The organism is Methylobacterium sp. R2-1 (genome assembly GCF_014191355.1).
GTDB lineage: Bacteria > Pseudomonadota > Alphaproteobacteria > Rhizobiales > Beijerinckiaceae > Methylobacterium.
On the sequence record NZ_JACHWM010000009.1, the window covers coordinates 56585 to 168498 of the forward strand.

General features: G+C 66.9%; 109 protein-coding genes, 1 tRNA gene and 5 pseudogenes (1 of these 115 cut by a window edge). 62 read left to right on the forward strand and 53 right to left on the reverse strand.

Annotation, left to right across the window (positions count from 1 at the left end; all coding sequences use genetic code 11):
- Both FHU13_RS13870 and adh read left to right on the forward strand, forming a co-directional pair.
- Positions 1–1459, forward strand: the 3' portion of a protein-coding gene (locus FHU13_RS13870; protein WP_312889587.1) for a serine hydrolase. The gene continues 335 nt to the left of window position 1, outside the view; 1459 of the gene's 1794 nt are visible here — the last part of the coding sequence; its start codon lies off the left edge, out of view; it ends in the stop codon at positions 1457–1459.
- A 197-nt stretch (positions 1460–1656) separates the two neighbouring features.
- On the forward strand, positions 1657–3180 hold the full coding sequence (gene adh, locus FHU13_RS13875; protein ID WP_183436467.1) for an aldehyde dehydrogenase: 1524 nt from the start codon (positions 1657–1659) through the stop codon (positions 3178–3180).
- Positions 3181–3356: 176 nt separating this feature from the next.
- On the opposite strand, the gene FHU13_RS13880 is transcribed toward adh, so the two are convergent.
- On the reverse strand, positions 3357–4235 hold the full coding sequence (locus FHU13_RS13880) for an NmrA/HSCARG family protein (protein WP_183436468.1): 879 nt from the start codon (positions 4233–4235) through the stop codon (positions 3357–3359).
- Between the two features lie 126 nt (positions 4236–4361).
- Between FHU13_RS13880 and FHU13_RS13885 the strand changes: the two genes are divergently transcribed.
- Entirely contained in the window at positions 4362–5264 is a 903-nt protein-coding gene (locus FHU13_RS13885; protein ID WP_183436469.1) for a LysR family transcriptional regulator, read from the forward strand.
- A 147-nt stretch (positions 5265–5411) separates the two neighbouring features.
- Here FHU13_RS13885 and FHU13_RS13890 read toward each other — a convergent pair whose 3' ends face one another.
- A complete protein-coding gene (locus FHU13_RS13890) occupies positions 5412–6293 on the reverse strand; it encodes an aldo/keto reductase family oxidoreductase (RefSeq protein WP_183436470.1) in 882 nt (293 codons plus the stop codon).
- A gap of 95 nt (positions 6294–6388) precedes the next feature.
- On the opposite strand from FHU13_RS13890, the gene FHU13_RS13895 reads away from it, so the two are divergent.
- Complete coding sequence (locus FHU13_RS13895; RefSeq protein WP_246714659.1) at positions 6389–7363, forward strand: LysR family transcriptional regulator; 975 nt, start codon at positions 6389–6391, stop codon at positions 7361–7363.
- Here the strand turns inward: FHU13_RS13895 and FHU13_RS13900 are convergent.
- Genes FHU13_RS13900 through FHU13_RS13910 form a run of 3 tightly spaced genes read right to left on the reverse strand, consistent with a single transcriptional unit; the run spans position 7354 to position 10437 of the window.
- Positions 7354–8643: a type III PLP-dependent enzyme gene (locus FHU13_RS13900; protein ID WP_183436471.1), complete on the reverse strand. Its 1290-nt coding sequence runs from the start codon at positions 8641–8643 to the stop codon at positions 7354–7356. The two genes, FHU13_RS13895 and FHU13_RS13900, sit on opposite strands and share 10 nt — an antisense overlap.
- A gap of 5 nt (positions 8644–8648) precedes the next feature.
- On the reverse strand, positions 8649–10166 hold the full coding sequence (locus tag FHU13_RS13905; RefSeq protein ID WP_183436472.1) for an AMP-binding protein: 1518 nt from the start codon (positions 10164–10166) through the stop codon (positions 8649–8651).
- 19 nt (positions 10167–10185) lie between these two features.
- The gene (locus FHU13_RS13910) at positions 10186–10437 is read right to left on the reverse strand and encodes an acyl carrier protein (RefSeq protein ID WP_183436627.1); all 252 of its coding nucleotides are present in this window, start codon (positions 10435–10437) and stop codon (positions 10186–10188) included.
- Positions 10438–10646: 209 nt separating this feature from the next.
- Here FHU13_RS13910 and FHU13_RS13915 point away from each other — a divergent pair, with 209 nt between their 5' ends.
- Positions 10647–11174, forward strand: coding sequence for a DoxX family protein (locus tag FHU13_RS13915; RefSeq protein WP_183436473.1), 528 nt, complete (start codon positions 10647–10649; stop codon positions 11172–11174).
- Here the strand turns inward: FHU13_RS13915 and FHU13_RS13920 are convergent.
- Positions 11131–12612, reverse strand: coding sequence for an MFS transporter (locus FHU13_RS13920; RefSeq protein WP_183436474.1), 1482 nt, complete (start codon positions 12610–12612; stop codon positions 11131–11133). The genes FHU13_RS13915 and FHU13_RS13920 overlap by 44 nt on opposite strands.
- 301 nt (positions 12613–12913) lie before the next feature.
- Here FHU13_RS13920 and FHU13_RS13925 point away from each other — a divergent pair, with 301 nt between their 5' ends.
- Positions 12914–13801, forward strand: a complete 888-nt coding sequence (locus FHU13_RS13925) for a DUF3313 domain-containing protein (RefSeq protein WP_183436475.1) — start codon at positions 12914–12916, stop codon at positions 13799–13801.
- Positions 13802–13931: 130 nt separating this feature from the next.
- Here FHU13_RS13925 and FHU13_RS13930 read toward each other — a convergent pair whose 3' ends face one another.
- From FHU13_RS13930 to croR, 14 genes are all read right to left on the reverse strand, one after another.
- Positions 13932–15737 (reverse strand): adenine deaminase C-terminal domain-containing protein, encoded by a 1806-nt coding sequence (locus tag FHU13_RS13930; protein WP_183436476.1) that lies wholly within the window; start codon positions 15735–15737, stop codon positions 13932–13934.
- An 89-nt stretch (positions 15738–15826) separates the two neighbouring features.
- Positions 15827–16543, reverse strand: coding sequence for an RlmE family RNA methyltransferase (locus tag FHU13_RS13935; protein ID WP_183436477.1), 717 nt, complete (start codon positions 16541–16543; stop codon positions 15827–15829).
- 121 nt (positions 16544–16664) lie between these two features.
- Positions 16665–17792, reverse strand: a complete 1128-nt coding sequence (locus FHU13_RS13940) for a Ppx/GppA phosphatase family protein (protein ID WP_183436478.1) — start codon at positions 17790–17792, stop codon at positions 16665–16667.
- Between the two features lie 148 nt (positions 17793–17940).
- Positions 17941–19101, reverse strand: coding sequence for a glycosyltransferase family 2 protein (locus tag FHU13_RS13945; protein WP_183436479.1), 1161 nt, complete (start codon positions 19099–19101; stop codon positions 17941–17943).
- Positions 19098–19910 (reverse strand): lysophospholipid acyltransferase family protein, encoded by an 813-nt coding sequence (locus tag FHU13_RS13950; RefSeq protein ID WP_183436480.1) that lies wholly within the window; start codon positions 19908–19910, stop codon positions 19098–19100. The genes FHU13_RS13945 and FHU13_RS13950 overlap by 4 nt, the downstream gene beginning before the upstream one ends.
- 11 nt (positions 19911–19921) lie before the next feature.
- Positions 19922–21460 carry a phytoene desaturase family protein gene (locus FHU13_RS13955; RefSeq protein WP_183436481.1) on the reverse strand — a complete coding sequence of 513 codons (1539 nt, stop codon included), beginning with the start codon at positions 21458–21460 and terminating at the stop codon, positions 19922–19924.
- A gap of 69 nt (positions 21461–21529) precedes the next feature.
- The gene (locus FHU13_RS13960) at positions 21530–22411 is read right to left on the reverse strand and encodes a type 1 glutamine amidotransferase (RefSeq protein WP_183436482.1); all 882 of its coding nucleotides are present in this window, start codon (positions 22409–22411) and stop codon (positions 21530–21532) included.
- Between the two features lie 103 nt (positions 22412–22514).
- The gene (locus tag FHU13_RS13965) at positions 22515–23726 is read right to left on the reverse strand and encodes an ABC transporter permease (RefSeq protein WP_183436483.1); all 1212 of its coding nucleotides are present in this window, start codon (positions 23724–23726) and stop codon (positions 22515–22517) included.
- On the reverse strand, positions 23723–24688 hold the full coding sequence (locus FHU13_RS13970) for an ABC transporter ATP-binding protein (RefSeq protein ID WP_183436484.1): 966 nt from the start codon (positions 24686–24688) through the stop codon (positions 23723–23725). The genes FHU13_RS13965 and FHU13_RS13970 overlap by 4 nt, the downstream gene beginning before the upstream one ends.
- A 10-nt stretch (positions 24689–24698) precedes the next feature.
- Positions 24699–25127, reverse strand: a complete 429-nt coding sequence (locus FHU13_RS13975) for a DUF2141 domain-containing protein (RefSeq protein ID WP_183436485.1) — start codon at positions 25125–25127, stop codon at positions 24699–24701.
- Positions 25127–26719 (reverse strand): phytoene desaturase family protein, encoded by a 1593-nt coding sequence (crtI, locus tag FHU13_RS13980; protein ID WP_183436486.1) that lies wholly within the window; start codon positions 26717–26719, stop codon positions 25127–25129. The genes FHU13_RS13975 and crtI overlap by 1 nt, the downstream gene beginning before the upstream one ends.
- Before the next feature lie 256 nt (positions 26720–26975).
- A complete protein-coding gene (locus FHU13_RS13985) occupies positions 26976–28478 on the reverse strand; it encodes a helicase HerA domain-containing protein (protein ID WP_183436487.1) in 1503 nt (500 codons plus the stop codon).
- 106 nt (positions 28479–28584) lie between these two features.
- Complete coding sequence (locus tag FHU13_RS13990; RefSeq protein ID WP_183436488.1) at positions 28585–29400, reverse strand: RNA methyltransferase; 816 nt, start codon at positions 29398–29400, stop codon at positions 28585–28587.
- Between the two features lie 8 nt (positions 29401–29408).
- A complete protein-coding gene (croR, locus tag FHU13_RS13995; RefSeq protein WP_056203233.1) occupies positions 29409–29882 on the reverse strand; it encodes a 3-hydroxybutyryl-CoA dehydratase in 474 nt (157 codons plus the stop codon).
- Positions 29883–30082: 200 nt separating this feature from the next.
- Between croR and FHU13_RS14000 the strand changes: the two genes are divergently transcribed.
- The 6 genes from FHU13_RS14000 to FHU13_RS14025 all read left to right on the forward strand — a co-directional run bounded on the left by FHU13_RS14000 (position 30083) and on the right by FHU13_RS14025 (position 34102).
- The gene (locus FHU13_RS14000) at positions 30083–30703 is read left to right on the forward strand and encodes a cation transporter (RefSeq protein WP_183436489.1); all 621 of its coding nucleotides are present in this window, start codon (positions 30083–30085) and stop codon (positions 30701–30703) included.
- A gap of 33 nt (positions 30704–30736) precedes the next feature.
- Positions 30737–31585, forward strand: a complete 849-nt coding sequence (locus FHU13_RS14005) for a metallophosphoesterase (RefSeq protein ID WP_183436490.1) — start codon at positions 30737–30739, stop codon at positions 31583–31585.
- A 94-nt stretch (positions 31586–31679) separates the two neighbouring features.
- Positions 31680–31901 (forward strand): hypothetical protein, encoded by a 222-nt coding sequence (locus FHU13_RS14010; RefSeq protein ID WP_183436491.1) that lies wholly within the window; start codon positions 31680–31682, stop codon positions 31899–31901.
- Between the two features lie 124 nt (positions 31902–32025).
- The gene (locus FHU13_RS14015) at positions 32026–33168 is read left to right on the forward strand and encodes a chlorophyllase/cutinase-like alpha/beta fold protein (RefSeq protein WP_183436492.1); all 1143 of its coding nucleotides are present in this window, start codon (positions 32026–32028) and stop codon (positions 33166–33168) included.
- Between the two features lie 43 nt (positions 33169–33211).
- Positions 33212–33823, forward strand: a complete 612-nt coding sequence (locus tag FHU13_RS14020; protein ID WP_183436493.1) for a glutathione S-transferase — start codon at positions 33212–33214, stop codon at positions 33821–33823.
- A gap of 66 nt (positions 33824–33889) precedes the next feature.
- The gene (locus tag FHU13_RS14025; protein ID WP_183436494.1) at positions 33890–34102 is read left to right on the forward strand and encodes a hypothetical protein; all 213 of its coding nucleotides are present in this window, start codon (positions 33890–33892) and stop codon (positions 34100–34102) included.
- Positions 34103–34316: 214 nt separating this feature from the next.
- Here the strand turns inward: FHU13_RS14025 and FHU13_RS14030 are convergent, their stop codons facing one another.
- Entirely contained in the window at positions 34317–35498 is a 1182-nt protein-coding gene (locus FHU13_RS14030; RefSeq protein WP_183436495.1) for an amidinotransferase, read from the reverse strand.
- A 211-nt stretch (positions 35499–35709) separates the two neighbouring features.
- On the opposite strand from FHU13_RS14030, the gene FHU13_RS14035 reads away from it, so the two are divergent.
- The 6 genes from FHU13_RS14035 to FHU13_RS14060 all read left to right on the forward strand — a co-directional run bounded on the left by FHU13_RS14035 (position 35710) and on the right by FHU13_RS14060 (position 42227).
- On the forward strand, positions 35710–36843 hold the full coding sequence (locus tag FHU13_RS14035; RefSeq protein WP_183436496.1) for an HpnL family protein: 1134 nt from the start codon (positions 35710–35712) through the stop codon (positions 36841–36843).
- Positions 36834–37457 (forward strand): phospholipid-binding protein MlaC, encoded by a 624-nt coding sequence (locus FHU13_RS14040; RefSeq protein ID WP_183436497.1) that lies wholly within the window; start codon positions 36834–36836, stop codon positions 37455–37457. Before FHU13_RS14035 ends, FHU13_RS14040 begins: the two co-directional genes overlap by 10 nt.
- Before the next feature lie 173 nt (positions 37458–37630).
- On the forward strand, positions 37631–38827 hold the full coding sequence (gene hpnI, locus FHU13_RS14045) for a bacteriohopanetetrol glucosamine biosynthesis glycosyltransferase HpnI (RefSeq protein WP_183436498.1): 1197 nt from the start codon (positions 37631–37633) through the stop codon (positions 38825–38827).
- Between the two features lie 146 nt (positions 38828–38973).
- A complete protein-coding gene (hpnJ, locus tag FHU13_RS14050) occupies positions 38974–40398 on the forward strand; it encodes a hopanoid biosynthesis associated radical SAM protein HpnJ (protein WP_183436499.1) in 1425 nt (474 codons plus the stop codon).
- A gap of 125 nt (positions 40399–40523) precedes the next feature.
- Positions 40524–41366 carry a hopanoid biosynthesis-associated protein HpnK gene (gene hpnK / locus FHU13_RS14055; protein WP_183436500.1) on the forward strand — a complete coding sequence of 281 codons (843 nt, stop codon included), beginning with the start codon at positions 40524–40526 and terminating at the stop codon, positions 41364–41366.
- Positions 41367–41711: 345 nt separating this feature from the next.
- Positions 41712–42227: a hypothetical protein gene (locus FHU13_RS14060; protein WP_183436501.1), complete on the forward strand. Its 516-nt coding sequence runs from the start codon at positions 41712–41714 to the stop codon at positions 42225–42227.
- 28 nt (positions 42228–42255) lie between these two features.
- Here FHU13_RS14060 and FHU13_RS14065 read toward each other — a convergent pair whose 3' ends face one another.
- Positions 42256–44904: an MMPL family transporter gene (locus tag FHU13_RS14065; protein WP_183436502.1), complete on the reverse strand. Its 2649-nt coding sequence runs from the start codon at positions 44902–44904 to the stop codon at positions 42256–42258.
- Positions 44905–45643: 739 nt separating this feature from the next.
- On the opposite strand from FHU13_RS14065, the gene hpnH reads away from it, so the two are divergent.
- Positions 45644–46807, forward strand: coding sequence for an adenosyl-hopene transferase HpnH (hpnH, locus tag FHU13_RS14070; protein ID WP_183436503.1), 1164 nt, complete (start codon positions 45644–45646; stop codon positions 46805–46807).
- Between the two features lie 171 nt (positions 46808–46978).
- Here the strand turns inward: hpnH and FHU13_RS14075 are convergent, their stop codons facing one another.
- Both FHU13_RS14075 and FHU13_RS14080 read right to left on the reverse strand, forming a co-directional pair.
- Positions 46979–47656, reverse strand: a complete 678-nt coding sequence (locus FHU13_RS14075) for a phosphorylase (protein ID WP_183436504.1) — start codon at positions 47654–47656, stop codon at positions 46979–46981.
- Between the two features lie 30 nt (positions 47657–47686).
- Positions 47687–48853 (reverse strand): polysaccharide biosynthesis/export family protein, encoded by a 1167-nt coding sequence (locus FHU13_RS14080; protein WP_183436505.1) that lies wholly within the window; start codon positions 48851–48853, stop codon positions 47687–47689.
- Positions 48854–49255: 402 nt separating this feature from the next.
- On the opposite strand from FHU13_RS14080, the gene FHU13_RS14085 reads away from it, so the two are divergent.
- The 4 genes from FHU13_RS14085 (at position 49256) to rpmF (ending at position 52149) form a co-directional block, all read left to right on the forward strand.
- The gene (locus tag FHU13_RS14085; RefSeq protein WP_183436506.1) at positions 49256–49798 is read left to right on the forward strand and encodes a gluconokinase; all 543 of its coding nucleotides are present in this window, start codon (positions 49256–49258) and stop codon (positions 49796–49798) included.
- A gap of 20 nt (positions 49799–49818) precedes the next feature.
- Complete coding sequence (locus tag FHU13_RS14090) at positions 49819–50622, forward strand: Cof-type HAD-IIB family hydrolase (protein WP_183436507.1); 804 nt, start codon at positions 49819–49821, stop codon at positions 50620–50622.
- Between the two features lie 247 nt (positions 50623–50869).
- Positions 50870–51778, forward strand: a complete 909-nt coding sequence (locus FHU13_RS14095; protein WP_183436508.1) for a transglycosylase SLT domain-containing protein — start codon at positions 50870–50872, stop codon at positions 51776–51778.
- A gap of 182 nt (positions 51779–51960) precedes the next feature.
- Positions 51961–52149, forward strand: a complete 189-nt coding sequence (gene rpmF / locus FHU13_RS14100; protein WP_003601373.1) for a 50S ribosomal protein L32 — start codon at positions 51961–51963, stop codon at positions 52147–52149.
- Positions 52150–52207: 58 nt separating this feature from the next.
- Here the strand turns inward: rpmF and FHU13_RS28235 are convergent, their stop codons facing one another.
- Together FHU13_RS28235 and phaR are read right to left on the reverse strand one after the other, a co-directional pair.
- Positions 52208–52333: a hypothetical protein gene (locus tag FHU13_RS28235; protein ID WP_281411608.1), complete on the reverse strand. Its 126-nt coding sequence runs from the start codon at positions 52331–52333 to the stop codon at positions 52208–52210.
- 253 nt (positions 52334–52586) lie between these two features.
- Entirely contained in the window at positions 52587–53189 is a 603-nt protein-coding gene (gene phaR, locus FHU13_RS14110; RefSeq protein WP_183436510.1) for a polyhydroxyalkanoate synthesis repressor PhaR, read from the reverse strand.
- 323 nt (positions 53190–53512) lie between these two features.
- On the opposite strand from phaR, the gene FHU13_RS14115 reads away from it, so the two are divergent.
- The 3 genes from FHU13_RS14115 (at position 53513) to FHU13_RS14125 (ending at position 56828) form a co-directional block, all read left to right on the forward strand.
- Positions 53513–54697 (forward strand): acetyl-CoA C-acetyltransferase, encoded by a 1185-nt coding sequence (locus FHU13_RS14115; protein ID WP_183436511.1) that lies wholly within the window; start codon positions 53513–53515, stop codon positions 54695–54697.
- Between the two features lie 260 nt (positions 54698–54957).
- Entirely contained in the window at positions 54958–55686 is a 729-nt protein-coding gene (phbB, locus tag FHU13_RS14120) for an acetoacetyl-CoA reductase (protein ID WP_183436512.1), read from the forward strand.
- A 167-nt stretch (positions 55687–55853) separates the two neighbouring features.
- A complete protein-coding gene (locus tag FHU13_RS14125) occupies positions 55854–56828 on the forward strand; it encodes a lipid A biosynthesis lauroyl acyltransferase (RefSeq protein WP_183436513.1) in 975 nt (324 codons plus the stop codon).
- A gap of 28 nt (positions 56829–56856) precedes the next feature.
- Here FHU13_RS14125 and FHU13_RS14130 read toward each other — a convergent pair whose 3' ends face one another.
- The 3 genes from FHU13_RS14130 to FHU13_RS14140 all read right to left on the reverse strand — a co-directional run bounded on the left by FHU13_RS14130 (position 56857) and on the right by FHU13_RS14140 (position 60366).
- On the reverse strand, positions 56857–58116 hold the full coding sequence (locus FHU13_RS14130) for an aminopeptidase (RefSeq protein ID WP_183436514.1): 1260 nt from the start codon (positions 58114–58116) through the stop codon (positions 56857–56859).
- A gap of 90 nt (positions 58117–58206) precedes the next feature.
- The gene (locus tag FHU13_RS14135; RefSeq protein WP_183436515.1) at positions 58207–58500 is read right to left on the reverse strand and encodes a DUF2218 domain-containing protein; all 294 of its coding nucleotides are present in this window, start codon (positions 58498–58500) and stop codon (positions 58207–58209) included.
- Between the two features lie 411 nt (positions 58501–58911).
- On the reverse strand, positions 58912–60366 hold the full coding sequence (locus tag FHU13_RS14140; protein WP_183436516.1) for an FAD-binding oxidoreductase: 1455 nt from the start codon (positions 60364–60366) through the stop codon (positions 58912–58914).
- Positions 60367–60562: 196 nt separating this feature from the next.
- Between FHU13_RS14140 and FHU13_RS14145 the strand changes: the two genes are divergently transcribed.
- The 5 genes from FHU13_RS14145 to FHU13_RS28580 all read left to right on the forward strand — a co-directional run bounded on the left by FHU13_RS14145 (position 60563) and on the right by FHU13_RS28580 (position 63453).
- Positions 60563–61258 (forward strand): fumarylacetoacetate hydrolase family protein, encoded by a 696-nt coding sequence (locus FHU13_RS14145; protein ID WP_183436517.1) that lies wholly within the window; start codon positions 60563–60565, stop codon positions 61256–61258.
- A gap of 62 nt (positions 61259–61320) precedes the next feature.
- Positions 61321–61797, forward strand: coding sequence for an NUDIX domain-containing protein (locus FHU13_RS14150; RefSeq protein WP_183436518.1), 477 nt, complete (start codon positions 61321–61323; stop codon positions 61795–61797).
- A gap of 116 nt (positions 61798–61913) precedes the next feature.
- Positions 61914–61988 (forward strand) — tRNA-Gly (locus tag FHU13_RS14155).
- A gap of 211 nt (positions 61989–62199) precedes the next feature.
- Positions 62200–63126: a hypothetical protein gene (locus FHU13_RS14160; protein ID WP_183436519.1), complete on the forward strand. Its 927-nt coding sequence runs from the start codon at positions 62200–62202 to the stop codon at positions 63124–63126.
- 57 nt (positions 63127–63183) lie between these two features.
- Positions 63184–63453, forward strand: a complete 270-nt coding sequence (locus tag FHU13_RS28580) for an excisionase family DNA-binding protein (protein WP_183436520.1) — start codon at positions 63184–63186, stop codon at positions 63451–63453.
- Here FHU13_RS28580 and FHU13_RS14170 read toward each other — a convergent pair.
- A complete protein-coding gene (locus FHU13_RS14170; RefSeq protein WP_183436633.1) occupies positions 63384–63539 on the reverse strand; it encodes a hypothetical protein in 156 nt (51 codons plus the stop codon). The genes FHU13_RS28580 and FHU13_RS14170 overlap by 70 nt on opposite strands.
- Between FHU13_RS14170 and FHU13_RS14175 the strand changes: the two genes are divergently transcribed.
- Both FHU13_RS14175 and FHU13_RS14180 read left to right on the forward strand, forming a co-directional pair.
- Positions 63538–64485, forward strand: a complete 948-nt coding sequence (locus FHU13_RS14175) for a hypothetical protein (protein ID WP_183436521.1) — start codon at positions 63538–63540, stop codon at positions 64483–64485. The two genes, FHU13_RS14170 and FHU13_RS14175, sit on opposite strands and share 2 nt — an antisense overlap.
- 502 nt (positions 64486–64987) lie before the next feature.
- Positions 64988–65737 carry a hypothetical protein gene (locus FHU13_RS14180; protein ID WP_183436522.1) on the forward strand — a complete coding sequence of 250 codons (750 nt, stop codon included), beginning with the start codon at positions 64988–64990 and terminating at the stop codon, positions 65735–65737.
- A 365-nt stretch (positions 65738–66102) separates the two neighbouring features.
- Here the strand turns inward: FHU13_RS14180 and FHU13_RS14185 are convergent, their stop codons facing one another.
- The 4 genes from FHU13_RS14185 to FHU13_RS14200 all read right to left on the reverse strand — a co-directional run bounded on the left by FHU13_RS14185 (position 66103) and on the right by FHU13_RS14200 (position 67298).
- Positions 66103–66519 (reverse strand): hypothetical protein, encoded by a 417-nt coding sequence (locus tag FHU13_RS14185; RefSeq protein WP_183436523.1) that lies wholly within the window; start codon positions 66517–66519, stop codon positions 66103–66105.
- Positions 66516–66764 (reverse strand): hypothetical protein, encoded by a 249-nt coding sequence (locus FHU13_RS14190; protein ID WP_183436524.1) that lies wholly within the window; start codon positions 66762–66764, stop codon positions 66516–66518. The genes FHU13_RS14185 and FHU13_RS14190 overlap by 4 nt, the downstream gene beginning before the upstream one ends.
- A gap of 31 nt (positions 66765–66795) precedes the next feature.
- The gene (locus FHU13_RS28585; RefSeq protein WP_183436628.1) at positions 66796–67005 is read right to left on the reverse strand and encodes a DUF938 domain-containing protein; all 210 of its coding nucleotides are present in this window, start codon (positions 67003–67005) and stop codon (positions 66796–66798) included.
- A gap of 137 nt (positions 67006–67142) precedes the next feature.
- Complete coding sequence (locus tag FHU13_RS14200) at positions 67143–67298, reverse strand: hypothetical protein (RefSeq protein WP_183436525.1); 156 nt, start codon at positions 67296–67298, stop codon at positions 67143–67145.
- A 213-nt stretch (positions 67299–67511) separates the two neighbouring features.
- Between FHU13_RS14200 and FHU13_RS14205 the strand changes: the two genes are divergently transcribed.
- The 7 genes and pseudogenes from FHU13_RS14205 to FHU13_RS14235 all read left to right on the forward strand — a co-directional run.
- Positions 67512–68048, forward strand: a complete 537-nt coding sequence (locus tag FHU13_RS14205; RefSeq protein WP_183436526.1) for a hypothetical protein — start codon at positions 67512–67514, stop codon at positions 68046–68048.
- 690 nt (positions 68049–68738) lie between these two features.
- On the forward strand, positions 68739–70547 hold the full coding sequence (locus FHU13_RS14210) for a hypothetical protein (RefSeq protein WP_183436527.1): 1809 nt from the start codon (positions 68739–68741) through the stop codon (positions 70545–70547).
- Entirely contained in the window at positions 70531–71013 is a 483-nt protein-coding gene (locus FHU13_RS14215) for a hypothetical protein (protein WP_183436528.1), read from the forward strand. The genes FHU13_RS14210 and FHU13_RS14215 overlap by 17 nt, the downstream gene beginning before the upstream one ends.
- Positions 71014–71494: 481 nt before the next feature.
- Positions 71495–72157 carry a hypothetical protein gene (locus tag FHU13_RS14220; RefSeq protein WP_246714660.1) on the forward strand — a complete coding sequence of 221 codons (663 nt, stop codon included), beginning with the start codon at positions 71495–71497 and terminating at the stop codon, positions 72155–72157.
- A gap of 4 nt (positions 72158–72161) precedes the next feature.
- Positions 72162–72515 carry a DUF3768 domain-containing protein gene (locus FHU13_RS14225; protein ID WP_183436529.1) on the forward strand — a complete coding sequence of 118 codons (354 nt, stop codon included), beginning with the start codon at positions 72162–72164 and terminating at the stop codon, positions 72513–72515.
- A 242-nt stretch (positions 72516–72757) separates the two neighbouring features.
- Complete coding sequence (locus FHU13_RS14230) at positions 72758–72907, forward strand: hypothetical protein (RefSeq protein WP_210287644.1); 150 nt, start codon at positions 72758–72760, stop codon at positions 72905–72907.
- A gap of 332 nt (positions 72908–73239) precedes the next feature.
- A pseudogene (locus tag FHU13_RS14235) lies at positions 73240–73530 on the forward strand (transposase); the annotation flags it as partial.
- Here FHU13_RS14235 and FHU13_RS14240 read toward each other — a convergent pair.
- Positions 73518–73741: pseudogene (locus tag FHU13_RS14240) on the reverse strand (transposase); the annotation flags it as partial. The pseudogenes FHU13_RS14235 and FHU13_RS14240 overlap by 13 nt on opposite strands.
- A gap of 215 nt (positions 73742–73956) precedes the next feature.
- Here FHU13_RS14240 and FHU13_RS14245 point away from each other — a divergent pair.
- Positions 73957–75936 (forward strand): methyl-accepting chemotaxis protein, encoded by a 1980-nt coding sequence (locus tag FHU13_RS14245; protein WP_183436531.1) that lies wholly within the window; start codon positions 73957–73959, stop codon positions 75934–75936.
- Positions 75937–76119: 183 nt separating this feature from the next.
- On the opposite strand, the pseudogene FHU13_RS27755 reads toward FHU13_RS14245, so the two are convergent.
- Together FHU13_RS27755 and FHU13_RS14250 are read right to left on the reverse strand one after the other, a co-directional pair.
- Positions 76120–76265: pseudogene (locus FHU13_RS27755) on the reverse strand (transposase); the annotation flags it as partial.
- Between the two features lie 64 nt (positions 76266–76329).
- Positions 76330–76557: a hypothetical protein gene (locus FHU13_RS14250; RefSeq protein WP_183436532.1), complete on the reverse strand. Its 228-nt coding sequence runs from the start codon at positions 76555–76557 to the stop codon at positions 76330–76332.
- A 149-nt stretch (positions 76558–76706) separates the two neighbouring features.
- Between FHU13_RS14250 and FHU13_RS14255 the strand changes: the two are divergent.
- Together FHU13_RS14255 and FHU13_RS14260 are read left to right on the forward strand one after the other, a co-directional pair.
- Positions 76707–78033: pseudogene (locus FHU13_RS14255) on the forward strand (IS701 family transposase).
- 494 nt (positions 78034–78527) lie between these two features.
- On the forward strand, positions 78528–80828 hold the full coding sequence (locus tag FHU13_RS14260; RefSeq protein ID WP_183436533.1) for an MHYT domain-containing protein: 2301 nt from the start codon (positions 78528–78530) through the stop codon (positions 80826–80828).
- A gap of 154 nt (positions 80829–80982) precedes the next feature.
- Here the strand turns inward: FHU13_RS14260 and FHU13_RS27760 are convergent, their stop codons facing one another.
- The gene (locus tag FHU13_RS27760) at positions 80983–81609 is read right to left on the reverse strand and encodes a hypothetical protein (RefSeq protein WP_246714661.1); all 627 of its coding nucleotides are present in this window, start codon (positions 81607–81609) and stop codon (positions 80983–80985) included.
- Between FHU13_RS27760 and FHU13_RS14270 the strand changes: the two genes are divergently transcribed.
- Positions 81608–82063: a hypothetical protein gene (locus FHU13_RS14270; protein WP_183436534.1), complete on the forward strand. Its 456-nt coding sequence runs from the start codon at positions 81608–81610 to the stop codon at positions 82061–82063. The two genes, FHU13_RS27760 and FHU13_RS14270, sit on opposite strands and share 2 nt — an antisense overlap.
- Positions 82064–82235: 172 nt before the next feature.
- Positions 82236–82466 carry a hypothetical protein gene (locus tag FHU13_RS14275; RefSeq protein WP_183436535.1) on the forward strand — a complete coding sequence of 77 codons (231 nt, stop codon included), beginning with the start codon at positions 82236–82238 and terminating at the stop codon, positions 82464–82466.
- A gap of 93 nt (positions 82467–82559) precedes the next feature.
- Here FHU13_RS14275 and FHU13_RS14280 read toward each other — a convergent pair whose 3' ends face one another.
- The 5 genes from FHU13_RS14280 to FHU13_RS14300 form a co-directional block, all read right to left on the reverse strand.
- Complete coding sequence (locus FHU13_RS14280; RefSeq protein ID WP_183436536.1) at positions 82560–82769, reverse strand: hypothetical protein; 210 nt, start codon at positions 82767–82769, stop codon at positions 82560–82562.
- 479 nt (positions 82770–83248) lie between these two features.
- Positions 83249–83794 (reverse strand): recombinase family protein, encoded by a 546-nt coding sequence (locus FHU13_RS14285; RefSeq protein WP_183436537.1) that lies wholly within the window; start codon positions 83792–83794, stop codon positions 83249–83251.
- A 66-nt stretch (positions 83795–83860) separates the two neighbouring features.
- Complete coding sequence (locus FHU13_RS14290; RefSeq protein ID WP_183436538.1) at positions 83861–84814, reverse strand: hypothetical protein; 954 nt, start codon at positions 84812–84814, stop codon at positions 83861–83863.
- A gap of 243 nt (positions 84815–85057) precedes the next feature.
- Positions 85058–87847, reverse strand: a complete 2790-nt coding sequence (locus FHU13_RS14295) for an ATP-binding protein (protein WP_183436539.1) — start codon at positions 87845–87847, stop codon at positions 85058–85060.
- Between the two features lie 43 nt (positions 87848–87890).
- Entirely contained in the window at positions 87891–88265 is a 375-nt protein-coding gene (locus FHU13_RS14300) for a hypothetical protein (protein WP_183436540.1), read from the reverse strand.
- A 319-nt stretch (positions 88266–88584) separates the two neighbouring features.
- Here FHU13_RS14300 and FHU13_RS28590 point away from each other — a divergent pair.
- Positions 88585–88926 (forward strand): annotated as a pseudogene (locus FHU13_RS28590) (IS3 family transposase); the annotation flags it as partial.
- 176 nt (positions 88927–89102) lie between these two features.
- Here FHU13_RS28590 and FHU13_RS14310 read toward each other — a convergent pair.
- Complete coding sequence (locus FHU13_RS14310) at positions 89103–90410, reverse strand: tyrosine-type recombinase/integrase (protein WP_183436541.1); 1308 nt, start codon at positions 90408–90410, stop codon at positions 89103–89105.
- Between the two features lie 345 nt (positions 90411–90755).
- On the opposite strand from FHU13_RS14310, the gene FHU13_RS14315 reads away from it, so the two are divergent.
- The 8 genes from FHU13_RS14315 (at position 90756) to FHU13_RS14350 (ending at position 98777) form a co-directional block, all read left to right on the forward strand.
- On the forward strand, positions 90756–92909 hold the full coding sequence (locus FHU13_RS14315; RefSeq protein ID WP_183436542.1) for a tetratricopeptide repeat protein: 2154 nt from the start codon (positions 90756–90758) through the stop codon (positions 92907–92909).
- On the forward strand, positions 92890–94167 hold the full coding sequence (locus FHU13_RS14320) for a DegT/DnrJ/EryC1/StrS aminotransferase family protein (protein WP_183436543.1): 1278 nt from the start codon (positions 92890–92892) through the stop codon (positions 94165–94167). The genes FHU13_RS14315 and FHU13_RS14320 overlap by 20 nt, the downstream gene beginning before the upstream one ends.
- Positions 94164–94955 carry a WbqC family protein gene (locus FHU13_RS14325; protein ID WP_210287645.1) on the forward strand — a complete coding sequence of 264 codons (792 nt, stop codon included), beginning with the start codon at positions 94164–94166 and terminating at the stop codon, positions 94953–94955. Before FHU13_RS14320 ends, FHU13_RS14325 begins: the two co-directional genes overlap by 4 nt.
- A complete protein-coding gene (locus FHU13_RS14330; protein WP_183436544.1) occupies positions 94889–95851 on the forward strand; it encodes a glycosylase in 963 nt (320 codons plus the stop codon). Before FHU13_RS14325 ends, FHU13_RS14330 begins: the two co-directional genes overlap by 67 nt.
- A 10-nt stretch (positions 95852–95861) precedes the next feature.
- Positions 95862–96818, forward strand: coding sequence for a hypothetical protein (locus tag FHU13_RS14335; RefSeq protein ID WP_183436545.1), 957 nt, complete (start codon positions 95862–95864; stop codon positions 96816–96818).
- The gene (locus FHU13_RS27765; protein ID WP_183436546.1) at positions 96815–97321 is read left to right on the forward strand and encodes an N-acetyltransferase; all 507 of its coding nucleotides are present in this window, start codon (positions 96815–96817) and stop codon (positions 97319–97321) included. The genes FHU13_RS14335 and FHU13_RS27765 overlap by 4 nt, the downstream gene beginning before the upstream one ends.
- Entirely contained in the window at positions 97318–98070 is a 753-nt protein-coding gene (locus tag FHU13_RS14345; RefSeq protein WP_183436547.1) for a bifunctional 2-polyprenyl-6-hydroxyphenol methylase/3-demethylubiquinol 3-O-methyltransferase UbiG, read from the forward strand. Before FHU13_RS27765 ends, FHU13_RS14345 begins: the two co-directional genes overlap by 4 nt.
- Before the next feature lie 221 nt (positions 98071–98291).
- A complete protein-coding gene (locus FHU13_RS14350) occupies positions 98292–98777 on the forward strand; it encodes a four-helix bundle copper-binding protein (protein ID WP_183436548.1) in 486 nt (161 codons plus the stop codon).
- A gap of 195 nt (positions 98778–98972) precedes the next feature.
- Here the strand turns inward: FHU13_RS14350 and FHU13_RS14355 are convergent, their stop codons facing one another.
- Positions 98973–99200, reverse strand: coding sequence for a DUF6894 family protein (locus tag FHU13_RS14355; RefSeq protein WP_183436549.1), 228 nt, complete (start codon positions 99198–99200; stop codon positions 98973–98975).
- Positions 99201–99554: 354 nt separating this feature from the next.
- Between FHU13_RS14355 and FHU13_RS14360 the strand changes: the two genes are divergently transcribed.
- On the forward strand, positions 99555–99935 hold the full coding sequence (locus tag FHU13_RS14360; protein ID WP_183436550.1) for a hypothetical protein: 381 nt from the start codon (positions 99555–99557) through the stop codon (positions 99933–99935).
- Complete coding sequence (locus tag FHU13_RS14365) at positions 99932–100681, forward strand: Crp/Fnr family transcriptional regulator (RefSeq protein ID WP_183436551.1); 750 nt, start codon at positions 99932–99934, stop codon at positions 100679–100681. Before FHU13_RS14360 ends, FHU13_RS14365 begins: the two co-directional genes overlap by 4 nt.
- 79 nt (positions 100682–100760) lie before the next feature.
- Here the strand turns inward: FHU13_RS14365 and FHU13_RS14370 are convergent, their stop codons facing one another.
- Positions 100761–101042 carry a hypothetical protein gene (locus tag FHU13_RS14370; protein WP_183436552.1) on the reverse strand — a complete coding sequence of 94 codons (282 nt, stop codon included), beginning with the start codon at positions 101040–101042 and terminating at the stop codon, positions 100761–100763.
- A 274-nt stretch (positions 101043–101316) separates the two neighbouring features.
- Here FHU13_RS14370 and FHU13_RS14375 point away from each other — a divergent pair, with 274 nt between their 5' ends.
- The 5 genes from FHU13_RS14375 (at position 101317) to FHU13_RS14395 (ending at position 104558) form a co-directional block, all read left to right on the forward strand.
- Positions 101317–101580: a hypothetical protein gene (locus FHU13_RS14375; RefSeq protein WP_183436553.1), complete on the forward strand. Its 264-nt coding sequence runs from the start codon at positions 101317–101319 to the stop codon at positions 101578–101580.
- A gap of 128 nt (positions 101581–101708) precedes the next feature.
- A complete protein-coding gene (locus tag FHU13_RS14380; RefSeq protein ID WP_183436554.1) occupies positions 101709–102125 on the forward strand; it encodes a hypothetical protein in 417 nt (138 codons plus the stop codon).
- A 438-nt stretch (positions 102126–102563) separates the two neighbouring features.
- Complete coding sequence (locus FHU13_RS14385) at positions 102564–103040, forward strand: Hsp20/alpha crystallin family protein (RefSeq protein ID WP_183436555.1); 477 nt, start codon at positions 102564–102566, stop codon at positions 103038–103040.
- A 230-nt stretch (positions 103041–103270) separates the two neighbouring features.
- Positions 103271–104083 carry a universal stress protein gene (locus FHU13_RS14390; protein WP_183436556.1) on the forward strand — a complete coding sequence of 271 codons (813 nt, stop codon included), beginning with the start codon at positions 103271–103273 and terminating at the stop codon, positions 104081–104083.
- Positions 104084–104108: 25 nt separating this feature from the next.
- Positions 104109–104558, forward strand: a complete 450-nt coding sequence (locus FHU13_RS14395) for a host attachment protein (protein WP_183436557.1) — start codon at positions 104109–104111, stop codon at positions 104556–104558.
- Positions 104559–104616: 58 nt separating this feature from the next.
- On the opposite strand, the gene FHU13_RS14400 is transcribed toward FHU13_RS14395, so the two are convergent.
- From FHU13_RS14400 to FHU13_RS14410, 3 genes are all read right to left on the reverse strand, one after another.
- A complete protein-coding gene (locus tag FHU13_RS14400; RefSeq protein ID WP_183436558.1) occupies positions 104617–105432 on the reverse strand; it encodes a universal stress protein in 816 nt (271 codons plus the stop codon).
- Between the two features lie 153 nt (positions 105433–105585).
- Positions 105586–106230 carry a BON domain-containing protein gene (locus FHU13_RS14405; RefSeq protein WP_183436559.1) on the reverse strand — a complete coding sequence of 215 codons (645 nt, stop codon included), beginning with the start codon at positions 106228–106230 and terminating at the stop codon, positions 105586–105588.
- 32 nt (positions 106231–106262) lie between these two features.
- A complete protein-coding gene (locus FHU13_RS14410; protein WP_183436560.1) occupies positions 106263–106499 on the reverse strand; it encodes a hypothetical protein in 237 nt (78 codons plus the stop codon).
- Between the two features lie 237 nt (positions 106500–106736).
- On the opposite strand from FHU13_RS14410, the gene FHU13_RS14415 reads away from it, so the two are divergent.
- The gene (locus tag FHU13_RS14415) at positions 106737–107597 is read left to right on the forward strand and encodes a universal stress protein (protein ID WP_183436561.1); all 861 of its coding nucleotides are present in this window, start codon (positions 106737–106739) and stop codon (positions 107595–107597) included.
- A 116-nt stretch (positions 107598–107713) separates the two neighbouring features.
- On the opposite strand, the gene FHU13_RS14420 is transcribed toward FHU13_RS14415, so the two are convergent.
- The 4 genes from FHU13_RS14420 to FHU13_RS14435 form a co-directional block, all read right to left on the reverse strand.
- On the reverse strand, positions 107714–108415 hold the full coding sequence (locus FHU13_RS14420; RefSeq protein ID WP_183436562.1) for a helix-turn-helix domain-containing protein: 702 nt from the start codon (positions 108413–108415) through the stop codon (positions 107714–107716).
- A gap of 437 nt (positions 108416–108852) precedes the next feature.
- On the reverse strand, positions 108853–109245 hold the full coding sequence (locus FHU13_RS14425) for a response regulator transcription factor (protein WP_183436563.1): 393 nt from the start codon (positions 109243–109245) through the stop codon (positions 108853–108855).
- 100 nt (positions 109246–109345) lie between these two features.
- Positions 109346–109954 carry a response regulator FixJ gene (gene fixJ / locus FHU13_RS14430; RefSeq protein WP_183436564.1) on the reverse strand — a complete coding sequence of 203 codons (609 nt, stop codon included), beginning with the start codon at positions 109952–109954 and terminating at the stop codon, positions 109346–109348.
- Positions 109955–109957: 3 nt separating this feature from the next.
- Positions 109958–111496 (reverse strand): sensor histidine kinase, encoded by a 1539-nt coding sequence (locus tag FHU13_RS14435; RefSeq protein WP_183436565.1) that lies wholly within the window; start codon positions 111494–111496, stop codon positions 109958–109960.
- Positions 111497–111914 lie beyond the last annotated feature (418 nt).

The window sequence follows — 111914 nt, forward strand, 5'->3', positions numbered from 1 at the left end:
TCTCGACGATCCGATCCGCCGCTGGGTCCCCTCCGTGCCGGAAGCTTGGGCGGGGGTGAGCCTGCGGCACCTGCTCCAGCACCGCTCCGGCATCATCAACTTCACGGCGCTGCCCAACTACTACGACCAGATCGCCCGGGTCGATCACACGCCGGCGCAGATCGTGGCGCTGACCAGCGGTGACCCGCTGCTGTTCCCGCCGGGCGAGCGCTTCGAGTACAGCAACACCAACTACGTGCTGCTCGGCATGGTGATCGAGGCGGCCTCAGGTCTCTCCTACGAGGCCTATCTGCGCGAAACCATTCTGGCGCCGCTGGGCCTGAAGGAGACCGGCTACGACGACCTGACCGTCGTCCTGCCGCGGCGGGCGGCCGGTTACCGGCGGGGGCGGGCGCAATGGCGCAACGCCGTGCCGATGGCGGCGAGCTCGGCCTTTGCTGCGGGCGCGCTCTACTCGACGGTGGACGACCTGCTGGCCTGGGACGAGGCGCTTGCCGGTCCGCGCCTGCTCTCCGAGTCCTCGCGCGCGGCGATGTTCGACGATCGCGGCACCGGCTACGGCCTCGGCTGGTTCGTCTCGCGCGCCTTCGGCAAGCCCGGCGAACCGGCGAGCGGCCACCACGTCGTCGGCCATGCCGGCTCGATCCCCGGCTTCCTCTCGATCAACGATATCTATCCCGACGAACGGCTCACGGTGATCGTGCTCTCGAACACCGAGACCGCACCGGCCCAGAAGATCGCCCGCGACCTCGCCGCACTCCGTTTCGGCCATTACGAGGCGCCCGAGGAGATCGTGCTGGAGGACCTGATCCTCGACCGCTATCCCGGCACCTACCGCCTCGGACCCCGTGCCTTCCTCACGGTCGCTCGCGCGGGCAGGGGCCTGACGGCGCGGCTGGACGGGCCCGGCCTGCGCGAACCCGCCTTTCCCTTCGTGCCCGAAAGCGACCGCACCTTCGTCAGCCCCGTCGCCGACATGCGCCTCACCTTCGAGACGGAGCCCGACGGCACCCCAACCGGGGTGATCCTGCATCGCGACCGCCGCGACCGGACCGGACCGCGCGTGACCGAGGCGGAGGCGCGGACCAGCCTCGCCGAGCCGCCACGAGAGCACCGCGAGGTCGCCATCGATCGTTCCGGCCTGACGGCATTCGCCGGTCGCTACACCCTGGCGCCGGGCCACGAGATCGCGGTGACCGTCGAGGACGGGCGGATCTTCGCGCAAGCGCCCAGGCAGCCGCGCAACGAACTCTTTCCGGAGGCCGAGCGCGCCTTCTTCCTGCGCGCGCTCGATGCGCAGATCACCTTCACCGCGGACGAGGCGGGCCGCATCACCGGCCTGATCCTACACCAGAACGGCTTTGAGACCGACGCGCCCCGATTGCCCGAGGAGGGCGGCCCGGCCTCACGCCTTGGACCAAGGGCGGGGTCGCCACCGGACCCGAAAGGGTCTAACTGATGGGCCTGCCGCACGCATCGGCAGCGGCCTCGCCGCTCCGCGGCGACCGGCGAAAACAGTTGCGAAAACAATCAAGTCGGCGGCCGCCAGAAGCCGCGTTGGCCAAAAGTCCACCTTGATCAGACGGGGCGACTGCTCTTGTCTCCCGCGATAACGCGGCAAAGCGGTCGACGAACGAGCGCAATGGAGGAAACGCGATGAACAAGCCCGAATTCCTGGCTGACGCCAAGACCAAGTCCCCCTTCTCGGCGCGCTACGACAACTTCATCGGCGGCCAGTGGGTCGCCCCTGTCGGCGGCCGCTACTTCGAGAACACCTCCCCCATTACCGGCAAGGTGATCTGCGAGGTCGCCCGCTCCGATGCGCAGGACATCGAGAAGGCGCTCGATGCCGCTCATGCCGCCAAGGACGCCTGGGGCCGCAGCGCACCGGCCGAGCGCGCCCGCATCCTCAACAAGATCGCCGACCGGATGGAGGAGAACCTCGATCTGATCGCGCTCGCCGAGACCTGGGACAACGGCAAGCCGATCCGCGAGACCACCGCCGCCGACATCCCGCTCGCCATCGACCACTGGCGCTACTTCGCGAGCTGCGTCCGCGCCCAGGAAGGCGCGATCTCGGAGATCGACCACGACACGGTGGCCTACCACTTCCACGAGCCGCTCGGCGTCGTCGGCCAGATCATCCCCTGGAACTTCCCGATCCTGATGGCGGTGTGGAAGCTCGCTCCGGCGCTCGCCGCCGGCAACTGCGTGGTGCTGAAGCCCGCCGAGCAGACCCCGGCCTCGATCCTCGTCGTGCTGGAGCTGATCGGCGACCTGCTGCCGCCGGGCGTGATCAACGTCGTCAACGGCTTCGGCCTCGAGGCCGGCAAGCCCCTGGCCTCCTCGCCCCGCATCGCCAAGATCGCCTTCACGGGTGAGACGACCACCGGTCGCCTCATCATGCAGTACGCCTCGCAGAACCTGATTCCGGTGACGCTCGAACTCGGTGGCAAGTCGCCGAACATCTTCTTCGGGGATGTCGCCAACGAGGACGACGACTTCTTCGACAAGGCGCTCGAAGGCTTCACCATGTTCGCCCTCAACCAGGGCGAGGTCTGCACCTGCCCGAGCCGCGCGCTGGTGCACGAGTCGATCTACGACCGCTTCATCGAGCGCGCGATTAAGCGTGTCGAGGCGATCACGCAGGGGAGCCCTCTGGACCCGGCGACCATGATCGGCGCGCAGGCCTCCTCCGAGCAGCTCGAGAAGATCCTGAGCTACGTCGATATCGGTAAGCAGGAGGGCGCCGAGTGCCTCACCGGTGGCGCCCGCGGCACCCGCGAGGGCGATCTCGCCGACGGCTTCTACATGCAGCCGACGGTGTTCAAGGGCCACAACAAGATGCGGATCTTCCAGGAGGAGATCTTCGGGCCCGTCCTCTCGGTCACGACCTTCAAGGACGACGAGGAGGCGCTCTCCATCGCCAACGACACGCTCTACGGACTCGGTGCCGGCGTGTGGACCCGCGACGGAACCCGCGCCTACCGTTTCGGCCGCGCGATCCAGGCCGGCCGCGTCTGGACGAACTGCTACCACGCCTACCCGGCCCACGCGGCCTTCGGCGGCTACAAGCAGTCCGGCATCGGCCGCGAGACCCACAAGATGATGCTCGATCACTACCAGCAGACCAAGAACATGCTGGTCAGCTACTCCTCGAAGAAGCTCGGGTTCTTCTAAGCCTCTTCGGAAACGCTCGAGACCACCTTCAACCCCCGGCCGAAAGGCCGGGGTTTTTTGTTGTCGGAGCCGCAGCGGCGCCGGCAACAGGGGTTCGGCGCCCGATTTCGCGGTTCGGTCTCGATGCGGGAGCGGACGTGCCCGTTCATCCTGCACAGGCTCGGCCGGCGGCTCGATCAGGCACCCTGCCAGACATGCGCGGCCTCGGCAGCGAAATCGCGATAGCTGCGCGGGGCACGGCCCAGCAGGGCCGCGAAGCGCGCGACCTCGGCGGCGCTCGCTGAGGCGCCTTCCTCCTGGTAGCGGCGCATCATCACGCGCAGATCGTAGGCGAGCCAGGCGGGAGCAAACCCACGCAGGCGGCTTTCCAACCCGTCGAGGTCGTCGCCGCCGTAACGCACGTCGCGTCCCAGCACCTCCGCCCACACCGCGGCGATCGACTGCCCCGTGAGGGCATCCGGCCCGACGAGCTCGTAGGTCTCGGCCGGGAGCGGCGCCGCGGAGCGGTCGCGATGCAGGAGCTCGCGCGCCGCGACCTCGGCGATGTCGCGCGTGTCGACCATCGAGATTCCCCGGCCGCCGATCGGCGACCCGTACACGCCGGCGCCGAGGAGTGGGTCCTTCTGGGAGACGTCGTTCTGCATGAAGTAGGCGGGCCGCAACACCGTGGCCGGCAGATCAAGAGCTGCGATCATGCGCTCGACAGCGTGCTTGCCGGTAAAATGGGGCGCATCGACAAAGGCCTCGCCCCGGTAGACCGAAAGGTAGACGATGCCGCGCACGCCCGCATCCCGGGCCAGGTTGAGGGCCGTGATGGCCTGGGTCAGCTCGTCCGGGATGTTGGCGACGAGCAGGAACAGAGTGTCGATGCCGGTGAGCGCCGCGCGCAAGGCATCGATGTCGGTGAGGTCGCCGCGGGCGGTCTCGACACCGGCGGGGAAGCGCGCCGTCTCGGGCGAGCGGGTCAGAGCGCGGACCGACGCGCCGGATCCGGCGAGGTGACCGATGACGGAGGAGCCGATGCGGCCGGTGGCACCGGTGACGAGGATGGTCATTGCCGTTCTCCTGGTTGAGCTGGGCGGTCCGCTGCGGGCCGCCACCGATGACCGGAAGATGTGCCGTTCCCCTTGCGAGCCATAGACGGCAAGATCGGGACTGGGTGTCTCGGAACTGGAACGGCCATGGACCTCTCGGCGCTCTCGGACTTCCATCTCGTCGCCAGCCACGGCGGCTTCGGCCGTGCCGCGCGGGCGAGCGGCCGACCGAAGGCGACGCTGTCGCGTCGCGTGGCGGAACTCGAGGCGAGCTTGGGCGCTCGGTTGATCGAACGAGGAGAACGCAGCCTGCGTCTGACCGAGGCGGGGGCCCTCCTGCACAGCCGCACCGGACCGCTGCTCGGCGAGATCGCGGAGGCCGGCGCGGCCGTCAGTGGTGGCATGGATCGGCCGCGCGGGCGCCTGCGGGTGAGTGCGCCGCTGCTTCTCTCGGATACCGCGCTCGGACGCATCGCCGCCCGCTTCGTGCGCGCCTATCCCGAGGTCGATCTGGCGATCCGCTCGGAGGATCGCCTCGTCGATCCGGTGGAGGAGGACTTCGATGTCGTCATCCGGGTAAACCCGAGGCCGGACGAGCGCTTGGTCGGCCGCTGCGTGCTGCGCGACGCTCCCTGGCTCGTGGCTGCCGCCGACGCCGTCCGCCCGGATATGATGGCGGATGGCGGGCCGATCCCGCTCCCCAGCGTGGTACGCTCGGAACCGCGACCCGGCGAGGTCTGGACCGTGCGCGAGGGCTCCTCGCACATCGCCTACGCGCCCGTACCGGTTCTGCGGCTGTCCTCGCTGCCGATGCTGCGCGACGCCGTGGTCGAGGGTGCCGGTGCCGCGGTGCTTCCGCGCTCCCTCGTGGGAGGCGACGTCGCGGCGGGTCGGCTGACGCGCTGGGGCTTGCTCGAAGGTCCGTCGAACGAGGTCTGGGCGTTGCACACCTCGCGCCGGCTGGTCAGCCCGAAGGTGTCGGCCTTCGTGTCATACCTGGCGGAAGAGCTTCAGCCCTCCGACAGACATTCCACCGTGCCTCATCCCTAGAGCATCGTCCTGATTTCGGATCCGGGACGATGTTCTTGCCTCTTGTTTCGGCATCGAGTTTTTTTTCGAAGGCCGCTGGCTCTCTTGCGGGACGATGCTCGAGCACCCGACCGAGCACTTGAGTGCTGCGCCCGGTGTGCCAGAGGCTCAGCCTCCCTCGGACGAGGTCGCGATCCGGCCGAGCTCCGTCATCTCCGCGTCCGGCAGCGCCAGGTTGGCGGCGGCCAAGTTCTCCCGCAAATGCGCGACCGAGGACGTGCCGGGAATCAGCAGGATGTTGGGCGCGCGGCGCAGGAGCCAGGCGAGCGCGACCTCCATCGGGGTCGCGCCGAGCCGCGCGGCGACCTGAGACAGCGTCGTCGATTGCAGCGGGCTGAAGCCCCCGAGCGGGAAGAACGGGACGTAGGCGATCCCGGCAGCCGCGAGGTCGTCGACGAGCGCGTCGTCCGCCCGATGCGCGAGGTTGTACGCGTTCTGGACGCAGACGATGTCGGCGATCCTCCGCCCCTCGGCGACCTGCCGAGCCGTCACGTTGCTGAGCCCGATCCGGCGCACCAGACCCTGGCGCTGAAGATCCGCCAGAACCGTGAGCGGCGCTTCGATGGAGCCCTCTGCCGGCCCCGTCACGTCGAACATGATGCGCAGGTTGACGACATCGAGCGCGTCCAGGCCGAGATTGCGCAGGTTGTCGTGAACAGCGCGGGTGAGATCCTCGGCCGAGAAGGCCGGATTCCACGAAGCGTCCGCCCCCCGCTTCGCACCGATCTTGGTGACGATGACGAGATCGTCCGGATAGGGATAGAGCGCCTCCCGGATGAGCTGATTGGTCACGTGCGGGCCGTAGAAGTCGCTCGTGTCGATGTGGTTCACGCCGGAGGCCACGGCCTCGCGCAGGACGGCGATGGCGCCGTCCCGATCCTTCGGCGGGCCGAACACGTGCGGCCCGGCGAGTTGCATCGCACCGTAGCCCAGGCGGTTCACCGTACGATCACCCAGGGTGTAGGTGCCGGCTCGGCCGAGATCGTTCATCGGGGTCTCTCCTGTTTGACGCCCATGGATCTAGACGGTGCCGAACCGCGCGATAATACAGCTCAATCAGCACAGGTTGTGCGAGGAAACGAACAATGTCGGGGGATCTCGGAGACCTCGCCGCCTTCGTCGTCGTCGCGGAGGCGGGCGGCTTTCGCGACGGCGCGCGGGCCAGCGGCATGAGCGCGTCCGGGTTGAGCGAGGCCGTGCGCCGTCTGGAGCAGCGGCTGGGCGTCCGTCTTCTCAACCGCACGACGCGCAGCGTCGCCCCGACCGAGGCCGGGATGCGTCTCTTGGAGCGTCTGACGCCGGCCCTTGGCGCGGTCGAGGCGGCACTCGACGTCGTCAACGGTTTTCGCGAACGGCCGGCCGGCACGCTCCGGCTCAACGTGCCGGTCAGCGCGGCGCGGCTGGTCCTGCCCAAGATCGTGCCGCCTTTCCTCGCCGCCTATCCGGACATCCGCCTCGACGTGATCGCCGAGGACAGCTTCGTCGACGTTCTGGCCGCTGGCTGCGATGCCGGAATCCGCTACGACGAGCGGCTTGAGCAGGACATGATCGCCGTCTCGATCGGCCCGCGGGAGCAGCGATTCGCCACGGCCGCCGCGCCGGCCTATCTCGATCGGCAGGGTCGCCCGGAGCACCCGCGCGAGCTTCTGAACCATGCCTGCATCGGCGGCCGCTTCGCGAGCGGCAGGAAGACGGAATGGGAGTTCGAGCGGGACGGGGAGACCGTGCGCATCGATCCAAGCGGGCCGCTCACCGTGCGCGTCGGTACGGCCACCGACCTCGCGGTCGACGCGGCGATCGCCGGTGTCGGCGTCCTCACCCTGTTCGAGGACTGGCTGCAGCCGCATCTCGACAGCGGTGCCCTGGAACCCGTTCTGGAGCCGTGGTGGCCGCGCTTCTCCGGCCCGTTTTTGTACTATCCCGGCCGCCGCTACCTTCCCGCACCGCTCCGAGCTTTCATCGACTTCATCGGCCTGCAGCGGCGCGCATCCGAACGTCGCGGGCGGGGCTCCGCTCCGTTCGCCGACGCGGTGAGGACCGGACGGCGTGATCAGCCTTGAAGCCGGATCAGGATCGCACGGCCGCCCTCCACCAGCACCTCGGCCGGCATCGGATGACTCAGAAAGCCCGTCGGGCTCGCGGTCAGTCCGTAGGCGCCCGATTGCAGCACGGCGACGAGGTCGCCCTCGGCAAGCGGCGGCAGCGGCGCGGCCCGCGCCAGCATGTCGAGCGGCGTGCAGAGCGGGCCGACGACGGCCGTGGCGCTGGGCTCCACGCCCCCGCCGTCCACGACCGCCGCCAAGGGAAAGTCGCGTTTGACGATCTGGCCGAGATTACCGCTCGCGGCGAGATGGTGATGCATGCCGCCGTCGGTGATGACGAAGCGGGTACCGCGGGAATCCTTGACCGCCAGCACCCGCGCCACGTAGACGCCCGCCGGCCCGACCAGGTAGCGGCCGGGCTCCAGAACCACCCGGGCCGAGGCCAGCCCAGGGTCGGCGCGCAGCGTGGCGATCAGGTCGGGCAGCCCGGCGCGGAGCGTGCCGAGGTCGAGGGCGGCGTCACCGGAAAAGTACGGGATGCCGAGGCCACCGCCGAGGTCGATCGTCTCCAGCGGGCGGCCGGTCCTGCGTACGATCCGCGCGGCGAGGCCGAGGCCGTAGGTCCACTGACCGAGCAGGGTCTCCGCCTTCAGCCCCTGCGTGCCCGCGAAGAGGTGAAGCCCGATGAGGCGAAGCGAGGCTTGCGCCTCCACCGCGTCGATGGCGGCGTCCATCTCCTCCTCGTCGAAGCCGAAGGGCGAGGGCTTGCCGCCCATCCGCATCGCCCCGCCCTGGGCGGTGGCGCCGGGGTTGATCCGCAGGGCCACCCGCACCGTCACCCCGTGGCGCTCGGCGGAGGCGGCCACCCGAGCCAACTCCTCGCGGTTTTCGAGGTGGATCTCGCCGATGCCGCCGGCGATCACCCGGTCGAGGTCGGCCGCGCCCTTGCCCGGTCCCGCGAACAGGATCTTTTCGGGCGGGACACCGGCCTCAACTGCTGCCGCGAACTCGGCGCCGGAGGCGATCTCAGCCCCCGCACCCTCCTCATGGAAGACGCGGATCACGGCTGGGCTCGGATTCGCCTTCACGGAAAAATCGACCTCCGCGAAGCCGGCCACCGCCTCGTGCAGCGCCCGGTAGGTCCGTCGCATCGTCCCGGAATCGTAGACGAAGAGCGGCGTGCCGAACTTTTTTGCCAGCTCGGTCAGCGGCAGGCCGCCGACATGTAGGACGCCGCCCGAATCGCGCGAGAAATTCTCGGCGATCAGTGCTGCGGCGAGATCGGGAGCGTCAGCCATCGGCCCTAGATTTCCGCCGCCGCGCGCTCGGCGGTCAGCCGCTTGTAATCGACCTTGCCGTTGGGCGTGGTCGGAAGGGCGGCCACCGCCTCGATCGTGCGGGGCACGAGATGGGGCGCCAACGCCGTGCGCAAGGCCTGCAGCACGCTTGCCGTGCCCGGTGCGCCCTCGGCGGGGACGGTGACCGCGTGAATACGCTGACCGAGGCTCGGATCGGGCAGGCCGATCACGGCCGCCGCGCGGAACGCGCCGGTCTCCATCAGTGCCGCCTCGACCTCGGTCGGGCTCACGCGAAAACCTTGTGTCTTGATCATCGTGTCCTCTCGACCGATGAACCGGAAGAAGCCGTCCGCATCCTCCACCACGAGGTCGCCGGATCGGCAAACGAGACCCGGCTCAGTGCCCGGCCGTGGGAAAGGATCCGGCACCAGCACGCGGGCGGTGTCCTCCGGCCGTTTCCAGTACCCCATCGAGACGGTAGGGCCGCGGTGGTGCAGGATACCGGGCACGCCCGGTCGCGCCCGGCGCCCGTCGGGGGTGAGCGCGAAAATCTCGGTCTCGGGGATGGCGCGGCCGATCGAGTCGGGGCGCCGGTCGATCTCGTCGGGCGGCAGGTAGGTCGAGCGGAAGGCTTCCGTGAGGCCGTACATCAGCACGACGGCCGTGTGGGGTAGCCGGGCACGCAGGCGCGCGATGGTCGGCAGGGCGAGGCTGCCGCCGGAATTGGTGATCGCGCGCAGCGCCGAAAGGTCGGCCTTGGCCAGATGCGGTGCGGCGCGCGTCAGCAGCGTCCACAGCGTCGGCACGCCCGCGAGCAGGGTGATGCGATGGACTTCCAGCGCCCGCACCACGTCGTCGCCGAGCCGCGGCGTCAGGAGAACGATTTGCGCGCCCTGCTCCACGCTCGTGAGGAGCTGGTTGAGGCCGTAATCGAACGAGAACGGCAGCACCGAGAGGATCCGGTCGCCGGGTCCGATCCCGAGATAGGTCCGCACGATGCGGGTGCCGGCGATCAGGTTGGCGTGGGAGAGCATCACGCCCTTGGGCAGGCCGGTCGAGCCCGAGGTGTAGAGGATCGCCGCCAGTCCGGCGGGGGCCGGCTCGCCGGGCAGCAGGGCGGCGCCGTCCTCCGCTATCTCTTCGATCAGGACGCGCAATCCCGAAAGGTCGTCGAGCGCCCCCTCCAGCCCGGCGGCGTGGGCCGGGTCGGTCAGCAGCGCCCGCGCGCCGCTGTCGGCGACGATGTGGTGGACCTGGCGCGGGCGCAACGACGGATGGATCGGCACGAACACGCCGCCGGCGGCGCTGACCGCGAAGATCGCGACGCATTCGCGGAGCGACTTCGGCAGGAGGATCGCGACCCGGTCGCCCGGCGCGAGCCCGAGGCCGCGCAGACGCTCCGCCAGCGCGGCGACGCGGGTCCGGAAGGCGCCGTATGTGAGGGTCTCGGCCTCCTCGACGACGGCCGGGTGATCGTCCGCGCCGGCTCCTTCGAGCAGGTGGTGCAGCAGCGTCGGGGCCATGGGACGGATCAGGCGGGGGTCAGACGTCGGAACGCCGGTCGTCGATGAAATGGGCCAGCGTATCGACGCTGGCGAAGTTGGCGAGGTCGAAGCTGTCCTCGTCGATCTCGACGCCGAAGCGGTCGCCGAGATGCATCATCAGGTCGAGGATGCCGATCGAATCGAGCGCATCGCTGGTCACGAGGGAGGTCTCCCCGGTGACGGCGCCGGGGGGAAGGCCCGGGTTGCGGGCCGCGATGAAGGCGAAGATCGCCTCCCGCACGTCGGCCATCGACTGAACCACGGCTACTCGACCCCTCGAACCGTCCTGCGCTGGTCTCGGGTTGCGGACTTAAGCCCAACGCAAGGGCAAGTCCATGGTGGGTCCGTGGTTCATGGACGATCCCCAGGCATCCGTCATTTCACCCGGTCCGCTTAACCGGCGATTCACGCTGGCACCCGAGGCTTCCCGATATTCCTCTCTCCCGGAGTCCTCGGCCCGTGTTCGGTTCAGCCCAGAACGGCGTGCTTCTCGCCGCCCGTCTCCTCATGGCCTCGGCCCTGCTGCCGACCGGCATCGCGCGGGCGCTCAACGTTTCCGGTTTCGCCGTGACGCTGGCGGGCGCCGGCTGCCCCGCCTCGAACGCGGTCGCGACGGCGGCGGTGATCGTGCAGGTGTTCGGGCCGCTCGCGGTGATCCTCGGCGTGATGCCGCGGCTCACCGGACTCGCCATGGCCGGCTTCGTGGCCGGCATGGCGGCCCTGCTCCACCCGTTCTGGCTCCATGCCGGAGCCGCCGCGGTGACCGAGCGCAGCTTCCTCCTCGCCGATCTCGGCCTTGCCGGCGCCTTCCTGATGTATGCGATGACCGGCCCCGGCGCCTGGGGCTGGCAGGGCATTTTCCGCGCGGGCGACGCGCCGGCACCGGCCAAAGTCGCGGCCAAGGTCGCGTCCAAGGCTCCGGCGCGCGCCAAATCTACCGGCGTCAAACGGGCGGGCGGGCGGGCTCCGGCGCGGGCCGCGGCGTGATCGAGGCGAGGCTCTGAGGCGAGCCATCCGCAGGTTTCGGTACGGCCTCCGCGACCCGTCGTTGTCCCGAGACCTCCGCCCCCGCATCCGGCGCCAGCCGCCGGAACACGAAGAACGAGCCCGACGAGACGACGGCCACTCCGAGGAAGGCGAGGGGAAAATCTCCCGCCTCGATTCCCCCATGGCCGTGCCACGCGGCGGCACCCTCCAGAGCCAAGGCACCGATGGAGACGCCGAGGCTCAGCGAGAGCTGCTGCGCGACGCTGGCCAGGCTCGTTGCCGCGCTCATCTCGCGCGATTCGAGATCGGCATAGGCGATGGCGTTGACGCAGGTGAATTGCAGCGATCGGACGCAGCCGCCGAGCAGCAGCACGCTGACGATGATCCAGTGCGGCGTCTGCGCCGTGAACAGCCCGTTGGCGGCGAGAAAGGCGGAGGCGACCAGCGCGTTCGCCACCATCACCCGGCGGAAGCCGTGGGCGCGCAGGATGCGCGGTCCGATGATCTTGATGAGCAGTGCGCCCGCGGCCGCGGCGAAGGTGATGAGGCCGGAATGCAGCGGATCGAGCCCGAAGCCGATCTGCAGCATCAGCGGCAGCAGGAAGGGGATCGCGCCCGTCCCGATCCGGAACAGGCTTCCTCCCGTCACCGCCGCACGGAAGGTGTCGTGCTTGAGCAGATCGAGGCGGATGAGCGGGTGCTCGGTCCGCTTGGCGTGGCGCAGGTAGAACCCGACGAGGACGATCCCGCCCGCCATGCAGGCCCAGGACACGCCATCCGGCAGGAGGTGGCGCCCGGTCGAGGCGAAGCCGAGCATCAGCAGGGCGAGCCCGCCACCCGAGAGCAGGAAGCCGGCGACATCCAGCGGCGGACGCGTCTCTTCACGGATATCGCCGAAATACAGGGTCGCCAGCACGATGCCGGCCAGCCCGATCGGAATGTTGATGAAGAAGATCCAGCGCCAGTCGGCGTAGGTGGTGATGAAGCCGCCGAGCGGCGGCCCGAGGATCGGGCCGATCAGCGCGGGGATGGTGAGGTAGGCCAGCGCTCCGACGAGTTCGGATTTCGGCACCGATCGCAGGATCACGAGGCGGCCGACCGGCACCATCATCGCCCCACCGATCCCCTGCACGAAGCGGGCGGCGACGAAGCCGGTGAGCGAGTTCGCGGCGGCACAGGCGAGCGAGCCGGCCATGAACACGCAGAGCGCGACGCGGAAGACGTTGCGGGCGCCGTAGCGGTCGGCGGCCCAGCCCGAGACGGGGATGAAGATCGCGAGGCTGACGAGGTAGGCGGTCAGCGCGAGCTTGAGGGCGATCGGGTCCACGCCGAGGCTCGCCGCGATCGCCGGCAGCGCCGTGGCGATCACCGTCGAATCGGTGTTCTCCATGAACAGGGCGGTGGCGACGACGAGGGGGACGATCTGGGCAGGACGCATCGGCAGAGAGAAGCGCACGACGGGCCGATGGGTTGCGCAGGAGGGCGGCGAGGCTGAGGGGGAGTTGCGGAGGAGTCGCAGAGACGCAACGCTGAAATCTCGCGCCGGAGCGGGCGGATGAAACAACGTGGCGGAACGGTCACAGGCCCACGGGATACGCGCGCCGTCGCCCGTCGGATCCTTCCGGGGCCGCCGCCTTAAGGCTAGGCTTCCGCCCGAAAAGCGGTGCTGTCCGGCCTCGGCCGGGCGCGCATCCCCGAGCGTCCCAAGGCGCCGGACCCACATCCCGCGAAAGAGCCTGATGCCCCTGCGGTCGAATCATCGTTCCGGCTTGTCCCGCCTCGCGCTCGCCGCGTCCCTGCTCGCCGGCCTCGCCGGCTGCGGCGACGTCGTGCTCACCGACGGCGGCTCCCTCTCGCGCCGCGACCAGTTCGTCACCAGCGACGCGGTCGCCTCCGAATCCAAGCTGTTCATCGACCCGACCCTGCCGCAGACGGTGCGCACCGTGCGGATCGTGCCGACGGCCTTCACCGAGGCCGTGTCCGGTCCCGGCCTGACGCCGATCGAGCGGCGCGTGATCGCCAACGCCGCCGACCGAGCGCTCTGCTACGACCTCTCGCTGCGCTACAACATCGTGTCCTCTGGAAAAGCCGACCTGACGGTGCGCTCGGTGGTGACTCGGGTCGATCTCACCAACGTTCCGGCGTCCGGCGCCACCATTGCCGCCTCTGCGGCGATCACGGTGGCCGCTCAGGTCGGCATCGGCTTCGCCGACTTGGTCGGCAAGATCCCGGTGCCGCGGGTGCCGATCGGGCTCGGCAGCTTGACCATCGAAGCCGAGGCGCTCGACGCCCGCAACCGCCAGCGCGCGGCGATGATCTGGGCCGGCGCGGCCAATTCCTTCACCAACCAGGCCCGCTTCTCCGCGGCCGGCGATGCCTACGACCTCGCCGGCGAGTTCGGCCAGGATTTCGGCTCCTACCTCGCCACGGGCAAGGACCCGTTCAAGGGTGAGTTGCAACTCCCGACCTACGACCGCGTCCGCATCACCACGCTGGGCGAGGCGCCCCTCGATCCCGACTGCGAAGCCTTCGGCCGGGCCCCGGGCGTGGACGGCATCATCGGCGACATGATCGGCCTGCCGCCGGAATGGACCGACAAGGGACCGGGCGTGTCCGCGGCGCGCTGAGCCGCCGCTCGATCGCCTCCTCCACATCCCGTCATCGCGAGCGTGAGCGAAGCAATCCCGCGGCGCGGCCTCTTCGAAAGAGACAGCGCCCCGGATTGCTTCGGCTCCGCCTCGCAATGCCGAAAGGCGCTCAAGCCGCCTCGAACAACGGCACCTGGCGCATCTCCGGCACCAGCACCAACCCCTTGTCAGTGATGCGGATCTGGGGGATCACCGAGAGCGGGATCAGGTTGAAGCCCATATAGGGGATGCTGCAGCCGGCCCTCTCCCAGGCCCGCTTCATGGCCCTCACCTCGTCGGCCACCGCGCCGACGCGCTTGTCGGAGAGGAGCCCCGCCACCGGCAGCGGCACCATCGCGGTGACGGCCCCGTCCTCCACGACGCAGACCCCGCCCTGATGGACGGCGATGGCGTCGAGGGCCACCCGCATGTCGGCCTCGTTCAGTCCCGCGACGATGACGTTGTGCGAATCGTGGCCGACACTGCTCGCCACCGCGCCGCGCTTCAGGCCGAAGGCGGAGAGCAGCCCGTGGGCAATGCCGCCGGAGCGGCCGTGCCGCTCGATCACCGCGACATGGCAGAGATCGTGCGCCGCGAGCGTCGCCGGCCAATCGGCGCCGGGGATGAGCGCGACGCGCTCATGGCTCAGTTCGATGCCCGGCAGCGTCGTGCGGATCGCGTTGACCGTGCAGGGCCCAGCGGGCAGCGGCGGGATCAGCGCGGGCAGGGGATCGGGCAGGTGAACCGTCGCGTAGGCCGGCGCCGGGTAGCGGTAGGGCCGGGCGAGCGCTTCTTCGAGACGCGGCGTCGGTTTACGGTCCTCCACCACCCGTTCGCCGCCGTACCACGTCGCCTGCGGCACGAGATCGTCGTTCAGGAGCACGAGGTCGGCCCGGCGCCCGCCGCCGAGGCCGCCGATCTCGCCGTCGAGGCCGTAGCGGGTTGCCCCGTGCAGCGAGCCCATGGCCCAGGCCGCGGGTTTGGGGATGCCGAGGGCCACCGCCTCGCGCACCACCCAATCGAGGCCGAAGGCGAGGAGGTCGTCGGCGTCGCGGTCGTCGGTGCAGGCGCAGACCCGCTTCCAGGCAGCCCCGTAATCGGTCACGGCGCCGATCGCCTTCGGCAACGAGTGCCACGGGGTCGTTGGCGGTCCGCCGCGCAGAAAAATCCAGAGACCGGCCTCCAAGAGGTCGTCGGCGATGTCGGCGTCCACCGCCTCGTGGGTGTCGGTGACGCCGCTCGCGGCGTAGGGCGCCACGAAATCCCGGCCGTAGACGTGGCCCGAGACCGGACGGCCGCGCTCAAGGGCGGCGCGGATGATGGCATGCGCCCGCTCGTCCCCGGCGGCAACCGCAACGAAATCCATCTTCTCGCCGAGCCCGATCGCCTCGGGCCACGTATCGAACAGCCCGGCGATCTTTTCCGCCGTCAGGTCACCGCCCGCGGTCTCGAGCTCCGGCGTGGTGGCGGGCACCGTGCTCGGCACGGTGAGGAAGATGTTGAGCGGCGCCGCGCGCGCGTCCTCCAGCATCCATGCGACGCCGTCCACGTCGAGCACGTTGCCGATCTCGTGGCTGTCGCAGACAATCGTGGTGGTGCCGTTGATCAGCGCGGCCTCCGCGTAGGCGCAGGCCGTCACCATGCTGCTCTCGATATGCAGATGCGGATCGACCAGCCCCGGCGCGATCAGGCCGCCGCGCGCATCGAAGCGCGGGGCGTTGCCGCGATGGTGGCCCGCCGGCTTCACCGCGGCGATGCGCCCGCCCGCGATCCAGATCTCCCGGTCGGGCAGGATGCGCTCGGAATAGGTCGAGAGCACCCGCGCGCCGGTGATGACGAGATCGGGCTCGGCGCGACCCGCGGCAACCTCGGCGAGGCGCCGCGTCATCTGCGCCAGCGGGGCAACGGCGAAGCGGTTGAGGGGTTTGGCGGTCATCGGGGCCTTCCGGCTTGCGCGGGCTCTCGGACGGAACGCGCAGGCATCGTGCCACGAAATGGGGGCGGGGTGCAGCCGCCCGTGACGCGTCAGTCCTCGTCGTCCGCCTCGGCGCCGACAGGCTGCCCTCGAAATCCGGCGGCCAGCACGTAGAGCTCGCTCGAATCCGCCCGGCTCGCCGCTGGCTTGACGTGGCGTACGGTGGCGAAGTCGCGCTTCAGGTCGGCCAGCAGGCTGACCTCGGTGCCGCCCTGGAACACCTTGGCCAGGAAGGCGCCGCCCGGTGCGAGGATCTCGGCGGCGAAGGCGGCTGCGGATTCGGCGAGCCCGATGGTGCGCAGGTGGTCCGTCTTCTTGTGGCCGGTGGTGTTGGCGGCCATGTCGGATAGGACGAGGTCGGCCTTTCCGCCCAGCAGCTCGGTCAGGCGCTCGGGCGCACTCGCGTCGAGGAAGTCGAGGGTGATGAAGGTGGCGCCCGCCATCGGCTCGACGTCGAGCAGATCGATGCCGACGATGCGCCCGCTCTCGCCGATGATCTTCGCCGCCACCTGCGACCAGCCGCCGGGCGCCGCGCCGAGATCGACGATCCGCTGGCCGGACTTCAGGAGCTTGAAGCGCTCGTCGATCTCTATCAGCTTGAACGCTGCGCGGGAGCGATAGCCCTCGCGCTTGGCGCGGGCGACATAGGGGTCGTTGAGCTGGCGCTCCAGCCAGCGCTTCTGGGAGAGGGTGCGCCCGCGGCCGGTCTTCACCCGCTGCTTCAGGTCGCCGCGCAGACCGCTCGTTCCGCCTCGCCGGTCGCTCATGATCTCGATCCCTTCACGAGCCCGTCCCTAACGTGGTCCGTCCGGCCCGTGAAGTGCACAGGACTTTTGTTTCCGCATCGTCCTTTTCCGAAAGCCGGTGGCCACCTTTCGGGACGATGCTTTAGCGATACCGCCCGCGGCGCCAGACGCCGTCCTCGCGCATCATGTTCATGAGCAGGCCCTCGCGCAGGCCGCGGTCGGCGATACGCAGGCGGTCCGAAGGGAAGACTCGGCGGATCGCCTCCAGGATGGCGCAGCCGGCGAGCACGAGATCGGCCCGGTCGCGGCCGATGCAGGGATTGTCGGCGCGCTGTTCGAGACGGGTGTCGAGCAGGTCCTCGATCGCGTCGCCGACCTCACCGTCGTTCATCCAGAGCCCGTCGACCCGGCGCCGCTCGTAGCGGGCGAGCCGCAGGTGCATGGCGGCGAGCGTCGTCACGGTGCCCGAGGTGCCGAGCAGGTGGAAATAAGGGGCGGTAGCCGCCGCCGCCGCTCGGATCGCGAAGGGGGAGATCAGGTCGCCGACCTCCTCCACCATGCCCTCGAAGGTGCGCCGCGTGACCTCGGTGCCGCCGTGGCGCTCGGCCAGCGTCACCACGCCGACAGGCAGCGAATCCCAGGCGCGGATGCGTAGGGTAGGATCGGTCGAGGGGTTGGCCGCGGCGCCGTCGAGCCACGCGATCTCGGTGGAGCCGCCACCGATGTCGAAGATCACGACCGATTCCGCCCGCGGGTCGGCGAGCGCGGCGCAGCCGGTGACCGCGAGATAGGCCTCGGTCTGCCGGTCGACGATCTCGAGGTCGAGCCCGACCTCGGCACGCACCCGCGCCACGAACTCGGCGCCATTGACGGCGAGCCGGCAGGCCTCGGTGGCGATCACCTTGGAGCGGGCGACGGCGCGGGACTTCATCTTGCCCCGGCAGATGCGCAGGGCCTCCACCGTGCGCTCGATCGCCGCCTCGGTGAGGTGGTTGGAGTTGCCCAGGCCCTCGCCGAGCCGGACGATGCGGGAGAAGGCGTCGATCACCCGGAAGCCGTTGGGCGTCGGCTCGGCGATCAGCAGGCGGCAATTGTTGGTGCCGAGATCGAGCGCGGCGTAGGCGTCGCGACGGCCATGACGCCCGGTTTCGTAGTGTGGGGGATAGCTCTCGATCGGGCGTCCGCCCGTGACCGTGCGGGGTCCCTCCCGCGATGTCTGCGGGTCGGCGGTGGGGCGGGCCGACACGGCGGCGGCGCTCTCATCCCTCATCGACGCGACCGAACTTCCTGGCGATGCGGCCCGGCAAGGCGCTGGGCCATCGTGGCACCAAAGCTACAGGCGTTGTTCGGGAACTGCAAAGGCTGGATGGCCGCCCTTACACGATTTGCCGCATGGATTTGTCTCGGGTTGAAAGGGATCAGCCCAGCTCACGCTGAGGCTTCGGCGCTGCACCCACCGTGTAGCGGCGGCCCTTCCACACCGCCTGGCCGGCGCGACCCGGCCGCAGCAGCACGTTCCATTGGATCGCCAGCGCCGTGCTGACGGTGAGCGGGTGGAGGAGGATCGTCACCGGCGGTTCGGCTACCCGGAGGGTGATCGCCGCGCGGGTGCCGAGCGAGACGAGAGCGGCAGCACCCGCCACGGCGGCGGCCTTACCGGTCCCCAGCGCCAGGGCGGCGGCGAGGACGAGCCAGGGCAGGACGTGGCCGCCGAACAGCAGCAGCGTCCAGATGGGAAGCGCGGCGGGCGTCGCCATGCCCTCGTGCGCGTTCTTCGAGAAGCCGGCCCAGGACTGCGAAAAATTCCGGTACATCCGGCAGGTAGCGAGCGCGTGGCCCGCCACGAGATCCGTGCGAAAGCCGCGCTCGCGCAGCAGCCGCGGCAGGCGCACGCCGTCGTGCAGCGAGGTGCGGATCGCATCGTGACCGCCGGTGGCCGTGTAGGCCTCGCGCGCGATCAGGATCATCTGCCCGCAGGCGGCACCGAGCGAGGTCCGAGGCGAAGCGCGCATCAGGGCGACCGGCAGGTAGCCGAGCATCAGGAAGTCGATCATCGGCACGGTCAGGCGCTCGCCGAGGGTTTCCATCACCTGCCGCGGTACGCCGCTGACGAGATGAGCGCCGCTCCTCGCGGCATGCGCGGCGAGGGCCGCCGCGCCATCCGGCGCCAGCGTCACGTCGGCATCGAGGAACAGCAGGCGCTCGCCCCGCGCCTCGGCGGCCAGGGCGACGCAGGCGTGATTCTTGCCGGTCCAGCCCTCGGGCAGGGCCGGCACGGAGATCAGCCGAAGGCGTGGATCGGTGCCCGCGATGCGCGCGACGATGGCCGCGGTGTCGTCCGTCGAGTGATCGTCGCCGACGATCACCTCGACCGGGACGCCGCGGCTCGCGAGCGCCGCCCGCGCCGTGCCCTCGATCACCGCCGCTTCGTTGCGGGCGGGAATCAGGATCGAGACGAGACCATCGGTCCGAGCGGCTTCGGGCGTGCGAAGGATCGCGAGGTTGACCGCCGCCAGCCCTGCCGGAAGCAGGGCCAGCGCAAGGGCGATGATCGCGAGAACGAGGAGCGCCAGCGTCATCGGGTCCGCATCTCCTGACCATCGCCGTCCCGGTGCCCCGGCTCGAAGCGGCGGCCGGTCAGCGCGGCCGCGAGCCGCCGCCAGCCGTCATAGACGCCACCGACGCCGCGTCGTCCCGCCACCAGTGTCTCGAACCGGGCCGGCTCGCGGGCGACTACGTCGTCCGAGAGCCGGTCGAGGGTCGCGGTCAGCGCTGTCTCCAGCCGGGCGAGGCGCTCGGGGCGGGGGAGGGCCAGCAGCTCGGCGGCCGCGAACGGGGCGCCGAAGGCGATAAAAGCTTCCGCACCGCGCTCCTCCCAGAAGGCATATTCCACGGCGAGCGGCAGGATGGTCGCCTCAGGCGCGATCTCGGCGAGCCGTGCGACACCGGGCTTCAACCCGAGCGGACGGGCCCGCACATCGGCGAAGCGGCCCTGCGCAGTGATCCAGATCGCGCGGTTCGGCGCACTCAGGATCGAGCGGGACGCCGAAAGGAACTGCGCAGCGCCCCGCGCGCTGTCGAGATCGACAGGGAAGGCACCCATCTTCCGGAAGATGCCGTACTTCTCCAGCATCGCGGCATCGAACGGCGCGAAGCTCTCGCGCTTCGAAAACAGCCGGTCGGCGGCGACGATCAGGATCGCCGCATCCCACCACGCCGGATGGTTGGAGTAGATCACCAGCGGGGCCACACCCGTCGCGTCGGCCGGAACGCCCCAGCGGGCGAGCCGCAGGGCGTTCAGGTGGCGCCGCACGAAGCGGTCGAAATAGGCAGCCATGAACCGCCAGAGCCGCGGTGAACGCTCGGGCGACTTTGTCGACCGCATCATGACAGGGAAGCTCAGGCGCTCTTGCGCAGTTCCGGTTCTCCGCTGCCGCGCAGATCCTGATCGAGGGCATCGGCCGCGATCCAGCCCGACATCATCACCATCGGCATGCCCGGCCCCGGATGGGCGGCGCCGCCCGCGAGATAGAGGCCGCGCACCTCCCGCGAGCGGTTGCCGGGCTTGAACGCGCCCATCATCCGCCCGTGCGAGGCCAGCCCGTAGATCGCGCCGTTCAGAACCTTGTAGCGGTCGTGGATATCCTGCGGCGTGAGGTGGCGCTCGAAGACGATGCGTTCCTCGAGGTCCGGCATACCGCCGGTGCGCTTGAGCTTCTCCAGGATCGTCCGGCGATAGGCCGGGAACATCTTCGACCAGTCGTGGTGCGGGCGCAGATACGGCGTGTGGACGAGGACGTAGAGCGCCTCCCCCCCCTCGGGTGCCACGCTCGGATCGGTGGAGGAGGGGGCGGCGAGATAGGCGGTCGGGTCGGGGGCCGGCTCGCCCTTGCGGTAGATGAAGTCGAACTCCTCCTCCGGGTCGCGGGAGAAGACGAAATCGTGATGGTTCAGGTGCTCGTAGCGTTGTTTCAGCCCGAGATAGAGCACCACACCCGAGCAGGCCGGTTCGAAGCTCTTCTTCTCGTAGGACTTGCCGACCTCGCCGCCGACGAGCTCGCGGTAGGTGCGCACCGAATCCATGTTGGAGATCACGGCGTCATAAGGCGTGATGCCGTCGCGGGTGCGCAGGCCGCGGAGCTGACCGTTCGCAATGTCGAGACCGAGCACCTCGTCGGCGGGCTTCATCGTGGCGCCGAGTTCGGTGGCGAGCCGCATCAGCCCCTCGGCGACCGCGCGGGTGCCGCCCATCGGGTACCAGACGCCTTCGGCCGTCTGCATGTGGGCGATGGCGCAGAGCACCGCCGGCGCGCCGTAGGGCGAGGAGCCGACATATTGCACGAAGTGGTCGAGCATCTGCGCGAGGCGCGCATCCTTGACCTTGCCGCGGATCGTGCTCGCGACGGTGGCGTGCATGCGAAGCGACAGCACGTCGCGCAGCGTACCGGGCTTCATGTTGGCGCGAAGGTCGATCGTGTCGAACAGGTCCTGCACCGCCTTCCAGAAGAAGAATCTCTCCGACACGCCGTGCAGGTGCTCGGAAACGGCGATGAACTTCTTGTAGCCTTCACCCACTCCTTGGCCGGGCGCGAACCGGTCCATGGAGGCGGCCATGGCATCGACATCCTCGATCAGGTCGACGCGTGAGCCGTCATCGAAGAAGCAGCGCCATTGCGGGTCGAGGCGGCGCAGATCCATGTAATCGTGCACTGAGCGCCCGGCCTCGGCGAAGATGCGCTCGAGCACGCGCGGCACGGTGAGGATGGTGGGGCCCATATCGAAGCGGAAGCCGCCCTCGCGCAGCACCGCGGCCTTGCCGCCCATCCAGTCGTTCTTGTCGTAGACCGTGACGCGATGCCCGCGGGCTGCCGCCACGCAGGCGGAGGCCAGTCCGCCGAGCCCGCTTCCGACGACCGCGACCGAAGAACCCTGGCTCATTGGAAACGCGTCTCCCGCGGGCCTGAAAAGCAGACCATCAAAGCGAAGCTAGATGCGGATGGGGACGGGTCAACGTGCCACCCGGTCGCGCACCGTCCATTCCGCGCCGCGGGCTGTGGACAGGTGCTTGAGGAAATTGCCGATCTCCCGGCGCCGCTGATCGGATTCGAGTACATCGGTACCGACCCCGAGGCGCCATGCCCGTTGGCTGCGGGCCGGACCGTCACGGTCGGCAAGGTCCTCGACCTCGCTCGAATAGGCCTCGACGGCCGCATGATCCTCGGCAAGCCCGGCGGAGACGACTTCTTCGGCGCTCAGCCGCAACATCGCGGCGAGTTCGTCGAAATCGGTTTCCGGGTGGTACTGCGTGCCCCAGAACAGGCCCCGGCCCCAGCGAATCTCGATCGCCTGCACATCGAGGACGTCGTTGGCGGCGAGAACCCGCGCGCCGGGCGGGGCGCTCAGCACGGCGTCGAGATGGATTGCGGGCGCGTCCCAGGCGAGACCACGGCCGGCGAGCAGGGGGTGCGCCGCGCCATCGCCGACCGCTGCGATGCGGCGGGCGAAGCCGTATTCCGGCCCGCGCGGATTCGCGCCGACATCTCCGCCCGCGACCGCTGCGGCGACCTGCATGCCCCAGCACGAGCCGAACACCGGCAGGCCGGCCTCCAGCGCCGCGCGCATCAGGTCGAGCTGGCGCCGCACGGCCGGACCGTCCTCGGCGAGCCGCAAGGTGGAACCGGTGAGCACCATGCCGTCGAACCCATCGAGCCCGATCCCGGCCTCGGCATCGGCGGGGTTCACCAGCGTGCAGGCCGCTTCGGGCGCGAGGTCGGTCACCACCGCGGCAAAAGCCTGCGAGGCGGTTCGGCCGACGGCGTCCACGCGCATCGCTCGACCGTCGCGGTCATTGCCGTCAGCGATCAGCAGGCGCAGCATCGGGTTTGTCATGAGTGCGGGGCGGCTTCCGAGACAGAACAGGTCGGGCGATCGCTGCCTCTGCCCGATCCAGCTCTTCCGGTCGCGAGCACAGGTCGCCGCAGGGCGATCCGCCTCAGATCCGCTTGCGGCCCACTGCCCCGACCGCAACCGCCAGCCCTACAGCCGCCAACCCCGCCAGCACACCCCAGGCGGGCAAAGCGGCGGACACCCCCTCGCCGAGTGCCGCCTGATAGGCCTCGATCGCCCAGGCGTTGGGTGTCAGCCAACCGGCCTGTTGCAGCCAGGGAGGCATGAGGAAGCGGGGCACCATGCTGCCGCCCACCGCCGAGAGCAGCAGCACGCCGAAGGTCGCAGCGAGATGCGCCTGCTGCCGGGTGGCCGAGAGGGAGCAGGCAGCGAGCGCGAGGCCGGCCGCCATGGCGGAGACGAGGATCGAGGTGACGAGCCAGCCGATCCAGTGGCCGGAGACATCGACGCCGTGCAGCAGCGCGGCGGCGGAAAAGATCAGCCCGGCCTGCACGACGCCCTGGCCGAGCAGGAACAGGAACTTGCCCATCACGATGACCGGCAGGCCGCCGGGACCGGCGGCGAGACGATCGGCGAGGCCGCCCTCCCGCTCGTCCACCAGGGAGAGCGCCCCCTGCATCGCCGCGAACAGCAGGAACACGGCGGCGATGGCGCCTGCATAGTAGCTCACCCGCTCGTTGCCGCGCCCGCTCGCCGCCGTGCGGGTCTCGACGAGGCGGGTGAAAGAGAAGGGCTCTTTCTTCGCCCGCTGCTCGGCGAAGGCCTCGTCGAGGAAGGCGCGCTCATCCGGGCCGATCTTTCCGGAGCGCTCCACGTCCGCGACGATGCGCGAGAGCACCACGTCGGGCAGGGCGTCGTTGAGGGCGCGCTGGAGCTGACCCAGCGCGATCGGCGTGGCGAGCGCCCGCGAGGGGCTCTCGATCAGCAGCACCGGCTGGCTCGGCGTCGCGCTTGCCCTCTGCGTGCCGCCCGGGGCCGCGAGGTCGCCGCGCAGCACCAGGGCCACATCGACCTCGCCGCGGCGCACCGCGCGGAGGGCGGCCGCTTCATCCGCCACGTTCAGACGCTCGACGCGCAGCGACGGCTCGGCCTCCAGCGCCGTGACGAGGCGCTGCGTGGTGGCGGTGCCCGCGAGGTCGGCGAGTCCGAGATGGATGCGGATGCGGTCGCCGATCGCGCCCGAGAAGATCGCCGCGAAGATCGCGAAGATGACGGTGGGAAGCACGAAGGCCATGGTCAGCGCCGCGCGGTCGCGCAGGAGCGAGAGCCACATCACCCGAAACGCCGCCGCGATCACGCCGCCGTCTCCAGGCTGGAATCCTCGGCGAGGCTGTCCCGATAGAGGGTTTCCAGGCCGGGGCGGCGCACGCGGATCTCGGCCACCGGCACGCCGGTGGCGCGCAGCGCGGCAAGCAGGGCCGCTCCGTCGAGCCCGCCCGCCGCACCGTGGTCGGCGCGCCAGAACCGCGCGTCGCCCGCGAGCGGCGAGAAGCCGGAACGCCGCAGGGCCGCCTCGGCGGTGGCGTCCGGCGGGCTCTCCAGCACCGCCTCGTGCTCGGGCGGAGCAGCCTCGAGCGGACGCATCAGCGCGGCGAGCGGACCCTCAAGCCGGATCCGCCCGTCGGCGAGGATGGCGACGCGGTCGGCGAGGCGCTCCGCCTCGGAAAAATCGTGGGTGCTGATGGCGAGGCCGGCGCCGCCCGCACGCAGACCCGCCAGCACCGCGTGGATCGCTGCGCGCGCGTCGAGATCGACCCCCTGGGTCGGCTCGTCGAGCAGGATCAGGTCGGGGGATGCGAGCAGGCTCGCGGCGATGTTGACCCGGCGCTGGTAGCCGCCCGAGAGCGTGGCGACGATGCGTCCCGCGACGTCGGGAAGGGCGCACCGCCCGATCGCCGCAGCGACCGCCCCGCGCCGCTCTCCCCGCCCCAGGCCGGCGAGCCGGGCGAAGACGTCGAGGTTCTCCGTAACGGTGAGACGCGGGTAGAGTGCGATCTCCTGGGGTACGAATCCGATCCGCTTGCGCGTCGCCCGGTCGGCATGGGGGTCGCCGCCCAGCACGCGCACGGAACCGGCATCAGGCCTGAGCCGTCCTGCGAGCAAGCGGATCAGGCTGGTCTTGCCGGCCCCGTTCGGACCGAGCAGCGCCAGCGTCGTCCCGCGCACAACGGTGAGGTCGAGCCCGCGCAGGGCCGGCCGGCCGCGATAGGCGAGGGCGGCCCCCTCGACGGTGGCGAGGGGCGGAGCGGCGGCGCTCATCGGACGCCCGTCAGCGCCGCGGCAGGGGACGGGCGAGGCGAACCCGCACCGCAGCACCGGGCTCGCGCAGGTCGAAGCTCGCGCTGGAAAAATCCGGCCGGGCCCGGCGCCCGACGGCGCCGGAGAAGCCGTAGGGCTCCAAGGGCAGGCCGAGGCCCGTCCGGTCGAGCCGGCTGTTGCCGTTCTCGTCCTGGAAGGCGGCGACCGCCCAGACCCCTGCGGGCACGTCGGTGAAGACGAAGCGCTCGGCGCCGCCGCGGTTCGGGACGCTCCGGCCGATCGGGCAGGCGGCCTCACTCAACCCGCGCTGGCAGAGGGTGACATACACGTCGCCCGGCCCCGGCTCGGCGCCCTCGACGATCACCTCCAGGCTCGCCGCCCGCGCCGGGCTCGCGAGGGCGGCCAGCATGGCGAGACCTGAGAGAAGGGCCGCCCGCATCAGCTCGGGTCGCCCTGTGTGGCAAGCGGCGAGGTCGTCGGCAGGTCGGCCAGGATCGCGGGGGCCTGCTCCTTGGCGAGATCCTCGATCAGGAGGCGGGCGGAGATGCGCGCGCCCTCATAGATGACGGGAAGGCCGGAGCCCGGATGGGTACCGCCGCCGACGAGGTAGAGCCCCGGCCCGAAGCGGTTGTGCGGGCGGAACCACAGCATCTGCAGCAGATCGTGGGCGAGGTTGAAGGTCGCGCCCTCGTGCACCGCGAACTCGTCGCGCCAGTCGCGGGGATCGACCACGCGCTCGTAGCGGATGCGGCTCTCGATGTCGTGGAGCCCCAGGAGCTTCAAGCGCTCGAGCACCAGCTTGCGGTAGCTCGGGCCGATCGCCTCCCAATCGATGCCCGACTTCAGGTTCGGCACCGGCACCAGCACGTAGAGGGCGGTGTGGCCGGGCGGCGCCATGCCGCCATCGGTGAAGCCCGCGTGCTGCACGTAGATCGAGGGCTCCATCGGCAGCGTGCCGCCGGTGATCTCCTTGATGTTGCGCTCGTATTCCTTGGCCAGCAGGATCGTGTGGTGGCCGAGGCTCTCGGGCATTTTACCCTCCAGCCCCAAGTAGAGCATGTAGGTCGAGCACGAGAGCCGGGCCTTGCCGATCTTGGCGTCGCGCCAACGCGGACGCCGCTTCTCCGGCACGAGGTCGCGGATCACCTTGGCGAAGTCGCCGTTCACGACGACCGCGTCGGCCTTCAGCGTCTCACCACCCACGACCACTCCGCAGGCGCGCTTGCCCTCGAACAGCACCCGCTCGACGGATTGGCCGAGGCGGATGTCGACGCCCATGCGGCGGGCGAGTCCGGCCATCGCCTCCGAGACCGCGCCGCAGCCGCCGACCGGATGATAGACCCCGTGCTCGTACTCGAGGAACGAGAGGATCGTGAACAGGCTCGGGCAGCGGAAGGGCGACATCCCGAGATATTTGGTCTGGAACGAGAAGGCGAGGCGCACCCGCGGGTCGGCGAAGTAGCGCCTCAGATCCCGATCTACGCTTCGGCCGGGATGGAGGTGAGGGAGCGCCGCGAGCATCGCCGGGCTCGCCATCGACAGGAAATTGTCGAAGGGCTGCTCCAGCACCGGCTTGAAGTAGTTCAGCTTGGTCCGGTTCTCTTCGAAGAACTTTTCGACGTTCTCGGCATCGGCGGGGGCGAGGCGGGCGATCTCCTCCCTGAGCCGAGGTACGTCTCCGGTGGCGCGGATCTGCCCCGAGACGCCGTCCTCGCCCTCGAAGACGAGGTTGTATTGCGGGTCGAGCCGCTCCAGCCGGACGTGATCCTCCAGGCGCTCGCCGCAGGATTCGAAGATGTCGGCCAGGATCTGCGGATAGAGGAAGAAGGTCGGGCCGATATCGAAGCGGTAGCCGCCCGGCGCCTCGACGGTCTTGGTGCGACCGCCGACCGTCGCGTCGCGCTCGATAATGGTGACGTGCAGGCCAGCTTTGGCCAGGAGCAGCGCGGTGGCGAGCCCGCCGGGGCCAGCCCCGACGACGACGACGCGGCGGCCCGACAGGGTACGCAAACCTTTCCGCGACTGCAGCAACGCCCCAAGACTCCCGACCTGAAATTGTGGAGGCAATCTTGGCCGGACTCGGCCCAGCTGCAAGGGGCGCGGATTGTCGCGTGCCACCGGTCTCAACAGAAACCGGCTAACAGTGCCTCACAAAATTCCCGGTCCCTGACCGTTCTCGCCCTGGCGACGACAGCGCGGCGGGAGTTTTGTGAGAGACACTCAGCATCGCCCGGAATCGCGCGGATTCAACCTCAGGCGGTCCGCGCGAGATCGCAGCCTGATGCTCTCAGGCCCGCCCCCGGCGCTTCAGCGGGAGCACCGCGGCGGCGCCGATCTGCGGGCCGGTCTCGGCGTCGAGATCGGGCACGGCGATGATCGGCGCGCCGCGCAGATCCCGGCGCATGACGATGGCGCCGCGCTCCTCCAGGTAGCCGAGCATCCGCCGCGCACGCCCCGCCGAGGAGGTACCGTAAGCCTCCGCGAGGGCCGCGTCGGACGGGCAGGGCGCTCCTTCGAGCGCGGTGCGGGCAATGAGCAGGAACAGCCCGGCGAGATCCTCGGGCAGGCTGGCGGCGATCTCCTGCGCCCGCTCCCAGCCCGGCCCCTCGGCGGTGGCACCCTGGACACCGGCCCGGGCCACGGCGAGCCGGCGCTTGAATTCAGGCAGGCCCATCGCCTCGCCGCCGATCCGGCGGATGCGGCAGCGCACGGTGAAGTCCTGGTAGAGCGTGGCCGGCGTGCAGGCGGCGGCGTCCGAGTCGGCGAGGACCGAGGCCAGGATCTCAGCCATCGCCGCCTCGCGCTCGGCCGGGTCCATCGACTCCTCCTCCGGCAGATCCTCGCGGACCGGCGGGCGGTAATTGGCGAGCTGGACCAGCACGTCGGGCCCCGGCGCCCGCGCGGGCTTCGGCCGAGGGGCGGGGAGGGGCCGCGCCTCTTCCTCGGGAGAGGCCGTCATGATCAGGGCGCGCGCCTCCTCGCCCATGGTCGGCAGCGGCAGCAGGGCGGGGGCGGCGTTGCGGCTCTCGGTCACCGTCGGACCGATGGCGATCGGCAGCGGACGCTTCGAGATCGCCGGCCCGAGGCCGACGAAATGCCCGCGGGCCAGATCGCGAAAGGTCTCGGCCTGGCGGCGGTCGAGTCCGAGCAGGTCGGCGGCACGCGCCATGTCGATGTCGAGGAAGGTGCGACCCATCAGGAAGTTCGAGGCTTCCGCCGCGACGTTCTTGGCGAGCTTGGCCAGACGCTGCGTGGCGATGATCCCGGCGAGCCCCCGCTTTCGCCCGCGGCACATCAGGTTGGTCATGGCGCCAAGCGAGAGGCGGCGGGCCTCGTCCGACACCTCGCCCGCGGCGGCGGGGGCAAAGAGCTGCGCCTCGTCCACCACCACCAGCATCGGGTACCAGAGCGAGCGGTCGGCATCGAACAGGCCGCCGAGGAAGGCGGCGGCGGCGCGCATCTGGTCCTCGGCGTCGAGCCCTTCCAGCGAGAGCACGACGGACACCCGATGCTCGCGCACGCGCGCGGCGATCCGCAGGAGTTCGGCCTCGTTGCCATCCGCCTCGACCACGACGTGGCCGTAGCGCTCGGCCAGCGTGACGAAGTCGCCTTCGGGGTCGATGATCGCCTGCTGCACGAGGCCCGCGCTCTGCTCCAGCAGACGGCGCAGCAGGTGCGACTTGCCCGAACCGGAATTGCCCTGGACGAGGAGGCGCGTCGCCAGAAGCTCGGTGAGGTCCATCGTCCCGGACCCGTCGCCGGCCCGCCCCAGATCGATCTCGTAGCCCATCCCGTACCCCGCTGGCGCCCAAACTTTCTAACATGCGCGGGGCGGCCGGGGTCCGCGCTGGCCCGAGCCGTCCACAGGCGGGAGGCCGCAGCCGCTTATTGCGGCTTCAGCCCATGTGCCGCCGCCCGGCCAGATGATGCAGCGCGATGGCGCCGGCCGTCGCGACGTTGAGCGAATCGAAGCCCGGCGCCATGGCGATCCGCACACGGCGGGCCCGTGCCATCAGCGATTCGGGCAGTCCGGGCCCCTCGGTGCCGAGCAGCAGCAGCGCTCGCGGAGGCGGCTCCAAGGCATCCAGCGTCTCACTGCCGCCGGGGGTCAGCGCCAGCGGCGTCAGGGTGTGGCGCTCGGCCAGGTCGAGCAGCGCCGCCCCGCTCGCCGCACGGGCGAAGGGCACGGTCAGCGCCGCGCCCGCCGAGACGCGGATGGCCTTGCGGTAGAGGGGATCGCAGGTCTCGGCATCGAGCCAGACCGCGTCGGCGCCGAAGGCGGCGGCGTTGCGGAACAGGCCGCCGACATTGTCGTGGTTGGTCAGCCCCACCAGCCCGACGACGAGGGCCGGGGCAGGAGCCGCCGGGATCAGTGCCTCGGGCACCGGCTCGGCGCCGCGCAGGCCCACCGCCAGCACGCCGCGGTGGATCGGGAAGCCCGCCACCGCGCTCATCACGTCCTTGCCGGCCAGATAGACCGGCGGACCGTCCGCGCGGGCCGCGAACACGTCGGAGAGGCCAGCCCAACGCTCGGGCGCCAGCAGCACCGATTCCGCGGCGAAGCGGGCGCCGGCGGAGAACAGCAGCCGCAGGGTCACCTCGCCCTCGACGATGAAGCGGCCCTGCCGCCCCACGAGGTCGCGCTCGCGCACGTCCCGGTAGGCGGAGAGCCGCGGGTCGTCCGGATCGTCGATGGCGATCGGTTCGAACAAGCGCGGGTTTAAGCGCGGCCGCCGCCCATGCGCATGGCGAGCGGGTCGGCTTCCTCCTTCTTCGGCACCTTCACCAGGGCCTCTCCGTCGAGCACCACCTCGTCTCCGACGGAGCAGGTGCAGGCGAGGCGGGCGCGGCGGCGCTCGGGGATCAGCTCGGCGACCTCGACCTTCACCTCGACGACGTCGCCGATGCGCACGGGCGCGCGGAAGTTCAGGGTCTGCGAGATATAGACTGCGCCCGGCCCCGGCAGGCGGGTGCCGAGCACTGCCGAGATCAGGCCGGCAGTGTAGAGACCGTGGGCGATGCGGGTGCCGAAGGGCGTGCGCGCGGCGAAGTGTTCGGACAGGTGGATCGGGTTGCGATCGCCGGTGATCTCGGCAAAGCCCACCACGTCGGAGGAGGAGATCTCCTTCCTGAGGATCTCGGTGAGCCCGACTTCGAGATCCTCGAAATAGAGCACGCGCAGTTCGGGCAACATGTCCAACGCCTCCCGGTCCGGACCGCCGCTCGACGGGCGGCTTGGCTATCCTTTGGCAGTCCTTTCGCCTCGCACAGCCGCGCGCGCAAATCCAGACGGACAATAGGCCGAGAGGGTTTCCGGACGGGAAGGCCCCTCGACAGGGCTGGGCGCCTCGGGCAATCACCGGCCCGCCTCGCTCCACCCTCGGGAACCCGCCGGTGCCTCGTCTGCCGCCCTCGCCGGGCCTGCGCCCGGTCGTCGCCCGCGTGGCGGCGCTGAACTTGAGCTATTTCGGCATCGAGATCGCGGTCGCGCTCGCCATCGGCTCGGTGGCGCTCATCGCCGACAGCCTCGACTTCCTCGAAGACGCCGCGATCAACCTTCTGATCTTCGTAGGGTTGAGCTGGAGCGTGCGCAACCGGGCACGGCTCGGCACCCTGCTCGCCGGCATCCTGCTGGTGCCGGGCCTCGCCACGGCTTATGCGGCCTACGAGAAATTCTCCGAATTCACCGCACCGTCCCCCGTGCCGCTGACGCTGACCGGCCTCGGCGCGCTTCTCGTCAACCTCACCTGCGCGCTGATGCTCGCCCGCCACCGCGACGGGCATGGCAGCCTGACCCGCGCGGCCTATCTCTCCGCCCGCAACGACGTCGCCGCCAACGTCGCGATCATCGTCGCCGGTCTCGTCACCGCGCTGACGCTCTCGCCCTGGCCGGACCTCGTGGCGGCAGGAGGCATCGCCGTCATCAACGCCGATTCCGCCTTCGACGTGCTCAAGGCCGCCCGCCGCGAATGGCACGCGGCGGCCGAGGAGGCCGCGTCGCAGGCACGCGCCTGATCCTTCCCCCCGAACTTCGAATTTACGGACCCCGTGCTGCGCCTCTTTCCTCTTTCCGACCTGCATCTCGAACGGCGCCGTCCGGAGATGATTCCGCCGCCCGCGGCACCCTTCGACGTGCTCGTCTGCGCCGGCGACCTGCACGAGGGCCAACCCGAGGCCGGGCTCGCCACGGTGCTGGCGCTGGCGGGCGAGCGGCCGGTGGTGCTGGTGCCGGGCAACCACGAGCACTACGCCCCGACCGGCGATCCGCGCACCGCGCCGGAACTCCTCGCCGCGCTCGAACGCAAGGTCGCCCGGCTGAACGAGCTGGGGAGCCGCATCCATCTGCTCCAGGGCGGGCAGGCCGCCGTGATCGGTGGCGTGCGCTTCGTCGGCACGACGCTCTGGAGCGACTGGTCGCTCGCCGGGCGCTGGCTCACCGACGACACGCCCGACCGGCCCGACGATCCGGTCGCCTATGCCGCCGCACGGATGACCGACCCCGTCACGGGTTCGCGGGAATATCGCGGCTCGATCCGCCGGGCCGACCGCGAACCTTGGTCGCCGGCGGACGCGATGGAGGCGCATGGCCGCGAGAAGGCGGCGTTCCTCGAAGCCCTGGCCCGGCCGCATGACGGGCCGACGGTCGCGGTCACACACCATCCGCCGAGCCCGCTCGCCGCCGACGCGTTCCGCGACGCGCCCGGCGTGCCGTGGTGGGTGCCGGCCTTCTACGCCACCACAATCCTCGACGACCTGCCCGAGGCGGACCGTCCCGATCTCTGGATTTCCGGCCACTTCCACGCCGGGCACGATCTTCGGATCGGACGCACCCGCTGGCTCGCCAACCCCGTGGAAGGGCAGACTTTTCGGAGCGATCTCACCGTTGCGGTGGGATAACGATCCCATCCACGAAACCCGACGCGGGCCTCGTGCGTAAGGTCCCGGCACGCCACAGGCAGGCAAAGCCAACAAAAAATCCGGGAGATTCGCCATGAACGCTTTCATCGCCGTCGTGCTCGTCTGCGCCAACGGCATCCCGCAGCAGGATTGCAACGACGACCGGGCGAGCGAGGTGCGCAAGGTGCGCGTGGCGAACGAACTCGGCTGCACCAGCGGCTGGCAGGAGATCATCGCCCGAACCGACCTGCGCGACGAGGTCGGCAAGACGAGCTACCTCAAGACCGAGTGCCGCCGAGTGAAGGAGCGCGAATAGCGCAGAGCGTTGCCTCTCCGACGTCGCCTCCGCGCCGGAATCTGCTATTCAGGCGCGGCCGAACTCTGAATTCCGCGTGAGCGGGCAGGGTCGGCGCAGATTTTCGCCGATCGTCGAGAGACTGATGCGCCTGAAGTTCGGACTTGCCGCCCTGCGTTGGCCCACCTTGGGCATGCTGGCCGCCCTGTCCGTCGCTGGGCCGGCCTTCGCCGCCGCCCCGCCGGCCCAGCCGGCGGAGGGTCCTGGGGGCATCGGCGATAAGTCTGCCACGATCACCAAGCGTGCGGTGGGCAAGGCGAGTGCGGCGACCTACGCCTTCTACAAGGCCGGTCCGGCGCCCGAGGGCGGGCGGCCGGTCGCGGTTTTCCTGCACGCCTGGGGCGCAACGAACCCGCAGGCCTACGGCGCCTGGATCGACCATCTCGCCCGCAACGGCTGGCTCGTGCTGTTCCCGCGCTTCCAAGAGGTGAACCGCACCCGGCCCGCGGACGCGCCGGCCACCGCTGCGCGCCTGCTCAAATCCGCGTTTGCCGACCTCGCGAACGACGCTGATGCGAAGCCGGATACCGGCCGCCTCGCCCTGATCGGCCACTTGGCCGGCGCGCCGCTCGCCGCCCACCTCGCGGCGGAAGCCGGGCAGGAAGGTCTGCCCGTGCCGAAGCTCGTCTACGTCGTGATGCCCGGTGGCATCGCCCGGGATGCCAAGTCCCGCGGCATCCCGCTCGGCGACCTCGAGGGTATGTCGCCCAAGACCCTGCTGGTGACGGTGATCGGCGACCGGGACGCGCGTGCCGCCGACGCTGCCGCCCGCCGCATCCTGCGCGACGCCCATTCCGTGCCGCCGGAGCGCAAGCTGTTCGTGCGGGCGCTCTCGGACGACCACGGCTTCCCGGCGCTGACCGCGACGCTCGCCTCGCCCGCCGGGCTCGATGCGGCCTATGACGGTGGCGCGATCAAGCTGCCGCCGGACCCGCCGGGGGAGAAGCCGCCGCCCTTCCGCTGGTCGGCGGACATGGCGCTCTCGGGCGAGCAGACCACCCTGGTCTCGCAGATCAACAACGCCCGCGCCGACAGCCTCGATTTCCTCGCCTTCTGGCGCACCTTCGACATGGCGGCGGCGGCGGCCTTCGCGGGTAAGGACGCCCAGAGCCTGAAGAACGACCCCGCCTTCAGCGACATGCGCCGTTGGGGCGACGGCTGGCCGGTCAAGCGCCTCGGCGTCGAGATGCCGAAGGTGCCGGCGACGCCCGCCGCCGTGCAGCGCTGATCGCCGCACCCCGTTCGAAACCGCAGAGGATGTCTTGAAGCCGATGAAGCTGTTCCACTCGCACAGCTCGCCCTTCGTGCGGAAGGTCATGGTGGTTGCCCACGAACTCGGCCTCGCCGAGCGGCTGGAGCTGCTGCCGAGCGCTGTCCACCCGGTCAAGCGCGACCGCTCGGTGCTGGCGCAGCACCCGCTCGCCCAGGTGCCGACCCTGATCCTCGTGACCGGCGAGAGCCTCGCCGACAGTCGGGTGATCTGCGAGTATCTCGATGCCGAAGCCGGCCGGCGCCTGTTCCCGGCCGAAGGCCCGGCGCGGTGGCGAGCCCTCAACGAACAATCGACCGCCGACGGCGTGCTCGATGCCGCCCTGCTGATCCGCTACGAGTTGACCGCGCGGCCCGAATCCGAGCGCTCGGCCGCATGGATCGAAGGGCAGACCGCCAAGATCGAAAGCGCGCTCGCGTGGTTCGAGGAACACGCGGAGAACTTAGAGGATCGGGTCGATATCGGCACCATCGCGCTTGCCTGCGCGCTGGGCTACCTCGACCTGCGCTTCTCCGACATCGCGTGGCGCGACGACGCGCCGAGGCTCGCGGCTTGGTTCGCCCGGTTCGAGGAGCGACCCGCCATGATTGCGACGCGCCCGCCCGCCGGCTGACCTTTTGGGGTCTTCCGGCTGGCTCGGCCCTTGCTACGCTCGGGCCGTCCCTTCCGGGAGGCCCTCATGCCCGATTTCGTCGCCGCCGCGCTCGCGTCCGCCGTCTTCTGCCTCGCCGTCATCGCGCTCAATGCGCTGACCCGCCTCGCGCTCCAGGCTCACCTCGCCCCGGACGGCCTCGCGGAGAACGGTTTTTTGCAGTTTGGCGGCGCGCTCGCCCTCGCCGGGACGACCTATCGGCGGACGACGCGCCTGCCCGAGCGCCTCATTGGCGATTGACCCGCATCAGCGGGTAAAAGGGTTTTGGCCGAGAGGCTTATCCTGCAACGTTGCGCTTCTGGATCGCTTCGCTGACGCTCGCGATGGCGGGGCGGCGCCGAAGCGGTCCAGGAGCACGACAGACAGCGGCCTAAATCGAAAAAAGCCCGCCGCGGGTCCGCCGCGGCAGGCTCGGAGGACGAACGTCCCGCCCGTGAACGGGCGAGGCGAGTCCTTAGAAGTACGACTTCAGCACGCCGCGGCGGCGCACGTCGAGCGTGGCGCAGTGGAACGAGCCGCCGAACGGGCCGTAGGACAGGAACGGCGCCGGGATCGGGTCGAAGCCCCAATCCTTCAGGGCCTTGATCAGAGTCGGCTGACTCTGGTCCACGACGATCTTCTTCTCGTCGATGGCGAGCACGTTGATCGAGGTCCAGGGCGAGCACATCGAGATCTTGCTCATGAAGCCCTCGACCGGGTCGGGGCGCGGGGCGATCAGCACGTCCCACTTCTTGAGCACCGAGGGCAGCTTCTCGACGTCGATGTAATCGGGGTTGACCAGCACCTTGCCCGGCGCCAGCGGCATGAACGACGAATCGATGTGCATCGGCTGCGGGCAGCGGCTCTCGATCTCGTGGATGCGGAAGCCCGGGCCGAGGTGGCGGCGCAGCCACTCGATGCCCATCAGGTTCGTCACGTTGGAGCGGGTCACGAACAGGTCGCGGCCGCAGCGCACGAAGTCGGCGGCATCGAAGACCGGCTCGAACTCGTTGACCGTGAACTGCATCGGTTCGCCGGCCTTCAGGTTCGGCACCCGGTAGTCGTAGTTGTAGAGGTCGTCGGTGAGCTGCGGACGCGGCGCGGACGTCCACCGAGCCCCGGCGCGGAAATACTCCTTGAAGAGCGAGCGGTAGGCGTCGCCCTCGAAGTAGCGCGAGCGCCAGCACATCGGGCTCTCGATGATTTCGTCGCCGATCACGAGGTAGGGGTCGCGCGGGCAGGCGACGCAGAAGCCGCGGGAGGTCCAGCGCGGCGCCTTGAACTTCTTCGAGAAGTCGACCGCATCCGGGCGGCGCACCTTCACGCCCTCGCCGGCCAGAATCGAGATGAAGTTGTCGAGCTCGGCCTGCGCGAGCTTCTTCATGAACTTCGGATACTTCCAGCCGGAGGCGAAGCGGTAGAACGGCTGGGCCGCCCGCGGCAGGTTGAAGATCACGGTGAGGTGATGGGTCGGGATCGTGGCGCCGTCGAGGGAGCCGACGATCACCTCCTCCAGCGGGTCCCACTCGTTCCAGGCCATTACCGGGCTGCGGGTGGCGGGGATATCCCGGCGGGACTCGTAGCCCTCCGAAAAGCCCTTCGTCGAGGCGTCGTCGACCAGGGCGGAATCCGCCATGATCTGCGGCTCGCGATCCATTATCGGCTCCATTGAAGCGGCGTCTCGCGACAATCGTCGCCAGCGTCCACCGCGGGCGCCGCTTTGCTCCCCGGTGTGTCAATCGGGTGATAGACAGGGCTGGGTAAAGCTGCAACCTGCGGAAACGCTTCCCGCCACCGGCTAAGCTTCGATGGTCGCTTCGGGTGGGATTTCGACAACACAAGCCTTCGCCGATGGTCGAAAGAGGCTGATGAAGCGTCTCACAACACTGGCATCGATCGTTGGATTGGGCACGGCGCTCGCGCTGTTCCTGTCTTCCGGCGTGTCCGATGTCACCGCAGCCGTCGTGAGCGCGGGCTGGGGCACGCTCGCCGTCGTGCTGGCCCGCTTTCTCGCCGTCGGTTGGGCGGGTCTCGGCTGGCACGCGGTGTTTCCCCGCGGCGCCGGGCCCACCTTGCGCGACTGCATCTCGCTGCGTTTCGTGCGCGAGGGCATCAACACGCTGCTGCCGGTGGCGCAGGTCGGCGGAGACCTCATCGGCGCGCGCCTGCTCACGCGGCGCGGCACGCCGGGCGGCATGGCCGGCGCCAGCATGTTCGTCGATCTGATGACCCAGGCGGTCACCCAGCTCGTCTTCACCATCGCCGGGCTCCTCCTGCTGATGCAGATCACGGGCGACGGGCCGCTGGTGCGCACCGTCGCGGGCGGCGTACTGCTCGCGATCCCGGCGCTTGCCGCCTTCTACGTCATCCAGCGCCGCAGCGGCCACCGCGTGATCGAGGCAGCTCTCAGCCGCTTCGCCGCCGGCCGCGAGTGGCGGGCGCTGGGCGCGATCGACGTCCTCTACGAGAACCTGCGCCGGCTCTATGGCAACCGCAGCCGCGTCGGCGCGGCGCTGCTGATCCACCTCGCCGGCTGGGTCGCCGGCACCGTCGAGGTGTGGATCGCCCTCAACGCCATGGGCTACTCGGTCAGCTTCGTCGACGCTCTGGTGATCGAGAGCCTGGCTCAGGCCGTGCGCGGCGCCGCCTTCGTCGTGCCCGGCGCCATCGGCGCCCAGGAGGGTGGCCTGATTGCGCTCGGCGCCTTGTTCGGCATTCCGGCGGAAGCCGCGCTCGCCCTGTCGCTGGTCAAGCGCGTCGCGGACCTCGCCGTCGGCCTGCCGAGCCTCGCCCTGTGGAACCTGATGGAGCGGAAGGCCGCGGCCTCTCCCGAGCCCGATGGTGCCGAGGCGGTCCGCGAAGGGCTCGGCGCGATCCGGGCGCGGCTCGGCCGCCGTCTCGGGCCAGCCCCGCTCGCTCCAGCCTACGGCTTTCCCACCCCGCGGAATCCGGCCGCCCTTTCCTCCGACAACGAAGCTGGAGCGCTCCAGAAGTGCGCCTGAACCGCCGCACCCTCCTCGCCACCGCGATCGCAGCGGTCGCAGCCTCGGGAACGCCGCACATCGCCCGTGCCGCCGAGGATCCGGCGGTCGAGCCCATCAAGCGGCTCTACGCCAAGTTCGAAGAGGCGCTGAAGAACGGCGCGGGCGACCTCAAGAGCCGGCTCGCCGTGGTCGGCGACACCCTGGCGGCCACCTTCGATACGCCGGCCATGGTGCGCACCGCCGTCGGCCCGAAGTGGAAGACCTTCAAGCCCGAGCAGCAGGAGGCCCTCACCGAGACCTTCGGCAAGTACTTCGTCACGCTCTACGCCAATCGTCTCTCGCAGGCGGCGGGCGGCAAGTTCGACATCAAGCCGCAGAGCGAGGAGCGCGGCCCGAACCGCGTCGTCTCCACCCGCGTCTCGAACAAGGACGGGGACGAGTCGGACGTCGATTACGTCGTCAACGCGAGCAACCGGGTGCAGGACGTGCTGCTCAACGGCAATGTCAGCGAGGTCGCCTCGATGCGTGCCAGCTTCGCCGACCCGCTCAAGGGCGGCGCCGACGGCCTGCTGAAATTTATGCGCGAACGCACCGACGGGATGCTCGCCGCCAAAGTCTCGCCCCGAGAATAGGGGCTTAGAAGCATTTCTTCCTGCCGAAGCGCTGAGCGATTCGGCGGCACGAGACCCTTAAGATGCAACCCTGGGGCCGACCGCGATCCGGTTGGGGCGGCACCCAGGCCTTGACCCACTTAGACCGCCGACCGCGGTCCCCGACCCAAGACAGCAGCGAGCAACGCCGCGCCATGGACCTGAACGAGCTGCCGGCCTGGATCGCACCCGTGCTTCTGCTGATGGCGCTCGCCGGCTGCGTCTATGCCCTGCTCGCCGCCCTCCTCGTCGGCCGCTTCGCCGCGCGTCCCTCGCCTGCGCTCGCAGGCGATGCGCCGCGGCCGAGCGTGACGATCCTCAAGCCGCTCTGCGGCCTCGAACCGGACCTGTTCGAGAATCTCGAAAGCTTCTGCCGCCAGGATTACGCCGGCCCGGTACAGGTCGTGTTCGGTGTCCAGAACGCCGCCGATCCGGCGATCGCTGTGGTGCAGCGCCTGCGCACGGCCCATCCCGCCTTGCGGATCGACCTCGTGGTGGATGCGAGCCAGCACGGCTCGAACCGCAAGGTCTCCAACCTCATCAACATGTCGGAGCGGATCGCCCACGAAGTCGTCGTGCTGGCCGACAGCGACATGTCGGTGCGGCCGGACTACCTGGAGCGCATCGTCGCCGCGCTGTCGCAGCCGGATGTGGCCGGCGTGACCTGCCTCTATCACGGCGTTCCGGGCGACCGTGGCCTGTGCGCACAGCTCGCGGCGCTCGCCATCGACGTGCAGTTCGTGCCCAACGTCATCCTCGGCACCACCTTCGATCTCGCCCGGCCCTGCTTCGGATCGACCATCGCGATGACGGCCTCGTCGCTCGCTCGTATCGGCGGCTTCCGCGCCTTCAAGGACGATCTGGCCGACGACTATGCCATCGGCGAAGCCCTGCGCGCCACGGGCGGCACGGTGGCGATTCCCGCTCTCACCATCGGGCATGCCTGCGTCGATACCGAACTCTCCGGCCTGTGGCGGCACGAGCTGCGCTGGAACCGCACCATCCGCAACGTCGATCCCAAGGGCTATGCCGGGTCGGTGGTCACTCACGCCTTCCCGCTGGCCCTTCTCGCCGCGCTGATGCCCGGCGCCGGCACCGGCGCCCTGGCCGTGGCCGCGCTGGCGCTCGCCTGCCGCATCCTGCTGTGCCTTCGCATCGAACGCGCCTTTGGGCTCGCTCCCCATGCCTACTGGCTGTTGCCGATTCGCGACATGCTCTCCTTCATCAACTTCACCTGGAGCTTCGTCTCGGGTGCGGTGACATGGAAAGGTCACGATTACCGTGTGGTTGCGGACGGTACGCTAATTCCGGAGCACGGCCTCGGTCGCGAGTCGCGCGCGACTTCGGTCTGAACTCTCGAGCATCGTCCCGAAAGGTGGTTGCCGGCTTTCGGGAAAGGACGATGCAAAAACAAAGATCGAGCGCATCGTCCTGAATTCAGGACGATGCGCGAACCCTTCACATCAATACTGTCCCGAGCCTTGAGGCCTTGAACCCCATGCGCACGCTTTTCCTGCAGGCCCCCACCTTCGACGGCTTCGACGGCGGCGCCGGCTCGCGCTACCAGGCCAAGCGCGAGATCAAGTCGTTCTGGTACCCGACCTGGCTCGCCCAACCGGCGGCTCTGGTGCCGAACTCGAAGCTGATCGACGCACCGCCGCACAACATCAAGCTCGACGAGATCGTGGCCCAGGCCAACGATTTCGACCTCGTCGTGCTTCACACCTCGGTCCCGTCCTTCAAGTCCGACGTGAAGACCGTCGAGGCGCTGAAGGCCGCCAACCCGAAGCTGATCGCCGGCCTGATCGGCGCCAAGGTCGCGGTGGATGCCGCCGGCGCCATGGCCCAGGCCCCGTGCATCGATTTCTGCGCCCGCAACGAGTTCGACTTCACCGTCAAGGAAGTCGCCGACGGCGTGCCGATGGCCGAGATCAAGGGCCTGTCCTATCGTGATGCCAACGGCGTCGTGGTCCACAACGAGGACCGCGAGATCATGACGGATATGGACCAGCTTCCCTTCGTCACAAGCGTGTACAAGCGCGATCTCGAGATGGAGAAGTATTTCATCGGGTACCTGAAGCACCCCTACATCTCGTTCTATTCCGGCCGCGGCTGCAAGAGCCGCTGCACCTTCTGCCTGTGGCCGCAGACCGTCGGCGGGCACACCTACCGCACCCGCTCGGTCGCCCACGTGATCGAAGAGATCAAGTACTGCATGAAGGAGTTCCCTCAGACGAAGGAGTTCTTCTTCGACGACGACACCTTCACCGATAACCTGCCCCGCGCGGAAGAGATCGCTCGCGAGCTGGGCAAGCTCGGCGTGACGTGGTCGTGCAACGCCAAGGCCAACGTGCCCCGCGAGACCCTGAAGGTGCTCAAGGAGAACGGCCTGCGCCTGCTCCTCGTCGGCTACGAGTCCGGCAACCAGAAGATCCTCAACAACATCAAGAAGGGCATGCGCGTCGAGGTCGCCGAGAAGTTCACCAAGGACTGCCACGACCTCGGCATCGCCATCCACGGGACCTTCATCGTCGGCCTGCCGGGCGAGACGAAGGAGACGATCCAGGAGACGATCGCGTTTGCCAAGCGCATCAACCCGCACACGATCCAAGTCTCGCTCGCCGCGCCCTACCCGGGCACCTTCCTCTACAAGCAGGCGGTGGAGAACGGCTGGCTCGACGTCGAGAATGCCGAACTGGTGGACGAGAACGGCGTGCAGATCGCGCCGCTCCACTACCCGCACCTGTCGCACTCGGAGATCTTCTCGGCGGTCGAGGAGTTCTACCGGAAGTTCTACTTCCGCGCCCCGAAGATTGCCTCGATCGTGAACGAGATGGTCCGCTCGCCGGAGATGATGAAGCGCCGCCTGCGCGAGGGCGTCGAGTTCTGGCACTTCCTGCGGGACCGCAAGGCTGCCGCGTAACACCGGGCGCCGCGACATCAAAACAGGAAAGGCCGGGCGCGAGCCCGGCCTTTCTTGCTTCCAGGGCTCTGCCCTGGACCCGCGAGGGGGCTTGCCCTCTCGACACCCGTGACGAGAGAATTCCCTTGAAGCGACTGGTCGTCACCGCCGACGATTTCGGCCTCAGCCGCGAGGTCAACGAGGCCGTCGAGCAGGCTCATTTGGACGGCATTCTCACCGCGGCGAGCCTGATGGTGTCAGCGCCCGGCGCCGCCGACGCCGTCGCCCGCGCGCGGCGGATGCCCTCCCTGCGAGTCGGGCTGCACCTCGTGCTGGTCGAGGCGTGGCCGACCCTGCCGCCTGAAGAGCTTCCCGATCTCACCGATGGGCAGGGACTGATGCGGCGCGACATGGAGCGCCTCGGCCTCGACCTCGCGCTGAAGGCGAGCGCCCGGCGACAGCTCGCCGCCGAGATCCGGGCGCAGTTCGAGGCGTTCCGCGCGACCGGACTGCCGCTCGATCACGTCAACGCGCACAAGCACTTCCACATCCACCCGCTGATCGCCGGAATGGTGCTGCGGATCGGTCGCGATTTCGGAATGCGGGCGCTCCGGGTGCCGCGCGAGCCGCGCGATCTTCTGCGGCGCGCCGAGCCCGGCTTTCAGCCGAAGCCCGCCCTCGACACAGCGCCCTGGGCGGCCCTCCTCGCCGTGCGCGCGCGGCAGGCGGGCCTGCTGATCCCGACCCGGACGCTGGGCCTCGCATGGTCCGGCGCGATGACGCCAGAGCGTGTGACCGCCCTGCTACGCCACCTGCCGGACGGGCTGACCGAACTCTACACCCACCCCGCAACGGCCGACGGCTTCCGCGGCGAGGCTCCGGGCTACCTTTACGCAGCCGAGCGCGACGCACTGGTCGCGCCGCAAGCGCGGGAAGCCGCAGACCGCAGTGGAGCCGAGCGGGGCGGCTTCTCGGATTTCCTTTCCTAGAGCATCCCCGCGATGGATGGCCGGCATCTGGCCAGCGCTTCGATCGGCACCGATCTCCGCGGCGGTCTCGACACAGGGAGGCCGGCCTCGACGCGGTGATGTTCGAGCGCTGATCGAAATCAACGCCGGGCGGTGCGCCGAAAGGCATTCTCCGAAACGAGCCGAGGCCTGAAGACGGCTCGGGATCGTCCTCGATGAACGGTGCGGTGGAAGCCGCGAAGCTCGCTGCACTGACAGGCCGAAAGCGATCGCACGTCCAGACAGTGGCTGACCGCGACCGCGTCAGGATCCGCCAGCTGGGCGTCCTATGCAGGCCGCCCCTCAGCCGAGAGGAACGCAAGCTCCATGAGACGACGCGCCGCCCTCGTATCCCTAGGCATCGCAGCGGGCTTGGCCAGCGCATTGGCTAGCGCACCCGCCAGATCCGCCGGGCTCGATTGCGGCCCACCGCCAGCACCGCACCCGGAAGCCGACGCCGTCCTGACCCAGGCGATCGTCTCGCCGCAGCTCGAGACGAATGCGGCCACGGCGCTGGCGTCGGCGGTCCGGCGTCTCAGGAACCAGGGCGTGCCACGCGCGGTCATCGTCGACCGCGCCGTCGCCACCTATTGCCCGATGGTCGCCCGGGACGAGAGCCTGACGCTCGATCGCCAGCGCGAGGCGGTCCGACGCTTCGCCTCCACACTGACGAGCCTCGTGTATGATCCCCTCGACCCGACGCAGAGCGAGACCGCGTTCATTCTCAGCCTGCCGGTCAAGCCGGAGCTCTCGCTGCAGATCGATGCCGCCGCTGCCAAGGCGGGAACGACGCGCGACGCCTGGATCCTGGAGGCGATCCAGGCCCGGCTGGCGGGCGATTGACGCCGGCCGGCCGTGGCCATTCGACGGGCTACTTCACCGCCGCATGCTCGCGGGCGACCTCGCCCGATTGGCGACCGGCTTCCGTACCCTCGGGTCGATCCGCATCGGGTTGCTTCGGCGGCGGCCCGAGGAAGGCCGGCACCACGAAGAACGCCGCGATCAGGGTGAAGAACAGCGATAGGGCAAGCAGTTCGCCCATGCTGGCGGTGCCGGGATGGCTCGACAGCATCAGCGAGCCGAAGGCCGTGCCCGTGGTCAGCGCCGAGAAGAAGATCGCCCGCGTCAGGCTGGAGGCCAGCATGTCGACGACGCCCGCCCGCCACGCGATGACGTAGTAGATGTGGAAGGCCACACCCACCGCCAGCATCAGGGGCAGGGCGATGATGTTGGCGAAGTTCAGCGGCATGCCGATGACCTTGAGCGCCATCAGCGTCCACAGCGTCGCCAGCACCAGCGGGCCGAGCGTCATCGCCACATCCCAGGGTTTGCGCAGCGCGACCGAGAGCAGGATGAAGATCAGCGCGAGCGCCGTCAGGCCGGCCTGCACGAAAGCGCCGAGGATGGTGTAGCTCGACTCCGTCGTGGCGATCGGCGCGCCCGTGGCGTGGGGATCGACCGTCTGCACCTCCTTGGCGAAGCGGCGCAGCACCTCGTCGTCGTTCGAGTCGCCCTTCGGGTGGACCTCGATGCGGGCGCGGCCGTCGCTCGTCACCCACTCCGCCTTCAGCGGCTTGGGCAGATTGTCGAGGGTGATCTTCTTCGGGTCGAGCAGCCCGGACAGGCGGCTCATCAGCGTCTTCAGATCGGTCGTCAGGGCGACGCTGGCGGCCTCGCGCTTCTCCGCCTGGGCAGCGGCGAGGGTGTCGAGGGTGCCCGACAGGCGGTCCGCCGCCTTGGCGCCGGCGGAATCTCCGTTCGCGATGCTCTTCAGTGCCGCGGCCGTCTCCTTGAGCGCCTTGACGTTCTCCGCATCCGTCGGCGGCGGCGGCTTGCGGACCGGGTTGAGGGCGGGTGCGAGGAGTTGCGCCGTCTCCTGGATGGTGGCGAGCTTCTGGTCCTGGTCGCGAGGCACGAAGGTGTCGATCGAGATCACCTTGGCGACCGCGTCGAGCCCCTCCAGGCGCTTGGACAGCGCGGGGACCGCATCGACATTCGGAGCCAGCACGTCGATCGAGTTCGGGCTGGTGGCCGGGTCCTTGATCAGGTCGAGATAGGTCGCGATCGACTCCACCTTCGGACTGCGAAGGTGCATCGGGTTGGAATCGAAGGGCAGCTTCAGCAGCAGCGGGATGCCGGCGAGAGTGATCAGGCCGACGAAGATCAGCACCCACTTGCGGTGCTCGACGATCCAGTGATCGACGCCCGCCATCCACGTCGTCTCGACCGCCCGCTTCTCGCCGCGCGGGTTGAACACCGCGATGAGGGCCGGAAGCAGGGTGAGGGCGAACAGATAGGCCACGATCATGCCGACGCCGGCGATGAGGCCGAGTTCGGACACGCCGCGGAACTGCGTGGGCAGGAAGGCGAAGAAGCCGGCGAGCAGCGAGATCGCCGCCAGGGTCAGCGACCAGCCGACGCCCCGCGCCGCGCCGCGCAACGCGGCCTCGACATTGCCGAGTTCGTAGCGGTCGGCCCGGTAGCGCACGGCGAACTGGATGCCGAAATCGATGCCGAGCCCCACGAACAGGGCGGCGAACGCCACCGAGATCGGGTTCAGTTCGCCCACCATGGCGAGGCCCAAAGCCGCCGTGACGACGAGGCCGGAGAAGGTGGTAATCAGCACGGCCACGACGAGCGGACCGGAGCGCAAGGCCAGCCACAGGAACAGGACGATGGCCGCCGTAGTCAGCGAGTAGTTCAGGAAGGCGTCGTCGGCGAGCGTGGCGAACTCGTCGTCGGCCACCGCCACGGGTCCGGTCAGGCGGATGCGAAGGCCGTGCGCGGCGTCGATGTTCTGCTCGGCGGCAACGCGCCGGATCAACTTGGTCGCCTCGCGGCCCGGCTCCAGCGCGTTGTAGTCGAGCACCGGCTGGATCATCACGAACTTGCGCTTGTCCGTGGTCTCGCTGCGCCCGCCCGCGAGCAGGGTCTGCCACGACATCCGCGCACGCTGGCCGTCGAGCACCTTACGCAGGGTCTCGTCGATCTGCGTCATCGGCTGAGCAAGGTCTTCGAGCTTGGCGTCGCCGCTCTTCACACCCTTCACGCCGAGATTGAGCACCCGCATCACACCGCGCAGCGACGGATCGGCGGCCAGCGGCCCGAGAAGGCCCTGCTGCTCGATCAGGCGCTGAGTCGTCTGCTCCAGTTCCTCCTGCGACATCAGCAGGAGGCCGTTGCGATCGAAGAACGGGCCGCCATCAGGGCGATAGACGGTCTCGATCTCCGAGCGATGCGACTTCAGAGCCTCAGCGAAGCGCGCGGCGGCCTCTTCAGCGATCTCCGGCGTCTCGCCGTCGATGACCGCGGCCACGAGATTCGTGCGCTGCGGGAACGCCTTCTCGAAGGCGATCTCGTCCTGGCGCCAGGAGACGCTCGGCTCGATCAGCCGCTCGACATCGGTGTTGATACGGAACAGATGGGCGGCCGCGACGACCCCCGCGACCGTGATGAGCGCCGCGGCCACCAGTACCAGCCAGCGGCGCCTGACGGAAAACGCGACGAGACGTTCGATCACGTAAAACCCTGTCTGCCTAACGATCCAGCCTGTCCCCGCGTGACGACGGGCCGGGACGCCTTGTCCCGTCCTCCCCCGCGACACAGGACGCGGCGTCCTCAGCAGGCGGCGACGCGCCGAATCGATCCTCGTCATGGCCCGCGGGACGTGACCCTCGCGAGCGGAAAACCCGGATGGGCGCCACCGGCCGGCAGCCCCATTCCGGCGGACACGGAACGCGCGAAGAGACTCGACTGAGACTCCACGCCGATCATTCGTGTCGTTGGCGCGCTACCTACTTGTCCCCGCGAGGGAATGCAACGCGCTCCGGGAAATGGGTCCGATCCGGCGACGACCGTGCGATTGCGCACCGCACCCGGATTGCGTGAGGATATCGCTTCGCACAAGCGTTCCGGACGGTGTCGACTCCGCGACGGTGCAGGACAACAGCGCCAAAGGCCGATGCACGAAAAATCGTGAACTCGTATCGCCCTGTGAGGTTTGTCAGGCACGACAAAAGGTCAAAAATCCGCCGCAGAAGGCGGAAATCAGAGGATCATCCCGTTCCGGATCGCACGGCCACGGGCTTCGTCCCCGAAGCCGGAGGCCGGCTGCGACACCGGCACGACACACTCCCTTTAAATCGCGCCTGACAAGCGCCCTCTCGGAACAGTTCCAGCCTAATGCGCTGGAATTCTTGTTCTTCTCACGCTAAGCAGCCCGACTAAGTCCGGAACCCGCGCATCTAAGGAGCCGCGTCTTGGGAATCCCCATACGGTACGTCGCGAAGATCGGCGGCTACATCCTCAAGCAGCACATCACGGGGCGGAAGCGCTACCCGCTCGTCATGATGATGGAGCCGCTGTTCCGCTGCAATCTCGCCTGCGCCGGTTGCGGGAAGATCGACTACCCCGACGAGATCCTGAACAAGCGGCTGCCGGTGGACGAGGCGCTGGAATCCGTCCGCGAGTGCGGTGCACCGGTGGTCGTGATCGCCGGCGGCGAGCCGCTCCTCCACAAGGATCTGCCGCAGATCGTTCAGGGCATCATCGCGCAGAAGAAGTTCGCGATCGTCTGCACCAACGCGCTGCTCCTTGAGAAGAAGATCAAGGATTACAAGCCGAGCCCCTACTTCACGTGGTCGATCCATCTGGACGGCGACAAGGAGATGCACGACCAGTCGGTGTGCCAGCGCGGCGTCTACGACAAGGCTGTCGCGGCCATCGCCAAGGCCAAGGAGATGGGCTTCCGGGTCACCATCAACTGCACCTTCTTCAACAACTCGTCCGCCGACAAGATCGCCGACTTCTTCGATTCGGTGACCCGCATGGGTATCGATGGCATCACCGTCTCGCCCGGCTACGCCTACGAGCGCGCGCCGGACCAGAAGCACTTCCTCAACCGCAAGGCGACCAAGGACCTGTTCCGCGGTGTGTTCCGGCACGGCAAGGAGAAGGGCCGCGAGAAGTGGACCTTCCAGCAGTCGGGCCTGTTCCTCGACTTCCTGGCCGGCAACCAGTCCTACCACTGCACTCCGTGGGGCAACCCGACCCGCACCGTATTTGGCTGGCAGAAGCCCTGCTACCTGCTCGGCGAGGGCTACGCGGCGACCTTCAAGGAGTTGATGGAAGAGACCGACTGGGACGCCTACGGCACCGGCAACTACGAGAAGTGCGCCGACTGCATGGTCCACTCGGGCTACGAGGCCTCCTCGGTGGTCGACTCGGTGAAGAAGCCTTGGAAGCCGCTGGTGCACGCGATCCGCGGCATCAAGACGGAAGGCGACATGGCGCCGGAGATCTCGCTCGAGAACCAGCGCCCCGCCGAGTTCGTGTTCTCGCGCAACGTCGCCCAGAAGCTCTCCGAGATCAAAGCCTCGGGCGTCGACACGAAGCAGGAAGCTCGCAAGCGCACCGCCGCCTGAGCCCAGCTCCCTTTCTCAGACGAGAAGACCCGCGCGGCGTCGGCCGGGCGGGTCTTCTCGTTTCAGGACCGTTTTCGCGCGAAGCGGTTCATCGCTTTCCGGCCGGTCGCTTCGTCCGGCGCGATCGACGAAGAACCCGGTCCGGCCTCCGCCGGGTGACCGAGCGGCCGTTCACGCCACCCCGAGACCGGGACCGAGCCGGAGACGGCAGCGGGCGAGCGCCGCAAACGCTGCCGAGGAATCACGGCCGAGCCGAATCAGGTCGCCGATCCGAGCGCGGCCTCGCAGCAGCGCGCCGAGCACGGCCCGGATATCGGGTTCGCCCTCCGGCGTCAGGGCAGCGGCGGCGAAGGCGGGCAGGGCGCGCTCCGCAGGATCGCAGACGACCCGAATCGCCGCGAAGGGGAGGGCATGGTGGGCCGCGTAGGCGGCGGCCACGTGCGACTCCATATCGACCGCCAGGGCGCGGGTGCGCGCATGTAGCGCCGCCTTTCCGGCGACACTCATGACTGCGGTGTCGGAGCCGGCGAGGCCGCCGACGACGACGCGGTCCGGCGCCCCGCTCAGGGCCTCGAACAGGCGGCGGCTGATCTCGGGATCGGCTAGAAACCGCGTCTCCGCATCGAGATGCGTGCCGACGACGACGTCGCCCGGCTTCAGGGCAGGATCGAGGCCGCCGGCGATCCCGAAGCTGATGACCGCGCGCAGACCGTGCGAAGGGCGCTCATCGAGCGCCAGCTTCAGCCGCGCGGGATTGCCGCCGGCCTGGATCGTCTCCACACCCGGCCCGGCGGCGACGCGGGCCTCGCGGGCAAGGCCCATCACCGCCAGAACCGTGCCGCCGTCCATCGCCGCACCCTCGGAATCCGCCGCGCCGGATCAGCGCGTGACGGTGTAGAGCGAGGCGCCCGCGGAGACCGGCGCCGTCACGGTCGAGAACACGCCGAGCACCTTGCCCAGCTCCGCGAACGGCGAATTCGACACGTAGACGAGGTCGCGGTTCCGCATGCGGAAGCTCTGCGTCAGGAACAGCCCCTGCGCGTCGCGCAGGTTCACCCGGTACACCACCGGCACCTGCGGCGAGGCCAGGAGCGGCGAGTTCGGCCGCAGCCGCCGCACCACCGCCGCCGGCTCGTAGCGGAAGATGAACACGCCTTCCGGATCGGCCTGGAAGTCGCGCAGACCCGCGGCGCGGGCCAGCGCCTGCGACAGCGTCAGCCCATCGGCCGAGAAGGGCACCTCCGTCGTGGAGCCGAGCGCGCCCACCGACAGGAAGGTCTGCGGGTCGCGCACCAGCGTCAGCGTGTCGTTCGGCCGAATGAAGATGTTCTCGCGCGGATTGGCGACGACCGTGCTCATCGGCACGGTGACAGTGCGGTTGCCGCGTGACAGCCGCACGAAGGTCTCGGCCACCGGCGTGCGCACGCCGCCGGCCTGGGCGACGACGTCGAGCAGGCGGTCGCCGCGGCCCGACAGCGGCACGCGCATGCCCATGGCCGCCTCACCGGTGACGGTGGCCGATTGCGAGACCGGCTTGGTGACGGAGACGAGCACCTGCGGCTGGATCGCCTTGCCGGCGAGTTCGGTCTCGATCAGCGCCTGCACATCCTGGGTGCGGCGACCGACGACCTTGATGCGGCCGGCGTAAGGGACGGTGATGCCGCCATCGGGGCCGACCACCTGCTCGGGGATCATCGCGGACTTGGAGCCGGCGGAGAAGCGGTCGGCGACCAGCGGACCGGAGAACAGGCCGCCGGAGCCGGCTTCCCAAACCTGGACCGCCACGTAGTCACCGACGCCGATCACCGGCTCGAGGGCCGGCCGGTTGTCGCCGAAGGTGACGAGGAGGCTGTCGAGGGGGCGGGTTCGCAGGGCCTCGACGATGGCGGGGGTGACGTCGATGATCTCGTAGCGGGCGAACAGGCCCTCGGCGGTGGCGACGTCGGCGCCGTTCTCGATCGCCGAGGTGGTCGGCCCCGCGGCCGGCAGGATCGAGCACCCCGACACCGCCGTGGCGGTGAGGAGGGCAATGGCTAGAGCGCGCATTCAGGTCGCCTGACGGTTTCTCTCATCGGGTGGGTAGCCGAAAGCGGCCAGGCTGTCCGTGGCGAGGCCGCCACACCGGGCGCGGGAGCACGAAATGCGCCGGCCTTTCCCCGAAGCCCACACCTCTCCCGCACGCTCCGGACGTCGCTCCCTGCCCCTGCAGAAACGACAGCAGGGCGTGAGGATGGTCCTGCGGCCGAGGTCCACTAACTGTCTGCGTCCGGCCGAGCCGGTGCCGATCGGCTTGCGGATGGGTCGAGGCGCCCGGCACCTGTCCTCATCGCTCGTCCTAGAGCATCGTCTGGGATATCGGATTCAGGACGATGCTCTAGCCTCTTGTTTCTGCATCGTCTTTTTCCGAAAGACGGTGGCCACCTTTCGGGACGATGCTCTAGGAGCCGGATGACCGACCCTCGATCCGCCGCCCCGACCATCCTCGTGGTGATGGGCGTCTCCGGCTCCGGCAAGAGCACCGTGGCCGCGCTTCTGGCCGAGAGGCTCGGCTGGACCTTCGCCGACGGCGACGATTTCCATACACCGGACAGCATCGCCCGCATGCGCGACGGGCACCCCCTCGACGACGCGGTGCGCCAGCCCTGGCTCGGACGCATCCGCGCCTGGATCGAGGCGCGGCTCGCGGCCGGTGAGAGCGCCGTCGTCGCCTGCTCGGCCCTGAAGCGCGCCTACCGTCGGGTCCTGATCGGCGATTCCCCTCAGGTTCGCCTCGTCTTCCTGGAGGGGAGCCGGGACGTCATCCAGAGCCGGATTCGGGCACGAAGCGGCCATTTCATGCCGGCCACCCTCCTCGACAGCCAGTTCGCCGCCCTCGAACCGCCGGGACCGGAGGAACACCCGATCACGGTCGGCATCGAGGAGAGCCCCGACGCCATCGTCGCGGCGGTCGCCGCGCGGCTCGACATCCCGGCCGGCGACAGCTGCGGATAGGAGAGCTCACAGGAGAATTCATGGACATCGCCCTCGTCGTTTCCGACGTCGATGGAACGCTTGTCACCGACGACAAGCAGCTCACACCGGGAGCTGTCGAGGCGGTGCGGCGGCTCGGCGCCGCGGGGATCGGCTTCACCCTGGCCTCCAGCCGCCCGCCGGTCGGCCTGCGCCACCTCGCCGAGGCGCTCGACCTGCGGCTGCCGATGGGCGCTTTCAACGGCAGCACCGTCTGCGCACCCGATCTCCGGCCGCTCTCGGAGCGTCTGATCCCCGAGGCGGTCGCCCGCGAGGCGGCAGCGCGCCTCGACGCGGCCGGGATCGATCTCTGGGTGTTCGCCGACGGCGCCTGGAACTTGCGCGACGCAGAGGCGCCCTACACCGACCTTGAGCGCCGCACCCTTCAGACCAAGCCGAGGGTGATGCCGGACCTATCACCCCTGCTCGGGCGTGCGGCCAAGATCGTCGGCGTGAGCCGCGACCATGCCGGCCTCGCGCGGCTTGAGACGGCACTCGCGGCGGAGCTGCAGGGGCGGGCCGCCGTGCATTGCTCGCAGCCCTACTACCTCGACGTGACGCCGCCCGGCATCGACAAGGGCAGCTTCGTCGCCGATCTCGGCCGGCAGCTCGGCCTTCCGCGGCAGCGAATCGCCACGCTCGGCGATGCGGCCAACGACATCGCCCTGTTCCGGGAGAGCGGATTATCGATCGCCATGGGCAACGCCGTCCCCGCCGTGCAGGGGGCGGCCTCACGGGTGACCCTGAGCAACAACGAGGACGGATTCGCCCACGCGATCAACCGGTTCGTGTTCGGGGACACCTGACGTTCGCGCCCGCGATCGAGGCTGGCAGCTGTGCCCCTTCTGCGACAGGCCGCGGCCGCGTACCACGGCATCCGCAGGGATTTGTCCGGGCTCCACGTTCCCGCCTCATTTGACCTCGACCCAGGCGAGACAAACTGAGCCGTAACGAGTGATCCTCACGAGGCTCCCGCGGCAGCCGCTCCCCAGAAGGGGCAGGCTGCCGGCTAACGGGAGGCGAGGTGGGGCACCCCAAACGACCGGGTCTCCCATGCGTCTTCTCCTCGCCGCCCTGCTTGTCGCCGCCCCGGCGTCGGCCTTCGCCCAGGAGGCGGCGCGGGACAACATCGATGCGCTGATCGCCGAGCAGGCCCGGGCCAACAAGGTGCCCGAAGCGTTCGTCCATCGCGTGGTCAAGCGAGAGAGCAACTACAACGCCCGCGCCAAGGGCGGCTCGGCGCTCGGCCTGATGCAGATCAAGCACGCCACCGCCCGGGGCCTCGGTTATACCGGCGATGCGGCCGGGTTGTTCGACCCCGAGACCAACCTGAAATACGGCATCGCCTATCTCGCCGGCGCCTACCGCGCCGCCAGGGGCGATCTGGAGCAGGCCTACCGCTACTACAACCGCGGCTACTACTACGCCGCCAAGCGCCTCGGCATCGACGCCACGCCGCCCGACGAGGCCGGCACGACGACCGTCGCCACCGCAGCGCCGACTGCCAACGCGACCGCCCGATCCGCCAACGGCTTCGACGGCCTGTTCGCGCTTCGCGGCAGCACCCCGGCCGGGGGCGCCCAGCAGGCGCTGGCCTACGCCGCACCGGGCCCGGGCCCGACCGATGCCGTGGAGGTGCCCCTGCCGCCGCGCCGGCCCGCCGCACTCTCCGGCGCCGCCGAACCGGTGCAGGTCGCGAGCCTCGCGCAGCCGCAGGCCGCTGTTCAAGCCAGTGCTCAAGTCACCAGCCAAGCCGCTGTCCAGGCTCAGGCTCAGCCCACCCCGCAGATCGCGGCCGGGCAGCAGGCGATCGTGTCCGACGCCGTCGAGGTGCCGCTGCCGCCGCGCCGCCCCTCCGAGACCGTGCTCGCGGCGATCGCCCGTCCGCCCCTCATGATGGCCCGCAAGCCGGCCGAGCCCGCTCCGATCCTGGAGGCCTCGGCCGCCCCCGGCACCCCCTGAGCATGCCTTGAACGCATTGCGCGTCAGCCGCCTGTCCATAGAGGAACCGGCACTCTAGCCAGTCGCCCTTCCTGCGGTTATACAGCCCGCCTCGAATCTCCGTCACTCAACGCGGTGCCATCGGCGATCCCCCGGTTAAGGGGATGGGCCTTGGGCGCCCTTTTTGCCTGAGGTACACTCCCATGGCCGTTCCGAAGCGAAAGACGTCCCCCTCCCGCCGCGGCATGCGCCGCTCCGCCGACGCCCTCAAGGCCCCGACCTATGTCGAGGACAAGGACTCGGGCGAGCTGCGCCGCCCGCACCACATCGACCTGAAGACCGGCATGTATCGCGGTCGTCAGGTGCTGAAGGTGAAGTCCGCCGAGGCGTAATTGCCGAGAGCCGCCGGCACGCCCGGCGGCCACAAGTCCGCCTGCCCCAATTCGGCGGTCAGGCTCGATGTCCGAAGGCCGCGGCCCGTGCGTAGAGCGCGGCCGCGGCCTTCGTGCGTTCCGAGCGGGTCGGGCACAGGGCGGGATCGGCACTGACGATCAACTGGGTGAGGAAGTTCGCCATCGGACGACCTCCCCGAAGACGGGGACGGGCGCCACCGTATGGCCCGGCAACGAGGGCGCGCGAGGAGGATTCGGGGCCGGCGAGATGGCCTTGGGCGCTATGGCCCTGATCGGCACAATTGGTCTCGGAACGGTCCATGTCGCGTCGCATCTCCGGCCTCGCACGGGATCTCGTGCAAGGCCGGGGCCGACGTTAACCGGATCTTAATGATCTGTCTCGCGCCATCCGACGAAGGGTGGGAGACGCGATGGCGCTACTTGCGCGCCAGCGATTCCAGGCGGGCCTGCATCTCCGCCATCTGCTTCTTCAACTCGTCGAGGTCGCTCGCTCCGCCGGATGCGGCAGGGACGGGGGCCGCCGCGGGCGTCGTGTTCGACGGCGGGGCAGGGGGTCCAAAGCCGCCGGTGAACATCTTCATCGCATCGCCGAAGAAAGTCATGTTGGCCCGCACCTGCTCCTGCAGCGCCTGCTGGAAAGCGGAGGGGCCGAAGCTCTGTGCCATCTTCTCGCGAAGGCCGTCCTGGTCCTTGGCGAAATTCGCCATGGAGAATTCGAGGAAGCTCGGCACCATCGTACGCATGCTGTCGCCATAGAAGCGGATCAGCTGCCGCAGGAACGCGACCGGCAGCAGGTTGTCCTCGCCTGCCTTGTTCTCCTGCTCGAAGATGATCTGGGTCAGGACCGAACGGGTGATGTCGTCGCCCGAGCGCGCATCGTAGACGATGAAGTCCTCGCCGTTCTGCACCATCGTCGCGAGGTCTTCGAGCGTGACGTAGGTGGATGTGCCGGTGTGATAGAGCCGGCGATTGGCGTATTTCTTGATGACGGTCTGATGCGCCCTGCCGTTCTCGGCCATCGTTGCGACACCTCCCGCTTCGGTCATGAGTCTGCGCAAAGCTCAACGCTCCGCCATGATCGGCTGCCCGCCTGCGCAGGCCGGGTTCTGCATTCTTCAGGGCCGACCTTAAGGCTTTCGCGACGCGGCGAAAACAGCAATTTATCTCTGTCCCCGCAGAATCCGTCTGTGCCAGTGCGACGCCGATGCGACGTTCCGGCCATCTTGTCCGAAAGCACGCTTGACTTCGTGAGTCCTGCGCTCTTCATCCGGTGAACGGCAGGCCGCGCACCGGACATTCTGGTCTACCAAATATCGCGCCGCCGAATGAGGAGAACGTCACGATGGCAGCCAGCGAAGATATCGTCATTGTCGGGGCGGCGCGCACGCCGGTGGGCTCGTTCGCCGGCGCCTTCGGCTCCGTGCCGGCGCATGAACTCGGCGCCGTGGCGATCAAGGCCGCGCTGGAGCGCGCGGGTGTCTCGCCGGATGACGTGGACGAGGTGATCTTCGGCCAAGTGCTCACGGCCGCCGCCGGACAGAACCCGGCCCGTCAGGCCGCCATCGCCGCGGGCATCCCGGAAAAGGCCACCGCCTGGGGCCTCAACCAAGTCTGCGGCTCGGGCCTTCGCACGGTTGCCGTCGGCATGCAGCAGATCGCCAACGGCGATGCCAAGGTGATCGTGGCGGGCGGCCAAGAGTCGATGTCGCTCTCCCCCCACGCGCAGTACCTGCGCGGCGGACAGAAGATGGGCGATCTCAAGCTCGTCGACACGATGATCAAGGACGGCCTGTGGGATGCCTTCAATGGCTACCACATGGGCCAGACCGCCGAGAACGTTGCTCAGGCCTTCCAGCTCACCCGCGAGCAGCAGGACCAGTTCGCGGTCCGCTCGCAGAACAAGGCCGAGGCCGCCCGCAAGGAGGGCCGCTTCAAGGAGGAGATCGTTCCCGTCACCGTCAAGGGCCGGAAGGGCGACACGATCGTCGACGCCGACGAGTACATCCGCGACGGCGCCACCGTCGAGGCGATGGCCAAGCTCAAGCCCGCCTTTACCAAGGACGGCACCGTGACCGCTGCCAATGCGTCGGGCCTCAACGACGGCGCCGCCGCGCTCGTTCTGATGTCGGCTTCGGAGGCCGAGCGCCGGGGCATCAAGCCGCTGGCGAAGATCGTCTCCTGGGCGACCGCGGGCGTCGATCCGAAGGTGATGGGCACCGGCCCGATCCCAGCCTCGCGCAAGGCTCTGGACAAGGCCGGCTGGAAGCCCTCCGACCTCGACTTGATCGAGGCCAACGAGGCCTTCGCCGCTCAGGCTCTGGCCGTTAACAAGGACATGGGCTGGGACGACGAGAAGGTGAACGTCAATGGCGGCGCCATCGCCATCGGCCATCCGATCGGCGCCTCCGGCGCCCGCGTCCTCATCACCCTGCTGCACGAGCTGAAGCGCCGCGACGCCAAGAAGGGCCTCGCCACGCTCTGCATCGGCGGCGGCATGGGCGTCGCCATGTGCGTCGAGCGGGTCTGAGCGACTGGCCTCGGACGGGAGGGCAGCCATTGCCCTCCCACCCCCGACTTCAAGCTAAATTTGACGAAAACAGCTTGATGGCTTGTGAAATTTAAATGCGATGCGAGCGCCCGATCACCCGGCTACATAGGCGGAGATAGGGCGGAGCGACCCGCTCCCGCGAAGGTGGTGACAGGATCGTTGTCCTGTCGGCCGCACGCGTAGCGGGTGTTTCGCAATCCGGCTTAACAACAACCCGATACGGGAGCACGGAGGAAACCATGGCTCAGGAACGCGTCGCCCTCGTCACGGGCGGAACGCGCGGCATCGGCGCCGCGATCTCGAAGCGCCTGAAGGACAAGGGTTACAAGGTCGCCGCCAATTACGGCGGGAACGACGAGGCCGCCAACGCCTTCAAGGCCGAGACCGGCATCCCGGTGTTCAAATTCGACGTCGGCGATCTCGCGAGCTGCGAGGCGGGCATCAAGGCGATCGAGGCGGAGCTCGGCCCGATCGACATCCTGGTGAACAACGCCGGCATCACCCGCGACGGCGCCTTCCACAAGATGACGTTCGAGAAGTGGCAGGCGGTCATCAAGACCAACCTCGACTCGATGTTCACCTGCACCCGGCCGCTGATCGAGGGCATGCGCTCGCGCAACTTCGGCCGTATCATCATCATCTCGTCGATCAACGGCCAGAAGGGCCAGGCCGGCCAGACCAACTACTCGGCGGCCAAGGCCGGCGTGATCGGCTTCGCCAAGGCGCTGGCGCAGGAGAGCGCCTCCAAGGGCATTACCGTGAACGTGATCGCCCCCGGCTACATCGCCACCGAGATGGTGATGGCCGTGCCGGAGGACATCCGCAACAAGATCATCTCGACGATCCCGACCGGCCGACTCGGCGAGGCGGGCGAGATCGCCCACGCGGTCGAGTACCTCGCGAGCGACGAGGCCGGCTTCGTCAACGGCTCGACACTGACGATCAACGGCGGCCAGCACTTCGTCTGATCGACAGCCGTTTTCGCGTCCCATTCGGAGGCCGCCGGTCCATTCAGACGGGTCGGTGGCCTTCGTCGTTTCCCGGCGCGTTTATGGCGAGCACGCTCGCCTACCCGCAAGAAATACTTTATGCCGCCTCTCGAACCTCCCCCCATCACTCATTCGATGAACCGGCTGTGCTGCGCCTTGCGCTGATCCTGCGGCGGAACCTGCCTCGGCTGGCGGGACTCGCGACCATCCCGCTGATCCGGGCGGTGTTCCTTCTCGCGCGGATGCTCGGCACCGATCGGGCGAGCGCGGCCGGTGGCCGGCTCGCACGGCTCGTCGGCCCGTTCCTGCCCTCGCACCGCACGGCGATGGCCAATCTTCGCGCCGCCTATCCGAAGGAAGACGAGGCACGGCTGCGGAGGATCGCGCTGGAGGCATGGGACAATCTCGGGCGCACCGGCGCCGAATACGCTCATCTCGACACGATCTTCGACTACGATCCCGAAAACCTGGCGACCCAGCGCATGGAGGTGCGAGGGCTGGAGCAGTTCTTCGCGATCCGCGACGACGGCCAGCCGGGGCTTATTTTTTCAGCCCATCTCGCCAACTGGGAACTGCCGGCCATCTGTGCCGAGAAATTCGGGCTGGAGACCACAGCCGTGTTCCGGCCGCCGAACAATCCGGCGGCGGCCCAACTGGTGCAGGAGGTGCGCCGCAAGACCATGGGGGGGCTGGCCGCCTCCGGACCCGGCGCCGTCTTCGCCATGCAGGGCGTGGTGGAGCGCGGCGGCCATCTCGGCCAGCTCATCGACCAGCACTTCACCCGCGGCGTGGTGGTGCGCTTCTTCGGCCGACCGGTGCTGGTCAACCCGCTGCTCGGCAAGCTCGCCCGGCACCACGATTGTCCGGTCCACGGGGCGCGGGTGGTGCGGAAGGAGGGCGGGCGCTTCCTGCTCGAGCTGACGCCGCCCCTCGACCTGCCCCGTGGCCCGGACGGGCTGATCGAGGTTCAGGGCGCGATGCAGGCGATGACGAGCGTGGTCGAGGGATGGGTACGCGAACATCCCGGCCAGTGGCTGTGGATGCACCGCCGCTGGCGGCCCAACATGCTGCCGAAGGGCGCAGTGTCCACGCAGGCCGCCGGAGAAGCGCAGGGCGCTTGATCCCGGCGGACGGCGCTCGACAAAAAAATCAGTCGGTCCACTCGCCTCGGCGCATCACCGGCACCGCTTCGCCCGAGGCGGTGAGCCCGTCGACGTCGATCTCCGCCGAACCGATCATCCAATCGATGTGGATCAGGCTGCGGTTGGCGCCGCGCTCGGCGAGGTCCGCCTCGCTCAGGCCCTCGCCGCCATTGCGGAAGCACTTGGAGTAGGCCTGCCCCAGGGCGATGTGGCTCGCGGCGTTCTCGTCGTAGAGCGTGTTGTAGAACAGCAGGCCCGAGGCCGAGATCGCCGAGGAGGCGGGCACCAGCGCCACCTCGCCGAGGCGGGCCGCGCCCTCGTCGGTATCGAGCACCTTGGCGAGCACGTCGCTGCCGGTGCGCGCCTGCGCCTCGACGATGCGCCCTTCCGAGAAGCGCACGCGGATCTCGTCGATCAGGGTGCCCTGGTAGGAGAGCGGCTTGGTGCTGGCGACGTACCCTTCCACCCGCGCCCGGTGCGGCGTGGTGAACACCTCCTCGGTCGGGATGTTGGCGTTGCAGACGATGCCGTTCTTGGCGGTGGTCGCGCCGCCGCACCATTCATGGTCGTCGGCCAACCCCACGGTCAGGTCGGTGCCGGGGCCGCGGAAGCGCAGGGCCGAGAAGCGGGCGCCGTTGAGCCGGTCGGTGCGGCGGGCGAGGTCGCGGTTGTGCTCGCCCCAGGCCGCGACGGGGTCGGCTCCGTCGACGCGGGAGGCGGAAAACACCGCGTCCCACAGGCGAACGACCGCCTCGTCCTCGGGCAGATCGGGGAAGACCGTGCGGGCCCAGGGCTTGGTCGCGGCCGAGACGATGGTCCAGTTGGTGGAGAAGCCCGCGATCAGCTCCAGCGCCGGCACGTAGGCCTGGGAGCGCGAGCGGTTGGCGCGGGCGACCTTGGCCGGGTCCTGGCCCGCCAGCAGGGACGGATCGTCGCCAGAGATGGCGAGGCGCGCCGCCCCGCTACGGTAGGCGTCGGCCATGCCGGCATAGAGCCAGCCGGCGGCCTTGTCGAAGGCCTCGTCCGGAGCGTGAGCGAACCGCGCGAGCGTGGCCGCGTCGTCCGCGTAGAAGGTGGTGACCAGCGCGGCGCCGGCCTTGTAGGCATGCTCGGTGATGGCGCGGGCGAGCGGCACCGCTTCAAGGGGCGCCGTCATCACCAGTTCCTGGCCCGGCTGCAGCCCGAGGCCGACCCGCACGGCGACCTCCGCCAGCCGATCGAGGCGCTCGGTGAAGGGGAGGGCGACCGTTCCCGGCATCTGGCTCATGGATTGGCTCACGGACTTGGATCTCCAGGCTATCCCGCTGCGCGCCGTCTCCCCGGCCCCAAACACCGATCCGTCAGAGCGGTCCGCGGCTCAGGCCGCGCGCGACCATGTGATCTCGCCCAGATTCTCGCGGAAGGCAAAGCGGAGGAGGTGGTCGGAGACCACGTTCTCCAGCCGTGTCAGGCCGGCCGGGTCGGGCGTAGCGACCTGCATCACCAGGGCATCCGGACTCGCCTCGAAGGTGCAGATGCGGTCCTCGCCGAACGGAACCCGGCCCTTGTCGCCGGTTTCCTCGACGGGGAACTTGTGGCTCCAATGGCGGCAGAGCTGCTTGAGGTAGCGGCTGGCTTCCGCGGTCGGCACCCGGGCCTGTGAGATGGGCATCGATGGTCTCCTTCAAAATCGGTGCGGACGGGTGCGCACGACGCGCACACCGCGAACCACGCCTCGGATGAGTCACCCCCTCCCGCTGTTGCAGCGCATCGCCTTTCGAAGACAGGGCACCGCAACGCAGCATGTAAGACGAGGGCTAAAATCGTCATGCGACAAAACCGAGGCGGTCCCTTCCGCTTCCGGCCGCCGCCGAGGGCGATTGTCGTGCTGCAAAGGTTAACGATCTCATCATCCGGCGCTCGATTCCGGTTGCGCGCAAGGCTGTTTCCCGTCCGCAGGAAACGGATCATGGCGCGTTCTTGTGCGTTGCACAATAACGGCGAGACGACGCTTCGCGTTCCCGCGTGTGCCCCCTCACGCCGCTCGTCGCATTGCTCGTGACATCGCGTGCCGGGCGGATCCTCAGACCGGGAGGGCCGATGGCGGGTCGTCGGACAGGGCCACAACCTTGCCCGGATTGAGCAGATCGTGCGGGTCAAGCGTGCCTTTGAGCCGCCGCATCAAGTCGAGGCCGACCGGATCGGCGGTGCGGGCGAGTTCGTCGCGCTTGATCAGGCCGATTCCGTGCTCGGCGGCGATCGAGCCGTCCATCCGCTCGACGATGCCGTGAACGATGGCGTTGAAGCGACCCCACTCGCTCAGGAACGCCGCCTTCTCCATGCCGACCGGCTGGGTCAAGTTGAAGTGGATGTTGCCGTCGCCGAAATGCCCGAACGGGCAGGGGCGTAGGCCCGGCATCTCTGCCTCGCAGGCGGCGCTCGCCTCCTCGAGGAAGTCGGCGAGGCGCGAGAGCGGCAGCGAGACGTCGTGCTTGATCGAGCCGCCTTCCGCCTTCTGCACTTCCGGCAGCAATTCGCGCAGGCGCCACAGGGCAGCGTCTTGCGCCGCGCTTCCGCCGATCACCGCATCCTCGACCAGCGCCGCCTCCATCGCCTCGGCGAGCAATTCCTCCATCTCGGCGCGGGTGTCGGCACCGGGGCGGGGCGAGGACAGTTCGACGAGGGCGCAGGCCGCATGGGTGCCGGAGAGCGGCGGGCGCACGTCGATGCCGTGCTTCAAGACGATCTCCAGGCCGAAGCGGGGGATGTACTCGAAGGCCGTCAGCCCCCGGTCGGCGGCGCGCCGCAGGCGCTCGAACAGAGCGAGCGCCGCCCGCGCCGAGGGCAGCCCGACGAAGCCCACGCATCTCGACACCGGCTTGGGGAAGAGCTTCAGGGTCGCGGCGGTGATGATGCCAAGCGTGCCCTCCGAGCCGATGAACAGGTGCTTGAGGTCGTAGCCAGCATTGTTCTTGCGAAGCGCCTTGAGCCCGTTCCAGACCCGCCCGTCGGCGAGCACGACTTCGAGCCCGAGCACGAGGTCGCGGGCATTGCCGTAGGCCAGCACCGCGAGCCCCCCGGCATTGGTGGCGAGCCCGCCGCCGATCCGCGCCGTACCCTCCGCCGCCCAGGAGAGCGGAAACAGCATCCCGGCTTCTGCCGCCGCCGCCTGCACGTCGGCGAGGATCATGCCGGCTTCCACCGTCATGCTGGCGCCGAGGGGGTCGATCGCCCGCAGACGTGTGAGGCGGTTCAGGGACAGCACGATCCCGCCGAAGGGTACGCCACCACCGACAAGCCCGGTATTGCCGCCCTGCGCCACCACCGGCACCCGCGCCTCGGCGCAGGCCCGCACGGTGAAGGCGACCTCCTCGGTTGTGCCCGGCGCCACAACGGCCAGCGCGTGGCCGCGATACAGCCCGCGCGTTTCGACGAGATGCGGCGCGAGACCGGCCGGATCGGTGCGCACGTGCCGCTCCCCGAGCCGCTCGGCGAGCGTGGCGAGGAGGCGGTCCTGAGAGGAGCGGGCGTCGGTCATCGGCGAGCGGGCGAAGGCATTGTCCGCCTGAGATAGGCCCGTCGAACGGAGATTGCACCGACGGCCGTGGATGATGGGGAAAGGCACGATCGAGGGATGGCACGCTCCGGGCATTCGCGGGTTTTCTTCCCGCGGCGGATCGCCGCCCGATTGATCGCGTTCCGTCCTCCCAGGCGAAGACGAGGCTTGAGGCGCCATGCTGTCCGTGATTCCGAACCCGTCGCGCGCCACGCTGCCGATTCACGGCAGTGCCGACCTGTTTCCCGTGCGCAGGGTCTATTGCGTGGGCCGCAACTACCGGGCCCATGCCCGCGAGATGGGCGCCGACGAGCGCGACCCGCCCTTCTTCTTCCTCAAGCCCGCCGACACGCTCCAAGTCGTGCCCGAAAGCGCGACGATCGAGCATCCCTACCCGCCGCGCACCGAGAACTACCATTTCGAGGTGGAGCTGGTGGCCGCCCTCGGACGCGGCGGGCGCGACATCCCGGTGGAGAGTGCCGGCACCCATGTCTACGGCTACGCCGTCGGCCTCGACATGACCCGGCGCGACCTTCAGGACGAGGCCAAGCGGCAGGCTCGGCCCTGGGAGCTCGGCAAGGCGGCGGACCTCTCCGCCCCGATCGGCCCCCTACGACCGGCGGGCGTCATCGGTCACCCCCGCTCCGGAGCGATCACCCTGGCTGTCGACGGTGACGAGCGCCAACGGGGCGACCTCTCGGAGATGATCTGGTCGGTGCCGGAGCAGGTCGCGCTGCTCTCGACCTATTTCGAGCTGCATCCCGGCGACCTGATCTTCACCGGTACGCCTTCGGGCGTCGGGGCGGTGCGGCGCGGACAGACCATGAGCGCGCGGATCGAGGGCGTGGGGGCGATCGCCTTGAGGGTCGTGTGAGCGGGCCGGGGCGGAACGGACCAAGTGGGACGGACACGACGTCACCGTCTACAAGACCCGGCATGATCCTGAATCTCGACCGCCCCTGGCTTCACCGCTTGGCTCTGCGGGCCGCGCTCCTGACCCGCGGCATGACGCTGGGCGTGCGCGGCGTCGCCATCGACGGGGAGGACAGAGTCTGCCTCGTGCGCCACACCTATGTCGGCGGCTGGCACCTGCCGGGCGGCGGGATCGACCCGGGCGAGAGCGGCCCGGAAGCGATGGCCCGCGAGTTCCGTGAAGAAGCCGAGATCGTGGTGGCACCCGAGACCGCCTTGCGGCTGCACGGCTTCTTCCTGAATCCCGGCGCGCTGCGCCGCGACCACATCGCGGTCTACATCGTTCCTGCCTTCACCGTCACGGGCCCGAAGCAGCCCGACCGCGAGATCGCCGAGGCGGGGTTCTTTCCACTCGACGCCCTGCCGGCCGACACCACCCGCGCCACCCGCACCCGCCTCGCCGAGATCCGCGACGGACAACCTCCGGCCGAGCTTTGGTGAGCCGCGCAAAAATCTCGAACCCGCCTCGAACTTGGCGCTTGCATCCTCCGGCGGGATAGTGTTTACACACCTCCACCGACGGGGGCGCCCACGGCGCCGAACGGACGGACAAGAGAGCGGGTGTAGCTCAGGGGTAGAGCACAACCTTGCCAAGGTTGGGGTCGAGGGTTCGAATCCCTTCGCCCGCTCCAGTTTTCCCAACCATTCGAACGACTTACAAGGCCGCCATCGCGCGGCCTTTGTCGTTTCTTGAGCTGGGGGCCGTTTGGGGTGCCACTTTCGCAACGGCCACCTCCGGTGATGAACGTAAGCGGTGCCGCGCTTGCGCGCCCGTCCGGCCGTTGGTCAGGATGCTCCTTCGAACTTAGCCGTCCCAAAGCGGGGCCGTTCAGAGGTGACGCCGTGCCATCGACCCGCCTTCCCGCTGCCGCCTTAGTCAAGGTTCCCTTATCGCTGCGCGGCTTCTGCGACATGGTCGGGCAGGCGGCCTTCGCAGCGTGGCAGGACAGTGACGTGACCTCGCTGAGCCTGAGGCTCGACCAAAGGCCCTCCGACACCCCGACCGTGCGGCGATGGTTCGTGGCGGAGCAGGTACTGCTCGCCCTTCAAACGGGGGTGATACGGGCCGGCATTCGTCTCGGCCGAGAAAGCGCGCCTCTCATTGTGCGACGAAGGGAAGGCATTATCGAGGACCCGGCGAGTGGCCGCCGGTACTTCAGGGACCTCAACGACGAGGGGGATCGCCCGGAGGATCTCGAACCGCTCGACGACCCTGGGATTCAGATCATTCATAGGCACTACTGGTGTGACCCGGCCAACCTCGTGGCCACAAACATCCACCTGTCATACTGTGAAGTTCCGCTACCGTTCATCCATCAGCTCAGCGCACGTGGCATCTACGAGCCGATTATTGACACAGATCCACCAAATCAGGGCAGTTCAAAGTTCTGCGGCGAAGTTTTTATCATCGATGCACTGCGCGCACTGCGGCTTATGTACTCTTACAAGCCTGTGCCTGACAAGCAATGGTTCGAGCGCTACCGGCAATACCAGAGCCGCATCCTCGACGAGGTGGTCGCTGCCGCGTGGCGCTACATTGCCGTTAGCGACCTGAAAGATGAACGCGGGCGCAACGAACACATAATGCGAGCGATGCGGCAGTACCTCACGTCGCAAGGGCTCACGCAGGCAGGAGGAGTCTCGGAAAAGGTTCTCGAAGTGCTGGCCAGAAAGATCGTGCGCCAATGGCGGGCGGAAGAGACGACGACGCTCGTTCTGCTCAACAGCACGCCCTCGCAGCCCGAGCGCGCCCGAAAGAAAAAATCCTAACGGTTCCGAACCCTGCATTAGGTGGAGCCTACGCCCCGATGCCGTCACGGTCACGGGATGAGACGCAAGAGCACACCACCTCTGCCCAGCAGGCGACAGGATCTCCCGGCAGGTCTCCAGAAGCGTCTGGTATCCGTCGAACAGAGCTGTTTCATTCTCGGAATCGGCCGAACCAACTTCTACAGCCTCGTCGCTGCTAAGAAGATCGGCGTCGTGAAGGTTGGGCGTCGCACGCTCGTCCCCGTGGAGCAACTCGATCAGTTCGTCGCCGCGCTCACGCGGCCGGCAACGACGATGAACGACGCGACGGCCGGAGACGCGCGATGAACGTCGGTCCTAGCCTGCCAGCGCGGCTTGAGGAGTCGCGTGACGTCATCGACCTCGAAGCGCTTGCCGGTGAGGAGCCCGACCATGAACAAGCAAACCGAGCGGTCCGCAGCGGGTGCTGGCGCAATTGTGCGACGGACGTTGCGTCCGATCAGGAAAGTACGGGTCACGTTAAAGTCGCACGTCCCGGGCCCTTCCGCAGTGGCGGAGAACGACCCTCACTGTTTCGGCGTTCACGAAACAAGCCTAGACGCGACACAAGCAGTCAAGCCTCAGGACATCCCTAGTTTCCTGAACACGAAGGCTGATAGCATTGCTGCCGAAAGTTGTTTCGGTCTGGGCGAAAGAGCTAACCCCGCGCTCCTCCGAGCCATTGAAGACTGCGCCCATTTCAACGGGCGAGGATTTTTCCAAAACCGGCGAGAGAACCGCATCGCCATGTTGGTGCTGGCCTACTTGCTCCTCCTCGAACTACTCCGGGGAGGCGAGGAGGCGATCAAAGTCGCGATCAGCAAATTCCCACCGGACGCTCGCGTTCGGCGGCCTTCGATGACGAAGCCAGAACTGATCGCTGTTCAGCTTACAGCCAAGCCTGAAAATGAACCGCAGCGGAAGCTCTGCTCTGACTACGGCTCCCTGCTGCTGGTCGCCCGTGTAAAGGGCCTTAGCCCCACTGATTTTGTTGGCTGGGTAGAGGAAGCAGACATTGGTGACTGCAAGGTCAAGGCGAAGAGAATCCGCGCGGCCTTGAAGGCTGGCGCGCCCACGGAGATTGATGAGGACACGCCTTGCACAGCCTCAGTCGCCGAGATTGAACCGCCCTGGGTTCAGATCAGCCACGGTCGAGGTGCGGAGGTCGGCGGCTCTTGTAGCACCTCGATCAATGAAACGACGTTGTCGCCAGTCGCGGACGTGATTGAGGCCGGGATCGTAAACGGCAACCTTTCAACGGTCCTGCGCCGAGTGGCGGACATGCTGGAACTAGCTGAGCGCACTGAGGGCCGAGCTGATGGCGATGTGCCCCCGCTCTGAGCCCAATTCGAGTCGTTGTGCAGCGCTGCGAGGGCAAGACGAACGATGGCCTACCTCATTATCCCAGATTGGCTCGTCCGGGCGCACGCGCGAAGACAGCGGGTTCACTCTCGGCCCGGAACGGAAAGCGACCGGCAGCGATGTCGTAGTGACCGTGTACTTGTAATACCCCCCAACCCCACGAACACCCCGAACACACGCCCAAAGCCCTCATCAATCCCCTCGGCAAGCCTGCCGAAGGCACCTACGCCAACAACACCAACTAGAACCCCTAAGCCCCTATCGGCCCTGAAGCCCCGTGTACCGCTCAGAACCCAACCCGCCTTTGATGCTGCCCATCGGCATGAGGCGTTGAGGCTAGGCAACTATCAGCACATAGATCGCAAAGGATCGGTTCGGCTCCCAAGAGCCGTATGCGACGAAATTGATCCGGGTTCAGCGAATCGGCTGCCGGCCAACAACATCACCGCGCGAATCAACTACGCACGGATCGCCACCACCCATGTCGGACGATTTGCCGACGCGCTCCCCCCGGAGCACACCGGCATTTTTCGTGACGCTGATCGTAGATCGATACACGTTCGGCCTCCGCAAAGCAGGCGAGTTCAATCCGAAGCGATTGCAGGCCTGGGCGCGCACCGTGTTCCCAGGATGCAGTTCCATCGGCATGGTCGAGGCTGCGCTCTATACGAACGTCGGGGTGGTCTGGGCTGGGATGGACCGGGCAGTGTCCTGGCACGTCCACTTGATCCTTTGGGGACCATCTGAAAGCTGGCTGGCTGAACGCTGCCGCGTGATCAACGCCCGCTATCACACCCTCGTGCCCGGCGTCACCGCTGCACACTACCGTCCCCTCGCTCGGCAGGAATGGGTCGGACAGACCTTCTACATGCTGAAGGCGCCGATGAGCGATCATCGCATTTGGGCTCGCAAGAAAGAGCATCGCGATACAGAGACAGGGGAAATCACGGTGCGGACGACCGGCCGCTTCACGCAGCGGAAGCGTGAACTGAGACCCTGCGACTTAGCGCGGATGACCATTGTGATGTCGGGTTGGACCCTGGATCGCCTCGCCTTCGCGACTGGTGGGGGCAAAGTGGTTCTCAGCGCGATCAACGCAGAGGCTCGTGCCCCACGTCTGGCTACCGAGCGTCTGAAGGCTTCAAGGGAGGCTGCGCTGCGAAGCGTTCGGGCTCACTCCGGCCCTCGGTGCCGATCAGGCTCGCCTTCGCGCGCTCGACGGCGGCGATAAGAGCGCGGTGGCAGGCGTTGGTACTTCGCTACCCTAGCCGGCCCTTCCATCACACAGTGTGAGGGCAAGCGCATGCAGGGAACATCAACTGCAAGGCCCGAACTCAAGATTGGGCTCGCATGGCCCAGGAACGTGACCGCGAGGCTGCGAAGAACTCACGCCGCCGGCCTAAACCACGCGGCGGCCGGCTATAGCGCCGCGACGTGCATCGCCGGAGCATGAAAGCTCGTCGGCACGCAGTTCCATACGCACCAGTCGGCTTCGAAGGTTCACGGGCCGAATCGGTCCACGTGGCCGCTCTCGGTGACGAACATGATCGCGAGGCCGAGCTTGCCGAGCCCACATCGGGTCTGATCGTGGAGTGTTCAGTATCGAGGGAAGTCAGGGAACGCCAGGGCAATTTCCGCTTCCGGGTAAGCATGCTGCAGCCGCATGCCCTTGAGGATCGCGTGCGAGTACCATTGTTGAGCTTGGCTGGCTGGCGGAGTCCGTTTCGGTTCAGTCGCCCTCAGCGGGTCGCGATAGGTCGAGGCGGGATAACCCTTCACCTCGATCAGCAGTGACCTTCCAGGCCTCGACGCCTTCAGATCAACACCGCGCGCCTTGCTGAGGGTGTCGGCCTTTCCCACGATCTTCCACCCATCCCACAAAAGGTGGCGCTCGACGGCATCGACGACGTTGCCCTCCCAGTACCAAGCCGAGGTGACGTCCACCGAGATCAGCTCCTGATTAGAAGTCGGCGGCATAGTCTCCCAGCCGTTGGAAGGACGGCGCAGCGTCACGTTTCGATCCTCCGAAATGTGACCCGCTTCCCTCGCAAGTTCGGCTCGGCCACGTAGCCCGCGTCCTGCCATGCCTTGCACTGGGCGTGGATCGTAGTTTTCACGTCGTCGTTCGCCCACCAGAAGTCGAAGCGCTTGGCCGAGGCCGGCAGCTTCACAAGCGAGTCCAGTTCGACAAACGACATCGTCACGGTGTCCGCGGCCTGCCGTTGGAGATGATCCCGAAGCGGATCGTATCTGCTCATAGCCCTCCTCCTGCGCCACAGCCCTCAGTCGTCAACCCTTTCGATAGACGAGCGAAAGGTCGTTGTCCGGCATGGCGATACGGGCCTCCCGGTGCAATCCTTCGCGCCGGGCCGCAGCATCGACGTCGCTCAGCGCCCGCAGGCCCCAGTCGAGTTCACGAGACCGAGGGTCGAGGTCGAACGCGCGACTGCTCAGTGCCGTCTCCCGATGGTCCTCGAAAAATGCGCCGTAGAGGACCAGAACGCCGCCAGGGACAGAATGCGGTGAGCGCCGGTCATCTTGCCCTCAGCAGGGCGGCTCAAGAAGCCGCTCAGTTCGGTCCGTAAAGGTTCGGGGCTGCCGCGAGCAGCCTCAACCACAAAGGACCAGATCCCATGTCAGCAGAGCTCCTTGCCGAGATCGAGGCCGTCGAGTGCGCCGTCGCGGGTGGTGCAGGCAGCAGACCCGGCGCAACCAACCTGTGGCGCGCCGGCCTCTACAATCGCGCTCGGCACCCTGGCACCTCGATGCCCCTTCCCAAGCTTGTCGGCCATGGGGCTCTCCTCGCCCGGTACCTCAGTGAGGAGATCCCCGGTGCGCTTGCTCAACGCGGCGGTCGCCGCCTCGCCGGGTGCTGCGGCTCGGCGCCCTGCACGTCGGCAGCTTGCCCCGTCTGCCGCTCTCTCGGCGACGCTTGGCTGGCTGGGACATGCCGACAACTGCTCGCAGCCAAGCCTCACGGCTGGATCGCTTTTGGCGGTATCATCTTGGACCAGGACCCCATCGCGGCGCTCGACGGCTACACCCCGAACCGGCTCGCCGATGAGTTCACCCGATCCCTGCGCCTCCTCGGCCTCGATCATTTGGCGTGGCACGGCCGCTTCGCCGTCTCGGCCCAGTCCTGCCAGGCAACGCATGAGGACAGCATCACGATCACCGTCGCCGCGGCGGCCACCACCGGCTCGTACCACGATCTCGCGGGCCGCTTCGACGAGCAGCCGCTTGAGTCACTCTTAAGCTTCCGTGCGGCAGCGGCGGTTGAGGCTGGAGGCGCCGGCATCGAAGACGCCTGCCGCATGACCCATCACATGTGGAATGTCCCGTCGGCGACTCAGCAGGGCTGCGCTCGCGTCTCCCAACTTGCGGCTCCTCTCACTCACGATCTACCGGGCGACCTGCGCGCGATTGAGTTGGAGCTGGCAATCGCCGCACACGTCGCCACCTGGGGATATCGCGACCTGCTGCTGCCTGCGTCGGCAGATCGGTTCGACCATCTGATTGGGTCGGATTGGTTGCCCGGCTGACGGGACGTCGGCTCTCAGCATGTCGGCGACAGTGCGACGGCAGTGATGGGCAACCCAGCGGATGAGGGCGGCTATGCGCCGATTTCGTTGAAAAACTCGGGATCGGCCCGAAGCAGCACCGCCAGCCGCGGTTTCAGGAGAAGATCCTACTTCCGGATTGCTCAGGATGCGCGGCTATCGTTGCATCGTATCTCTGGTAAGGAACAAACATTCTCCGGCAACCTGTGCTGGGCGACGCTTGGCGCAGGGCCCCGGAGTTTTTCAACAAAATCCGCCATGAGCAGACATTAGCCCACCGCCCGACAGCGGACATTCAGTTTCTGGTGAGTGGCCGTCCGGTATCGACCCATCCCTCAAGTTCGGAATGTCTGGTTCCGGGCGCATTTATGCATAATGATCCTGCCCGCCCGCGCCTGGACGCGCTGCCCCACTGATTATCGCCAAGCGACGCAACATCCTCCTGCATTTGCAGAGCAGAAACGCCAGAGAGATCGTAGGCCCACACCGGCAAGCTCCGAAGGCCTCAGCCGTGCGGATTAATCCGCGCTGCGGTAGGAAACGGGTAGGAACGAACGAATGAGAGTGCGGTTTGCCGTATTAGCCTTCGCCGTATTATCCACAGCATATTTCATGCTGTTCGGACAAGATCGAAGTTCGGAACTTGCGGATCGCCTCGTACGGGACGGAGTTGTGCGCCAGCTCGATCCAAACGAAACGCACGCCCTGACGAGCTTCATCGCGACACTTCTTAGGACCGAAGGTTCAAACGACTTGGTCGCCGTCAATCAGCTACATAAACCCGGACGCCTCAACGTCTATATAGTAAATTCGGACAAGTCCACCGTCGCTGCCATTCCAAAAGGGAACGCCGCCTACGTCTCGTCCTCGGATGTCATCTTCATAGATGCCTCCTACTTCCGCCTCGGCTCACGGAATGTGCTCGCCGTCGCGGAGAATGCGCTCGACGAGAACGTCCTAGCGCCCCTTCGCGTATACGCGTACTTCGTCCTGGCCCACGAACTCGGGCATCGGCAACTGCATCGCGGTTGGTGGAGTGCCCTGGCGCATTTGCGGGGCTCGAGCCGAGAGCTCGAAGCGGACGCTTTCGCCATCCGAGTTCTTCAGACGCTCTACTCGACCGAGACGCTTCGCCGGGCGGCGCACATCCCGGAGACCGTCTCCACTCTGAGCGGGTTCTTCGGTGACGTAACCCCATTGCAGCGCATCGTCGATCATCTGAGCGTCGCGGTTAGTTTCTTGGCCGACGAACTGTTCGACAGCCCGTTCCCGATCCTGTCCCAAACTAGGGACCATCCGGCCTTCCTCGGACGGTTCCAGTCGCTGTTAAAAGGACTCGGTGACGCTGCGAATGCTGCCGGCGACGAGGACGCGATCCGAAAAATGTCGGTCGCAAGGAGCGTCTTAGCCTCGACGACCTACCTCCTCGAGCTCAGGCCGTCCGAAATAGAGTTCAATAATCACTTCCAGTACGCCTACATCGACGGATCGAAGCTGCATGTTGTCGGAAGAGATAAGCAACCGATCCTAGCGCTCGACCTCGCCGAACTGCAACCGGGTCGGCAATATCGTCGAGTCATCCAGGACATGGGCGGCGAGCCGACTGCGCGGTACTCGTGGCCGGGACGGCCGGGCGAAACCATCACATTGCGCCGCGACGGTCGGCTCGTCGCCATAAAGGGTGAAACGGGTGACGTACTCTCCGAGGTAGATCTGCGAAGTAAGCTCGGCGACAACTCCTGCGTTAAGCAGTTCATTCTTCCGCCTCAACCAAGTGACTACGCCTACGCGACGTTTTGCGAAGCTGGAAGGGCCAGTGTCGCAATAATCGGGAAAGACGGCTCGATCCGACATCGACAGATCAAAGATCTCGTCACTGAGAGCAAGTCGATTGGCTTCGATATCCGTATATTGTTGCCGCGAACCTTCGATGTGGACGCGGCCGGGCGGCCGATGATCACTTTTTCCGTGGGCGGGGAAAACTACCGGCTGGCGCTCTCTCCGGAGCTCATCCCGCAAACCACTGTCCGCATGCTCTTGTCTGGCGAAGGGATCTGGCATACGCGTCGGGTAGGTCCCGCACAGCTCATCGAGAAGGCGACCGTTTCCGACGCAGCCGGCGAAGCTTTTTTCCTGACCGGCTCGCCAATCTTCCGAAACGTCGAGATGCATAGCGCTGAAAAGGCCGATACTGAGCCGCCAACGTCGGAAAAGCTAGGTCCGTCCGTCGGACGGGGGCCGGACACGCTCCCCATCGCAGCGTCTTATCCCATCGGCGACAACCGCGTTATAGTGAACCTCGTCGAGGGCGGCGCCTATCTCGCCGACTTCTCCAAAAAGCGGCTCAGCCCGATACGCCGTCAGAGCTTTGGACCCGGAGAGCAGATCGCGGCGAACATCGAGGGGGATTGGATCTACTATCGAAAATACGACCGGCGGGTTTTAGTTTTTAAGGGGGCGCGAAGTGGAAAATCGCACTAGTGTTCAGCTTTCGATCTTTTTGGCGGCCGCCGGTCTCGTATTTTGGGTTGTCTACGTCCTGAAGTTCATCCTCGGCGACTCACTGTTTCTGGCTGGAGCCGACGATACCAAGATCGGCGTTCAAATAGCGTTCGGAGTTTATGGCTACCTGACGCTTCTCGTGGGCGTCTTCGTCGGTGCCGTGTACCAAGAGATCAAGTCGCAGAAGGGCGCCGGGAACGTAGAAATTGCCATTGGCCCGTCGATCGGCCGGGCACTCCGTGGCGCAGACTTCTGGCTCGGCATTTTTGCCTCTCCCGTCGTTTACGCCGTGCTATTGCAGGCAGTGAACCTGGAGACGATCACGGCGAGCGGATTTGTGGGACTTACCCTCGTCGGCCTCCAAAACGGTTTCGTCTGCAACACCATCGCGGAGACGATCATCGGTGGGAAACCGAAACCGCTCGGCGTAGGCGGAACGTCGTGAGTGGCTTGAAATGGCGCCGCGGCTCGATCTCTGCGTGCAACCAAAGCGGTCGGCCCGCCCCAGTGGGATTCCGCCGCTTCGTGGGTGGACAGCCGGAGCGGGGAGCGTGAGGTGAAAGCTGCGCCTATGCGCGTGCGCTAGCGAATAGTCGGTAAGCAGCAGAACTCGGCTCTGGATCGCACCAACGAGTCCGAACAAGATCTCGCGGCGGAAAGGGCTGCGCGAAGTCTTGCAAAGCCCCCGCCGAGGCGCACTATAAATCGCCAGTCGCCACAGGACGTGCTTGCAATTAGGAATTATGTCCTGTATACATTGCTCGCCGCCTGCTGCGGCGCTAGTCCGTCAGGTGACATGATGAGCCCAGGCCCTCAACGACAGCGAACAAGGGCTTCTCATCGCCCCATTGGTCTCGACCGACCTCATAACAACTCTTGCACAACAGGCGGCCTCCGGGCCGCCTTCTTCATTTCAGGAGCCAGCCTTGCATCTTGATCCGTCTCCCGCCGTCGCAGCCTTCGCAGCACCGCCAGCCTTGGTGACGCCGGCTGCTCAAGTCGGCGCAGCACCCTCAGCCGTCATCCTATTCGGGCGTGACGAGCAGGGACGGCCCCATGCCTCGCGGTTTGACGGCAGCAACTTGGCCGGGGTGGAGGCGGCTGCCCGGCTGATGGGCCTGCACCTTGGCGTAGCCGATACGGCTGCGCTGCGCGACCTCGCCAACCGCTTTCCGGCTGGGCGCCTCTTTCCGAGTGGGAAAGGCTTCGTGCCTTTCGTGAAGGCCGACCTCTACGCCCGGCTGCTCGCGGCCACCGGCACACCCGACACGCCGATGCCCGGTAAGGCCGCAGGCAAGCCCGCTGATGCCCCTCCGCCCACCGGCGCGGGTTCGGGCGGCAAGGGCAGCCCGGATGCCCCCGGCGGTGCGCCCAAGGCGCCGAATGACTGGGCTGCCATCGGCATTGGCAGCACCGTGCTCGCCTGCCAGGGGCCGATGGAGGGCTGGTGGGAAGCAGTGGTGCTTTACACCAAGGCCAATGACGCGTTCGTGCTGCGCTGGCGCGACTTCCCCGATGACGGCGAGTTCACGCGGGCTCGCAAAGACCTTGCGCTGATGCCGCCCGGCTCGCGCGAGGGCCTGGGCTAGCGCTGTGGCAGTCCCATCCGTCGCCGCGCACTCGCATCAGGTGCGCGACCTCAACGATGCCTTCCGCCGGAGCTTCTCCAGCGGGCGGGTCGTGCTGACGGCTGGCGTAGTAGCCCTACCCGAGGCCACGCGCACTTCGCTCTTGGCGATGGTGCGAGACTTCGATGCCTTCGATGCCTTCGATGCCGACAACGATCCGCACCGGGAGCACGATTTCGGCGAGGTTGCATCCGGCGAGGTGCGCGCCTTCTGGAAGATCGACGCGTATGACCGGACGCTCACCTTCGCCTCGCCCGATTCGACTGACCCCGCCGTCACCGTGCGGGTGCTAACCGTCATGCTCGCCGAGGAGTACTGACGGTGGGTGGGCGCAAACTCTCTTCCGCTCGGGTGCCGACGCCCGGCCCCTGGGTGGTGCGAGGTGAAGCTGAGGCAGGAGCGGACGCACCCGCCAAGGTTCGCATGCTCGGGTTCGAGCCGGCGAACGAAGATCGACCGGGCGGCTTTGCGTACCTCGTCCGCCAGTATTGGCCGTTCGCGCCGGGCGAGTACCCGCCGTAGCTCGTGGTCGGCATCCAGCAACTCACCGACGCTCGGCTGATGACCACCGCGCTCGGGATGGCGGCGGCGCTGCTCATGCTTATGACCGCGCCCGACTCACCCCACCTCGACCTCGATCCGCAAACGCGAGCGGCGGTCACCACCGCTTGGAACGTGTTCGTACGAATCGCGCCGCACCTCAAGATCTGAAGCATTCATCGCGCCGCGCCAGGACAGCGGCCCATCACGACTACCCGACGACCGCAACAACGATGACGGCGAGCCGCCGAGTGGCGCAAGGCCATCGGTGCCCTCCGCCCTACCAATCCGCCGTGCCGGTACCTTGGCGCCACCGCCTGGGCGAACATCCACGAGGCCTGCACCGACTTCATCGAGCGCTTCGGCGCCGAGGCTGTGCGCATGGGCTGAACAACACCTCTGCTGTTCGGCGTTCATCCCGAGCACGGCACGCTGCTAGGGCTCTCGTCGCCTGAATGGCTCGCCAGTGCTGGCATTTCCTCGTTTCCGGGAGAGGAGCGGTGATGCTGCCGGATGCACAGCGGGATGAGCTGGAGCCGCTGATCGAGGAGTGTTGGCCGAAGGGCAAGACGCCACCCAAGGAGCTTCGACGTACGACCTCGGCAATCCTCTAGCGGCATCAGAACGGAGCCACGTGGCGATCCATCGCCGAGGAGTTGAGTCTCTGGTGGCAGGCGGCGCAGATCTTCATCCGTTGGGCTCGGGCTAGCGTCTTGGAACGGTTGCCCGACCGCGTGCAGGAACGCGGCGTCGCGCGGGGCATGACCTTCCTCGACGGCAGTAGGCCCAGATCGGCCACTAGCTGCTTGAGCTTAGGGTTTTCTTCCGCAAGCTGCTTCAACCGGCGCAGCTAACCCGTGCCCAGACCGGCACAGAGCTTTTCCAGCGGTGAAATATCTGCTTGGAGATGCCTGTCCGGCGCAGCACCACCACGACCGGCGTCCCGGTCTCGGCCTGCTTCAGCGCAAAGGCGATCTGCTCTTCGGTGAACCTGCTCTTCTTCACGGCTCCGCTCCTCCCGTTAGGGTCTCACAAAACCGGAAAACTCGCGCTCAGGCCGGACCAAAGCGACGGGGGACGCCAATGCGTGGTCAAGGTAACATTGCGCCGTGAAAATCGCTCGAATCCCCGTGGGGGCGGTAGATATTAGCGCAAATTTAAGCACGCAAAACCTACAATGCGATGGGCTTGCCTGGTCTGCTCAACGAATTGAGATCTAAATGAATACGCCTCGCTTTGTGGCGCTGCAATCGATCGGCAGCAAGCTCGTGATCTCGATTTTAACAGCTACTCTCGCTTCCGCAGGTGCTGTCGGGCTCGTGGGATACCAACAACTGCGGAGCTCCAACGACATCACCATTCAGGCGCTGCTACAGCAGCGCTATGAGTCTGTTACGGCTACGATGGCCGCTCAAGGGAAGCGAGCTCTTGGCGTGGGTCTGACCATAGCCAGCGACGACGCCGTCGTGCATGCATTCACGAAGAAGGATGCGGATTTTCTCGTTAAACGTTTCGAACCCATCGTTCCGGCGCTTCGCTCAGACGTTAATCTTAGCTTGCTTAGCTTTCACCTGCCTTCGGGAATCAACCTCGCACGAGTGCACGCACCCACAGTGCGCGGTGACGACGTTCTCCAGCGGCGCTCCATGGTTCGCGACGCGATCCAGACGGGCAAGACTATGACTGGGATCGAGCCTGGTCGCGGCAATGTTTCTATTTTTGCGAGCATTCCGACGTTCGACAAAGGCGTTTTGGTCGGCATCACCGATGTGGGTGCGCCCCTAAACCAAGAATTCCTTACTGAGTTGAAGCACCGCTTCGGCGTGGACGTCGCGGTGCATGCTTGGGTCGAGGGCAAATTCGAAACGCTCGGCGCAACCTTCGCCGAGAAGAAACTTCTCGAACCAAGCGACTATCAAACTGCCTTGACAGCCGCGACCCCCTTGAAAGAGCTCCGCCTCAACGACCATCCCGTTGCGGTTCTTGCCGCGCCGCTGCGAAACTATTCGGGCCAGGCTATCGGCACGGTTGAGGTTGCCTATGACATCTCGGGCTTAGTTGCCGCCCGCAACCGAGCAATCCTGATGTTGCTCACCGTGCTTGGGCTTGTGTCCGCGGGGGCCGTTGCAATTGCCATGCTTCTAACCCGACATCTCGGAAACCCGATTAAGGCTCTAAATGCAACTATGTCTTCCTTGGCCGGCGGATCACTCGCCAACACAGTGCCATCGACGGCTAGGAGTGACGAAATCGGGGCCATGGCGCGCTCCGTCGAAGTTTTCCGCTCCAACATGATTGCACAGCGGCAACTTGAGTCAGATCAGGAGATTTCACGCGAAGCAAAGGTGCGGCAGGCGGAGAGACTCGACGTGCTTATCCGTGGCTTTGAGGCCTCTGCTGGCAGCATCGTTAACATGGTCACTTCGGCTGCGACTGAGCTGCAGATTACGGCAAGGAGCATGGCGGGCACCGCCACTCACACCGCCAGCCAATCCACTGCGGCAGCCGCCGCTGCAGGACAGGCAGCCTCAAACGTCAATACCGTTGCGGCTGCTGCTGAGGAACTTGGCTCCTCCGTTCAGGAGATCGGCCGGCAGGTAAGCGGGTCCGCGGCGTTGGCACAAGCCGCTGTTGAGGAAGCAGCAGAAACCGCGTCGCTTGTAGAAGAGCTGAACGGTGCCGTGAGCAAGATTGGTGACGTCGTGACGATGATTACCACGATTGCGGGTCAGACCAACCTCCTCGCGCTCAACGCAACGATTGAGGCGGCACGGGCCGGCGAAGCAGGCAGGGGTTTCGCAGTCGTAGCCGCTGAGGTGAAGGAGCTCGCCAATCAAACTGCGCGAGCCACTGAAGAAATTAGTGGGCACATTGGTAAAATTCAGGGCTCGACAGGTCAGGCCGTATCGGCCATTAGCAGCATCACAGCGCGTGTCCAGCAGATTAGTGGAGTGGCCGCGAGTATCGCTGCTGCAGTAGAGCAGCAGGGTGCGGCGACACAGGAGATCGTGCGCAATGTGGCTCAGGCCGCGATGGGCACGAGCGAGGTGACATCAAATATTGCAGGCGTGGCTGGTGCAACCGAAGACACAGGAGCTGCTGCGGATCAGGTCCTGCGGGCGGCTGGCGAATTGACGGTACAGTCAGAGCACCTCAGTGCGGAGGTTGACCGCTTTCTTGCAGAGGTTCAGGCAGCCTGAATCTGCCAGCGGCGTCACAGCTCAGTGAACTATTAGCGCTGGGGCTACTGTGCCCCGGTGTTAGGTGTTTGATCCCGCGGTTTGGCGGTATGTTTGACCACCATGCAGCGAGGGATGCGCAATGAGCCAAGTTCTTCACGGCAGCGCCCGCACGACAGAGGCAGTCCGTCGCGCGATACAGGTTGGGACGGCCCGCCACTTCGCGCCGTTCGTGCACCGCCAGATGATGACCTCAACCGTGCGCAGCAGATCAGAGGGCAGCACCTTGGCATGGGGTGGCAGGCTTCGACGAGGGGCTCCAACTCCGCCCATTGCGCGTCCGTCAACACCGCCACAACTGATCCTCCGCCGCTCACCTCGGCATAGGTGGGTGAACGGCGCGGGTGAGGGCGTTCAGGGCAGGAGATAGCCGATGGCCCAGACGTCGCTCCACTTCGGAGGCGGCCAGCCGAGCAGATGAGCAAGGAGGCTGTAGGCGCTGACCAGCCCGAGCAAGGCGAGCAGGCCGCAGATCAACGCCAGACCGACGTGTGACGCGCTCAACCAGACCACCGCCCCCACACAGAGCGACGCTGTCACCATCATGAGCCCGGCCAAGCCGTTCCTGGTCTCCGCTCTCATGCCACTCCACCTGACCTCGTTTGGGGTCACCAAGGCCGACGGCGAGCATAACCCAAACCGGCCCAGACGCTAACAGGGCCTAGCACTACCTGGGCACTTTGAGGGGCGGTGGGCGTTCTTATCCTGTGGTGGCACTGCGGGAGACGGACATGGGCGAGAGATCGTCGGGGCCGGACCTCGATGTATGGCTGGCCCCGTTTCTGGCTGCGATGGGGCGCAAGACGCGGCGGACCTGGGCGCCGCTGTACCTGCGCGGTCTGCTCGGTCCGGGTGATCGCAAGAGCCTGCAGCCGATGGCGGCCCGCCTCGGATTGCCGGGCCACGACCAACTGCAACACTTCATCGCCAGCCCGGCCTGGGACGACAGCCCGCTCTGGACAGAGTTGGCTCGCTCCGCGGACCGGCTGGTCGGCGGATTCGATGCCTGCCTGGTGATTGACGACACGGCCCTGCCGAAGAAGGGCACGCACTCGGTGGGCGTGGCGCGCCAGTACTGTGGGGCGCTCGGCAAGAAGGCCAATTGCCAGTCGCTCGTCTCCCTCACCCTGGCGCGGGGCGAGGTGCCCGTGCCGGTCGCCCTGCGCCTGTTCCTGCCGGAGGAGTGGCTCGCTGACCCGAAGCGGTGTGAGAGGGCGGGCGTACCCGAAGCGGCGGTCGTGCCGCAGAGCAAGGGCGAGATCGCGCTCTGCGAACTCGACCGCCTGCGAACCGAGGGCATCCGCTTCGGTGTGGTGCTGGCCGATGCCGGCTATGGCTGTAGCGCTGTGTTCCGGCATGGCCTCGACGCGCGCGGAATGGCCTGGGGCGGTGGGCATCGCCCGGAACCAGAAGGTCTACGATCCCGGCGTGCGGCTGGTGGAGCCGGGCGGGCGGGCGCGCAAACCCGTGCCGGATTAAGAGCCGCGGGAGGCCGAGGCGGTTCTGGCCGCGCTGCCCTGGCGGCGCGTGACGTGGCGGCAGGGCACGAAGGGCGCGCTCTCGGCCCGGTTCGCCATGACACGCGTGCGGGTGGGCGACGGCCCGGTCTGGGCCAACAACCGCCATCTGCCGGGCGACGAGGTCTGGTTGGTGGGCGAGTGGCGCGCTTCGGGCGAGCGCAAGTTCTACCTGTCCAACCTGCCGCCCCGCACGACCCGGCGGGCCCTGGCCGGCACGATCAAGGCGCGCTGGGTCTGCGAGCAGGCCCACCAGCAGCTCAAGGAGGAACTCGGCCTCGACCACTTCGAGGGCCGCTCCTGGACCGGCCTGCACCGGCACGCGCTGATGACGTGCATCGCCTGCGCCTACCTGCAGCATCTGCGCCTTGCTCGGCCCGAACGAGCGGGTCGGGGGGAAAAAGGTGGCCGGCCTACCGGGACCGCCGCCGTCTCCAAGCCTGCCGGCGGTGCGTCAGGCCATCATCGGCCGGCTGTTCGTCGGCCTCATCCCGCCCATGCGATGCCCGCACTGTCGGCGCCGCTTCCGGCTGCCGTCTGACCTCAAAGTGCCCAGGTAGTGCTAGAGCGGGATCCGATCAGATTGCATGTTCGCCGAGGAAGCTGCCGCGAACTGACAAGCAATGCGGCGTGTCGTCTTTCAAAGTGCGGGCTGAAGGCAGGCACACTCGATTCAAGTTGAACTGGCAAGGGCCATATGCCTCTCTCCCTCTGGGCGTACTTGGAGCTGTGGCTGGTCGGGCAGCCGGAATGCTCGCTTCAGCCCGCAACCATAACGTGTCCTTCACTGCAATTGAACACCCACTTTTCACCCCATCTGGACCTTTGGATTCGGCGGCTCGAATGTCCACAAGGGGTGGGAAGCAGTCATTCGCCCGACGCGGTGAGCGGCCGGACATGACCCTTCTCGGAGCTTGTTCCCGCGAGCTTCGCTGAACACGATCCCGCCTGACAAACTCAGTCACTTGGAGGCAGCTATAAAGCCTCCTAAGGTCTGCCTGGGCAGCCGCTTCGCGCCCATGCGAGTAGGCGAGTATGTCCGTGTCAGGAGCCCACGACAGCACCCTCGTCACCCTCTCGATCCTCATCGCGACGGTCGCCTCCTACACCGCTCTTGATCTCGCAGGCCGCATCCGGGCCGCGACGGGCTGGGCGGCGCACGCATGGCTCGCGACCGCAGCCCTGGCCATGGGTGGCGGCATCTGGGCCATGCACTTCGTCGCCATGCTCGCCTTCAGCATGCCGGGCATGGAGGCGCACTACGACCTCAGCCTCACGCTCCTCTCCCTGATCGTGCCTGTCGCAGTCACCGGGATCGGCTTTGCCGTCGTGAACCGGCCCAGGAGGAGCCGCTTCGCTCTCGCTGCAAGCGGCCTACTCATGGGTATCGGCATCGCGTCCATGCACTACACCGGCATGGCCGCAATGCATGTGCCCGCCTCCCTGCGCTACGACGCGCTGTGGGTGGCCGTCTCGATCCTGATCGCGGTCGGAGCCTCGACCATCGCGCTCTGGCTGGCCTTCAAGAACACGGGGCTGGTGCAAAAGCTCGTGGCCGCAGGTGTGATGGGCGTTGCGGTCTCGGGCATGCACTACACGGCCATGTATGCCGCCTCCTTCACCGCTCACGGCGTGACTGACGGCGGGCACGGCTATGCAAGCATCGGCCAGACGAACCTCGCCCTTGCCGTCGCCGCCACCACGTTCCTGATCCTGTTCCTCTCGCTGATCGCGGCCATGTTCGACCGCCGCTTTGCTGTGCTCGCTGAACGAGAGGCCGTAGCCTTGCGCCGGAGCGAGGAGCAGTTCCGGGCGCTCTACCGCAAGACGCCGCTGCCGCTGCACGCCCTCGATGCCGAGGGCCGTGTCGAGGAGGTCAGTGACGCTTGGCTCGACCTTCTCGGCTACCCGCGCGAGAGCGTTGTGGGTCGCCCCTTGATCAACTTCATGAATGAGGAGTCAGCGCGCCGCCGCGTTCAGGCGGATTGGCCCAAGCTCCTGGCGAGCGGCGCGCTTCGCGACGCCGAGTACCGCTTCGTGACCCATCGCGGCGAGCCCCTTGACGTTCTCCTATCCTCGCAAGTCGAGCGCGACGCGCAGGGCGGGTTCCTGCGCGCGCTTGGCGGCATCGTCGATGTGACCGCCAGACGACGTGCGGAGGAGGCGCTGCGGCAGGCCCAGAAGATGGAGGCTGTTGGACGCCTAACCGGCGGCATCGCGCACGACTTCAACAACCTGCTTGCCGTGGTGATTGCCAATCTCGACCTCCTGCGCAAGCGCCTGCCCGACGACCCCAGGCTCACGCGCCTTGTCGAGCACGCGATCCAAGGGGCTGAGCGCGGAGCCTCGTTGACGCAGCGCATGCTGTCCTTTGCACGGCGGCAGAGTCTGAAGCCCGAGCCAGTCTGTCCTCCTGATCTTGTGCGAGGCATGGAGGACCTGCTTCGCCGTTCCATCGGCCCGCAGGTGCAGATCGAGACGCACTTCCCTCTGGGCTTGCCCTACGCCTATGCGGACGCCAACCAGCTTGAACTGGCGCTGTTGAACCTCGTCGTGAACGCGAGGGACGCCATGCCCAATGGCGGCACTATCACGATTGGCGGGCGCGAGCAGACGGTTGGAGCAGAACAGGTGCGCGGTCTCTCGCCGGGCAAGTACGTCTGCCTCTGGGTATCGGACACGGGCACGGGCATGGATGTGGCCACGCTGGGGCAAGCGATGGAGCCGTTCTTCACGACGAAGGGCGTGGGCAAGGGAACGGGCCTCGGGCTGTCCATGGTGCATGGCCTTGCCGAGCAGTCTGGTGGAGCCCTGGTCCTCAAGAGCCGCGTGGGCGCGGGCACGACCGCTGAGGTTTGGCTTCCAGTTGCCGAGACCAGAGAGGAGACCGACGAGGTCGCGGCTGACGCGGTCCAGAAGGTTGGTGCAGCGACGCGCTCGCTGACAGTTCTGGCGGTCGATGATGACGCACTTGTCCTGGCGAACACAGCGGCGATGCTGGACGACCTCGGGCATGTGGTACTCGAAGCCTCGTCCGGAGAGGAGGCGCTGACCTTCTTGCGAAGAGGTCGCAAGGTCGATCTCGTGATCACAGATTACGCCATGCCGGGCATGACGGGCCAGCATCTCGCGGAGGCGATCAGGGCTGAGTGGCCGCGCATCCCGATCCTACTTGCGACGGGCTATGCGGAGGTGGCGCAGGACAGCCACCTTGCGCTGCCTCGGCTGAACAAGCCCTACCAACAAGCCGATCTCGCTAACGCGGTCGCGGACTGCCTCAAGCATGAGGACGGAGCAGATCGGGTTGTCGCGTTCCGGCCCGTGCGGGGCGGGTGAACCTAACTACTTTTGGCTGAACAGGCGCACTGGTCGGCTATCAAGAGCGCGACCGCTTCTAAGCGCACGGCCAGAGTTCGCTTTCTGGTGCGAAGCCGTCCCAAGCCGGACTTCCGCAAAGGGTGGAGAGCGGACCTTTCAAAAGTCTTGGCAATCAACGCTGTCCACGGTTGGCATAAAGGTATCTATGGCGGCTCAACTGCTCGACGGCACGCCCTTCAACAATCGGTTGTTTTATATTGCAAGTTTCATTTGTATGGATAAAAGAACCATCGTCTAATCGTGCAAAATTATCTTGCACGACTATGCTGCTCGGAGGAGGGCGTCGTGCAAGGCGCAAGTGAAATGCCAATCCTTCAACTGCAATACTCGAGCGCTTGCGTTCAGGAAAAGAATCAAACCCTGCTTTACACTCAGACGGATTAACGATCCCCTCGTTTATACAAACATCGATACTAGAATATACAGCGATCGGCTGACACGGTCGAAAGCCAACTCCACCAGTGTAGGGCACAACACCAAGATATAGATATGAAAACAAGACCACGCTCGCGATCAGGGACCAGCCAAGGAACGCTTTGAGGAAATCGCTCTCAGAATGGTCTTCCATGGTGAGTTCGAGGCCGCCGCCTGCGCCGAGAACGAGCACTTGCGCATCGTTCGGCGCACGCTCTGCCAGAAGTAGCCCTGCCATACGTTGTAGGTCGGCGTAGCCGGGTACCATCCGCTGCGGATTTTCAGCGTAACGGGCTACAGGCTGCGGATCGGAGAATGCATCCATGCGCAACGGTAACACGGCGCGCGGGCAATGGTGGGAGAGCCATGTGGGTTCGTCGCGCGTTTTGTCCCTCGTGCTGGCAGGCTTGGCCTCAGCGGCGAGCGTTCCCTTTGTCGCTGTCGCGGTCGTCACCCTTCTCGTCGTCGCGTCCGCCGTTGATGGTTGGGACAGCCACGCAGCGCTCGGGGTGATAATCCTGGCGGGAGAGACTGTTCGCGGCGTCGGAAACGTCGCATGGCCGGTCGTCGGGATGTCGTTCGTTCTGTTCCCGATCGTAGCCGTTCTGACACGAGATCGGCCGTGGTTTCGATCCACCATCTTGCCGAGTATCGGAGCGACGGCTGGTGCGGTGATCGCTTCCGATCTCACCTACTTTTCAACAACGTATCTCGGGGCTGTAGCGGGTCTGATCGCGGGTTTCGCCTTCGCTTTCGTCGTGCGAGGCGAGGGAGAGTGAGGCTGTTTCATACGAAACAGTCTCACCGGAGTAGTAGTGCCGGGCTCGTGCGGGCCGCTCTCGTGCACTTGGCGCACCTTTCAAGCTTCGGCTCGAACTCCGCCTTCCTATACCCAACAAGGGCTGAACAACGGTGCGCTGAGGCATCTACCAGACGGCGGCGGGAGGTCAGATGGCCCTATTGAGGAAGCTCATCAGCGACACGGTGACGTTCACTCTGTACGGCGTTGCCGTTGGCATCGGGATGATGATCACTCACGAGCCCGGATCGAACGAGTTTCTGCTCCACTGGGACACAAGCAAGATCTTCTACGCCCTGGTAGGGTCAACCTTCACGGCGGTGATGGTAGGCTTCATCCGGTGGTACATGTGGAGGCGATCTCACCCTCAGGCTCTGGACTGAGAGCCTTGGTCTCGGCAGCGTTCTTTGATGGAGCCGTAGGTCTCATTTGGGTGGCTTGAAGACGTTCGCGACTGGAGCGAGCGGGCTGTCTCTTCACAAGCGTGCACGCGACATGATGCGGTAGCCGATGAATGTCAGCGTCAAGCCTGGCAGCGTCACGTGCCAGTTGTCCTCAAATACAACGCCAAATGTCCGACGGCCGTCTCCTAGGCGGTTGATTAGGACGATAGCTACGTAAAGCAGCAGGGCAGCGCCACTCGTCCAAATCACCACACCAAGCGTGAAGCGTGTCATGGCTGTCATTCGCGTGCTATCCTAGCTGGATTGCATTTGCTCTCGTTCGCTCTCAACCTGAGACTTTTGATTGACTGGGCTAGGCTGTGCCAGTCCGCAGTGAATGGAAAGCGGCCTAGTCTTCTTCATCGTATTGAACGGAAACAAAGCCCCTGGTCCAATGGTCCTTATCGGGAGGATAGACCGAAATCTCGAAACCCTCAGGATGATCGCGAAAGCCCGGCCCCTCCTTCACCCTCAACACGGCTGCGTCCGCGCTCTCCCGAGATCGGTAGACCCCAATGAGCTTCGCGTCGTCCGCATGCTGATCATCAGACCGGACATGCCAGAGTAGATAGACGGTATCCATCAGCCTACGATGACCCAAGGAGCGTAGGTCTGCAAAGGGTCGTAAGCGGGCACGATGGAGAAGTCTGCCTTTCCCAATGCTTGCCCTAAAGCCAATGGTCGCGACACCACCCATCCCGGCCGTGCGCGACGTGTGGTTTTCAACTCTCGTGAAGCACCCGGTAGACTTGCATGCGCGAGCAGCCGACCGCTCGCGCGATGGCTGCCGGGCCAGTGCCCTGAGCGTGCAGGGACCAGATGTGCTCACGGTCGAGCCTACGTTTTCCGCCCGTGTAAACTCCCTCGGCTTTCGCCCGCTCGATGCCCTCGCGCTGACGCTCCTTGATGAAGCGCCGTTCCATCTGCGCGACCATACCAAGCACGGTCAGAACGATGTGACCCATCTCACCGCGAGTTGAAACATGCGGGTCGAGCACGGTGACAGAAGCTCCACGCTGCTCAGCCTCATGGATCAGGTTGAGCACGTCTCGGGTGTCGCGGCCGAGCCGGTCGAGGCGAGTAACCACGAGTTCGTCGCCGGGTCGCATGAACTCGATGACCGTCGCCAATTCGGCGCGGCCTTCGCGAGAGCCGCCCGACACCTTCTCTGACCGGATGATGCCGCAGCCCTCTGCCTTCAACCGGGCGAGTTGAACGTCGAGATCTTGGTCATGGGTGCTGACGCGGGCGTAGCCGATGCGGGCCATGGGGTGTCACCTCAGGGTTGGTAGGCCCACCCCACACACCACACCCGCAATAGGCAGCGTCAAGGATCACGTGTGTTTCGGCGCCGAGCCGCTTAAACGGACATCTCCGGCTGCCGCTACGAGGATGACATGGATCCCGTCTAGCGCCTTCGCGTGCTGATGCCACGACGCTCCAGCGGCGACCTGCTCGGGTCGGTTGCCGAAGATGATCAGGCGTGGCTCGGCATTCATTTCAAGCGGTGCGCCGGCGGCGACTTCGGCAACGAGGGGGGATGTTGTGGCTCCCCGCATGCGAGCGAACTCGATGTGTAGCCCACAGGCTTCCTTGTAGGCTGCTAGCACCTGCGCACGACGGTCGGGGGCGGAGACGTACGTGCGGTAACGGGCGAGTTGTTGGAGAACTCGCGGCTTGAAAGTGCGAGCCCGCAGCTCGCCGTTCGAGAACAGCTTGGCTTCATAGAACGCCAACGAAGCTGCCCCGGCGGCGTTTCGCTCCAGCGCGACGATGTCCATTCGGTTGGCAACGCGCTTGTCCGTTAGACTGACGGCTGCGTTGGCTGGTAAGGCCATCTCAACGTCGATCACCTCGGGATGGTTCAGGGCGATCACGGCTACGCCCTTCTTCTCGTCCCCTGACCAATCTCGCGCAGCCTCAACCCAGCTTCGCAGCGTCTCCAGCCCGTCGTAGGGCGCCTCTTTCTTGCCATCGTTCGAAGTGACATGTTCGCCGTCGAATCCGAGGTAGCCGTCACCGGCTCCCTTCCCTTGGACGTATTTGCGGTGAATCCTCCCGCGCAGCCTGACGTCCCCGGAACGCCGTACATCGAAGCCGATCTTCAAAACTGACTGCCCCTCAGCGTAGACATTGAGGTAGCCGTCCCGCACGGCGATCAACAGGGGTTGCATGCCCCCATCGGCTTCGAAGCGATAGGCAAGCACATCCTGCCACCAGGGCGGCATGGCCTGAAGGAAGGCAAGGCCCCCGGCCGGCAACCCACGCCGAAACTCCGACACCGCCATTTTCGTACCTCCCACAACTCGGAGCCGGTTCGATGTGTGCAGTGAACGTACGCACCGGTTCGACGGCAAGTGATAGCGTGAGCTGTCACGCCAGGGTGTAAACTCAAGCGACTGGCCGTCACATAGGCCGTTCATGACCCGCAAGTGACGTGGGAGGCGAGGCATGAAGTGACGTCACGCTGAGGTATACCCAAAACTTACAACCGCCTCGATATTATATATCCCCTTCAATATCAGATGAAATCAGGTCAACCTCCTAAAAATCGGGCGCCAATTTTTCTGGCCGAGCTTAGAGCCACTATGGATAATGGGTATTGTATTATTGGGGCACGTCTCCGGAAAAACAATTAAAAGCGCCTGATCATCGAAACCAAGGGGATGATCAAAATAAATTCTTGATCCGAGATCGCTTACAAGCGCTTTAGCCCTGTCTGATTCATCACCATTAGTCCAAATTGTAGAACTCTCACCGAAAGCATATGAATTATTGTCTAGGTATGAACCCACACGTAGATCCCAGTCTAACCAATCATATTTCGATAAAGAGTCTCTTACGAAGCCGTCACCTTGCGCCGTTGACGTAAGCGCGAATGCTATGACGGGAACCTTGATCTCTCGCAATAGTTCCTGGTTGCTCTCGATGAAGTTGGTGATGTTTCTTGAAAACGATCTCCCCGAGGCTATGATATCATCTATCAACGCTATCCCATGAGTGCTTTTCCCGTCCTTTGATCGCGAAGTCATCAAAGCGGCAAAACCACGAGTCGATGAAATGCTTTTGGGAGAAATAGAGTTTTCGTCTGCAAATCTCGACGCATAAAATTGTCCGCTTTTGCCTTCGCCGTCAACATACAACACGACAAGATCATCTCGACGGTTTCCCCTGGCGCGATAGACCGGCGGCGGCAGAGCTTTTCGAATCACGGAATGAGCGGTCCGCAACAGCTCTCGAACTTGGATTTCGCTATAGAAAGTTATGTTGGCCAGAAGCTTGAAGAGCAGCCGTTGATCCCGTTGCGTTTCAACTTGCTCAATCCAAGTCCTAACCTCTTCAGACCCGACCTTTTTGCCCTGATAGGTCGGCCAATTCTCCGTCAGGGCAGTAATTTCCTTCGATGTGACGAATGCAGCGTCCTCCTCTGCTTGGACAGACCGTGCGATTTCTTCAGAAATAACGTCATGTGCAAGCCGCGCAACACCGACTTCTCTCAACCAATCTTCAAACACAGGAAGTCTAAACGTGAAGACACCTGCATTTTCAATCAGAATATTTCTTCGAGTGAACTCAAGCAGCACTCCGCTTACTTCAGCCTCGCTGATTGCAACGGAATACCGATTTCGCCAAACACTATCGATCGTTATTTTTTCATCCCTGCGCAAAACGCGTCCAATTGCTACGAGCGCTCGCGTCCTGCGAAGGACATCCGGTTCACGCTCAGCTATCGGCTTATGCACACCATCCTGCCAGAGATGCTGAAAGAATGGCGTATCTGATGCAATTATTTCCCTATCATATGCAGCTCTGACTTCATCAAAAGTAATATCCGAGTCTCTTTCAGCAATGGCTCTTGAAAATATGCTTGCGCAGATGAGTTTAGCGAAGTATGGATTTCCATTTCCTACTCTGAAAACTTCTTCGATAGCGTCGTCATGCCATTCCAACACACCGTTAGACGGCAATCGCACTAAATTGCAGAAGTCGTCCCATTCACTTATTTTTGAATAATAGTCGAGACTATCACTCGCCAGCTTGTTTAGCTTTTGCCCCTGGCGATCTATTATGAACGGCATGTTTTCGCCGCCAACAAGAACGATACAAAGGTTTGAATAATTTGTAAGGGCCCGGAGGTTGCCGAATAAACTTTCGGCGAGCATGCCACTTACATAAAGGTCGGAATGTATTTCATCAAATTCGTCTATGATAATAACATATTTGTTCTGAGGCGAAATTTTCTCCGCGATCTCAACTAGCCCTGTGAGTGGCGCAAGGGACCCGCGAAATTGGAAGGTGGGCACAATGGAACCCGGCGGAAGGCTGCCAACAATGGTAGCGGCAATCCGCTTTCCCAGTTCCTCTACCGAGGCTCTAGACTCATCGTGCGCAATGTTTCCCCACAGCAAATAAAGTTCAAATAGTTTTGCGCCTCGGGGATGCGACTTCGCAAAAGCAGACGACGCCAATATCAGAGATGTCTTTCCTACCCTTTTTTGGCCTGTAACATAAAACGACTCCATCGGCGTTCGAAGCATACGATTAGCGAAGGCTCGAACTTTATCTTTTCTTCCGATAAATTCATCGCCTCGCGCCACATTGAAGCTATACGGACGAGAAAACTCCTGCTCTTCCCAATCAATGGAAGGATTCTGAGCAACAATGCGAAATGGAAAAATCTCAGTCTTTTCCTCAGCTAGCCCAAACTCCGACCAGGAAATCTCCATCAGGCCATCGATTTGCTCGGCCTGCTCGACGACCATAGCATCGAATATAAAGGCGAACGGTCCGGGGGGGACACTACCTACTGCTTGCGAAGGTGCATCTAGTGCGATACTCTCACCAGTTATGGCAATACTGATCGTAACACCAAGCGCCCTAGCGGGACCGGTATTTCTCAGTGGGATCGACACACGAATAATGCGTCCAGACTCATGCAGCGGCTGACGCTTTTCTACAATGCCATCCGGAGGAAGGTTGGGAGTTATAGATGCTAGAAATCGCCCACGGGCCGCAGATTTGAATCCCTCTAAAGCTTGGTTCGCGGCCTTCAGGAATTTACGATAGAACTGATCTGCTAAAAAGGTTTGGTTTTGATCGCAGTATGTAAGTTCGTCGTCAATTGTATCAAACGCATCCTGAAGGTCCCCGGTAAGATTTTCATTTTGCTCGTTTATGCTGGCAAATTTCGACAATATGGCGTCGATTGAAGTCGAAATGTGGGCGTGTCCACAGAAAGCCGTGTATTGCTTAATGACCGAATGATTCAGTGCTTGCCGTAATGACTGGCGATGACTGGCGATGACTGATAATTCTGTCAAGCGAACTCGGCGTGGCTGCAATCGGAAGAAGAATCTCACATATTTACCTATGGATCTCCATAAGTATTGCGTATTTTTCGTGATTTTGCTTCTTTGACTCCACTTGAAAGTATCGGGACACGAGGGGAAGCGATTTCTCGCAAATCTCTACTATGCTTCTAGCGATTTGATTCTCTGCCGTACTTCTAGGTATCAGATCTGGCACGCCGAGACAGCGCAGTATTATACCAGCTATTTCTTGGTTTGGCTGTGCTTGATTTTTTAGTTCAGACAGCGCTTCTGCAAGCGTCGCCCCGCGCTCCAATTGCAGCGTTTCAATCAGGTGCAGCCTTAATATCTTTCTTGCTTCATCCACATCTTTTTCGGTTGCATCTCTTCCGGAAACCTTCTTTTCGATCTGAGATCCGACTGCGAGCATGTACTTAGCCTTGTCGACGGAGGCGTGATCGTTCAAATAATAAGGTAGTTCGCTGACCGTAAGTCGCTTTTAGATTGCGAGCCGGCATGATTCAATGGTGGCGGATTCCTTCAGGCAGTTTTATCTGCCGCTTCAGGAAGCTTTCTGGATGCTAGTTGCCTGTCAGCCATATAGACTCTCCGGCGGACCAAAGGCATTTAGGCGACCCGCGTTTTGACATCGTAGCTCACAGCGTCTGATCTGACCGGCTAGCTTTGAGCTGGACTGTTTGAGAGGATCAGTCAGGATCGGAAGAGCCGAGGATGAAGTGAGGTCAAAGATGAGCGCGGAGCAGGTGATACTCAAGCTGCGCAATATCCGGATATAGGCGGCACAGGACAGGAGCTTAGCGATAGCGTTCAAGGAAGCGGGATTTCCTAGCAGAGTCATTATCGCTGGCGCAAAGCGTGCGGCGGCCTGCATCTTTGGCACGCCACGCTACGTGCCGGCGTCGCTGACCGACGAGGATGCGCTGACCCGCGCCATCGTCGCCTTGGCGTCCAAATACAGGCGCTACGGCTACCGCCGCGTCACCGCGCCACTGTAGGCTGCCGGCTGGCAGGTGAGCAAGGACCGGGTTCAGCGCATCTGGCTTCGTAGCAGGCTCAAGGTCCCGCAGAAGTGAGGATGTGTAGGGCGGCCACGGCGCTACGGAGATTTTATTCAAGCCATCACAGTCCATGCTGACGTAGCACGGTGGTCCCTGCGAATCCCGACGACACCGGCGCCAGAGGCTCGCGCCAAGCTAGCGCCCCGGCCGAGCTGTCTATCTCAAGATCGTAAAGCCGCGGCATCGAACTATGCTGCCCCTTGGTCGACAAGCAGGTTCACCTCGCCCACATTGCTCTCGATAATGTCTTGTACCAGCTCAGGTGCCAACTCGTCGGCCCAAACCTGGAGTGCAGCCGTTTTCTCGGCGAGGTAAGAATAGTGTCGGTAGGTCGCGCCGATGCCCTTTAGCGTATGGCCGAGGCAGACCTCGATGATGTGCGGCGCGATGCCGAGACGCTCCATGTGCGTGGCCATCGACCGGCGCAGGTCGTGGACGACCCACGGCGACAGGGCCGCCTCGCGCTCGCCCGCGATCAGCGCGTCGAGCTTCGCTTTTGCACCACTGAAGTCCGAGATTGGCCGTGAGCCCGCGAGAGACGAGAGGACGTACGGGCCGAACTCCGGTGCGGGCAGCGCTTGGACGATAGCGCGCGCTTGTCGGCTGAGCGGCACGACCTGCGGCTTGCCGGTCTTGTACTCGCTGGCGGGAATCTCGAGACGCGAGCGGTTGGGCGTCAGCCAGTCAATCCGAGCATTCGCCCATTCTCCGCGCCGGTCTCCGGTTAGCATGATGAGCTGAAAGTACGGCCCCCAGGGGTAAGGCATCGCCGAGGCCGCCTTCCATACGGTCCGCAGTTCCTCCATGCTGAGCACCCGGTCACGCGGCTTCAGGCGGTCGCGGTTGCGCACGTTCGCGAGCGGATTGTCCGGCAGGAGTTCGACGTCGAAGCCGAACTGAAACATAGCGCGTGTCCATTTGCGAACCTCTGCGGCTGCTCCAGGACCGCCGCGTATCGTTTTATAGCTTCCGCGCTTGGATTTGACCGTAGTCTCGGTCGGCTGGCGCACCTCTTCAAGCAGCGCGATAAAGTCTGTGCGGGTGATAGACGCTAACTCGCGGTCTCCCCATCGTGGCGAAATGTGCAAGGCGAGCAGCTTTTCGACGTCGCCGCCGGCACGGGTGTTGCGGCGCAGATGCTCCGTTGTGTATCGCTCGATAAGTTCGTGGACCCTCACAACCGCCTTCGGCTTCGGTCGCAGTGTTTCGACAGGATCCGTTCCCGCGCGTGCCAACCGCCGCACAGCGAGAGCCTTCTCGCGCGCCTCGGCCAAGCTGATGAGCGGGTACTCACCTAGTGTTATTCGTCGCTTGTCGCCGGACAGGCGGTCTCGTGGAGTGCCGCCCACTGTTCCTCCTCCTTGGACCCGGAATGTCACGGCCCACGTCATGACCCCACGCTGGGAGACACGCAGGGTAAGTCCGTCGCGGTCCGGTAACTCGTACCGTGTGCCGTTGGGGCGAAGCGCTCTAAGGCGCGTGTCCGCGAGGGGCATGGTGTAATCTTGGGGTGCCGATTGGGGTGCCAGTTTCGCGAAAATGCTGGTGAAGCGTAGCGAACAACGGCGCACAATGCCAGAGCTAAGTCATTGTCGAAGAAAGACTTTTGCGAACATCAGCGAACGTTGGCGAACAGTGTCGAGGCCCTTGCCAAGGTTGGGGTCGAGGGTTCGAATCCCTTCGCCCGCTCCAGTTTCATCAAAAGAACTGACCGACCTACGAGAAGCCGCCATTGGGCGGCTTTCGTCGTTCACGGCCTGCAGTGAGACGCGGCAGCGGCAGCGTTAACGGTCTGTTAGCCAAACAATTCCTAACGTCCGGCCGGTGCAGGAAGGCCGGGCATGCTCGAACATCGTACAACGCGCACGGCCGGACGGGTGTCGGCCATGGAGCCGGTCGAGCGCTACCTTGCCAAGGCCGCGACGCATCGCGCCGCCGGCCGCTTCCAGAAGGCGCGCCGCAATCTTCAACTCGCGATCGAAGCGGCGCCCGGCCATGCCGAGGCGCATTTCGAACTCGGGGTGTTCACCAGCCGGACCGAGGCACCGGCCTCGGCCGTGCCGCACTTCGTGGCCGCCCTCAGATCCGCGCCCGAGCGGCCAGCCTACTGGCTCGCCCTCGCGAGCACGCTGCTGACGCTGAATCGGGTGAGCGAGGCGCGCGCCCTCATGGAGCGCTTCCGCGGGCAGGGGCTGCCCGACACCGAGACACGCGCGGTTCTCAAGGATTTCATCGATCAGGCTTTCACCCTGGGCCGGGCGCATTACGACGCGAACGATCTGCCCACAGCCGAGCTCCTGTTCGACCTCGTCATCGGCCTGGACGACACCCACGCCAACGCGACTCACCTTGCGGGGGCCGCCGCCGCCCGAAGCGGCCGTCACCAGCAGGCCTACGACCTGCTCAGCATCGCGATCTACCGCGAGCCCGACAACGCCGCCTTCTTCAGCAGCCTCGGCGCGCTCCTCATCACGCTCGGTGATTACCCGGGCGCGATCTCGGCCCTCGAAAAGGCGATCACGCTCGACCCGGATCTGGCCATCGCGCACTCGAACCTGTCCGGCGTGCTCCAGCGCATCGGGCAGCACGCGTCGGCCGTGAGCCACGCGCTGCGCTCGATCGAGCTCAACCCGAACTTCTTCGGTGCCCACATCAACCTCGGATGCGGCCTGAAGAGCCTCGGCCGGCTGCCCGAGGCGATCGCGAGCTTCGACCAGGCTCTCGCCCTCGATCCGAGCAACGTCGCGGCCCATTCCAACCGGCTCTTCGCCAAGCTCTACGCCGAAGGGGTTCCACCGACCGAGTACGCCGCGGACGCCCGGAGCTTCGGCACGCGCCTCGCCGACCCTCTCCTGCGGCGGCGCCCCTTCGCCAACGACCGCGATCCCGACCGGCGCCTGCGGGTCGGGTTCGTCTCGGGCGATCTCTGCACCCATGCCGTCGCCCGGTTCATCGAGCCGTTCCTGCGCCACTTCGACCGGACGCGGTTCGAGACGCGCGCCTACATGACCCAGGCCGGGGAGGACGGGGTCTCGGCGCGCCTGCGCCCGCTCTTCGACGGCTGGCACAACATCGCCGCCCTGGACGACGACGCGGCCGCCGACCTGATCGAGGCCGACGCCATCGACATCCTGGTCGATCTGTCGGGCCACAGTGCTGGTCACCGGTTGCTCATCTTCGCCCGCAAGCCGGCGCCGGTTCAGGTCACGTGGATCGGCCACCCCGCGACGACCGGCCTGCGCGCCATGGACTACCGCTTGAGCGATTTCGGCCACGACGAGCCCGGCTTGTCGGACACGCTGCACACCGAGACGGTGTGGCGGCTGCCGGGCGTGTCGGCCACCTACGAGGCGCCCGGTGACATCCCGCCGGTGCGTGCGCACGCGCCCTTCGAAGATAACGGCTTCGTCACCTTTGGCACGATGAACCGCTTCGAGAAGATCGGAGATCGGGCGCTGGAAACCTGGGCCGACATCCTACGAGCGCTACCCGACGCACGCCTGTTCATGGTCGCCGCCGACGTGAACTCGCCGGAGATCCGGGCTCAGGTCGAGGCCCGCCTGTCGCGCGCCGGGCTGCCGCTCGACCGGGTGCGCCTGCATCCGCGCGTCACCAGCGGCTACTACGCGCTCTACCACGAGATCGACATCGCCCTCGATTCCTTCCCCTATAACGGCGGCACGACGAGTTGCGACACGCTTGCCATGGGCGTTCCCCTGATCGTCCTGGCAGGCACTCACGCGGCAGCGCGCACGGGCATCGCCGCCCTGAGAGCGATCGGGCTCGAAGAATTCGCGGCCGCGACGCCAGAGGATTATGCGGCCCGCGCCGTCGCCCTCGCCAGCGATCTCGATCGCCTGCGCGCGATCCGCTCAGGGCTTCGCGAACGCGTCTTCGCCAGCCCGCTGATGGACCATGCCCGCTTCGCCGGAGAGGTCGGTGACGCCTTCCGCGCCATGTGGAGGCGCTGGATCGATGCGAACCGCGCCGCTTGACCCGATCCACGAGGCGGACCGCCTCCCGCAATCCGAGCGTGAGGATGAGCCTCCGGTTCGGGCGACCCTGCGCCGATTGGAGCAGGAATTCGCACAGATCCTCGACTCCGCCTCAGAGACGTCCCCGCAGGTAGCCTCGGAGTCGGAGGGCGCAGCCGATCCGGTCTACGTCACCCGTCCGTTCCTTCCGCCCCTCGAAGAGTTCGAGCCGCTGTTGCGGCAGATCTGGCAGACGCGGATTCTGACCAATGGCGGCCCGTTCCACAAGGAATTGGAGGCGCGCCTGCGCGACCATCTCGGCGTGCCCCAGGTCGCGCTGTTCAACAACGCGACGACGGCGCTGATCATGGCGCTGCGGGCCCTCGACCTCACGGGCGAGGTGATCACGACGCCCTATTCCTTCGTCGCGACCTCGCACGCCCTGCTCTGGAGCGGCCTCACCCCCGTCTTCGTCGACATCGACCCGGTGACCCTCAATCTCGATCCCGCCCGGATCGAGGCCGCGATCACCCCGCGCACCAGCGCGATCCTGCCGGTTCACTGCTATGGTCAGCCCTGCGACGTGGAAGCGATCGCGGAAATCGCCGCCCGGCACGGGCTCAAGGTGATCTACGACGCCGCCCACGCCTTCGGCGTGCACCATCGCGGCGGAAGCGTGCTGAACCACGGCAACCTCTCGGTCCTGAGCTTCCACGCCACCAAGGTGTTCAACACCTTCGAGGGTGGCGCCATCGTCTGCGCCGATCCAGCGATGAAGGATCGGATCGACAAGCTCAAGAACTTCGGTCACGACGGCGAGACGTCGGTTCCGGATGTGGGGCTCAACGGCAAGATGAGCGAGTTGAACGCGGCGCTCGGCCTCGTTCAGCTCCGGCATATCGGCACCGCGCTGTCGGGCCGGCAGGCGGTCGATGCAGCCTATCGCGAGGGATTGCGGGGCATTCCCGGCATCCGCTGCCTGGACTTCGCCGCAGAAGGCGCCGCCAACTACGCCTATTTCCCGATCCTGGTCGGGTCTGATTACCCGATCAGCCGCGATGCGCTCTACGAGGTGCTCAAGCGCGACGGCATCCACCCCCGGCGCTACTTCCACCCCCTGATCTCGGACTTCCCGATGTACCGGGCGCTGCCCAGCGCCCGCCGGGAGGGTCTGCCGGTAGCGGCTGCAGCCGCCGACCGAGTACTCTGCCTGCCGATCTATCCTGATCTCGACCCCGCCATCGTGGCGCGGGTCGCCCGTCGGATCGCCCGGCCATGACGACGCCCGTCACGGCCGCGATCATGCAGCCGTACCTTTTCCCCTATATCGGCTACTTCCAGCTCATCGCCGCCGTCGATCAGTTCGTGATCTACGACACGGTGAAGTACACCAAGAAGGGCTGGATCAACCGCAACCGCTTCCTGCGCGACGGCGCGCCGGTGACCTTCACGCTGCCGCTGGAAAAGGATTCGGACCATCTCGACATCCGCGATCGGCGCGTCGCGGCGGAATTCGAGCCGGACCGGCTCTGCGCCCAGATCGCCCAGGCCTATCGTCACGCGCCCCATCGGCGCGAGACGATGCCGCTCGTCGAGGAGGTTCTGGGCTATGCCGGCACCGACCTGTTCGACCACCTGCGGCACGGGTTGCTGCGGACCTGCGCGCATCTCTCCATCGCCACGCCGATCCGAACCGCCTCCGCGATCGAGGGCGCGACCGACCTGCGGCGGCAGGATCGGGTGATCGATCTCTGCGAACGGCTCGGAGCCGCGACCTACGTCAACCCGATCGGCGGCACGACCCTCTACGATCCGGCCGCCTTCGCGCAGCGGGGGATCGCTTTACGCTTCCTGCGGGCCCGCCCCTTCGTCTATTCGCAGGGGCCCCACCCCTTCGTGCCGTGGCTGTCGATCCTCGACGTGCTGATGTTCAACCCGCGATCCGAGCTCGCGGCCGTTCTGGCCGGCGGCTACGATCTCATCGAGGGGGAGGATGCCCCGTGCCCCGCTGGCGCAAGCTCGGCCGCGTCTTCGATCCCGCGAGCGTCGGCGGTCGCCCCTGGCTGAAGGCCTTCGCACAGGCGCCCTCGGCCCTCGTCTGCGACGACGTGGTACGGATGTACTTCTCCTGCCGCCCGGACGCCGACGCCAACGGCCAGTACGTCAGCTACAGCGCCTATGTCGATCTCGACCGCAGCGACCTGTTCAAGGTCCGCGCGGTGGCCGATGAGCCGATCCTGCCGCTCGGCGGCACCGGCACCTTCGACGAGTTCGGGGTCTATCCGGTCTCGGTGATCCGGGCGGGTGACGAGGTCCGTGCCTACTATGCCGGCTGGACGCGCTGCGTCTCGGTTCCCTTCAACACGGCCATCGGCTGCGCCGTCAGCCGCGACGGCGGGCGCCGCTTCGAGCGGCTCGGGCAGGGGCCGATCCTCCCCTATACGCCGGACGAGCCCTTCGTGATGAGCGGGCCCAAGGTCCGGCGCTTCGGCGAGATGTGGTACCTGTTCTACATCGCCGGCCGCGTCTGGAAGCGGGTCGAGGGCCGGGCCGAGCCGGTCTACCGCATCCGCATGGCGACCTCGCCCGACGGCCTGACCTGGACCAAGGCGAACCGCGACCTGATCCCGCCGCGTATCGAGGCGGACGAGGCCCAGGCGAGCCCGGACGTGTTCGAGGCGGGCGGGCGCTACCACATGCATTTCTGCTACCGCTACAGCGAGGGCTACCGCAGCCACGCGCGCGGTTACCGCATCGGCTACGCCTGGAGCACCGATCTCCGGAACTGGACCCGCGATGACGCGCGCTGCGGCATCGACGTGTCGGAGGAGGGCTGGGACGCGCAGATGATCAGCTACCCCCACGTCTTCGCCGTCGATGGTCGGACCTATCTCGCCTATCTCGGCAACGAGGTCGGCCGCGGCGGCTTCGGCCTTGCCGCACTCGACGGCGCCTTCGACTGACCGGTCCGACATGCACTGGAACAAGCTCGGCCTCGTCTTCGATCTGCAGGCGCACCCTCTCCCCTTCGGCGGCGGAGCGTTCGCGCAATCGCCCCAAGCCCTCGTCCTCGCGGACCGGGTGCGGATCTTCTTCTCGACCCGCAGCCGCGAGCCGGACGGGCAGTATCTTAGCCATGTCGCCTTCGTGGACATGCGCAAAGACCTGGGTGCGGTGCTCGGCGTCGCGCAGCGGCCGGTCATCGCCGCAGGCGACCTCGGCACCTTCGACGAGCACGGCATCTTCCCGATGAACGTGCTGCGCCATGACGATCTCGTCTACGGCTACACGACGGGCTGGAGCCGGCGCGTCTCCGTGCCGGTGGAGACCGGCATCGGGCTCGCCGTCAGCCGGGACGACGGGTTGACCTTCGAGCGGTTCGGGTCGGGACCGGTTCTCTCCGCCACGCTCAACGAGCCGTTCCTCGTCGCCGACGGGTTCGTGCGCACGATCGATGGCCTGTTCCACATGTGGTACATCTTCGGCACCGCCTGGAGCGCCGCCGGTGCCGGCACGGCGCCGGAGCGGGTCTACAAGATCGGGCATGCCACCTCGGCGGACGGCATCCATTGGAACAAGGAGGAGGGCCGCCGGATCGTCGCCGACCGGCTCGGCCCGGAGGAGGCACAGGCGCTTCCCTGCGTGTTCGACCGCGGCGCCCGCCGGCACATGGTGTTCTGCTACCGGGAGCAAATCGGCTTTCGCACCGATTCCGGCCGCGGCTACCGGATCGGTCACGCGTGGTCTGACGACCTCGTGGACTGGACACGGGACGACGCGATGCTGTCCATCGCCGGAACGCCCGGCGAATGGGACGCGGAGATGCAGTGCTACCCCCACGTCTTCACCTGTGAGGGCGCGACCTATCTCCTCTACAACGGCAATGCCTTCGGCCGCTTCGGCTTCGGCGCGGCACGGCTCGAACCGTGACCGCCGCGGCCTTCGCGCAAAACCGCTCCCGGGCGGAGGATGTGCAGGCCCACCTGATCGCCTGCGCGAAGACCTTCACGCCACCGCTCGACCGGCGGGTAGCGGTCCCCAACTACGCCGCCAAACTCGCCGCGCGCGCCGAACGGTTCGAGGCTTGGGACGGCCCGGCGCTGATCGGTCTGGTGGCGGTCTATTGCAACGATCCGGCCCGCATCTGCGCCTTCGTGACGAGCGTCAGCGTCGTGCCGGAGCGAACACGGGAAGGGCTGGGGGGGCGGCTGCTCGCGGCAGCGATCGCCCATACCCGCGGGCTCAGCTTCGCGCGGATCGCGCTGAGCGTCGATCGCGAGGCGGCCGCCCTCGGCCTCTATCATCGGCTCGGCTTCGCCGAGGACGGGCGGGACGGCACGACGCTGCACCTCTCGCTCGACTTGGCGGCGCCGCGTCCCGGTGCAGACAAGGGCGCGACATCACAGGACCGAGGCAGGGAGGCCAGATCATGAGTGCGGGGCGCGACTTCGACCGTGAGACGCAGGACGTGGAAGGCCACCGCTACGCCTACGACTTCGATCTCGATGTGATGCACAAATACATGGTGCGCGCCTTCGAGCCGTTCTTCCGTCCCGGCCGACTGCTCGAACTCGGCAGCTTCCGCGGCGACTTCACCCGACGCCTGACGCCGTTCTTCGACGACATCACCTGCGTCGAGGCCTCGGGCGATGCGATCGACGCGGCACGAGGACGGCTCGGCGAGAGCGTCAAGTACGTCCACGCGACCTTCGAGGCGGTCGCGCTGCCCGCCCGCTACGACACGATCATCCTCACCCACGTGCTCGAACATCTCGACGACCCGGTCGGAGTGCTGAGGCGCGTCAACGCGGAATGGCTCTCGGAGGGCGGACGCCTGCTGCTGGCCTGCCCGAACGCCAACGCTCCGTCCCGCCAGATTGCGGTGAAGATGGGCTTGATCTCCCACAACGCCGCCGTCACCGAGGCGGAGCGGCAGCACGGCCACCGCTGCACCTACAGTCTCGACACCCTCGAACGCGACGCGGCCGCCGCGGGCCTCAGGGTGATTCACCGTTCCGGCGTCTTCTTCAAGGCGCTGGCGAACTTCCAGTGGGATGCACTGCTGAAGACCGACATCGTCTCGCCAGCCTATCTCGACGGCTGCTACGCCCTGGGACAGCTCTACCCGGATCTCTGCGCAAGTATCTATCTCGTCTGCGAGCGGGGTTCGCCGAACAGATAGTGCATCGTACCGAAAGCGGGCTGCCGGCCTGTCTGAATGGATGAGGCCGAGACAGGCACCGAGAGCGTCCGGTGCCGCGTCCCCGGGCCGAGCCTCTCCCATCTCCCGATCACATCTTCCGCAGAACGGCTTCGCCGGCCATCACGGAACTGTAGGATGCTCGCATCGGCCGATGACCGCCTGCAGGGCGCGGCCGGATGCGCGTATGCGGGATGAGCGGGATGGAACGTCGGGACTTCGTCGGGGCACTGGGTGCGGTGGCCGGCTTGGTTTCCGGGGCTGCGGTGCGTGCCCAGGCGGCCGACCACGATCATGGTCGGGCTCACGGACAGGATCATGGGCACGATCACGGCAGCGCCAGCGGCCACTCCGACCATCCGGCTCCGTTCGCGGCGCTGAAGGAGGCGAGCGCCCGCTGCGTTTCCACCGGCAACGACTGCCTGGGCCACTGCTTCGGCATGCTGTCGATAAAGGATACGACCATGGCCGCCTGCATGCGGGCGACCTACGACCTCGTGCATGCCTGTACGGCACTGGAGACGCTCGCGGCGGTGAACTCGCCCCACACCCGCGCCATGGCCAGAGCGGTGGCCGACATCTGCGCGGCCTGCGAGACCGAATGCGCCAAGTTCCCCGAAATCGCCGCGTGTCGCTCCTGCCGCGAGGCGTGCCGGACCTGCACGGCCGAGTGCCGGAAAGCGGTATAGAGCCTCGTCTCGCAAGGTGACCGTCGGCTTCCGGGGAAAAAGACGGCGCAGAATGAAAATCTGGCTCCCATCAGGGATCGTCAGCGACGGTGAGACGAAAGCCCTCCATCAGCGCCGGCCAGCACCGTTCGGGCGGGCGCCACCGAACGGCACGGTGAGGACGGATAAACCCGCCTCGTCGATGATCTCCAAGGCTCAGACGAGCCGGTTGCGGACGCCGCCGGAATGGGGGTGTGCGATCAGGTGCTGGGCTGCCATCGGAGCCTGGGCGTGCGCCGCATCGGGACCCGGCAGGATCTCGCCCTCCGGATCGGGGACGAGCCTGTCGGAGCCGTAGCGCAGATGGAAAAGTAGCGCGGCATCACGCGCCTTCGCACCTCGCGTATGGTCCGCCTCCGATGCGCCGGGGCTGCAGCCAGCCATGGCTTCCCCCCTGATTTCGTCGCTGAAAAGTGATCGCCGCATCAAGCGGACCGCACCTCGTCAACCCGAAAGCGATCACCTCCCGGTGCGGCGGCGTGGGCGACCTTCGATACCAATTGGCAATATCGCTGTCCGGCATAACTATAACAAATGTTTCAATGTCGGAAACCGCACCCAAGCCTCAGGCCGGCTTACATGCCGCTGAATCGGCGCATAGAGTGCCGCAGAACCTTCCCGATCATCAGTTGTGTCTCCTTGACCACGCTGGTGCAGCGGGCGGTCGGCGAAAGCACAGGGGAACGCTGCGTCGCTCAACTCACGGCGGCTCAGGACCTTCACGTTTCGAGAACGAGCATGACTGAGCCGGACCGGAGAGACGTCGTCCTGCTGGTTCAGACCAACTCCATCGCCGGTCTGGATCTGGCGGATGCCTTGGCGGGTGCGGGCTACCGCGTCAGCGAACCGGCCTGGACGACGGCGGAGGCGCAGCGATGGCTCGTGCGCCCGAACCCGGCCCGGGCGGTTCTCGATCTCGCGACGGCGGACGATGCCGGACCACGGCTTGCGCGTACCCTTCGACGCCGCGGCGTCCCCTTCGTCATCTGCGCCGCGAGCGGGGCAGCGGGTCCGTTCCGGGGTTTCGCCGTTGCGCCGCGCCTGCCGAAGCCGGCTTGGTCCCGCGACGTCATCCACGCAATGGATGAACTGGCCGCTCAGGCAGGACGGGCACCATGAAAGTCTTACCGGGCGGTGGGGCGGCGATGAGCGGGCCCGTCCTGCGCAAGCTGCAAGGTTTCAGCAGGCTTGAGGAGGCGGACGCGGCCGCGCTGGCGATGTGCGAGGCAGGAACGCGGCTGGTTCCGGCGGGCACGGACCTGATCCGCGAGGGCGATCGGCCAGAGGGCATGCTCGCGATCACGGAGGGCTTCGCCTGCCGTTACAAGCTGCGGGAGAACGGTGCGCGCCAGATCATGGCCTACCTCATTCCTGGGGATGTCTGCGACCTTGATATCTCGGTCCTGAACCGGATGGATCACGCCATCGGCACGCTCACCACCTGTCGCGTCGCGCGGATCGCACCCGAGGCCAGTCGGGATCTGCGTTCGCGCCCCGCCCTGGCTCGTGGCCTGCACAGGGCCGCCATCGTCGACGAGGCGATCTTGCGCGAGTGGATCATGAATCTCGGTCGGCGTTCCGCCGTGGAGCGCCTCGCCCACCTGTTCTGCGAGTTGCTCGTGCGCATGCGCGCGGTGGGTCTGACCTGCGGCAACAGCTACGACCTGCCGATCACCCAACTCGACCTTGCCGATACCACCGGCATGACCAGCGTGCACGTGAACCGTTCGCTGGGTGAACTCAGGCGTGCGGGGCTGATCGAGCGCAAGGGCAAGCGCCTGACGCTGTGCGACTTGGCACGCCTCATGGAGATGGCCGAGTTCCGGCCGAACTACCTGCACCGCGAGATGCCGACCGCGGCCTGAGGCCGGAGCCGTCCGGATCGGACGACCCCGGTCGATGGCCATGACGCGGCGGAAGCGCTCGGGCCGCAGGGAACCCGCCTCAGCGGTCGCGTGACTTCGTGGTGCGCGAATCCTGGTTCTTGTTGCCTTCCGCGGCGGGTGACGTCCCCGGCACGCCCGTATTCCCCGAGCCGCCCCCCATCTCCCCGGCCTTCATCGCGTCGCCCTTCTGCATCTCGCCCGCCGTTCCGGCGCGAGACGTACCGGAAGGTGCGGACGGTTGCTGAGACGTGCCCTGACCGGACGTCCCCTGCGAGAATGCGGCACCGAGGCTGCCGACCAGAAGCAGCGAGGCAAAACAAACGGTGTGAATTTTGTTCATGAGCGATCTCCCTAGAACAACCTCATCGTAAAACCCCATCACAATAGGTAGTTCAAAAATAAATCTCTTAGATAATTTTAATATTATTTCATATTGGCATAAGTACTACATTACCATAAAGATGCATGATCTCATCCATCGCCGGCGGATAGGGTGGACAAGCCTCATGCCATCCTCCGTGCCGGCTCAAGGAACGAGCCGACATGTCCTGGCGTTCACCGTCGGACCTTGGCCGGAAGCGGATGCTCGGCCGGCAGGAGACAGGAGACGTTCGATGATGAAGATCGGAACCCGCACGGCGCTGGCTCTGATCGCCTTCTCGGCCACCGGCACAGCCAGCGTGCGAGCCGGCGAGGAGGAGCAGGCTGCTCTCTGCCGCGACGACGTCATGCGCCTGTGCCTGACATCGATCCCCGACCGCGGCCGGATCGTGAGTTGCATGAAGGCTCAGCGGGTGAGCCTCAGCCCCGGTTGCCGGGCCGCCTTCGACGAGGGGATGGCCTCCTCAGCCGGGCGGCGCTCCGCGAGCCTTCGCTGAGGGCTGCTGAGCGACGATCCATCGTCGCTCCCCTCTTCGCACTGGTCGCCACGCTCTCGGCACGACCGGGCAGCACCGGGACGGTACCCGCGCCCGCTTTCGATCGACGACAGGAGATACGCCTTCCGATGAAGCGTTCGATTCTTCCTCTCATTCTGCTTACCGGCTTGACGGTGCCCGCGCTCAGCCGGCCTGCAGCCGCGGTGGAAGGCTCACCCGTGCTGCTACACGGCAATTATTGCGGGCCCGGCAACAAGGCACCCGCGGCACCCGTCGATGCGCTGGACGCGGCCTGCGCCCGCCACGACGCCTGCACGCCCGACGGCGCGCTGGCCCCGAAAGCCTGCAACCTGCGGCTTCAGGTGGATGCCGAGCGCGTGGCCGATGATCCGCGCCAGCCGACAGACTTGCGGATGCTGGCTGGTCTCGTCGCCTCCGGCGCGGCGATGATGCCGTCGGCCCCATCCTCCGCACCACGCGCACCCGCCGCTCCCGCGGCCGTTGAGGTCGAGAGCACGCCCGACGCGGACCTGCTTCCGGAATAGGCCGCGCCCGCCTTCGGGGGATGCTCACCTCGGACTCACGAAACGTTCGCTGTGCCGCCGCAGTCCGAGGAGGCGCGACCCGGGCAGCGGACGTTTCGTGACGCCTTTCAAGCGCCGGTTCGGCTTCCTGCCGCGGGAGACCGAGGTCGGCGCCACCCTCTGGGGCCGGACCGTCGGTGCGTAGCCGGTTCCCCAATCCTGGCTCGAGGAACCGGCGGCCTGATCCCGCGTCGCGGAAGGGGATGCGACGCCTTCAGCACGGAACGGGACGGGGCAGCGGCCCGACCCGTGACGTCCGGCATTCGTGACGGTAGGCCCAGGAGGGGGCTCGGAACGACGTCATGATCGTTTCCGCTTGATCCACCTCAACGCCGAGACGGCGCCGGGGCAGCAGACTCTCCCGTGCGGCCGACAGCAGCCGCCTGACGGGAGATGATCATGAATCTCAAATCGCTCCTCACGCTCGGCCACCGCTCCCACACCCCCTCGGTCGATCCGGGAGCCATGGCGCTCCCCTCGCATCCTCTCGTGGAGCAGGTGCTCGGCGATCTCCGCCTCGGCCTCCCGCTCTTTCAGAGCGGCGCGGTCCCGCGCATGGATGTCGTCGAGAAGGATGGGAAGGTCGAGATCACCGCCGAGCTGCCGGGGCTCACGCGGGACGACGTCAAGGTCGAACTCGCCGACGACACCCTCGTCATCAGCGGCGAGAAGCGGCAGGAGAAGGAGCAGACCGAGGGCGCCCGCAAGGTCACGGAACGCAGTTACGGCGCCTTCGTGCGCAGCCTGGAGCTGCCCGTCGGCATCAAGGCCGAGGATATCCAGGCCAGCATGGACAAGGGGGTCCTGACGGTGACGCTGCCCAAGGCCGCGCTGACGCCGCCTGAGCCGAAGCGCATCGACATCAAGGCGCCTTAAGTCCCGCTCGGACGCTGACCTCGGCCGCGCGGACAGGGACTTTCGATGCGGGCCGGACCCTTTGCGCGGAATCAAGCTCCGCCCGGCCGCAGTGCCTCGCATCATCCCGAAAGGTGGCTGCCGGCTTTCGGAAACGGTGACGTAAAAACAGGAGGCTTTCGCCGGCACGGGGCCGAAACACCGGCCGCGGCGGGCGCCAATCGTCAACCTCGGGCGGCAGGAGTTCTTCCATGTCCTATGCCAGCATCATGGTGGCCGTCGATCTCGCAGCAGAGGCGCGCGAGCGCGTACACCTCGCCGGCCACCTCGCCGACGAATTCCGCGCCCGGCTGATCGGCGTCGCGGCAGAGGAGGCGTCTTATGCCGTCCCGCCGGTCGGTCCGATCCCGGCGAGCGCCTACGCGCTGACCGCCAACAACGAGATCATCCTGAACGATCTCAAACGCGCCCATGCCGCCTTCGAGGCGGCGGCAGGCGGGCGCAGCCGCGTCGAGTGGCGCTCGAATCTCGACTTTCCGCTGCCGTTTCTGATCGGACAGGCCGCGGCGGCCGACCTCGTGGTCGTCGGTCGCAAGGCGCCGCCCGGTCCCCTGCTGTTCTCGGTCGATCCCGGCGATCTCGTCATGCATCTCGGACGGCCCATCCTTGTGGTACCGCCCGGCATCGATCACCTCGACGCCCGGCGGGTCGTGATCGGATGGAAGAACACCCGCGAAGCTCGCCGCGCGGTCAGGGACGCACTCCCGTTCCTGTCGCGGGCCTCGCGGGTCATCGTGGTGTCCATCGATGAAGGGCAGGGCACCGACGATGCGACGGATGTCGTCGGGTTCCTCCAGGCCCACGACATCGACGCCACGGCGACGCGCTGGGAGACCGGAGGCGACACGACCTCCCATGCGCTGGTCGAGGCGGCGTCCGAGCAGGCCGCCGACCTGATCGTCCTCGGCGCCTACGGCCATGGGCGCCTGCGCGAGTGGGTCTTCGGCGGCGTCACGCGCGACCTGCTGGCCGGCGCGCCGGTCTGCTGCCTGATGAGCCATTGACCCGACATCCGGCCCGGAGCCCCCGATGACCGAGGCGTTCAACCTCAAGATCCCCCACGGTGGATACGTCGTCGTCGGCGATGGCCGCCGGGCCCTGCTGCTGCGCAACGAGGGCCATGCGCTGCATCTCGGCCTGCGGGTGCAGCACCTCTTCGAGGCGCCCCCCAACCCGCCGACGCGCGAGCAGGGAACGGACCGGCCGCCCCGCGTCCGGCAGGGGGAACGCCGCAGTGCCATAGCGCAGACGGACTGGCACGAGATCGCCGAGCACCGCTTTGCCGGGGAAGTCGCGGCGGCGCTGGATCGCATCGCCGACGCGATCTCCGCCCTCATCATCGTCGCCCCTCCGCGCACGCTGGCATCGTTGCGGCACGCGCTGTCCGACCGCCTGAAGCGCACCGTCATCGCGGAGATCGACAAGGACCTGACCAAGCTGTCGATCGAGGAGATCGGACAACGCCTCACCCAGACGTGACGCTCTTGCCTGCGGCGGCTGCCTGACGCTCACGGTCTGCCGCGCCGGACGGCACCTCTCAATGGCTCATCAGACAGCAGACGGGCGTCGCCTGCAGGATGTCGCGGGTGGCGCCGCCGAAGATCCACTCGCGCAGGCGGCTGTGGCCGTAGGCACCCATCACGAGGAGGTCCGCGCCCTCGCGCCCGGCGAAGCGCAGCACCGCGTCACCCGCACCGACCGCTGGATCCGGCAGCAGGTGCGTCGTGGCCTCGAGTCCGTGTCCCGACAGGTACGCCGCCGCGCCCTCAGCGCTCCCGTGATGGACGTCCGGCCCCACGGCGACGATGCAGATCCGCTCCGCCCGGCTCAGTAGGGGCAGGGCGTCGCGCAGGGCCCGCCGCGCCTCGCGGGTGTCCTTCCAGGCCACGACAGCGCATCCGAGCCCGAGCTGCTCGAGCCCGGGAGGTACCACCAGCACGGGGCGGCCGACCGCCATCAACAGGGCACCGGTCGGAACGGCCATCGCACCCGGATCGCCGTCCGCCGGCCCCTGCCGGCCGACCACCACGAGGTCGGCTTCGCGGGCTTGCTCGGTATGGTAGGCGAGGGGTTCGGCCAGCGCCGCGCGCCACTCTGTTCGGGGCAACCCGCCTCGCTCGCGTTCGAACAGGGCCTTTGCCTGTTCGAGCTGCTCCCGCGCCCGCTGCTCTTCGTCCTCGTAGATCCTCTCGACTGCCAGCATGTCGCCCACCGGCAGAAAGCTCGGGACCCGGCACGCGCCGACCCCGATCAGCCACGTCCGAAGTCGCTCGGCGAGCCCCGCGGCGAGCTGGACACGGTCTGCGGCCGCGGCGCCGAGATCGACCGAGACCATGATGGTGCGGATCGTCATGCCCATCTCCCAGCTTGCGAGCCCGGCTTGACAAGTATCCTGCTCCGCCGCCGCGCCACGAACCCTGATCCATCGCAAGAGCCGGTCTCGAAGGCTGGTCGCAAGGAGCAGGGAAGGGCGGCCTGCCGGGCCCTCCCGCGCTCGATGCGCCCCTCAGGCGAGCGTCAGGCGATCCTCGACGGCAGACACGCCGGGGACCGACCAGGCCGCCCGCTCGGCCAGTTCGCGCTCGCGCCAGACATCGACGCAGCCGTCGAGGATCACCTTGCCGCCTTCGACCCGCACCCGGATCGTGTCGGGCGCCGTCGCGCTCCGTTTCAGGGCCGCACGGATTCGGGACCTGACCTCGTTGGCCTGGGCTGGCGGCGTCACGGCAATGAGATTGACGATGTCGGTGACACCGGCGAGGCGGCGTAGGGCTTTGTCCACGGCCGCCTTCAGATAGTAGTGCGGCACGCTGCCCTGAAGCGTGACGCAGCCGCGCTCGACTTTGAGCGAGACGGATCGCTCCGGGATCTGCACGTCCCATTCCAGAACCCGGGCGCAGCGGTCAGCCAGCGCCTCGTCGCCGATCCGCGGGTTGTCCGGATAGCGGACCTCGACCTGCTCGACCACGGCGCGGACGCCGCGAACCCGCAGGGCGACCCGCTCGGCGATCCCCTTCTCGGCGTAATTCCGCACATGTCCGCTGAGGGTCACGACGCCGTTCTCGACCATGACCCCGATCTGCGCCGCATCGATCATGGGCGCGAGTTCCAGTTCGTCGAGGACGTGCTGGCGCACGGTGATGTCGTCCATCTCCCGCCTCCTCGCTTCGAAGCTTCGAACGGTCAGAGCACCAGCCAAACCAGCGTCGGCGTCACCACCGAGGCGGCAGCGGCCAGGGCGAGCGCCTGCAGGCTGGCGATGGTCCGGTAGCGTGCGATGTCGGTGACGACCTTTGCCGCGGGCCGCGCGGTCGCCTGCGCACCGGTCCTGGAAGCCGCGTCGTCGCGCGGTGTCGATCCGGCCGGAACCCGCACATAGCGCACCGTCTCGATGTCGATGGATCGAAGCACCACACTCATCGCTCGCTCCCGTCCTTGGATGACAGGAACATCCTGGCGCGTCCGGCACGCAGCGCCTTGATCCACCTCAAGGCTGCCGCACCCGGCCCACGGCACGATCGCCCCGCGGGAGAGCCGACGCTGCGGAGCGAACCTCCGTCACCCGTCTTCGTCGCGGATGCCGAACTTGCGCTGGATCAAGGCGACGCTGCATCGGTGCGGCACTCTCCGGGCCGTTCTCGTCTCCGGAGGAAGAAGATGCCGAACCCACCGTCCGCCGCCCTCGCGGGTCTGCGCGACATCCTCGTCGGACTTACCGAAGAGGGCCGCGGCGACGAGACGGCGAGCGCACTCGGCGTCGCCCTGTCGCTCGCCGGGACGACCGGCGCCCACCTCACCGTCCAATCGGCCGCCCGCCGCCTGACCCTGGTCGGCGGATCGGGGTGGGGCTTCGTGAACGATCTGATCGCGCAGGAGAACCGGCGCCTGAGCGCCCGGGCGCGGGCCATCGCCGAGCGCGCCGCGTCGGAGGCCACGCTCGAAGGTGTGACCTGCTCGATCGAGGTGCCCGCGCTGGCCTATCCTGACCTCGTCGGACGGCTCACCGCCCGAGCCCGGCTCGCGGATCTGACCATTCTGGACGCCGAAGCGCGGGAGGTCGATCTCGACCGCGACCTGATCGACGGTGTCCTGTTCGCGAGCGGGCGGCCGCTCCTCGTGGTGCCCACGGGCCGTGACGTGTTCTCGGCTCGAAGGATCATCGTCGCCTGGGACGGCAGCGCCCAGGCTGCAAGGGCCGCCAACGACGCGCTGCCGTTCCTGCGCGCCGCCGAGGCGGTCGAGATCGTGTCCGTGGTCGGCGAGAAGGATCTCTCGACCTCGGTCGCCGGCGCCGAGTTCGCTCCGCACCTCGCCCGCCACGGCGTGAACGTGTCGGTGACCAACGTGCCGGTCGAGGGTGACGCCGCGGAGACGCTGAGACGACAGGTCGGACTCTTCGGGGCGGAGATGCTGGTGCTGGGCGCCTACCGGCATTCGCGCCTGAAGGAGTGGTTCCTCGGCGGCGTGACGCACGCGCTCCTGACACGCCCGCCGGTGCCGCTGTTCCTCGCCCATTGATCACCGAGGCAGCATTCGAGGTCGCGCGATGCGTCCCGCCCATGCCTCCTCGGACGCCGCCCCCGGATCGGCCGCACCACCCGGCGCGGGAACCATGCTCGGCTCAGCCGGGCGGTTCAAGTCTCGACCACGTGGCGGAGGCGGGCACGATGGAGCGTGACCTGTCGACCGCTCGCCCGGCGCAGCGCTCCCTCCTCTTCGAGCTGCGAGAAGGTGCGGGAGACGGTCTCGATGGTGAGACCGAGATAATCGGCGATGTCGCGTCGGGTCATTGGCAGGGCGAACGTCCCGGTGCCGCCGAAGCGTCCGTCGACCTCGATCAGGAAAGCCGCGAGGCGCTCCTGGGCGGAGCGGCGGCCGAGCAGGAGCGTGAGATCCTGCGCATCGCGCAGGTTAGCCGTCGCCATGCTCCAGAGCTGACAGGCGACCTCGGCGCTGTGGGTGGCGGCGCGCTCGATCGGGCGACGCTGAAAGATCAGGACCTTGGTGTCCGAGAGGGCCTCCGCCGTGTGCCAGTGCACATCGCCCTGCTCGAAGCCGAACAGGCTGCCGGCCAAGTGGAAGCCGGTGATCTGGCGTCGGCCGTCGCTCAGCACCTTGTGGGAGCGCACGGCCCCCTCGACGACGCGGTAGACGAACTCGGCGTCCTCGCCCTCGCCGTAGATCTCTTCCTCGCGGGCGTAGGAGAAGGGTGTGCCGATCAGGTCGGGGCAATCGGCGAAGAGGCCGGTTCGATGCCCGCTTCCGTGGATGCTCCGCAGCGGCGTGCGCGAACACGCGGCGGCAAGGGCGGATCTCGGCGTCGGCTTGGTGCCCATCAGGTCGCTCCTCATCCGTCTTGATGGGGCGAGAGTGGCCGCAGCGTCGTGCCGGCGATACTCAGGACGCTCTCTTAAGTGTCACCGCTTAAGGAAAACTACGTAGAGATGCAGAATGGCACACGCCTGCGCGAAGCCAGCCGCAGACACGATCGTCGGCTGGCGGCATCCGGTGCGGCTGCGCCGGGACACGCCGCTCCCGTTCCTCCGTCCGGAGGAATGAGAGGGCTCGAGAGCGACCGACGGCCGATGAATCCGCGGCGTGTCCGGATGCTGCTCGGAAGCGGTTGCGCGAGATCAACGCCGTGCGGCGCGCCGCCTGTCAGCCTTCGCGATGAGCCGGAGCAGGGAAGGCGCACGCCGTGTCCCCCCACGTTGCGCCCTGGGCCGATCCGCGCAAGCCGCCGCGCCCGCGAAGTCCCGCGGCGGGCTGTTCCTCAGCCGATCATAGCCGCTCCCGGGTAATTCCGGGCGGCGGCGATCAGCCCCGATAACTCCTCGAGAGCGAGGGGTTTCTCGACCAGGGAAATTCCGACCGCATGGGCCCTCGTGCGAATGGACGGGTTCGGGTGCCCGGTGATCAGCACGACAGGCACGCGGGCATCGAGGTTCCGCAGGCGGGCGAACACCTCGATACCGTCCATGCCCGGCATGACCTGATCGAGCAGCACGAAGGCCGGGCTCGGCCCGGGAAAGGCGGTGAGCAACGCTTCCCCGCTCGCGAAGGCCGTGACCCGGTGCCCCGCGCTCTCGAACAGGAAACAGGTCGAGTGCAGGACGGCGGGGTCGTCGTCCACGACGTAGATGAGGCTCGAAGGATACAGCGGCATCGGAGGCGGCGGCAGGCCCGAGGGCCATGAGAATCACACGGGTCGAGCCCGCATCATGGGCTGCGTCCCGCTGTTCACCTTGATCAACCTCAAGCCGGTCTCACGCGAAGCCGGCCAGCACCGCCCAGCGCACCAGTTCCTGCAGGTTTCCCGCCCGCGTCTTGGCCATGACCTTGGCCCGGTAGATCTCGACGGTTCGCGGAGAGATGTCGAGCATTCGCCCGATCTCCTTGCTGGTGCCCCCGGCCACCAGATGGTCGAGCACCTGACGCTCGCGTTCGCTCAGGGTCAGCAGCCGTCGGACGAATTCCTGAAGGGTCGGATCGACCGTTCCGTTGTGACCGCCCCGCTCCAGGGCGGAGTGCAGCGCCTGCAGGAGGGCCTCGCCATCGAACGGCTTCTCGATGAAGTCGCAGGCGCCGAGCTTCATCGCCTCCACCGCGAGCGGCACATCGCCGTGCCCCGTCATCATCACCACGGGAAGCGTGTGGCCGGCCGACCGGAGGCGGCGAAACAACTCCAATCCGTCGAGGCCGGGCATGCGGATATCGGTCAGGATGCAGCCGCTGACCGGCGGCGCAAGCCGCCTCAGCAGGATCGCTCCAGCCTCGTAGAGCCGTACATCGAAGCCCGCCGTGTCGAGGAGGAAGGTGACCGAGTCCCGCATGGCGGGGTCGTCGTCCACCACGTGCACAAGCGCAGGCGCCATCGATCACAGCTCTCCCTTGGGCGCGACGGGCAGCGTCAGGCGGAAGGTCGCCCCGCCAGCGGCATTGCGCTCGGCCCACAGACGACCGCCATGCGCCTCGACGATGGTGCGGCAGATCGAGAGCCCGACGCCCATCCCGCCGGTCTTGGTGGTGACGAAGGGCTGGAACAGCCGATCCGCCACCTCCTCGGCAATGCCGGAGCCCGTATCCGACACCGCGATCTCGGCCAGATCCGGCGAGACCCGCTGCGCCACGACGGTCAACTCGCGCCGGCTGCTCCGCTGCATCGCCTCGCGGGCATTGCGCAGCAGATTGACCAGAACCTGCTGCACCTGCACCCGGTCGGCGAGCACCGATCCGACCCGCGGGTCCAGCACGACGCGTGCCGTGATCCCCTGCTCGCCGGCACCGGGCAGGGTCAGCGCGCCGGCCTCCTCGATCATCGTCGCAACCGACTCGACCCGTTTCTCGGTCTCGCCCCGGGCAACGAACTCGCGCAAGCGCGAAATGATCTGTCTCGCCCGCAACGCCTGCTCGGCCGCCTTGTCGAGAACCTCCTGCGCCCTGGCGACAGTCTCGGGACTGGGCTGATCCAAGAGGCGACGGCAACCGTTGGTGTAGTTGCTGATGGCGCCGAGCGGCTGGTTCAGTTCATGGGCGAGCGTCGTCGCCATCTCGCCCATGGCGCTCAGGCGAGAGACGTGTCCCAGCTCGGACTGCAGCTCCTGGAGCCGCGTCTCGGTCCGCCGCTGTTCGGTGAGATCGTTGATGAAGCCGGTGAAGAAGACCCGCTCGCCCGAACTCATCTCGCCGATGGCGAGCTCCATCGGAAAGGTCGAGCCGTCGCGCTTCCGGCCCGTCACGGTCCGCGTGGTGCCGATGATGCGGCGCTGACGCGTCTGCCGATAGCGCTCAAGGTCGGCATCGTGCCGATTCTGCATCGGTTCCGGCATCAGGATGCCGACGTCCTGCCCGATCGCCTCGTCGGCCGCGTAGCCGAAGAGGCGTTCGGCGGCCGGGTTGAACGAGTGGATCACACCCGCCTCGTCGATGACCACCATCGCCTCCGGCACAGTGTCGAGAATCGACCGGAGATGGGCCTCGCGGGCGCGCAGCTCCGCCTCCACCTGCTTCTGCTCATCGATGCTGAAGACGACGCCCCGGTGCCGGCGGGGCCGGCCCTCGGCGTCAAGATGCACCTGCCCCCGCGAGCGCAGCCAGCCGCTCCGCCCATTCGGTGGGACGACGCGATAATCGACCTCGTAGCTGCCGCCGGCCCGCAGCACGCTCTCGATGGCTTCGGCGCGGGCTTGGCGATCATCCGGATGCACCAGGTCCTGGGTCGCGGCGAAGCTCGTCAATTGCTCGGACGGAATGCCGAAGAGGCAGGCACAGCTCTGCGAGGCGCTGACGCGGCCCGTCGCGAAGTCCAGCGACCAGATGCAGACGCCGACCTCGTGGAGGGTTTGCCGGAAGTCCTCGACGGTCAGCCCTTCATCTCCACCCTGAGCCGTACCGGACGCGGCAATGGAGAGCGTCATCGATTCCACCCTCGGTCTTCGCTGCGTGGAAGACAAAGATCCTTGGCACACGCCGCCAGCATCAATTATGTCATTTGATAAAACAGTCTCAGATCTTGCCTTCATAATACGCGAAGATCGAAGATTCCTGGATGAAGGTTACGCAATTCCTGCTTGCATGAAAAGGCAACATATGCGGAGAATCAGCACTTTATCCGGTTACAAATATGATCATCACAACCTTTGCTATGCGAATAGGCATTAGCGGCGGCCGAGCGTGCCGGCATATGGATCCACGCCTCGTACAGGATCGCACGTCTCGCTTTGCGCTGGATCAAGGCCAACCGGTTCCGGTCGCTCCAACGATGGTGCGGTGCAGGGTGCCTCATGAAACGCCCGGCCACTCACCGTTCTCGCTATGGCGGCGACAGGGCGGCGG

What these genes read in the sequence shown, in the direction of transcription:
- adh (WP_183436467.1), top strand. Translation starts at nt 1,657, where the DNA reads ATGAACAAGCCCGAATTCCTGGCTGACGCCAAGACCAAGTCCCCCTTC.
- FHU13_RS13880 (WP_183436468.1), bottom strand. Translation starts at nt 4,235, where the DNA reads ATGACCATCCTCGTCACCGGTGCCACCGGCCGCATCGGCTCCTCCGTC.
- FHU13_RS13885 (WP_183436469.1), top strand. Translation starts at nt 4,362, where the DNA reads ATGGACCTCTCGGCGCTCTCGGACTTCCATCTCGTCGCCAGCCACGGC.
- FHU13_RS13890 (WP_183436470.1), bottom strand. Translation starts at nt 6,293, where the DNA reads ATGAACGATCTCGGCCGAGCCGGCACCTACACCCTGGGTGATCGTACG.
- FHU13_RS13895 (WP_246714659.1), top strand. Translation starts at nt 6,389, where the DNA reads ATGTCGGGGGATCTCGGAGACCTCGCCGCCTTCGTCGTCGTCGCGGAG.
- FHU13_RS13900 (WP_183436471.1), bottom strand. Translation starts at nt 8,643, where the DNA reads ATGGCTGACGCTCCCGATCTCGCCGCAGCACTGATCGCCGAGAATTTC.
- FHU13_RS13905 (WP_183436472.1), bottom strand. Translation starts at nt 10,166, where the DNA reads ATGGCCCCGACGCTGCTGCACCACCTGCTCGAAGGAGCCGGCGCGGAC.
- FHU13_RS13910 (WP_183436627.1), bottom strand. Translation starts at nt 10,437, where the DNA reads ATGGCCGACGTGCGGGAGGCGATCTTCGCCTTCATCGCGGCCCGCAAC.
- FHU13_RS13920 (WP_183436474.1), bottom strand. Translation starts at nt 12,612, where the DNA reads ATGCGTCCTGCCCAGATCGTCCCCCTCGTCGTCGCCACCGCCCTGTTC.
- FHU13_RS13925 (WP_183436475.1), top strand. Translation starts at nt 12,914, where the DNA reads ATGCCCCTGCGGTCGAATCATCGTTCCGGCTTGTCCCGCCTCGCGCTC.
- FHU13_RS13930 (WP_183436476.1), bottom strand. Translation starts at nt 15,737, where the DNA reads ATGACCGCCAAACCCCTCAACCGCTTCGCCGTTGCCCCGCTGGCGCAG.
- FHU13_RS13935 (WP_183436477.1), bottom strand. Translation starts at nt 16,543, where the DNA reads ATGAGCGACCGGCGAGGCGGAACGAGCGGTCTGCGCGGCGACCTGAAG.
- FHU13_RS13940 (WP_183436478.1), bottom strand. Translation starts at nt 17,792, where the DNA reads ATGAGGGATGAGAGCGCCGCCGCCGTGTCGGCCCGCCCCACCGCCGAC.
- FHU13_RS13945 (WP_183436479.1), bottom strand. Translation starts at nt 19,101, where the DNA reads ATGACGCTGGCGCTCCTCGTTCTCGCGATCATCGCCCTTGCGCTGGCC.
- FHU13_RS13950 (WP_183436480.1), bottom strand. Translation starts at nt 19,910, where the DNA reads ATGATGCGGTCGACAAAGTCGCCCGAGCGTTCACCGCGGCTCTGGCGG.
- FHU13_RS13955 (WP_183436481.1), bottom strand. Translation starts at nt 21,460, where the DNA reads ATGAGCCAGGGTTCTTCGGTCGCGGTCGTCGGAAGCGGGCTCGGCGGA.
- FHU13_RS13960 (WP_183436482.1), bottom strand. Translation starts at nt 22,411, where the DNA reads ATGACAAACCCGATGCTGCGCCTGCTGATCGCTGACGGCAATGACCGC.
- FHU13_RS13970 (WP_183436484.1), bottom strand. Translation starts at nt 24,688, where the DNA reads ATGAGCGCCGCCGCTCCGCCCCTCGCCACCGTCGAGGGGGCCGCCCTC.
- FHU13_RS13975 (WP_183436485.1), bottom strand. Translation starts at nt 25,127, where the DNA reads ATGCGGGCGGCCCTTCTCTCAGGTCTCGCCATGCTGGCCGCCCTCGCG.
- FHU13_RS13985 (WP_183436487.1), bottom strand. Translation starts at nt 28,478, where the DNA reads ATGGGCTACGAGATCGATCTGGGGCGGGCCGGCGACGGGTCCGGGACG.
- croR (WP_056203233.1), bottom strand. Translation starts at nt 29,882, where the DNA reads ATGTTGCCCGAACTGCGCGTGCTCTATTTCGAGGATCTCGAAGTCGGG.
- FHU13_RS14010 (WP_183436491.1), top strand. Translation starts at nt 31,680, where the DNA reads ATGAACGCTTTCATCGCCGTCGTGCTCGTCTGCGCCAACGGCATCCCG.
- FHU13_RS14015 (WP_183436492.1), top strand. Translation starts at nt 32,026, where the DNA reads ATGCGCCTGAAGTTCGGACTTGCCGCCCTGCGTTGGCCCACCTTGGGC.
- FHU13_RS14020 (WP_183436493.1), top strand. Translation starts at nt 33,212, where the DNA reads ATGAAGCTGTTCCACTCGCACAGCTCGCCCTTCGTGCGGAAGGTCATG.
- FHU13_RS14025 (WP_183436494.1), top strand. Translation starts at nt 33,890, where the DNA reads ATGCCCGATTTCGTCGCCGCCGCGCTCGCGTCCGCCGTCTTCTGCCTC.
- FHU13_RS14030 (WP_183436495.1), bottom strand. Translation starts at nt 35,498, where the DNA reads ATGGATCGCGAGCCGCAGATCATGGCGGATTCCGCCCTGGTCGACGAC.
- FHU13_RS14035 (WP_183436496.1), top strand. Translation starts at nt 35,710, where the DNA reads ATGAAGCGTCTCACAACACTGGCATCGATCGTTGGATTGGGCACGGCG.
- hpnI (WP_183436498.1), top strand. Translation starts at nt 37,631, where the DNA reads ATGGACCTGAACGAGCTGCCGGCCTGGATCGCACCCGTGCTTCTGCTG.
- hpnJ (WP_183436499.1), top strand. Translation starts at nt 38,974, where the DNA reads ATGCGCACGCTTTTCCTGCAGGCCCCCACCTTCGACGGCTTCGACGGC.
- FHU13_RS14060 (WP_183436501.1), top strand. Translation starts at nt 41,712, where the DNA reads ATGAGACGACGCGCCGCCCTCGTATCCCTAGGCATCGCAGCGGGCTTG.
- FHU13_RS14075 (WP_183436504.1), bottom strand. Translation starts at nt 47,656, where the DNA reads ATGGACGGCGGCACGGTTCTGGCGGTGATGGGCCTTGCCCGCGAGGCC.
- FHU13_RS14080 (WP_183436505.1), bottom strand. Translation starts at nt 48,853, where the DNA reads ATGCGCGCTCTAGCCATTGCCCTCCTCACCGCCACGGCGGTGTCGGGG.
- FHU13_RS14085 (WP_183436506.1), top strand. Translation starts at nt 49,256, where the DNA reads ATGACCGACCCTCGATCCGCCGCCCCGACCATCCTCGTGGTGATGGGC.
- FHU13_RS14090 (WP_183436507.1), top strand. Translation starts at nt 49,819, where the DNA reads ATGGACATCGCCCTCGTCGTTTCCGACGTCGATGGAACGCTTGTCACC.
- FHU13_RS14095 (WP_183436508.1), top strand. Translation starts at nt 50,870, where the DNA reads ATGCGTCTTCTCCTCGCCGCCCTGCTTGTCGCCGCCCCGGCGTCGGCC.
- rpmF (WP_003601373.1), top strand. Translation starts at nt 51,961, where the DNA reads ATGGCCGTTCCGAAGCGAAAGACGTCCCCCTCCCGCCGCGGCATGCGC.
- FHU13_RS28235 (WP_281411608.1), bottom strand. Translation starts at nt 52,333, where the DNA reads ATGGCGAACTTCCTCACCCAGTTGATCGTCAGTGCCGATCCCGCCCTG.
- phaR (WP_183436510.1), bottom strand. Translation starts at nt 53,189, where the DNA reads ATGGCCGAGAACGGCAGGGCGCATCAGACCGTCATCAAGAAATACGCC.
- FHU13_RS14115 (WP_183436511.1), top strand. Translation starts at nt 53,513, where the DNA reads ATGGCAGCCAGCGAAGATATCGTCATTGTCGGGGCGGCGCGCACGCCG.
- phbB (WP_183436512.1), top strand. Translation starts at nt 54,958, where the DNA reads ATGGCTCAGGAACGCGTCGCCCTCGTCACGGGCGGAACGCGCGGCATC.
- FHU13_RS14130 (WP_183436514.1), bottom strand. Translation starts at nt 58,116, where the DNA reads ATGAGCCAGATGCCGGGAACGGTCGCCCTCCCCTTCACCGAGCGCCTC.
- FHU13_RS14135 (WP_183436515.1), bottom strand. Translation starts at nt 58,500, where the DNA reads ATGCCCATCTCACAGGCCCGGGTGCCGACCGCGGAAGCCAGCCGCTAC.
- FHU13_RS14140 (WP_183436516.1), bottom strand. Translation starts at nt 60,366, where the DNA reads ATGACCGACGCCCGCTCCTCTCAGGACCGCCTCCTCGCCACGCTCGCC.
- FHU13_RS14145 (WP_183436517.1), top strand. Translation starts at nt 60,563, where the DNA reads ATGCTGTCCGTGATTCCGAACCCGTCGCGCGCCACGCTGCCGATTCAC.
- FHU13_RS14150 (WP_183436518.1), top strand. Translation starts at nt 61,321, where the DNA reads ATGATCCTGAATCTCGACCGCCCCTGGCTTCACCGCTTGGCTCTGCGG.
- FHU13_RS28580 (WP_183436520.1), top strand. Translation starts at nt 63,184, where the DNA reads ATGAGACGCAAGAGCACACCACCTCTGCCCAGCAGGCGACAGGATCTC.
- FHU13_RS14175 (WP_183436521.1), top strand. Translation starts at nt 63,538, where the DNA reads ATGAACAAGCAAACCGAGCGGTCCGCAGCGGGTGCTGGCGCAATTGTG.
- FHU13_RS14170 (WP_183436633.1), bottom strand. Translation starts at nt 63,539, where the DNA reads ATGGTCGGGCTCCTCACCGGCAAGCGCTTCGAGGTCGATGACGTCACG.
- FHU13_RS14180 (WP_183436522.1), top strand. Translation starts at nt 64,988, where the DNA reads ATGTCGGACGATTTGCCGACGCGCTCCCCCCGGAGCACACCGGCATTT.
- FHU13_RS14190 (WP_183436524.1), bottom strand. Translation starts at nt 66,764, where the DNA reads ATGAGCAGATACGATCCGCTTCGGGATCATCTCCAACGGCAGGCCGCG.
- FHU13_RS14200 (WP_183436525.1), bottom strand. Translation starts at nt 67,298, where the DNA reads ATGGCCGACAAGCTTGGGAAGGGGCATCGAGGTGCCAGGGTGCCGAGC.
- FHU13_RS14230 (WP_210287644.1), top strand. Translation starts at nt 72,758, where the DNA reads ATGACCACCGCGCTCGGGATGGCGGCGGCGCTGCTCATGCTTATGACC.
- FHU13_RS14245 (WP_183436531.1), top strand. Translation starts at nt 73,957, where the DNA reads ATGAATACGCCTCGCTTTGTGGCGCTGCAATCGATCGGCAGCAAGCTC.
- FHU13_RS14250 (WP_183436532.1), bottom strand. Translation starts at nt 76,557, where the DNA reads ATGAGAGCGGAGACCAGGAACGGCTTGGCCGGGCTCATGATGGTGACA.
- FHU13_RS14260 (WP_183436533.1), top strand. Translation starts at nt 78,528, where the DNA reads ATGTCCGTGTCAGGAGCCCACGACAGCACCCTCGTCACCCTCTCGATC.
- FHU13_RS14270 (WP_183436534.1), top strand. Translation starts at nt 81,608, where the DNA reads ATGCGCAACGGTAACACGGCGCGCGGGCAATGGTGGGAGAGCCATGTG.
- FHU13_RS27760 (WP_246714661.1), bottom strand. Translation starts at nt 81,609, where the DNA reads ATGGATGCATTCTCCGATCCGCAGCCTGTAGCCCGTTACGCTGAAAAT.
- FHU13_RS14275 (WP_183436535.1), top strand. Translation starts at nt 82,236, where the DNA reads ATGGCCCTATTGAGGAAGCTCATCAGCGACACGGTGACGTTCACTCTG.
- FHU13_RS14280 (WP_183436536.1), bottom strand. Translation starts at nt 82,769, where the DNA reads ATGACAGCCATGACACGCTTCACGCTTGGTGTGGTGATTTGGACGAGT.
- FHU13_RS14285 (WP_183436537.1), bottom strand. Translation starts at nt 83,794, where the DNA reads ATGGCCCGCATCGGCTACGCCCGCGTCAGCACCCATGACCAAGATCTC.
- FHU13_RS14290 (WP_183436538.1), bottom strand. Translation starts at nt 84,814, where the DNA reads ATGGCGGTGTCGGAGTTTCGGCGTGGGTTGCCGGCCGGGGGCCTTGCC.
- FHU13_RS14300 (WP_183436540.1), bottom strand. Translation starts at nt 88,265, where the DNA reads ATGCTCGCAGTCGGATCTCAGATCGAAAAGAAGGTTTCCGGAAGAGAT.
- FHU13_RS14310 (WP_183436541.1), bottom strand. Translation starts at nt 90,410, where the DNA reads ATGCCCCTCGCGGACACGCGCCTTAGAGCGCTTCGCCCCAACGGCACA.
- FHU13_RS14315 (WP_183436542.1), top strand. Translation starts at nt 90,756, where the DNA reads ATGCTCGAACATCGTACAACGCGCACGGCCGGACGGGTGTCGGCCATG.
- FHU13_RS14320 (WP_183436543.1), top strand. Translation starts at nt 92,890, where the DNA reads ATGCGAACCGCGCCGCTTGACCCGATCCACGAGGCGGACCGCCTCCCG.
- FHU13_RS14325 (WP_210287645.1), top strand. Translation starts at nt 94,164, where the DNA reads ATGACGACGCCCGTCACGGCCGCGATCATGCAGCCGTACCTTTTCCCC.
- FHU13_RS14335 (WP_183436545.1), top strand. Translation starts at nt 95,862, where the DNA reads ATGCACTGGAACAAGCTCGGCCTCGTCTTCGATCTGCAGGCGCACCCT.
- FHU13_RS14345 (WP_183436547.1), top strand. Translation starts at nt 97,318, where the DNA reads ATGAGTGCGGGGCGCGACTTCGACCGTGAGACGCAGGACGTGGAAGGC.
- FHU13_RS14350 (WP_183436548.1), top strand. Translation starts at nt 98,292, where the DNA reads ATGGAACGTCGGGACTTCGTCGGGGCACTGGGTGCGGTGGCCGGCTTG.
- FHU13_RS14355 (WP_183436549.1), bottom strand. Translation starts at nt 99,200, where the DNA reads ATGGCTGGCTGCAGCCCCGGCGCATCGGAGGCGGACCATACGCGAGGT.
- FHU13_RS14360 (WP_183436550.1), top strand. Translation starts at nt 99,555, where the DNA reads ATGACTGAGCCGGACCGGAGAGACGTCGTCCTGCTGGTTCAGACCAAC.
- FHU13_RS14365 (WP_183436551.1), top strand. Translation starts at nt 99,932, where the DNA reads ATGAAAGTCTTACCGGGCGGTGGGGCGGCGATGAGCGGGCCCGTCCTG.
- FHU13_RS14370 (WP_183436552.1), bottom strand. Translation starts at nt 101,042, where the DNA reads ATGAACAAAATTCACACCGTTTGTTTTGCCTCGCTGCTTCTGGTCGGC.
- FHU13_RS14375 (WP_183436553.1), top strand. Translation starts at nt 101,317, where the DNA reads ATGATGAAGATCGGAACCCGCACGGCGCTGGCTCTGATCGCCTTCTCG.
- FHU13_RS14380 (WP_183436554.1), top strand. Translation starts at nt 101,709, where the DNA reads ATGAAGCGTTCGATTCTTCCTCTCATTCTGCTTACCGGCTTGACGGTG.
- FHU13_RS14385 (WP_183436555.1), top strand. Translation starts at nt 102,564, where the DNA reads ATGAATCTCAAATCGCTCCTCACGCTCGGCCACCGCTCCCACACCCCC.
- FHU13_RS14390 (WP_183436556.1), top strand. Translation starts at nt 103,271, where the DNA reads ATGTCCTATGCCAGCATCATGGTGGCCGTCGATCTCGCAGCAGAGGCG.
- FHU13_RS14395 (WP_183436557.1), top strand. Translation starts at nt 104,109, where the DNA reads ATGACCGAGGCGTTCAACCTCAAGATCCCCCACGGTGGATACGTCGTC.
- FHU13_RS14400 (WP_183436558.1), bottom strand. Translation starts at nt 105,432, where the DNA reads ATGACGATCCGCACCATCATGGTCTCGGTCGATCTCGGCGCCGCGGCC.
- FHU13_RS14405 (WP_183436559.1), bottom strand. Translation starts at nt 106,230, where the DNA reads ATGGACGACATCACCGTGCGCCAGCACGTCCTCGACGAACTGGAACTC.
- FHU13_RS14410 (WP_183436560.1), bottom strand. Translation starts at nt 106,499, where the DNA reads ATGAGTGTGGTGCTTCGATCCATCGACATCGAGACGGTGCGCTATGTG.
- FHU13_RS14415 (WP_183436561.1), top strand. Translation starts at nt 106,737, where the DNA reads ATGCCGAACCCACCGTCCGCCGCCCTCGCGGGTCTGCGCGACATCCTC.
- FHU13_RS14420 (WP_183436562.1), bottom strand. Translation starts at nt 108,415, where the DNA reads ATGGGCACCAAGCCGACGCCGAGATCCGCCCTTGCCGCCGCGTGTTCG.
- FHU13_RS14425 (WP_183436563.1), bottom strand. Translation starts at nt 109,245, where the DNA reads ATGCCGCTGTATCCTTCGAGCCTCATCTACGTCGTGGACGACGACCCC.
- fixJ (WP_183436564.1), bottom strand. Translation starts at nt 109,954, where the DNA reads ATGGCGCCTGCGCTTGTGCACGTGGTGGACGACGACCCCGCCATGCGG.
- FHU13_RS14435 (WP_183436565.1), bottom strand. Translation starts at nt 111,496, where the DNA reads ATGACGCTCTCCATTGCCGCGTCCGGTACGGCTCAGGGTGGAGATGAA.